This is a genomic window from Pseudomonas sp. LPB4.O (genome assembly GCF_038383825.1).
Classification (GTDB): domain Bacteria; phylum Pseudomonadota; class Gammaproteobacteria; order Pseudomonadales; family Pseudomonadaceae; genus Aquipseudomonas; species Aquipseudomonas putida.
On record NZ_CP151298.1, the window covers coordinates 4,209,638 to 4,324,714 of the forward strand.

Sequence of the window (115,077 nt, forward strand, 5' to 3'; positions counted from 1 at the left end):
GCCGCTAAGCACGTACAGTGCATCCACCCCCCTGACCGCGAGGGCTGCCAGGTAATCGACCCGTGGCGTACGCTCGCCGCTTTCGTACTTGCCCTGGGCATTGGGCTCGACCCCACCGATATCGCCAAACACGCGCTGGGTCATGCCCAGGCGCTCACGCTCTTCCCGCAGCCGCGGACCAATCCCGTTCATTGTGGGCTTCTCCTTATCCCTGATCACGCTCATCCACTGCCGCCCCGTCTGCGGGCGACCGTGAGCGCCTGGGTTCACTATGCCGCTGCGCTTCGGTGGAGACAAGCCATCATTGCGCCACTAGCCGATCGTACGTTGCATGCGCACAAAGCACCCGTCCTCACCCATTTCGACAAAACCGTGGCGCTGGTACAACAGGCGCGCCGGGTTGCTGCGAAACACCATCAGCCTCAGCAACGGCAGGCGCCGCTGGCTGGCCCACAGCGCCAGCTCTTCCAATACCCAGCTGCCGACACCGCGCCCGCGGTGCTCGGGCAACAGGTGCAACTCGCGGATAAACAGCGCCTGGCGGTCCTGGCTGAGGCTGCAGAAACCCAACAGACTGTCGCCTTCCCTGACCAGCCACTGCTCGCGCCAACCCCAAGCCTGGTCGAAGGCGTCCTCGATCCAGAGCAGGTCAAATTCACGGTAATACGGCAGCATGGCGCGCCGCGTGAGGTCGCGGGCGAACGTACGGTGATTGTCGTTGGCGGGAATCAGTTGCAGGGGCATTACCATATCGCTCATTGGGCATAGCACACGGGTGAACTGCCAGGCCCATGCCGGTCCAGTTCGCTTTCCAGCCAATCGGCCAGCACTCGGGCATTGTTGTGCTCGGTGTCCTTGCCTGCATAAAGCAGGGTCAGAGGGCCCTTCCCGGCGAGGTCCAGCAGCGGATACCAATACTCGGGGTGAGCGGCGAGCTCTCGTTGGTAGCGCTGGGTAAAACCGGCAAAGTCGACTGCCCCTTGGTGAAACGCCTTGCGCAATTCATTGGAGGGTGCCACTTCGCGCAACCACTGCCCGTGCAGGTCTTCCTTGCGCAGGTTGCGCGGCCACAGGCGGTCGACCAGCACTCGCTGGCCATCGTCGCCCGTGACCGCATCGTAGACACGCTTGCAGCGGATCATGGGTTTCTCCTGCTTTTACCGTCCGTCTTGAGCCTAGATAATTCATTGATCGAGGTCACGGTCGGGTTACGAATTGTTTCTATGCTCAAGGCCTTCGGCAACTTGCCCAACGCCAACCGGAGCCATCATGGCAACCCCGTCACTGGCCAGCCAGCCGCACCTGGCCCAGCGCGACGCCCGCCCGCAGCTTGCCCACAAGCCTGGGCGCGCCACCCTCGTGTTGTTCTTCGGCCTGCTGCTGGCCGGCATCGCCTACACCGCCTGGAGCCTGAAGCAGGATGTAAACGCCAGCGGCACGGTGATCACCACAGTCACGCCGTTTCTGCTGTTGGGCATGGCACTGCTGATTGCCCTGGGCTTCGAATTCGTCAATGGCTTCCACGACACCGCAAACGCGGTGGCCACCGTGATCTACACCAACGCGCTGCCGGCACCGGTCGCAGTGGTGTGGTCCGGGCTGTGCAACTTCCTCGGCGTGCTGCTCTCCAGTGGCGCGGTGGCATTCGGCATCATCGCCCTGCTGCCGGTGGAACTGATTCTACAGGTGGGCTCCTCGGCCGGCTTTGCAATGGTTTTTGCCCTGCTGCTGGCGGCGATCATCTGGAACCTCGGTACCTGGTGGCTGGGGCTGCCGGCGTCATCCTCGCACACCCTGATCGGCTCGATCATCGGTGTGGGTGTGGCCAATGCCCTGATGCATGGGCGTGACGGCACCAGCGGCGTGGACTGGGCCCAGGCCAGCAAGGTGGGCTACGCCTTGCTGTTCTCCCCCCTGATCGGCTTTGCCTGCGGCGCCTTGTTGTTGCTCGCCCTTCGAGCCCTGGTGAAGCGTCAAGCGCTATACCAGGCGCCGCAAGGCCAGACACCGCCGCCATGGTGGATTCGTGGCGTACTGATCCTGACGTGCACCGGGGTGTCCTTCGCTCATGGTTCCAACGACGGCCAGAAAGGCATGGGCCTGATCATGTTGATTCTGGTCGGCACCCTGCCAATGGCGTATGCGTTGAACAAGACCATGCCCAATGAGCAGGCCCTGCAGTTTTCCGCAGTTGCCGAAGTAACCCGCCAGGCACTGGTGCGCAGCAATCCGCAAGCGCCTCCGGCCGACCCACGCCAGACGCTGACCGCATTCATTGGCGAACCCAAGGCCAGCCCGCAACTGGTACCGGCGCTGGCCGCGCTGACCGGGATGATCGGTGAAGAGGTCAAAGGCTACGGCTCGCTCAAGCGCATACCCGCCGAAGCCATGGCCAACGTACGCAATGACATGTACCTGACCAGCGAAGCCATTCGCCTGATCGAGAAAAACCGTTTGGTGGCATTCGACGCCGACACCCGCAGCCATGTCCAACTATTCAAGACCCAACTGGACGACGCCACCCGCTACATTCCCCTATGGGTCAAGGTGGCCGTGGCCATCGCGCTGGGGCTGGGGACCATGGTTGGCTGGCGGCGCATCGTGGTGACCGTGGGGGAGAAGATCGGCAAGACCCACCTGAGCTATGCCCAAGGCGCCTCGGCGGAGGTCGTTGCCATGTGCACCATTGGCGCAGCTGACATGTTCGGGTTGCCGGTTTCGACCACCCACGTGCTGAGCTCGGGGGTGGCGGGGACCATGGTGGCGAATGGGTCGGGGATTCAGAAGCGCACGCTGTTCAACTTGCTGATGGCCTGGGTGCTGACCCTGCCGGCGGCGATGCTGTTGGCTGGCAGCCTGTACTGGTTGCTGAGCCACATTCTCTAACCTGTACTACGCCCTCTGTAGGAGCGGTGTACGTGACTGGTTCGGCGTTATCAGCTCGGGATTTTCAGGCCGCGCTGCACCGCCGGCCGTTCGAGGAACGTCGCCAGCACCCGCTGCACTTCCTTGAACTGGTCAAAGCCCACCAACTCCCGGGCGTTGTAGCGTTCCACCAGGTTCCGCACCCAAGGGAAGATAGCAATGTCGGCGATGCTGTATTGGTCAGCCATCCACTCCCGACCTTTCAAGTGCCGATCCAGCACACCCAGCAGCCGCTTGGATTCGTTGACATAGCGGTCACGCGGGCGCTTGTCTTCATAGTCCTTGCCAGCAAAGAAATGGAAGAACCCGACCTGGCCGAACATCGGCCCTATGCCGCCCATCTGGAACATCAGCCACTGCAGGGTCTGGTAACGCTGAGCAGGCTCCTGGCTGAGCAGTTGCCCACTTTTCTCCGCCAGGTACTGCAAGATCGCCCCTGACTCAAACAGCGGCAACGGCTGCCCGCCCGGGCCGTCGGGGTCCAGGATGGCCGGTATCTTGTTGTTGGCGCTGAGCGAGATGAATTCAGGGCTCAGCTGGTCATCGTTGTCGAAGCTGACCTTGTGCGCCTCGTAGGCCAGGCCGATTTCTTCGAGCATGATCGACACCTTGACGCCGTTGGGCGTCGGCAGCGAATACAGCTGCAGGCGTTCGGGGTGTTTGGCGGGCCACTTGCGGGTAACAGGGAAAGCACTGAGATCGGTCATGATCAACCTTGCCTGGGGAATGGACCTGTCACTCTAGAGACATCCCCGGCCGCTGACCATCACCGACCACTCATCAGCCCGGGTCACTCAAGCCTGGCCGTGGGCCTTGAGCTTGAGCTTTTCGGTATCGACACGGACGAACACCGAGTCGGCGGTCACGGTCAGCACATCCTCGGCCCAGACTTCGCAAAGCACTCGGCACTTGCGCCCCACTTCCCCTTCCACTCGGGCCTTGAGCAAAAGCTCGACGCCCATCGGCGTGGGTTTCAGGTAGGTCAGGTTGAGTGTGCCGGTAACGCAGTCGATACGCGGCAGGCTACCCGGCTCGCGGCCTTCGTTGCGGTAGTGGTAGGCCATGGCCGTCCAGTTGGAATGGCAATCGACGAGCATCGCCAGCAGGCCACCGTAGACCAGGCCAGGCCAGCCGATAAAGGTGCTGTCGGGTGCATGGCGGCATACCAGGTGGATGCCATCGCTGTCCCAGTGACTTTGCAGGTGCAGGCCACTGGGGTGGGAACAACCGCAGCCGTAGCAGGTGCCTTCCGGCGCCGCGAGGGCCTGAAGGGAAAGTGGGTGGTCAGTCATACGCTTCCTGTGCTTGTTGGAATGGGGGCGCGCAACGCCCCCATTAAAGCAGATACATCAGGCCGTCTGGGCAACCACCTTGGCATGCCGCTGGGTCAGCGAAACCAGCAGGATGAACGCAGTCACCCCAGCGGTCATCAGCGTTTCATAGCGGTAGGCATCGCTGAACAGCATGTAGCCCAGCACCATGACGATGGTGCCGATCACCAACCAGGTCAGCCATGGGAACAGCCACATCTTCAGCTCCAGCGGGCGCCCTTCACGGTCGGCGCGGGCACGCATGCGCAGCTGCGACACGGCAATCACCAGGTACACCAGCAAGGCGATGGCGCCGGTGGTGGACAGCAAGAAGCCGAAGACCTTACCCGGGAACACATAGTTGACCAGGCACCCGGCAAACCCGGCCAGTGTCGAGAAGATGACCGCCACGGTCGGCACGCCCGAACCGGAGATACGCTTGGTCATGCTCAGTGCCTGGCCGCGGGCGCCCAGCGAATAGAGCATGCGTGACGCGGTGTACAAGCCCGAGTTCATGCAGCTGGTCACCGCCACCAGTACCACCAGGTCGACCAGCAGCTTGGCGCCCGGCACGTTCAGCACTTCCAGCACGCGCTGGAACGAACCGACCGCTTTCAGCGCGGGGTCGTTCCAGGCTACCAGCGACACCACCAAGAAGATCGACGCCAGGTAGAAGATGGCAATGCGGTACACCACCAGGTTGGTGGCACGGCGGATCTTGTCTTTCGGGTTGGCGGTTTCGTCAGCGGCAATGGTGACGATTTCGGCGCCGAAGAACGAGAAGATGGTGATCAGCACGCCACCGAGCACAGTGCCGAACCCGTTGGGCATGAAGCCGCCGTTTTCCCACAGCCGGCTGACCCCGGACACCTCGGCCAGCGGCCAGAAGCCGAATACCGCCAGGCTGCAGACCACGATGAAGGCAATGATCGCCACCACCTTGACCAGCGCGAACCAGTACTCGAAGGCGCCGAAGTTCTTCACGCTGATCAGGTTGGTACCCGACAGCACCAGCATGATGAGGAAGGCGAACAACCAGGACGGTACGCCTGGGAAGTAAGCATGCAGGATGTCGGCGCCGGCAATCGCCTCGACCGGAATGATCAGCACCCAGAACCACCAGTACAACCAGCCGATGGTAAAGCCTGCCCAAGGGCCGATGGCCTCGGAGGCATAGGTGGAGAACGAGCCGCTGTTAGGGTTGGCGATGGCCATTTCGCCCAGCATGCGCATCACCAGCAATACCAGCAGGCCGGTCATGGCGTAGGAAATGAGGATGGCCGGGCCGGCCGTGGCGATGGCGTTCGACGAGCCGATGAACAGGCCGGCGCCGATGATGCCGGCAATGGAGATCATGGAAACCTGACGGGAGGTCAGGCCGTGCTGCAGTGAACGCTGTTTCTTGTTGTCTTGCGAAGCCATGAAGAACCCTCGAATGGGTCGGCCGCTTTGAGGCGGCTGAAGGTCGGAGCAGAATTCTTGTAAATTTCTGATAGTCGTTTTTGTTGTTTTGCAGATGCCGGAAGCGGGTACAGACCTCCTCTTCACATGACCGGTTGTAATCGTTGATCCAGGTCAGTATTAATCTATAGGCCGGGGTCAACAAACGACCTTTTCGAACCACATGATTCCGCTTTGGAATGAACTCCTTCCTTTTTTGCTCGGTATTTGCCTGTCATGTCCAAACGCCTGATGCCTTCGACCACCGCCCTTCAGTGCTTCGAAGCGGCCGCCCGCCACCTCAGCTTCACCCGCGCGGCCCAGGAACTGCACCTGACCCAGAGCGCCGTCAGCAAGCAGGTCGCGCAGCTCGAAGACATGCTCTCGCACTCGCTGTTCCAGCGCATTCGCCGGCGCCTGCACCTGACCCCGGCCGGCGCGCTGTACCTCACCGAAGTGAACAAGATCCTCACCCAGATCGATATTTCCAGCCGCTACATCCTCAGCTACGGCGACGAAACAGAGGTGCTGCGCATCGCCACCCAGCCCACCTTTGGTGCGCGCTGGCTAGTGCCCAAACTCAAGGGTTTCGGCGACCGCTACCCACGTATCCACCTGGATGTGCGCAACGAACTGGAGCCATTCGACCTGGTGCAGGCCAAGGCCGACGTGGCCTTTTTCTTCGGCCAGGGCACTTGGCCTGGGGCAACCTGCATCGAGCTGTTCAGCGAAGAAGTGGTGCCGGTGTGCAGCCCGCAGTTGCTGGCCAACCACCCCTTTGAAAGCGCCCAGGCGCTGACCGAGCACCGCCTGTTGCAGTGCGTGTCGCGGCCGGAGGCCTGGCATGAATGGTTCCTGGGGTTGGGGCTGCACAGCCAGAACAGCTACCACGGGCCGCGTTTCGACACGTTCTACCTGTGCATTCGCGCAGCGATTGCCGGCTGCGGTATCGCCCTGATTCCGCGCTACCTGGTGGCCGAGGAGCTGAGCGAGGGCAAGCTGGTGGTGGCCCTGGACCACCCGGTGGCAAGCAATGGCCGGCACTTCATTGCCCATGCCGAGCATGCCGCCGAAGTGCCCAAGATCAGGGCCTTTGTGCAGTGGATTCGCGAGCGGGTGGCTGAGGGCGACTGATTTGACCTGTGCCGGCCAGTTCACGAATTCAGGGAATGACCGCAATCGAATAATTCGTTTGCGGAATAACCCCTCAACACGCTTGGATAATAAGAAACTTGAACAAAGGTCCCGCGTGCCCATGAACCAGGAAAGTATCAGCCAATCCATCGCCATCGTTCACCCGATCACACTTTCTCATGGCCGCAATGCCGAAGTCTGGGACACCGACGGCAAACGTTACATCGACTTTGTCGGCGGTATCGGCGTGCTCAACCTGGGCCACTGCAACCCCGCCGTGGTCGAAGCAATCCAGGCCCAGGCCACCCGCCTGACCCACTATGCCTTCAACGCCGCGCCCCATGGCCCGTACCTGGCGCTGATGGAACAGCTGAGCCAGTTCGTACCGGTCAGCTACCCGTTGGCCGGCATGCTCACCAACAGCGGTGCGGAAGCGGCAGAAAACGCCCTGAAGGTTGCCCGCGGTGCTACAGGCAAGCGCGCCATCATTGCCTTCGACGGCGGTTTCCATGGCCGCACCCTGGCCACCCTGAACCTCAACGGCAAGGTGGCCCCTTACAAGCAACGGGTGGGCGAGTTGCCTGGGCCGGTGTACCACCTGCCCTACCCTGGCGTGGATACCGGGGTTACCTGCGAGCAGGCACTCAAGGCCATGGAACGCCTGTTCAGCGTCGAACTGGCCGTGGAAGACGTGGCAGCATTCATCTTCGAGCCGGTGCAGGGCGAAGGCGGCTTCCTCGCCCTCGACCCCGCCTTCGCCCAAGCCTTGCGCCGCTTCTGCGACCAACACGGCATCCTGATCATCATCGACGAGATCCAGTCCGGCTTCGGCCGCACCGGCCAGCGCTTCGCCTTCCCGCGCTTAGGGCTCGAGCCCGACCTGCTGCTGCTGGCCAAAAGCATCGCCGGCGGCATGCCGCTGGGTGCGGTGGTCGGGCGCAAGGAACTGATGGCAGCACTGCCCAAGGGCGGCCTCGGTGGCACCTATTCGGGTAACCCGATTGCCTGTGCGGCGGCGCTGGCCAGCCTGGCGCAGATGACCGACGAGAACATCGCCACCTGGGGTGAGCGCCAGGAGCAGGCCATCGTCAGCCGCCACCAGCGCTGGAAGGCGTCGGGCCTGAGCCCGTACATCGGCCGCCTGACGGGCGTGGGCGCCATGCGCGGCATCGAATTCGTCAATGCCGACGGCAGCCCGGCGCCGGCGCAACTGGCCAAGGTAATGGAGTCGGCGCGGGCCAAGGGCTTGCTGCTGATGCCCAGCGGCAAGGCGCGGCACATCATCCGCCTGCTGGCCCCGTTGACCATCGAAGCCGAGGTGCTCGAGGAAGGGCTGGATATCCTCGAGCAGTGCCTGGTGGAGCTGAACTGAGGCTTACAGGCCCAGTTCTTCGGGGGTTAGCATGTCGGATTCGAAGGCGATCCAGCCGCCTTCGAGTTCGGCGTGGCCGTTGACGATCGGGCCGTAGTAGGTCAGGCCGTTCTCCAGGGTCACGCAGATGTGCGTGGCCGGCTTTTCAGGTGCCGCGAGCGTACCGACGAAATGCACCTTCTTCAGGGTTTCGGTCACCGCTTCCAGGCCCACGCGCATGCTGGGGTTTTCCGAAGCTTCGGTATCTCCGCCACGGTCTTCGGCGCTGATGGTCACGGTGGCGGTGTACGGGTACTTGGTGCTCAAGCGGGGTTACCTCAGTGGGTGTGTAGGCGTAAGGGCGCGTAGAGTACGGCAGGCGGTCTCCGTTGTCTCTACAGGTGATCTGAATGCCCCGATCTGTTAGGGTGCCCGCCGATGCACGCCACACCACACGAGGATCCCGAGTGAGCGCCGAAGAACCCCTGATCGCCGACCTGTTCGATGTCGACAAACGCCTGTCCCTCAAGCCCGTCGTGGACTTCAACAGCTACCTGCGCAACGCCTTCGGCGAAGGCCCGTGCCGTTGCCATCGCTGCACCGAAGGTGGCGACGAAAGCACCTACAGCCACGCCCACACCTTTACCTTCGACAGCCGCCAATGGCACCGCCGCTTCGCCAGCACCTCCGGCAGCGATGTTGCCCAGGTACTGAAAAAGGCATGGCTGTCGTACACCAAGGCCGACCTCAACCTGGTCGGCACACTGGACCTGGCCACCCTCAAGACCTTCACCGAAGCCGCCCTGCACTCGCGTCTGCTGGCGCTACTGACGGCCAGCGGCCTGGCCCGTGAAGTGGATGGCCAGTGGATGCTGCAAGCCCAGGCCGACTGACGGCCCGGCGGCAGGGCAGGATTCCACCGGTCTGCTAACGTGGTGGAATCCGCCCATTCGCAGGTAGTCCGCCATGGCCCGCACAACGCCCATCGAGCTGTACCGCAATATTGGCATCGTCGCCCACGTGGACGCCGGCAAGACCACCACTACCGAGCGGATCCTGTTCTACACCGGGGTCAACCACAAGATGGGCGAGGTGCACGATGGCGCGGCGACCATGGACTGGATGGCCCAGGAGCAGGAACGCGGCATCACCATCACCTCGGCGGCGACCACGGCGTTCTGGCAAGGCTCGACCAAGCAGTTTGAGCACAAGTACCGCTTCAACATCATCGACACCCCCGGCCACGTCGACTTCACCATCGAGGTGGAGCGCTCGTTGCGCGTGCTCGATGGCGCGGTGGTGGTGTTCAGCGGTGCTGACGGGGTAGAGCCACAGTCCGAGACGGTTTGGCGCCAGGCCAACAAATACCATGTGCCACGCCTGGCCTACATCAACAAGATGGACCGCCAGGGTGCCGACTTCCTGCGTGTGGTCAAGCAGATCGACAAACGCCTGGGGCACCACCCGGTACCGATCCAGCTGGCCATCGGCAGCGAGGAGAACTTCATCGGCCAGATCGACCTGGTGAAGATGAAAGCCATCTACTGGAACGACGCTGACCACGGCACCAGCTACCGTGAAGAAGATATACCCGCCGAACTGCAGACGCTTGCCGACGAATGGCGCGCGCACATGATAGAAGCAGCCGCCGAGGCTAATGACGAACTGCTCAACAAGTTTCTTGAAGGCGAAGAACTGAGCATCGAAGAGATCAAGGCCGGGTTGCGCAAACGCACCATCGCCAACGAAATCGTGCCGACCATCCTCGGGTCCTCTTTCAAGAACAAGGGCGTACCGCTGATGCTCGATGCGGTAATCGACTACCTGCCCGCCCCGTCGGAAATTCCCGCCATCCGCGGCACCGACCCGGACGATGAAGAAAAGCACCTGGAACGGCACGCCGACGACAAGGAGCCGTTCTCGGCCCTGGCTTTCAAGATTGCCACCGACCCGTTCGTCGGCACACTCACCTTTGCTCGCGTTTATTCCGGCGTGCTCAGCTCAGGCAACGCGGTACTCAACTCGGTCAAAGGCAAGAAGGAACGCATCGGCCGCATGGTGCAGATGCATGCCAACCAGCGTGCCGAAATCAAGGACGTGTGCGCCGGCGACATCGCCGCGCTGATCGGCATGAAGGACGTGACCACCGGCGACACCCTGTGCGACATGGACAAACCGATCATCCTCGAACGCATGGACTTCCCTGACCCGGTGATTTCCGTGGCCGTGGAGCCCAAGACCAAGGCCGACCAGGAAAAAATGGGCATCGCCCTGGGCAAGCTGGCCCAGGAAGACCCGTCATTCCGCGTGCGTACCGACGAAGAAACCGGCCAGACCATCATCTCGGGCATGGGCGAGTTGCACCTGGACATCATCGTCGACCGCATGCGCCGCGAGTTCAACGTCGAAGCCAACATCGGCAAGCCGCAGGTGGCCTACCGGGAAAAAATCCGCAACACCTGCGAAATCGAGGGGCGCTTTGTGCGCCAGTCGGGCGGCCGTGGCCAGTATGGCCATTGCTGGATCCGTTTCGCCCCTGGCGACGAAGGCAAGGAGGGCCTGGAGTTCATCAACGAGATTGTCGGCGGGGTGGTACCGCGCGAGTACATCCCGGCGATCCAGAAGGGTATCGAAGAGCAGATGAAGAACGGCGTGCTTGCCGGCTACCCGCTGATCAGCCTCAAGGCCGCCGTATTTGACGGTTCGTACCACGATGTCGACTCCAACGAAATGGCCTACAAGATCGCGGCTTCAATGGCCACCAAGCAGCTGTCGCAGAAAGGCGGCGCGGTGTTGCTGGAACCGGTGATGAAAGTGGAGGTGGTGACGCCGGAGGAATACCAGGGCGACATTCTGGGCGACCTCAGCCGGCGCCGCGGGATGATTCAGGACGGTGACGAAACACCGGCCGGCAAGGTAATCCGTGCCGAGGTGCCGTTGGGCGAGATGTTCGGCTACGCCACCTCGATGCGTTCGATGACCCAGGGCCGGGCCAGCTTCTCGATGGAGTTCACCCGCTATGCCGAGGCACCGGCGAGCATCGCCGATGGCATCGTCAAGAAGAACCGCGGGGAATGATTCATTCGCCTGTGCCGGCCTCTTCGCGGGCACGCCCGCTCCCACAGGGGATCGCACAATGCCCGGGCCTGCGGCGATCCTGGACTGCCCCCCAAAAGTTGGACAGTTTCAGCTAGCAGACTCAGCAGCATGGGCCCTGTATTCCACAGGGCTCATGCCATTGAGCTTTAGCTTGATGCGGTCATGGTTGTAGTAGTGGATGTACTCGTCCAGACCGGCTTTCAGTTCTTCAACGCTCTCGAAACGCTTCAGGTAGAAAAACTCGGACTTAAGCGTACCAAAAAAGCTCTCCATTGCCGCATTGTCCAGGCAGTTTCCTTTGCGTGACATGCTCTGGTTCAGTCCTCGCTCTGCCAGCTTATGGCGGTACTGGGAGTGCTGGTAGTGCCACCCTTGATCCGAGTGAAGCACCAGCTTCGGCTTGTTTCCCAGGCGCTTGAAGGCCTTGTCCAGCATGTTGGTAACCAGCCCGAGGCAAGGCCTGCTGGCCACTTCGTATGCCACGATTTCGGCGTTGTACAAGTCCATCACAGGAGAGAGATAGACCTTTTTCTCAGCTACTTTAAACTCGGTCACATCGGTCACCCACTTCTGATTCGGGCGCTGCGCGAGGAAGTTTCGCTCCAGCAGGTTAGGCGCGATAGTGCCGACGACGCCCTTGTACGACCGATACTTTTTGGGCCGTACGAGTGAGCGAAGATCAAGCGCGACCATCAAGCGTTCTACGACCTTCTTGTTAACCAAGGTGCCGGCGTTGCGGATCACCGCCGTCACACGCCGGTAACCGTAGAGCCCTTTTTCCTCGTGATAGACACGCTGAATCAGCTGTTTCAGGACAGCATGCTTGTCAGGTTTGGCCTGCGCCTGAAGTTGGTAATAGAACGTGCTGCGAGGTAAGTCAGCCAGTTGCAGAACGGCGGCCAAGGGAAACCTGTCCTTGAGCGCCGACACGATCAGGGCTTTTTGGGCTGACTTCGCTCCTGCTTCTTCAGTTCTTCCAGCTTTTTTAGGTAAGCGTTCTCCATACGCAGCCACTCAAGCTCAGCCAGCAACTGGTCGCGGCTTTTATCGGTGTCATCGGACGTCGTAGGTTTTATGGGGTAAGGCTTTTTCGACATGGCAGCGGGTTTTCTTCTCTTGGGAGCAGGTAAATCCAGACTCCCACTGTAGTGCTGCCGCGCCCAAATGCCTATCTGCGAGGACTGACCAAGACCAAAATGGGCGGCGGTCTGGCGCAAGGAAAGCTGATGCTTGTGCATGTACTCAAGGACTGAGCGCTTGTAGGCCGTGCTGTACCGCTGGCCGGTTTTGCGCAGGCTGAACTGACCATGCTTCTGGAAAGCGGAGAACCAGCGCCGCAGCAGGCTGAAGTCCACTGCAAATCGCCGAGCTACTGTTCTAAATCCTTCACCACCCTCCAGGTAGGCCTGGACGGCGGTGAGCTTGAATTGATCTGAGTACTTGCTCATGTGAACACCCCAAGAAATTGGATTGGTGTCCAACTTCCTGGGGGCAGTCCATCCTGTGGGAGCGGGCATGCCCGCGAAGAGGCCGGCACGGGTGACAACCAGGCTCAGTGCTGCTCACCTGCCCGCTTCAATAGCTTCTTGCACCGCTCTGACAAATGCACCACGCGCAAATGCTTGCCCGCCTTGGCATACCGCTCACGCAGGGTCTTGAGCGCCGCAACCGCCGAATAGTCGACAAAGCTCAAATGCTGGCAATCCAGCGTGACCTGGGTCGGGTCCTGGGCCGGGTCGAACTGGTTGAGGAATGACGCGGTCGAGGCAAAGAACAGCGTGCCATGCACCTGATAGCGCTTGCCGCCGTCGGCGTCCTCATGGCTGTCGGCGTACAGCTCCCGCGCATGCTGCCAGGCAAAGTTGAGCGCCGCGATGATGATGCCGAACAGCACCGCCATGGCCAGGTCGGTAAACACTGTCACAACGGTCACTGCAATGATTGCCAGCACATCGTTCACCGGCACCTTGTGCAGCACCCGCAGCGACGCCCAGGCAAAGGTCTGCTGGGCTACCACGAACATCACCCCGACCAGCGCCGCCAGCGGAATACGCTCGATCAGCGGCGACAGGAACAACACGAACAGCAAGATCATCACCCCGGCCACTACCCCGGACAGCCGGCCGCGACCATTGGAGCTGAGGTTGATCACCGTCTGGCCGATCATTGCGCAACCGCCCATGCCACCGCACAGGCCCGAGACCATGTTCGCCGCGCCCAGTGCCACGCACTCGCGGTCCGGGAAGCCACGGCTCTCGGTCACTTCATCGGTCAGGTTGAGGGTGAGCAAGGTTTCCAGCAGGCCAACCATGGCCATCAGCACCGCGTAGGGGGCGATGATCTGCAGGGTTTCCAGGTTCCAGGGCACATCCGGCAGTGCCAGCCCCGGCAGGCCACCGGCGATATGCGCCATGTCGCCCAAAGTGCGGGTGGGCAGGCCGAGCAGGTACACCAGCAGGCCAACGCCCAGGATCGCCACCAGCGCTGGCGGTACCGCACGTGTAAGTTTCGGCAGCACGTAGACCACGGCCATGGTCAGTGCCACCAGGCCGATCATAAGGTACAGCGGCGCGCCGCTGAGCCAGTGCTCACCCGCCTTGAAGTGCTCAAGCTGCGCCATGGCGATGACGATGGCCAAGCCATTGACGAAGCCGAGCATGACCGGGTACGGCACCAGCCGTACCAGCTTGCCCAGCCGTAGCAGGCCGAACAGGATCATCACCACGCCACCCAGCAGCACCGTGGCCAGCAGATACTGCGCGCCGTGCTGCACCACCAGCGCAACGATCACCACCGCCATCGAGCCGGCAGCGCCGGAAATCATCCCCGGTCGACCGCCAAACAGCGCCGTAAGGGTGCAGATGATGAAAGCGCCATACAGACCCATCAGCGGATTGAGGTGAGCCACAAGGGCAAAGGCGATGCACTCGGGCACAAGGGCGAACGAGGTGGTCAGGCCGGCGAGCAGGTCGGCGCGTAATCGGGCGGGCTTCATGGGCTTCCTGTGAGGCAGTCCGGGCGGACGTTACAAAAACGAGGGGCGCGATGTTACGGAATTTGTCTGACAGCGGCCACCGTTCAGCGCACCCGCTCCCGGCTCTGCACTGCCAGGTCCAGCGCGCGCTGCATGTCCAGGCGCGCCGAACGCCCCAGGTCGGGGTGGTTCAGGCGCCCACCACGCTCCGAAGGCAGGATCGGCGCCGTCAGGTCTTCGGCATCCATCGCCTCGAAATCCTGCTCGGTGCCCAGGGTCAGGGCACTGCGCCGCAACAGCATGCGGACCTGTTCCGGGGTGAGGGCCGGGTTGATCGACAGCATCGCTGCCACGGTGGCAGTCACCAGGGGTGTCGCGTACGAGGTGCCGCAATGCGCAGCCGCGGCCGCCGCCGGGCGTATGCAGGCAGCAGCACTGACATCCACGCGCATGTCGATGTTGGAACTGTGGCGCTTGCGCACATGGTCGGGGGCTTCGACCGCCGTCGCCTTGTCGCTGCGCTGGTGCCCGCCCACCACCAGCAGTTGTTCGGTAATGAACGACGACGGCAGGCGGTATTCATCGGTACCTGACCACGACGCACCGTTGCCCGCCGAATTCACCACCACCACGTCCGGGTGCTCTTTGCGCAGCCAGAGGAAGAACTCCTCAAGCAACTCCTCGTAGCCACTCATCGCCAGCCCGGAACGCACCAGCGAATCGACCTCATCACCGTTGACATCGCGTGCGCCGACCCTGTGGATGCCCCAGCTCCAGTTCAGCACCCGCACGCCATCCTCGACCAGGTTCACCGATGCAGCGATGTTGGCGGTGATACCTGCATCCGAGTTGCGCTCTACAATCACCTCGAAGCCAGGGCTGTGCTTGCCCAGCCCCGGTAAAAAACCCTCACCCTGCGCGGCGAGAATGCCTGCGACATGGCTGCCGTGGCTTGTCGGGCGATCACCGTCGCGAGCGAACAGGCACGTCTGACCCTGTTCGCAGCCGCCTCGGTATTGGCTGAACCCCGGGGCGTCAAAGTCCACTTCGCGCTCGATGACCCCGACCCGCACGGGCTGCACCGGCAAGCGCGAAGCGCCAATCCGTCGCTGGTAGAAATACAGCGCGTCCATGAAGCGGTTGGCGGCCCATTCGTCTGCCTGGTCAATGGCGCGGCTGTCGCGCCCGCTGCCCTCTTCCCCACGCTCCGGGGCGGACTCCTCGACAATCACGGCATCCACGCTGACCTCACTGCCCATGCGCAGGATCATCGCGTCACGCTGCACCAGGTCGTCCACCGGCAAACGCAGCTGGTAGACATTCAGCGGTGGTATGGCACCGACAACCTGGGCGCCGTATTTCCCGGCAATGCGCCGGGCCTCGCCAAAGCCGTCGTGTTTTTCTTCGATCAACAGGCTGACCAGGTCGACATAGGTAGTCAGCCCATCCATGTTCTTCGCCACTTCATCAGGCCCTGCGGCAACAACATGACTGCGCTGGCGGGTCAGCCATATCGGGTTGCTGGTGCGGCCACCGTATTCCAGCCACAAGGGCGCGCTGCGCTGGGCTTGTTTCGCCAGGTTCAGGATAAGCCGGTCACCTTTGCGTTCGATATCGGCTGTTGGCAGTCGCACACCGCCCAGCCATACCTTGGGCACATCTGCACCGAGCCCCTCGGCACGCAGGCACCATTGCTGCCCGCCTTCGCCCAGCAGGTCGCCGCAACGCTGCAGTTGCTTGATGCGCAGCACATCAGCTGCTGCCTCTGCACCAAGGCTACAAAGCCACAACAGCAAGAACAGGCCACCCCTCATGCGATCACCCCATGCACTCCCTCTGAGTGCGACTGGCGGGACAACTCAAAGGTTCAGCTGCGGCCAGCAACTGCCTTGTCGCGGGCAAGCCATTCAGCCATGGAAGCATCCTCCAGCGCGTACTCGCCACGATTGGCCTTCCACACCAGCTCCTTGTCGCGCAGGGCATCGAGGGCCTTCTGTACGTTAGGCGTATTGGCGTTGACTTCTGCCTGGGCCTGCTCCAGCTTGCGTCTGATGTCGATCAAGGTCTGCTCTGTGAACGGCGAGAACGGATGTCGGCCTAGCGTGCGCTCGGCCATTACCTCAAGCACCGCCTGCTGCAACGGCGAAAGCTCGTTCCAGGCACTTTCGTAGTCACTCCAGACACCAGCCTGATGGTTGAGTGCCCCAGTGCGCAGCAGATCGCCCAAGTTGGCCGCTTCACCGAGGCCGACGCTGACTTCGGCCAACAGCTTGTTGAGCATTTCCGGGCGACGGCCCACCAGCTCGAAAGCGTACGCCAGGTCCTCTACCTTGAACTGATTGCTATCGGCCAGGCGCCGGTTCCACAAGCCCGTGATGAATTCGACATATTCACGCCCCAGTAATGGGAAGGGCGTGATGGTGGCACCAAAGAACGGCTGCTTGCTCTTAAGTACCAGGTTGGCCAGCTTGTCGCGGCTGGAGCCGGTGAACACCAGGCGCAAGCCATCCGGACGGTCGCCACGGTTGAGGTGGTCACGTGCAGCTTTCAGCGCGAACATCGCATTGAGGCCATCTTCGCTGTTAAGGGCGTGCTGAGCCTCGTCGATGATCAGCACTACCATCTGCCCTGACACTTGATGCAACACGGAAAGTGCCTGCGCCAAGGTAGTACCCGCAGGCAGTTGCGGGCGGGTGAAATCCCAGCTCAGGGTGCGCAGCAGGTTTATTTTTTCAATACCAGCCTTTTTCGCGGTCCTGGCCAGCGCACCTTCGAAACTGGCCAGCGCAGTGCCGATGGCGCCACTGATGAGCTGCGCCGGGGCCGCGTCGCGGTCCGACCACAGGTCCACGTAAACCGGTCGCCAGCCGCGCCGTACGCATTCCGGTATAAGGTCATTGTTGAGGAAGGTGCTCTTGCCCGTGCGCCGGGGCGCGGCCAGGAACATGCCAGCGCTGTAATCGATCAGCGACTCGCCTGCCAGGTCTTGGGCCAAAGCGTTGGCCAGTTGATCACGGCGCAGGAGCGGGCGAACAGGAGCCATGTCATTATCCTCAATTATCTTGCCTACTATAATTTATAGCCTACAAGATAAATCAGGATAATACGACCTTCTGAACAGCGCGGGCGTGATCCAGATCCGGCAGGAGGCCAGCAAATTTGCCATCATGTTGATTCCACCTGCGGAGATCATGGACATGCCGCTACGCCCCCTTTTCACTTTCCTGCTGCTGCTTGCCAGCCTCGCCGCCCAGGCCGCCACCGAAGTGGTGCCGCTGCAGCACCGCACCAGCGCCGAACTACTGCCTGCCGCGCAGGCATTCATCGGCAACGACGGCACGGTCAGCGCTTTCGAGAACAAGCTGATCGTCAACGCCAGCCCCGAGCGCATCGGCGACCTGCGCGCCTTGCTGCAACAACTGGACACCGCTCCCAAGCGCCTGCTGATCAGTGTCGACAACAACGACAGCAACTTCCAGGACAACCGCGGCAACGCACGCGTCATCCACTACGGCACCAGCAACCGCGACGGCGGCATGCAGCAGGTGCAGGCCAGCGAAGGCCAGCCTGCGCTCATTCAGGTGGGCCAGAGCATCCCGATCACCAGCACCAGCACCGACGGCTACGGGCGCATCCAGAGCAACACCGAATACCGCAATGTGACCCAAGGTTTCTATGTCACGCCAAGCTTGAGTGGTGACACGGTTCGTCTGCAAATAAGCACCAATAATGACCGTATCAGCCAGGAACGTGCAGATGTAGTGAAAGTGCAAAGCACCGACACGACAATCACCGGCAAGCTCGGCGAATGGATCACCCTGGCCGGCTACAACCAGCAGAGCCAAGCCGACCGCAGCGCGTCAAGCCGCAGTTACAGCACCCAGCGCGGTGAAAACATGACTTTGCGGGTAAAAGTCGACCTTCTCGAGTGAACCCAGGCAACTCAAGGCCTCGACCAAAGGCCTAGAAACTGACCGCCAAGTCGCATTAGACCAAAGATGTAGTAAGCGAAAAAAACCACTACAAAACATTTGACAGGGTCTTTTTCCCAAGGGCATGATGGCCTCGCTCCCGCTAATCAGGGGCCCTGGCAAGGGCCTTCGAGGCGTGCTCCTCCCACCCCTGGAGGCGCCTCGTGTCTATACGGCCCACAAGGCGGTTCGACGGGATTGCGACTGCAACGAAGAAGTTGTCCCGAGGGACGGAAGCGCATCACCGCAGTACTGGCAATCGCGTAGCACCGCAGCAAGGCAACCACGAGCCGACCTGCCGGAGCACACCTTCGCCTGGCCTGCCCACCCTTCCCCCTTCGAGCCTTCGCGTTCGCCGCCGCACTCCTGCGAACAGGACAGCCGCCAAGCGCCCTGATCTGCACCCGAGCATCAGCACAATTAACCCAAGATCGATGCGACGAGGTTTATTTCCATGGCACTGACACGCGAACAGCAAATTGCAGCCCTCGAGAAAGACTGGGCCGAGAACCCGCGCTGGAAAGGCGTGACCCGTACCTACACCGCCGCTGATGTCGTTCGCCTGCGTGGCTCCCTTCAGCCAGAGCACACCCTGGCCCGCCAAGGTGCAGAAAAACTGTGGAAGCTGGTCACCCAAGGTGCCCACCCGTCCTTCCGCCCAGAAAAAGATTTCGTCAACTGCATGGGCGCCCTGACCGGCGGCCAGGCAGTACAGCAGGTAAAGGCTGGCATCCAGGCCATCTACCTGTCCGGCTGGCAGGTTGCCGCCGACAACAACTCGGCCGAGTCCATGTACCCTGACCAGTCGCTGTACCCGGTTGACTCGGTACCGACCGTGGTCAAGCGCATCAACAACTCGTTCCGCCGCGCCGACCAGATCCAGTGGAAAGCCGGCAAGAACCCGGGCGACGAAGGCTACATCGACTACTTCGCGCCGATCGTGGCAGACGCCGAAGCCGGTTTCGGTGGCGTATTGAACGCCTACGAGCTGATGAAGAACATGATCGAAGCAGGCGCCGCTGGCGTGCACTTCGAAGACCAGCTGGCGTCGGTTAAAAAATGCGGCCACATGGGCGGCAAGGTGCTGGTACCAACCCAGGAAGCCGTACAGAAGCTTGTGGCCGCGCGCCTGGCAGCTGACGTGTCGGGCGTACCGACCATCATCCTGGCCCGTACCGACGCCAACGCCGCCGACCTGCTGACCAGCGACTGCGACCCGTACGATCAGCCGTTCGTGATTGGCGAGCGTACCCGTGAAGGCTTCTACAAGGTCCGCGCCGGCCTCGACCAGGCCATCTCCCGCGGCCTGGCCTACGCGCCATATGCCGACCTGATCTGGTGCGAAACCGCCAAGCCGGACCTGGACGAAGCCCGTCGCTTCGCCGAAGCGATCAAGAAGGAGTATCCGGACCAGATCCTGTCGTACAACTGCTCGCCTTCCTTCAACTGGAAGAAGAACCTGGACGACGCCACCATCGCCAAGTTCCAGCGCGAGCTGTCGGCCATGGGCTACAAGCACCAGTTCATCACCCTGGCGGGCATCCACAACATGTGGCACGGCATGTTCAACCTGGCGCATGATTACGCCCGCAACGACATGACCGCCTACGTGAAGCTGCAAGAGCAGGAATTCGCTGACGCTAGCAAAGGCTACACCTTCGTGGCGCACCAACAGGAAGTGGGTACTGGTTACTTCGACGACATGACCACCGTGATCCAGGGTGGCGCATCGTCGGTAACTGCCCTGACCGGTTCGACCGAGGAAGACCAGTTCCACTGATAGTGGGTTGCGATTGAACAAAAGCCCGGGGCTTGAGAAAGCTCCGGGCTTTTGTTTTGCCAATGCCTGTCGATACAAGCCATAGCGAAATCCATGATCAGGGCCATGCTTTCTCCGCAAAGACCACGGAAAACAGCCAGGGCTAATGGGCTCCTCTCATGCAGAGCCTAGTATTATTGCCAGTTTTTCAGCCCCACACCTTCTGAGAGGCTAGCGACTCCCCCAAACAGGAGTCGCATCATGCCAACCATCCTCAACGCTGGCGAGCTGGACCCAGCGTATGCGTCGCAAGGCCGTTTTTCGCACCCAAAGTACGACCATCTCGGCCCGATCACGATAATCCAATCAACTCAAAAAACACTTATCTCCTCGGCGCCCCGAAACGCGACAGCCCTCAAGCTGCTATGCCTTGAGCCTGACGGTACGCTTGACCCCGAATTCGGTTCGCAAGGTGTCACAACGATCGAATATGAAGGTGCCCTGCGGGTCTTGCTGTCTGAGATTATTACGGATGAAGCTGGGCGAATATTTGTGGTAGGCGACTACAACTACGCCCCGAATTCATATCACCCCATCGTCGTTCGCTTGCACGCCAATGGAAAGCCCGACACCAGTTTTGGCGAGGACGGGAAGCCCTATCGGATTTATCCTTCGGTCAGCTCCACAACCAAGGCCTGGCCGACCGATTTGGCATCGCCCAGCAAGTACAGCAGTTCGTCTTCCCACGACAACGACGGCGCGGGCATACGGAACGGAGTGCTCTACTTCCGCTCGCGCGACCACGTTGTTGCAATCACGCTGAAGGGGGACCTGGCTACCGACTTCAATGGCACAGGCTACTGGCGCGCTGCGCACGGCAACGACCCAGTACTGCTGGGGGCACTGGCACTGAATGAACATGGTATTTATGCGGCGTACGCGCCCTTACCTACTGAAGACTTCAAGAACCACGTCATCGTGACCCGCCTCGATGAGCACGCCAAGATCGACAGGACATTTGCCGACGGTGGTTATCTGCACCTGCATACGCCAGGCCACACGCTGCTTCCTGTGCTGCTCAAGCAGTCAACCTCCAATCATCACTTCGTGCTGGCGTGCCGCACCGACATCAACACTTACGATGAGGGTACCGCGCTCATGTCGTTTAACAGCGACGGCACGCTGAACAACGGTTTCAATGAAGGGAGACCCGTCATTGTCGAAAAGACCCCATCGGTAATGGCCTCCGCGTCAGATCTGTCCTTTGACGCCAGATCCGGCAACGCCGAGAAAATTTACCTGACCGTGCTTTATGAAAATGCAGAATCAGAGGGCCATTTTGTCACTCTGCGCTTCAACAGCGACGGCAAACCTGACCATGATTATGGCGCCAGTGGCTGGGCCTTCGTCGGAGAGCGCGGGATGGCCTCATGGATCCGCTGCCAACGCAATGGTCAACCGCTTGTCGCCTGCAATCTCAAGCTTGCGACAGATACCAAAAACGGCCTCTACGTGGTACGCCTCGGCGCCTGAAACAAAAGCGGGGCCGATCGGCGACAAGGAAGAACAGTTCCACTGCTAGTGGGTTGCTGTTGAACAAAGGCCCGGTGCTTTTGAAAGCACTGGGCCTTTGTTTTTTTTGGGGGGGCTACCCATTGCCCAGGGCGACATGGTGCCTGTCGTAAGGTTTGCGGTGTCGCGCGAGCGGCGCTCTCCCGCAGGCGCCGCATACCTGTCACCAAACCTATGCCCCCTACAATCCAAAGGCATGACCAGCAAAACCCAGGATCAGGTCTATGCTTGAGGCAGCGCAGCAGCAAGGACCTCTGCCAAGCGGCCTGATGATTCTCACCCTGGCTGCCGCCGCTCTCTATATATACGCCCCGGCCATCAACACCACGCTCTGGCGCGCCTTGGCCTGCAGCGGTTTGGCGGTGTTCGGTGCCGGCCGGCTCGTGAGCTCAGACAGCCTGATCGGCATCGACCGCTTCGTCAGCCCGTTCGCCGCCGCGCCGTACCTGATCATCCTCACCTACTGGCTCGGCCAGTGGGCGATTGCTTCATCAGCCCGTCACCGCTCAACCGATAAAGTATTGACCCAGAGCGGTGCGCGCAGTGTCGGAAGCTGCTAGAACAGGAGTCTTTCGCATTTGCAAGTAGGGGGGAATCGCCGGAGGAACTTTACAAGGCGCAGAACAGCCAAATTACATAGCATCAGGTCAAATGATATTAATTATCATTACGAAACTTGGAATTCGTTACCAGTCGCAAGAAACATAATTAACAAAACCGCACGCAATGCCCGAATTTCAAGGCTTTCAGCCATTTACGAGTGCCTTTTGTTCTTAATCCTACGAATAAATTTGCGACAGAAATTTTACTTGCACCGGCTTTACCCATAAAATCAGCGCGATTGATTCAGCTGCGACATTTGGTCACTGCACCTGCGACACCACGTCGCCGCTTTACTTATTTCAGACTGCAGAGCTGGGTCTCTGTATAAGGATCTCTAGCATGTCCGATTCGGCAGGACTCATCGCCCACAACTGGGGCTTTGCCATCTTCCTCCTGGGTGTCGTCGGCCTGTGCGCCTTCATGCTCGGCCTGTCCAGCCTGCTCGGTAGCAAGGCCTGGGGCCGCGCCAAGAACGAACCCTTCGAATCCGGCATGCTGCCCGTCGGCAGCGCCCGCCTGCGCCTGTCCGCCAAATTCTATCTGGTCGCGATGCTGTTCGTGATCTTCGATATCGAAGCCCTCTTTCTCTTTGCATGGTCTGTGTCCGTCCGCGAAAGCGGCTGGACCGGGTTCGTCGAAGCGCTCGTTTTCATAGCAATTCTGTTGGCAGGTCTTGTCTACCTATGGCGCGTCGGTGCTCTTGATTGGGCTCCCGAAGGTCGCCGCAAGCGGCAAGCGAAGCTGAAACAATGAGGCTTTGGCAATGCAATACAATCTCACCAGAATCGATCCGGATGCGCCTAACGAGCAGTACCCGGTAGGTGAACGGGAAACCGTCACCGATCAGCTGCTAGAGGACCAGGTCCACAAGAACATCTACATGGGGAAACTCGAAGATGTGCTGCGTGGCGCGGTCAACTGGGGTCGCAAGAACTCCCTCTGGCCGTACAACTTCGGCCTGTCCTGCTGCTACGTGGAAATGACCACGGCCTTCACGGCACCCCACGACATCGCCCGCTTCGGCGCCGAAGTCATCCGGGCGTCGCCGCGTCAGGCCGACTTCATGGTCATCGCCGGTACCTGCTTCATCAAGATGGCGCCGATCATCCAGCGCCTCTACGAGCAGATGCTCGAGCCGAAATGGGTCATCTCCATGGGTTCGTGCGCCAACTCCGGTGGCATGTACGACATCTACTCGGTCGTTCAGGGGGTCGACAAGTTCCTCCCCGTGGACGTCTATGTGCCTGGCTGCCCGCCACGCCCTGAGGCTTTCCTGCAAGGCTTGATGCTGCTGCAGGAGTCGATCGGCCAAGAACGACGCCCGCTCTCCTGGGTTGTTGGTGATCAAGGTATTTACCGTGCCGAGATGCCAGCCCAGAAAGACCTGCGTCGTGAGCAGCGCATTGCAGTTACCAACCTGCGCAGCCCCGACGAAGTCTGATCCAGCGACCTGCCGCCCGCTCCCCCTGGAGCCGGCGGCCTGGCTTCATTCTTAACGTTGACCCAAAGCGACCGAGACCATGACAGCGGACAACGCTATTTATATTCCGCCCTACAAGGCTGACGACCAGGATGTGGTCGTCGAACTGAACAACCGTTTTGGCGCCGAGGCATTCGTCGCCCAGGAAACCCGCACCGGCATGCCCGTGCTGTGGGTCAAACGCGCCCAGCTCAAAGAGGTGCTCAGCTTCCTGCGCGGTGTCGCCAAGCCTTACAGCATGCTGTACGACCTGCACGGCGTCGACGAACGCCTGCGCACCCAGCGCCGTGGCCTGCCGGCCGCCGACTTCAGCGTGTTCTACCACCTGCTGTCGATCGAGCGTAACAGCGACGTGATGATCAAGGTGTCGCTGAGCGAAGGCGACCTGAACCTGCCGACCGTGACCGGTATCTGGCCAAACGCCAACTGGTACGAGCGCGAAGTGTGGGACATGTTCGGCATCGACTTTGCCGGGCACCCGCACCTCAGCCGCATCATGATGCCGCCCACCTGGGAAGGCCACCCGCTGCGCAAGGACTACCCGGCCCGTGCCACCGAGTTCGACCCCTACAGCCTGACCCTGGCCAAGCAACAGCTTGAAGAAGAGTCGGCGCGCTTCAACCCTGAAGCCTGGGGCATGAAGCGTCAGGGCGCCAACGAGGACTACATGTTCCTCAACCTCGGCCCCAACCACCCTTCGGCGCACGGTGCGTTCCGTATCGTCCTGCAGCTGGACGGTGAAGAGATCGTCGACTGCGTACCGGACATCGGCTACCACCACCGTGGCGCCGAGAAAATGGCCGAGCGCCAGTCCTGGCACAGCTTCATCCCCTACACCGACCGTATCGACTACCTCGGCGGGGTGATGAACAACCTGCCGTACGTACTGGCGGTGGAAAAGCTGGCAGGCATCAAGGTGCCGCAGAAGGTCGACGTGATTCGCGTGATGCTGGCCGAGTTCTTCCGCATCACCAGCCACCTGCTGTTCCTGGGTACCTACATCCAGGACGTGGGCGCCATGACCCCGGTGTTCTTCACCTTCACCGACCGCCAGCGCGCCTACACCGTGATCGAAGCGATCACCGGTTTCCGCCTGCACCCGGCCTGGTACCGCATCGGTGGCGTCGCCCACGACCTGCCGCGCGGCTGGGAGAAACTGGTCAAGGACTTCGTCGACTGGCTGCCAAAGCGCCTGGACGAGTACACCAAGGCTGCCCTGCAGAACAGCATCCTCAAGGGCCGTACCATTGGCGTTGCCGCGTACAACACCAAGGAAGCCCTGGAATGGGGCACCACCGGTGCCGGCCTGCGCTCCACCGGTTGCGATTTCGACCTTCGCAAAGCCCGCCCCTACTCCGGCTACGAGAACTTCGAATTCGAAGTACCGCTGGCCCACAACGGCGATGCCTATGATCGCTGCATGGTCCGTGTCGAGGAGATGCGCCAGAGTATCCGCATCATCGACCAGTGCCTGCGCAACATGCCGGAAGGCCCGTACAAGGCGGATCACCCGCTGACCACGCCGCCACCGAAAGAGCGCACCCTGCAGCACATCGAGACCCTCATCACGCACTTCCTGCAAGTCTCGTGGGGCCCGGTCATGCCGGCCAACGAGTCGTTCCAGATGATCGAGGCGACCAAGGGCATCAACAGTTACTACCTGACGAGCGATGGCGGCACCATGAGCTACCGCACCCGGATCCGTACCCCGAGCTACCCGCACCTGCAGCAGATCCCTTCGGTGATCAAAGGCAGCATGGTTGCCGACCTCATTGCGTACCTGGGCAGTATCGACTTCGTTATGGCTGACGTGGACCGCTAAGCATGAACAGCACGCTTATCCAGACAGACCGTTTCGCCCTGAGCGAAACAGAGCGCTCGGCCATCGAGCACGAGATGCATCACTACGAGGACCCGCGCGCGGCGTCCATCGAAGCCTTGAAGATCGTCCAGAAGGAACGTGGCTGGGTGCCGGACGGCGCCATCCACGCCATCGGCGAGGTGCTGGGCATCCCGGCCAGCGACGTCGAGGGTGTAGCCACCTTCTACAGCCAGATTTTCCGCCAGCCGGTCGGCCGCCACATCATCCGCGTGTGCGACAGCATGGTCTGCTACATCGGCGGCCATGAATCGGTCGTCAGCCAGATCCAGAGCGAGCTGGGTATCGGCCTCGGCCAGACCACCGCCGACGGCCGCTTCACCCTGCTGCCGGTGTGCTGCCTTGGCAACTGCGACAAGGCCCCGGCGCTGATGATCGACGACGACACCTTTGGCGACGTGCAGCCCGCTGGCGTCACCAAACTGCTGGAGGGTTACGTATGACCATTACTTCCTTCGGCCCGGCCAACCGCATTGCGCGTTCGGCCGAAACCCACCCGCTGACCTGGCGCCTGCGTGACGACGGCGAGCCTGTGTGGCTTGCCGAGTATCAGGCCAAGAACGGTTACGCCGCTGCCCGCAAGGCGTTGGGCGAGATGTCGCAGGACGACATCGTGCAGACCGTCAAGGACTCCGGCCTCAAGGGCCGAGGCGGCGCAGGCTTCCCCACTGGCGTGAAGTGGGGCCTGATGCCCAAAGACGAATCCATGAACATCCGCTACCTGCTGTGCAACGCGGACGAAATGGAGCCGAACACCTGGAAGGACCGCATGCTGATGGAGCAACAGCCCCATCTGCTGGTCGAGGGCATGCTGATCAGCGCCCGCGCCCTGAAGGCCTACCGTGGCTACATCTTCCTGCGTGGCGAATACACCACTGCTGCGAAAAACCTCAACCGCGCCATCGATGAAGCCAAGGCCGCCGGCCTGCTGGGCAAGAACATCCTGGGCTCCGGTTTTGATTTCGAGCTGTTCGTGCACACCGGTGCCGGCCGCTACATCTGCGGTGAAGAAACCGCACTGATCAACTCGCTGGAAGGCCGCCGCGCCAACCCGCGCTCCAAGCCGCCCTTCCCTGCCGCCGTGGGCGTATGGGGCAAGCCGACTTGCGTGAACAACGTCGAAACCCTGTGCAACGTGCCGGCCATCGTCGCCAACGGCAACGACTGGTACAAGTCGCTGGCCCGCGAAGGCAGCGAAGACCACGGCACCAAGCTGATGGGCTTCTCTGGCAAGGTGAAGAACCCGGGCCTGTGGGAGCTGCCGTTCGGCGTCACCGCCCGCGAGCTGTTCGAAGACTACGCCGGTGGCATGCGCGACGGCTTCAAGCTCAAGTGCTGGCAGCCAGGCGGCGCCGGTACCGGCTTCCTGCTGCCCGAGCACCTCGACGCGCAAATGTACGCCGGCGGCATCGCCAAGGTCGGCACCCGTATGGGTACTGGCCTGGCCATGGCGGTAGACGACAGCGTCAACATGGTCTCGCTGCTGCGCAACATGGAAGAGTTCTTCGCCCGCGAGTCGTGCGGCTGGTGCACGCCATGCCGTGACGGCCTGCCGTGGAGCGTGAAGATGCTGCGCGCACTGGAAAACGGGCAAGGCCGTGCCGAAGACATCGAGACGCTTCTGGGGCTGGTCAACTTCCTCGGCCCAGGCCGTACCTTCTGTGCTCACGCACCGGGTGCCGTCGAGCCGCTGGGCAGTGCCATCAAATACTTCCGGTCCGAGTTCGAGGCCGGTGTCGCCCCAGCATCCGCTGGTGACACCCTGCGCCCAAACCTGGCCAAGCCAATCCAGGCCGGGCCGATCGTGGTCGGCGCATAACAAGATGATTAGGCGGGTGGTCCGTGCCACTCGCCAGCTTGCCGACAGGCCCGATTCATTCGCGGCGTGTCGCAAGCCCACCGATTTCCATTAGCCACGCCCGCTCACGCGGGCCAACGAAGAACTTTGAACAATGGCCACTATCCACGTAGACGGCAAAGCGCTCGAAGTCAACGGTGCAGACAACCTGTTACAGGCGTGTCTGTCGCTAGGCCTCGACATCCCTTATTTCTGCTGGCACCCGGCGCTTGGTAGCGTTGGCGCCTGCCGGCAGTGCGCGGTCAAGCAGTACACCGACGAGAACGACACCCGTGGTCGTATCGTCATGTCCTGCATGACCCCTGCTTCCGACGGCACCTGGATTTCCATCGAAGATGACGAGTCCAAGGCGTTTCGCGCCAGCGTCGTCGAATGGCTGATGACCAACCACCCGCACGACTGCCCGGTGTGCGAGGAAGGCGGTCACTGCCACCTGCAAGACATGACGGTAATGACCGGCCACAACGAGCGCCGCTACCGTTTCACCAAGCGTACCCACCAGAACCAGGACCTCGGCCCGTTCATCGCCCATGAGATGAACCGCTGCATCGCCTGCTACCGCTGCGTGCGCTACTACAAGGACTACGCCGGCGGTACCGACCTGGGCGTCTACGGCGCTCACGACAACGTGTACTTCGGCCGCGTCGAAGACGGCGTGCTGGAGAGCGAATTCTCCGGCAACCTGACCGAGGTCTGCCCGACCGGCGTATTCACCGACAAGACCCACTCCGAGCGTTACAACCGCAAGTGGGACATGCAGTTCGCCCCAAGCATCTGCCACGGCTGCTCCAGCGGCTGCAACATCAGCCCCGGCGAGCGCTATGGCGAACTGCGCCGGATCGAAAACCGCTTCAACGGCTCGGTCAACCAGTACTTCCTGTGCGACCGTGGCCGCTTCGGTTACGGCTACGTCAACCGCAAGGATCGCCCACGCCAGCCACACCTGGCCGACGGCACCAAGCTGGGCCTGGACGCCGCCCTGGACAAGGCCGCCGACCTGCTGCGCGGCCGCACCATCGTCGGTATCGGCTCGCCACGCGCCAGCCTCGAAAGCAACTACGGCCTGCGTGAGCTGGTCGGCGCCGAGTACTTCTACTCCGGCATGGAAGCAGGCGAACTGGCCCGCGTGCGCCTGGCCCTGAACGTGCTGAACAACAGCCCGCTGCCGGTGCCAACGCTGCGCGACATCGAAGACCACGACGCCGTGTTCGTGCTCGGTGAAGACCTGTCCCAGACCGCTGCCCGCGTCGCCCTGGCTGTACGCCAGGCCACCAAAGGCAAGGCCGAGGCCATGGCCGAAGCGATGAAAGTGCAGCCGTGGCTCGACGCCGCGGTGAAGAACATCGGCCAGCACGCGCTGTACCCGCTGTTCATCGCCTCCCTGGCTGAAACCAAGCTGGACGACGTCGCCGAAGAGTGCGTGCACGCCGCCCCGGCCGACCTGGCCCGCATCGGTTTCGCCGTGGCCCATGCCATCGACCCGAGCGCACCTGCCGTTGCCGGCCTGGACGACGAAGCCAAGGCCCTGGCCCAGCGCATCGCCGACGCCTTGGTCGCTGCCAAGCGCCCACTGGTCGTTGCCGGTACTTCCCTGGCTGACCCGGCGCTGATCGAAGCCGCCGCCAACATCGCCAAGGCCCTCAAGCTGCGCGAGAAGAACGGCTCGCTGAGCCTGGTGGTGCCTGAGGCCAACAGCATCGGCCTGGCCATGCTCGGTGGAGAGTCCATCGATGCCGCGCTGGACGCGGTCATCAGCGGCAAAGCCGACGCCATCGTTGTACTGGAAAACGACCTGTACGCCCGCGTACCGGCCGCCAAGGTCGACGCTGCCCTGGCTGCAGCCAAGGTGGTGATCGTTGCCGACCACTCCAAAACCGCCACTGTCGACCGTGCCCACCTGGTACTGCCAGCGGCCTCGTTCGCCGAAGGCGACGGTACCCTGGTCAGCCAGGAAGGCCGCGCCCAGCGCTTCTTCCAGGTGTTCGACCCGCAATACCTGGACAGCAGCATCCAGATTCACGAGGGCTGGCGCTGGATGCACGCCCTGCGTGCCACCCTGCTGAACAAGCCGGTCGACTGGACCCAGCTGGACCACGTTACCAGCGCCTGTGCCGAAGCCGCCCCGCAACTGGCCGGCATCGTCAACGCCGCGCCAAGCGCCGCGTTCCGCATCAAGGGCATGAAGCTGGCCCGCGAGCCGCTGCGTTATTCCGGCCGTACTGCCATGCGCGCCAACATCAGCGTGCACGAACCGCGCACCCCGCAAGACAAGGACACCGCGTTCGCCTTCTCGATGGAAGGCTACTCGGGCTCCGCCGAACCGCGCCAGCAGGTGCCGTTCGCCTGGTCGCCGGGCTGGAACTCGCCGCAAGCCTGGAACAAGTTCCAGGACGAGGTCGGTGGCCACCTGCGTGCCGGTGACCCGGGCGTGCGCCTGATCGAGCCGCAAGGCGACCGCCTGAGCTGGTTCAGCGCCATTCCGGGTGCCTTCAACCCGGCCCGTGGCACCTGGACTGCCGTGCCGTTCTTCCACCTGTTCGGCAGCGAGGAAAGCTCGTCGCGCGCCGCCCCGGTGCAACAGCGCATCCCGGCTGCCTACGTGGCCCTGGCCAAGTCCGAAGCCGACCGCCTGGGTGTCAACGACGGTGCTCTGCTGAGCCTGAACGTTGCCGGTGTGGCCCTGCGCCTGCCGCTGCGTATCAATGAAGAACTGGGCGCTGGCCTGGTCGCGTTGCCGAAAGGCCTGGCCGGCATCCCGCCTGCCATCTTCGGTGCATCCGTCGAAGGTCTGCAGGAGGCAGCACAATGAGCTGGTTCACCCCCGAAGTGATCGACGTGATCATCCAGGTCGTCAAGGCTATCGTGGTGCTGCTGGCCGTGGTGGTCTGCGGCGCCCTGCTCAGCTTCGTCGAGCGCCGCTTGCTGGGCTGGTGGCAGGACCGCTACGGCCCGAACCGCGTTGGCCCGTTCGGCATGTTCCAGATCGCTGCCGACATGCTGAAGATGTTCTTCAAGGAAGACTGGAACCCGCCCTTCGTCGACAAGATGATCTTCACCCTGGCGCCGGTCGTGGCCATGAGCGCCCTGCTGATCGGCTTCTCGATCATCCCGATCACACCGGGCTGGGGCGTTGCCGACCTGAACATCGGCCTGCTGTTCTTCTTCGCCATGGCCGGCCTGTCGGTCTACGCGGTGCTGTTCGCCGGCTGGTCGTCGAACAACAAGTACGCCCTGCTGGGCAGCTTGCGTGCTTCGGCACAGACCGTGTCGTACGAAGTGTTCCTGGGCCTGGCGCTGATGGGCGTGGTGGTGCAGGTAGGCTCGTTCAACATGCGCGACATCGTCGAGTACCAGGCGCAGAACCTGTGGTTCATCATTCCGCAGTTCTTCGGCTTCTGCACCTTCTTCATCGCTGGCGTCGCCGTGACTCACCGTCACCCGTTCGACCAGCCGGAAGCAGAACAGGAGCTGGCCGACGGCTACCACATCGAGTATGCCGGCATGAAATGGGGCATGTTCTTCGTCGGTGAGTACATCGGCATCATCCTCATCTCGGCGCTGCTGGTAACCCTGTTCTTCGGTGGCTGGCACGGCCCGTTCGGCATCCTGCCGCAAGTGCCGTTCCTGTGGTTCGCCCTGAAGACCGCGTTCTTCATCATGCTGTTCATCCTGCTGCGCGCCTCGATCCCGCGCCCGCGCTATGACCAGGTGATGGACTTCAGCTGGAAGTTCTGCCTGCCGCTGACCCTGATCAATTTGCTGGTGACCGCTGCGATCGTGCTCTACAACACGCCAGCCGTCGCGGCCCAGTGAGGATTTGACCCATGTTCAAGTATATCGGCGACATCGTTAAGGGCACCGGCACTCAGCTGCGCAGCCTGGCAATGGTGTTCTCGCACGGGTTCCGCAAGCGCGACACCCTGCAGTACCCCGAAGAACCCGTGTACCTGCCGCCGCGCTACCGCGGCCGCATCGTCCTCACCCGCGACCCCGATGGCGAGGAGCGCTGCGTAGCGTGCAACCTCTGCGCGGTGGCCTGCCCGGTTGGCTGCATCTCGCTGCAGAAGGCCGAGACCGAGGATGGTCGCTGGTACCCGGAATTCTTCCGCATCAACTTCTCGCGTTGCATTTTCTGCGGCCTGTGTGAAGAAGCGTGCCCGACCACCGCGATCCAGCTGACTCCGGATTTCGAAATGGCCGAGTTCAAGCGTCAGGACCTGGTGTACGAGAAAGAAGATCTGCTGATCTCCGGCCCCGGCAAGAACCCTGACTACAACTTCTACCGTGTTGCGGGTATGGCAATCGCTGGCAAGCCGAAAGGCTCTGCGCAGAACGAAGCCGAACCGATCAACGTGAAGAGCTTGCTCCCATAAGGACAGAAAGATGGAATTCGCTTTCTACTTCGCATCCGGGATTGCCGTGGTCTCCACCCTTCGGGTGGTGACCGGCACCAACCCCGTGCACGCCTTGCTTTATCTGATCATTTCGCTGATTTCCGTGGCCATGATCTTCTTCTCCCTGGGTGCGCCGTTCGCCGGCGCCCTGGAAGTGATCGCCTACGCCGGCGCCATCATGGTGCTGTTCGTGTTCGTGGTGATGATGCTCAACCTGGGCCCGGCTTCGGTCGCCCAGGAGCGCGGCTGGCTCAAGCCCGGCATCTGGGCAGGGCCGGTGATCCTCGGCACCCTGCTGCTGCTGGAACTGCTGTACGTGCTGTTCGTCGCCCCGAGCGGCGCTGGCATCAGCGGCACCACCGTGGGCCCGAAAGAAGTGGGCATCAGCCTGTTCGGGCCGTACCTGCTGGTGGTCGAACTGGCCTCGATGCTGCTGCTGGCTGCAGCCGTCACCGCCTTCCACCTGGGCCGCAACGAGGCGAAGGAGTAAATCATGGGTGCTATCCCTCTCGAGCATGGCCTGGCGGTCGCCGGTATCCTGTTCTGCTTAGGTCTGGTTGGCCTGATGGTCCGCCGCAACATCCTCTTCGTGCTCATGAGCCTGGAAGTCATGATGAACGCCTCTGCCCTGGCGTTCGTCGTCGCCGGGGCCCGTTGGGTCCAGCCCGACGGCCAGGTGATGTTCATTCTGGTGATCAGCCTGGCAGCCGCCGAGGCCAGTATTGGCCTGGCCATCCTGCTGCAGCTGTATCGCCGCTTCCACACTCTCGACATCGATGCTGCCAGTGAGATGCGCGGATGAACCTTCTCTTCCTGACTTTCGTCTTCCCCCTCGTCGGCTTCCTGCTGCTGTCGTTCTCGCGCGGGCGGTTCTCGGAGAACCTGTCCGCCCTGATCGGCGTCGGCTCGGTGGGCCTGTCGGCGGCTACCGCCGCCTATGTCATCTGGCAGTTCAATGTCGCCCCACCTGAAGGCGGCGCGTACAGCCAACTGCTGTGGCAGTGGATGTCGGTGGACGGCTTTGCGCCGAACTTCACCCTGTACCTGGACGGCCTGTCGGTCACCATGCTCGGCGTGGTTACCGGTGTCGGCTTCCTGATCCACCTGTTCGCGTCCTGGTACATGCGTGGCGAAGCCGGCTACTCGCGCTTCTTCTCGTACACCAACCTGTTCATCGCCAGCATGTTGTTCCTGATCCTCGGCGATAACCTGCTGTTCATCTACTTCGGCTGGGAAGGTGTAGGCCTGTGCTCGTACCTGCTGATCGGTTTCTACTACAGCAACCGCAACAACGGTAACGCGGCACTCAAGGCGTTCATCGTCACCCGCATCGGCGACGTGTTCCTGGCCATCGGCCTGTTCATCCTGTTTGCCCAGCTAGGTACCCTGAACGTGCAGGAACTGCTGGTGCTGGCACCGCAGAAATTCCAGGCTGGCGACACCTGGATGGTGCTGGCAACGCTGATGCTGCTGGGCGGTGCGGTCGGTAAATCGGCCCAGCTGCCACTGCAGACCTGGCTGGCCGACGCGATGGCTGGCCCGACCCCGGTTTCGGCACTGATCCACGCGGCAACCATGGTGACCGCGGGCGTGTACCTGATCGCCCGTACCAACGGCCTGTTCCTGCTGGCGCCGGACATCCTGCACCTTGTAGGTGTGGTCGGTGGCGTGACCCTGGTACTGGCCGGCTTCGCCGCGCTGGTACAGACCGACATCAAGCGTATCCTCGCCTACTCGACCATGAGCCAGATCGGCTACATGTTCCTGGCCCTGGGCGTTGGCGCCTGGGATGCGGCGATCTTCCACCTGATGACCCACGCCTTCTTCAAGGCCCTGCTGTTCCTTGCCTCCGGTGCAGTGATCGTTGCCTGCCACCACGAGCAGAACATCTTCAAGATGGGCGGCCTGTGGAAGAAACTGCCACTGGCCTACGCCAGCTTCGTGGTCGGTGGTGCTGCCCTGGCCGCCCTGCCGATCGTGACCGTGGGTTTCTACTCCAAGGACGAAATCCTCTGGGAAGCCTTCGCCAGCGGCAACACCGGCCTGCTGTACGCCGGCCTGGTCGGTGCGTTCATGACCTCGCTGTACACCTTCCGCCTGATCTTCATCGCCTTCCACGGCGAAGCCAAGACCGAAGCTCACGCGGGCCACGGCATCAGCCACTGGCTGCCGCTGGGCGTGCTGATCGTCTTGTCGACCTTCGTGGGTGCCTGGATCACCCCACCGCTGGCAGGCGTGCTGCCTGAAAGTGCCGGCCACGCCGGTGGCGAAGCCAAGCACGCGCTGGAGATCACCTCGGGTGCCATCGCCATCGCCGGTATCCTGCTGTCGGCCCTGCTGTTCCTGGGCAAGCGCAGCTTCGTCAGCGCCGTCGCCAACAGCGGCATCGGTCGCGCCCTGTCGGCCTGGTGGTTCGCCGCGTGGGGCTTCGACTGGATCTACGACAAGCTTTTCGTCAAACCGTACCTGCTGATCTGCCACATCCTGCGCAAGGACCCGGTAGACCGCAGCATCGGCCTGATTCCGCGGATGGCGCGTGGCGGTCATGTCGCCATGAGCAAGACCGAGACTGGCCAACTGCGCTGGTACACCGCCTCTATCGCCGTGGGTGCCGTGCTGGTGCTCGGTGCCGTGCTAGTAGCTGCGGTATGACAATGAATCTTGCGACTTTGCCAAAGGAAACCAACCCGTCATGATTTTGCCTTGGCTGATCCTGATCCCCTTCATCGGCGGCTTCCTGTGCTGGCTGGGTGAGCGCTTCGGCGCCACCTTGCCGCGCTGGATCGCGCTGCTGACCATGTCCCTGCTGCTCGGCATCGGCCTGTGGCTGTGGGCTAACGGCGACTACACCCTCGCCCCCGCTCCAGGCGCCGAGCCTGCCTGGGCCCTGGAATACAAACTCCAGTGGATCCAGCGCTTCGGCATCAGCATCCACCTGGCCCTCGACGGCCTGTCGCTGCTGATGATCCTGCTCACCGGCCTGCTCGGTGTGCTGTCGGTACTGTGCTCCTGGAAAGAGATCCAGCGCCACGTCGGCTTCTTCCACCTCAACCTGATGTGGATCCTCGGCGGCGTGGTCGGTGTGTTCCTGGCCCTGGACCTGTTCCTGTTCTTCTTCTTCTGGGAAATGATGCTGGTGCCGATGTACTTCCTCATCGCGCTCTGGGGTCACAGCTCGGCAGACGGCAAGAAGACCCGGATCTACGCGGCGACCAAGTTCTTCATCTTCACCCAGGCCAGCGGCCTGATCATGCTGGTGGCGATCCTTGGCCTGGTGCTGGTCAACTACAACACCACCGGCGTGCTCACCTTCAACTACAGCGACCTGCTCAAGGCCGAGCTGCCAGCCGGTGTCGAATACGTGCTGATGCTGGGCTTCTTCATTGCCTTTGCGGTGAAGCTGCCGGTGGTACCGTTCCACTCCTGGCTGCCTGATGCGCACGCCCAGGCACCGACCGCAGGCTCCGTCGACCTGGCCGGTATCTTGCTGAAGACCGCGGCCTACGGCCTGCTGCGCTTCGCCTTGCCGCTGTTCCCGAACGCGTCGGCCGAGTTCGCGCCGATCGCCATGACCCTGGGCCTGATCGGTATTTTCTACGGTGCCTTCCTGGCCTTTGCGCAAACCGACATCAAGCGCCTGATCGCCTTCTCCAGCGTCTCGCACATGGGCTTCGTGCTGATCGGTATCTACTCCGGCAGCCAGCAGGCCCTGCAAGGTGCGGTGATACAGATGCTGGCTCACGGCCTGTCGGCTGCGGCACTGTTCATCCTGTCCGGCCAGCTGTACGAGCGCCTGCACACCCGTGACATGCGTCAGATGGGCGGCCTGTGGCACCGCATCGCCTACCTGCCGGCGATCAGCCTGTTCTTCGCCGCAGCATCGCTGGGGCTGCCGGGTACCGGCAACTTCGTCGGCGAGTTCCTGATCCTGATCGGCAGCTTCGCGCACGTACCATGGATCACCGTGATCGCCACCACCGGCCTGGTATTCGGCTCGGTCTACTCGCTGATCATGATCCACCGCGCCTACTTCGGCCCGGCCAAGGCCGATACCGTACTGGCCGGCATGGACGGTCGCGAACTGATCATGGTGCTGGGCCTGGCGGTACTGCTGATCCTGCTGGGCGTGTACCCGCAGCCGTTCCTCGACACCTCTGCCGCCACCATGAGTGGTGTGCAGCAGTGGCTCGGTTCCGCTTTCACTCAACTCGCTTCGGCCCGGTAAGAGCGCTATGGAATTCACCACTCAACACTTCATCGCATTGGCGCCGATGCTGATCACCACCATCACCACGGTGGTGGTGATGCTGGCGATCGCCTGGAAGCGCAATCACTCGCAGACCTTCCTGCTGTCCACCGTGGGCCTGAACCTGGCCCTGCTGTCGATCCTGCCGGCGCTGAAGGTCGCGCCGCTGGCGGTTACCCCGCTGATCACCATCGACAAGTTCGCCTGCCTGTACATGGCGATCATCCTGGTGGCGACGCTGGCGTGCGTCACATTGGCCCACGCCTACCTCGGCGAAGGCTCCAAGGGCTTCCCGGGCAACCGTGAAGAACTGTACCTGCTGCTGCTGATGTCGGCCCTCGGTGGCCTGGTGCTGGTCAGCGCCAACCACCTGGCCGGCCTGTTCATCGGCCTGGAGCTGCTGTCGGTACCGGTCTACGGCCTGGTGGCGTACGCCTTCTTCAACAAGCGATCACTGGAAGCCGGCATCAAGTACATGGTGCTGTCGGCCGCAGGCTCCGCTTTCCTGCTGTTCGGCATGGCCCTGCTGTACGCAGATGCCGGTAGCCTGAGCTTCGACCAGATTGGCAAAGCCCTGGCAACCACCAGCATGCCAAGCCTGGTGGCCCAGCTGGGCCTGGGCATGATGCTGGTCGGCCTGGCCTTCAAGCTGTCGCTGGTACCGTTCCACCTGTGGACCCCGGACGTATACGAAGGCGCCCCGGCGCCGGTCGCCGCGTTCCTGGCAACCGCCAGCAAAGTGGCAGTATTCGCCGTTGTCGTGCGCCTGTTCATGCTCTCCCCTGCTGCCAGCAGCGGCGCGCTGAGCACCGTGCTGGCGGTGATTGCCGTGGCCTCGATCCTGATTGGCAACCTGCTGGCGCTGACCCAGAGCAACCTCAAGCGCCTGCTGGGTTACTCGTCCATCGCCCACTTCGGCTACCTGGTCATTGCCCTGGTTGCCAGCAAAGGCCTGGCCCTGGAAGCCATGGGCGTGTACCTGGTCACCTATGTGATCACCAGCCTGGGCGCCTTCGGTGTCATCACCCTGATGTCCTCGCCTTACGGCGGCCGTGACGCCGATGCACTGTACGAGTACCGCGGCCTGTTCTGGCGCCGCCCGTACCTGACCGCGGTACTGACCGTGATGATGCTGTCGCTGGCGGGTATCCCGCTGACCGCTGGCTTCATCGGCAAGTTCTACATCATCGCCACTGGCGTCGAGTCGCACCTGTGGTGGCTGGTCGGTGCGCTGGTGATCGGTAGCGCCATCGGCGTGTACTACTACCTGCGCGTCATGGTCACCCTGTACCTGGTCGAGCCTAATCTGCGTCGCCACGACGCCCCACTGAAGTGGGAACAGCGCACCGGTGGCGTCATGCTGCTGGCCATCGCCATTCTTGCCTTCGTACTCGGCGTCTACCCGCAACCGCTGCTGGAACTGGTCCAGCAAGCCGGCCTGCAACTGATCGGCTGATCACCCCGGCCACACAAAACACCCCGCCTATGCGGGGTGTTTTTTTATCTGCGCAGTTTTTTCACTGCCCCTAATGACGCCTCACTCAACCGGGCTGGCCTGGCCTGCCCCAGGCAGGGCGGCCTTGCGCAAATCACCATTGGCCGAAGGCAGGTACACTTCCGGATTGGGCATCCCGCCGGGGGACAGTTCGTGAGTCATTTCGAATTCGGCGCGTACTGACCAGCCGCATGCCTCAGTGGTGCCCACCCGTGGCCAGAACGGGTCATGGCTGTCGGCACACCACAACAGCACTTGCCGTTCACGTGGCGTCAGGCGAACCGGGGCGCGCCGGGGGTTGCTGTGGGTGTAGTGCGTTGTCAGTCATGCTGGTACTCCACAGGTGATTGAGCGAGGCATCGCTGCCGGTCTGCAACCACCTTACGAAGCCCATGCCGCCTCGCTCCACCGGTGCGGCTTGTAAAGAACTTTCGTACAAAAGCGTCTGACGAAAGCAGTGCAAGATTTGCTGAGTTTCTTCGTGCTCCAAGCGGCATTTCGCTCGTCTCAACGCCGTTGTCCATTCGTCTTTCGCCTGGAGTCGTACAATGCGTTCCGTTTATTCCCCATCGTCCTGCCTTGGCCTGCTGGCTGCCTTTGTTGCCGCCCAGCCCGCCCTGGCAGCATCCTCGGTCGAATTGGGCCAGGTGCTGATCACCGATGAGGAGCAGAACGACCTGACAGCTGCCAGCGAACGCCTGCGGGAGGTGCCAGGCGCCAGCAACCTGGTGGACATGCAAAGCGTGGGGCAAGGCCGAGTGGCCAGCAACCAGGACGTGCTGGCCTACCAGCCCGGCGTATTCGCCCAATCGGCGGGCAACGATGGCATCAAACTGTCGATCCGCGGCTCGGGCATCAACCGCGCGCCGGGGGCCCATGGCTCCGGGGTGTACACGATGTTCGACGGCCTGCCACTGACTGGCCCGGGCGGTACACCCTACGAGTTGTTCGAGCCGCTGTGGCTGAGCCGTGCCGAAGTGCTGCGGGGCGCCAATGGTTTCGACCAGGGTGCCCTGGCGCTGGGCGGCGCGATCAACTACGTCACCCACACCGGCTACGACGCCGCGCCGCTGCAAGTGCGCTACGAGGTCGGCAGCCGCGGTTACCAGCACCGGCACATCAGCTCGGGGCAAGTGCTGGGCAACCTCGACTACTACGTGGCCCTGACCGACTCGGAATATGACGGGTATCAGGCGCACAGCAGCGGCAGTGCCAAGGGCATTGCTGCCAATGTCGGCTACCGCTTCAACCCGAACCTGGAAACCCGCTTCTACCTGCGCTACCGGGAGACCGAAAACGAACTGGCCGGGCGCCTGACCAAAGACCAGATCAAGCACCACCCGCGCGCGGCCAACCCGGCTTACCTGGCCCGCGACGACAGCCGCCCGCAACCAGGCAGCACCTGGGTGGGCAACAAGACCACCTTCTACCTCGACGACGATGCGCGCCTGGAAGCCGGCCTGGTCTATCACGATTACCCGATGGACCTGCGTGAAGGCCCGATGCGCCTGAAGGTGGCCTATACCGATGTCAGCGGCACGCTGAACTATTTCCGCCGCGACACGCTGCTTGGTCACGAAAGCAAGACCACCATCGGCTGGCGCACCACCAAGCACCTGCCCAACAGTGGCGCTTCACAATTTACCCGCGATGGCGATGTATTCGGCGCGCGCACCCGTGACTTCACCTACCAGGGCTCGGACACCGTGCTGCATGTCGGCAACGACCTGGAACTGGTCCCGGACCTGTGGCTGACCACGGGTCTTGCGATGATCTACACCCGCCGCGAAAGTGCCGTGACCTACCCGGCCGAAGGTGGCAAGGTGAGCATGCATGACTGGGACTACGCACCGCGCCTGGGGCTGCGCTACGACATCCGCCCGGACTTGCAGGTGTACGGCAACCTCAGCCGCTCGGTAGAACCGCCACACCCGTGGTCGCTGATCTGGAGCGCGCCCAGCACAGGCGGCAAACAGATCCAGCCGATCGAGATGCAGAACCAGACTGCCACTACCCTGGAGCTGGGCGCGCGTGGCGACTCGGCGCTCGGCCGCTGGGACCTTGCCTGGTACTACTCGCAGGTGCGCCACGAACTGCTGGCCGTGGAGGTGGTGCCTAACTTCACCTCGGAGTTCAACGCCAGCGCTACCGTGCACCAGGGCGTGGAGGCCGGCCTCGACAGCACCCTGTGGGAAAGCGCCGGCACCGGCAAGCTGAGCTTGCGCCAGGCCTATACCTTCAGCGACTTCCACTACCGTGATGACGACAAGTTTGGCGACAACCGCCTGCCCGGCATCCCCATGCACTACTACCAGGCCGAACTGCGCTATGACTGGCCGAGTGGCTTCTATGCCGGGGTCAACACGCAAATGGCGTCGAAGGTGCAGGTGGACTATGCCAACAGCTACCACGCCGATGAATATGCCTTGCTCGGCGCGCGCCTGGGCTGGAATTCACCCAAACACGACTGGCAGACCTGGCTGGACCTGCGCAACCTGACCAACAAGCGCTATGCGGCCACGGTGACACCCACCTACAACGATGCCGGCAAGGACAACGCCCGCTCTACGCCGGGCGAAGGGTTTGGCGTTTATGCCGGCGTTTCCTACAGCTTCCGCTAGAACATGCAGTGCACTGTTTCTGTAGGAGCAGCCTTGTGCTGCGAAGAGGCCGGTACAGATCACGCATCAGTATGGTCTGTGCCGGCCTCTTCGCAGCACAAGGCTGCTCCTGCAAAGACCGCGTCAAACCGCCCGGTTCAACTTCACCCACGAAGCAAACTTGTCGACAAACGCCTGCAAGAACGGCCGGGTCTTGTCGTTGAGCTTGCCCGAGTCCTCGAACAGGCTTGCGGCACCGCCAATGTAGGCTTCGGGCATCTGCATGCACGGCATGTCCAGAAACACCAGCGACTGGCGCACGGCATGGTTGGCGCCAAAGCCGCCAATGGCCCCGGGCGATACACTCACCACCGCCGTCGGTTTGCCACTCCAGGCACTTTGCCCGTACGGCCGCGAGCCCACATCGATGGCATTTTTCAGGCAGCCCGGCACTGATCGGTTGTATTCTGGCGTGACGAACAACACCGCATCACTGCGACGGATCTCCTCGCGAAACCGCTTCCACGCCTCCGGCGGCGCTTCGGCCTCGACGTCCTCGTTGTACAACGGCAAATCGCCAATTTCGACGATCTTCAGGGCAAGGCTGGACGGCGCCAGCTCCGAAAGTGCGCGGGCGACCTTGCGGTTGTACGACTCCTTGCGCAAGCTACCCACGACAACCGCTACCGAATACACCTGGCTCATGGCAATTTCCAACCTTTGCTGGGTAAAGGGACGTTGTAGTTATAGATGACCGTTCCTCGGCGCTTTGGTTTTTTTTCCGCAGGGTGAAAACTTCCGAGGCTGTTCCACGGTCTATGCCTTCAGACATTTTCTACGTAATTCAGAGGTTTCCACCCAAATGGCAGCAGTAATGGTCGGCCAATTCCACGCCCGTGACGCCGAAGGCCGTATCTACCCCGTGCACGAGTTCCAGGAATCCACCCTGCAGCTTGACGGCAGCACGCTGGGCGCCCCCATCACCACCTACCGCCTGGCCATCGGCGACAAGGTCAACCACCTCGGTGAAAACCGTTTCGAACTGGCGCGCAGCGGCGTCGAGATCATTCGCATTCCGTGATGCAGTCCACGGTGTAACGGCCGCTCTCGTTCTGCAGGCCATGCACATCGGCGACAAAACCGGGGAAGCCCTGGTTGAATGCCCGGGCAAAGGCCAGGTAATCGAGTATCGAGCGGGTCGCCTCGGTGAACCGCTCGCCCGGCATGATCAATGGAATACCAGGCGGATACGGCACCAGCATCACCGCAGCCACACGCCCCAGCAGCGCCTCGATCGGCACCGCCTCCACCTCGCCACGCACCATCTGGTCATAGGCCCGGGCCGGGCTCACAGCCACCTCCGGCAAGCGCGTGAACAGCCGCTTCAGTTGCTTGGCCGTGGCATTGGCGCGGTAGCAGTCATGCAATTGCTCACACAAGTCGCGCAGCCCCATCCTCTGGTAGCGTGAAGCATCGGCTGCCACCACACTCGGCAGGCAATTGCTCAGGGCTGTATTGCCATCATAGTGGCGCTTGAACTCCAGCAACTCCGTAAGCAAAGTGCTCCACTTGCCTTTGGTAATGCCCATGGAGAACAGCACCAGGAAGCTGTACAGGCCGGTTTTCTCCACCACCAGCCCCCGCTCCCAGAGAAACTTGCTGACCACCGCCGCCGGGATGCCATGCTCGCCCAGCACACCCCCCGCGCTCAGGCCCGGCATCACCAAGGTCACCTTGAGCGGGTCGAGCAGCACATAGTCGTCCACCACCTCGCCAAAGCCATGCCACTCCGCCCCCGGTTGCAGCAACCAGTCCTGCGCGGCCAGGCGCTGGGTACCTTCGGTGCTCGGTGGCTGCCAGATACTGAACCACCAGTCATCCGCAGCAATGTGCTCGCGCAGGTTGGCCAGGGCACGACGAAAACTCAGCGCCTCGTCGAACATCTCTTGCAGCAGCGAATGCCCGGCCGGCCCTTCCATCATGGTCGAGGCCACGTCCAGCGAGGCGAGAATGCTGTACTGTGGCGAGGTCGAGATATGCATCATGAACGCTTCGTTGAATCGGTCACGGTCCAGCTGACGCCTGGCCCCGTCCTGCACATGGATCATCGAGGCCTGGCTGAATGCGGCCAGCAGTTTGTGGGTGGAGTGGGTACTGAACACCAGAGGGCTGTCTGCCGTGCAGGCAGTGCCCATGGCATAGCGCCCGGTGAAGAAGTCATGAAACGCCGCATAGGCGAACCAGGCCTCGTCGAAATGCAGCACCTCGACACTGGCACCCAGGCTCTGCTTGATCATCCCGGCGTGGTAGCACAGGCCGTCATAGGTGGAGTTGGTCACTACCGCCAGCTTGATGCGCTGCCCACGATCGCGGGCAAGGGGGTTGGCCAGTATCTTCGCCGCGATTGCCTCGGGGCTGAATTCGCTGAGCGGGATCGGGCCGATGATGCCCAGTTCGTTGCGCTCCGGGCACAGGTACAGCGGAATGGCGCCGGTCATGATGATCGCGTGCACTACCGACTTGTGGCAGTTGCGGTCCACCAGTACCAGGTCGTCGCGGCCGACCATGGCGTGCCAGACGATCTTGTTGGCGGTGGAAGTACCGTTGATGACGAAGAAGGTGTGGTCAGCGCCGAAGTTGCGCGCCGCCCTGGCTTCGGCTTCTGCCAGCGGCCCGGTGTGGTCGAGCAGCGAGCCGAGTTCCGGCACGGAAACAGACAGGTCCGAGCGCAGTGTATTTTCCCCGAAGAACTGGTGAAAAGCCTGGCCCACGGGGCTTTTATGGTAGGCCACGCCGCCGCCATGGCCCGGGGTGTGCCAGGAATAGTTGGATTGCGCAGTGTGCTGCACCAGGGCCTTGAAGAACGGCGGCAGCAGGCCGTCGAGGTAGGTGTGTGCGGCGCGCGCCACCTGGCGGGCGAGAAACGGCACGGTATCCTCGAACAGGTAGAGGATTCCTCGAAGCTGGTTGAGCTCGCTCATGGCCTCGGCCGGGGCGTTTTCCAGGGTTACCTGCTCGCCCAGGGCGAAGATCGGCAGGTTGGGTGCGCGCAGGCGGGCCAGGCGGATCAGCTCGGCCATGTTCTGCAGCAGGTGGGTGTTCTCGCCAACGCCTTCGGCAGCGACCAGCATGCAGGCCAGGCCGTGGTGGGTGGCGGCAACCAGGCGGGCTTCGGCATGGTCGGCGGCGGCGAGAATGGCGAAGCCATCCTGGCGCAGCTCCTCGGCGATGCCCCGCACGCGCTCGCCGGCAACGCTGTCCGCCTTGATGGCGCGGTGGACGATGAGGATCGGGAACTTGAGGTCCTTGTACATCAGGTGGCTACCTCCGAAGGACATGACGTCCATTTCAGGGTAGTTGAACCTGTGTTCTCAGCGCCTGCCTCTTCGCGGGCACGCCCGCGAAGAGGCCGGTACAGGCTATAAATCAGCCAGCAGCTGTCTCGGTAAGGGCCTGCCACATGGAGGGCCCACCCGCCGACTTGGCGATAGCGGCCAGGCGCTCGGCATGCGCCTCCAGTTCCTCGGCATTGGCCATGATCACCCGCCCCGGCGTACGCCCGACAATCCGGCGGATCTCGCTGCCGCCAGCGCCCTGCCCATCACTCTCGGCGTCTGCGCCATGGCCCGCCAGCGACAGGCTGGTCTGGCCACCGGTCATCGCCAGGTAGACGTCAGCCAGCAGTTCCGAGTCGAGCAATGCGCCGTGCAGCTCACGGCCAGAGTTGTCGATGTCGTAGCGTTTGCACAGCGCATCCAGGCTGTTGCGCTGCCCTGGGTGGCGCGAACGTGCCAGCAACAGAGTGTCGAGAATGGTGCAATGCTGCGAAATGTCAGCGCGATGCTGCTGGCCCAGCAAGGCGAATTCGTTGTTGATGAAGCCAACGTCAAACGCCGCGTTATGGATGACCAGCGTGGCGCCCTGGATGAATTCGAAGAATTCCTCGGCTACATCGCCAAACCGTGGCTTGCCGACCAGGAAGGTGTCGGTGATGCCGTGGACGTTGATAGCGCCCTCGTCACTCTCACGGTCCGGCTGCAGGTAGACGTGGAAGTGCCGCCCGGTCAGGCGCCGGCCGAGCACCTCGACACAGCCGATCTCGATGATCCGGTGGCCTTCGCTGACCGGCATACCCGTGGTTTCGGTATCGAGAATGACGAACCGTTTATCTTGCTGCTGCTCCACGCGGGGCGCTCCAACTTGCATCAGTTACAAAGGCCGCGATTGTACCCCAGCTCAACGCTGGGCGCGCACCTCATCGACCCCACGGTTGGCCAGCTGGTCGGCGCGTTCGTTGCCGGGGTGGCCGATATGGCCGCGCACCCACTTCCAGCTCACCTTGTGGCGGTTGACCTGCTCATCGAGCTGCTGCCACAGGTCGGCATTCTTCACCGGCTCTTTGGCAGCGGTCTTCCAGCCGCGCTTCTTCCAGTTGACCATCCATTCGTTGATGCCCTTCATCACGTACTGCGAGTCGGTGGTCAGCACCACTTCGCATTCGCGCTTCAGCGACATCAGGCCCTGGATCGCCGCCATCAGCTCCATGCGGTTGTTGGTGGTTTCACGTTCGCCGCCCCACAGTTCCTTCTCGACGCCCTTGTAGATCATCAGGACCCCCCAGCCACCTGGGCCAGGATTGCCTTTGCAGGCACCATCGGTAAACATTTCGACGCTATCGCTCATGTACCACTCTTGAATTCAGTGCTTGTCAGTTTCAGGGTTGACCGCCGTGCGGTTCACCTTGGCCAGCGGCAGCGGCAGCAACTTGCCCATCGGCTCGCGACGTTCCGGGCGCAACGGCCGCAGGCCCACCACCATCTTGCGCGCCACCAGCAGGTACACCCCGCCACCGGAGCTCTGCCAGCCGCCGGCCATCCGCTCCCAACCCGCCAGGCGCTGCTGCCAGGCCGGTGAAGCAAGCGGCGGACGATAGCACCCGAAGCGGCGTTTCTCCAGCGCGAAGCCCAGCAGGTTGAGCCAGTCGCCTACCCGCGAAGGCGAGATGCAACGCGCCTTGCGCAAGGCGCCATGGCTGAAGAAATGGCGCATGCCCCAACTGCTCCACGGGTTGATCCCGACGATCAGCAGGTGCCCGCCCGGGCGCACGGCGCTGGCGGCCTCGCGCAGCAAGCCATGGGGCGACAGGCTGAAATCCAGGCCATGCTGCAGCACCACCACATCGGCGGCATGCTCGCTCAGCGGCCAGGCCTGCTCTTCACAGGCAATTTCCACCCCCGGCAGCGGCGCCCCAAGGCGCACGTTGCGCTGCACCTGGGGGGCGCTGGGCGGCGGCTCCGCGCAGGGGCCGTAGTGCACAAGGTAGCCCCCGAAGAAGCGGCCCAGCTCTTCTTCCAGCAGTTTTTCCTCTTCCTTGAGCATCAGTTGGCCGATCGGGCCATTGAACCACTCACGGGCCAGGCTGATCAGCTTGACCCAGTCCGGGTCGGCCTGGGCAAAGGCTTGGTCGGTCATTGCGCTCTCCCTCGAAGGTTCTCCCACCGCGCCATCGCGGCTAAGATGCCTTCATGTGCCACGCTAGGCGAATCGGATCCGCACCATGATACAGATCGATGCTCTCCCCGCTTTCTCCGACAACTACATCTGGTTGTTACAGGATACTGCCAAACGCCGCTGCGCGGTGGTCGACCCGGGTGACGCCGGCCCGGTGGAACGCTGGCTGTCGGCCAACCCCGACTGGGTGCTCAGCGACATCCTGATTACCCACCACCACAACGACCATGTCGGCGGCGTGGAACGGCTCAGGCAACTGACCAACGCACGGGTGTGCGGCCCTGCCAACGAACGTATTCCCTGCCGCGACCTGGCGCTGGACGAAGGCGACCAGGTGACGGTGCTGGGCATGACGTTCCAGGTACTGGCAGTGCCTGGCCACACCTTGGGGCATATCGCGTTCTTCAGCGACCAACCGGCAACGCCAGTGCTGTTCAGTGGCGACACCCTGTTCGCCGCCGGCTGCGGGCGCATGTTCGAGGGTACACCCGAACAGATGCAGCCGGCCCTGGCCCGCCTGGCGGCACTGCCGGCCCACACCGAAGTGTACTGCGCCCACGAATACACCCTCAGCAACCTGCGCTTTGCAAAGGCGGTGGAACCTACCAACCAGCACGTTCTAAAGCGGTTCGAGGACGTTACCCGTTTACGCGCCGACAATCGCATCACCTTGCCATCAACGATTGGCCTGGAACGCCTGACCAACCCCTTCCTGCGTACCTCTGAAACATTAGTTAAACAAAAAGCAGACGAATGGAAGGGACATCCAAACGACTCGCAGGTCACTGTTTTTGCTGCCTTGAGGTCTTGGAAGGACACCTTCTGATAACCTCAAGATATATCGCAATCGATGGTCAAAGGTTGACCAGGCCCGGAGCGGTTTCTAGAATCGCCGAAATTTTTCGCCCGGATACCTGTCTCAGCCGATGTCTTCCCGTAGCCGCAGAACCTCTCATTCCGTCGCCCTGACGCGCCTGGCCCAAATCAGTGCGCTGGCTCTGGCCGCCACCCTGGTGGGCTGCCAGAGCACCCGTCAGCTTGACGAATCCGAAAGCGTTCGCGCGCACAACTACCAGGCGCGGATCAAGCACAAACCTGCACCGCTGCTGGTCAAGCCGGCCGAGCAGGCACCGCAGGATGTCTGGGAGCGCATGCGCCAGGGCTTTGCCCTGCAGGACAGCATCGACGTCAATCCGCGCATCGAGCAGCAGCGCCTGTGGTTCGCCAGCAACCCGACCTTCATCGAAAGTGCCGGCGAGCGCGGCAGCCTCTACCTGCACTACATCGTCGAGCGTCTTGAAGAGCGCGACATGCCGCTGGAGCTGGCCCTGCTGCCCGCCATCGAAAGTGCCTACAACCCGATGGCCTATTCACGCGCCAGTGCTGCCGGCATGTGGCAGTTCATGCCAGCGACAGGCCGCCACTTCAACCTGCGCCAGACCAATTTCTACGATGGCCGCCGCGATATCACCGCGTCGACCAACGCCGCACTGGACTACCTGACCCGCCTGCACGACATGTTCAACGGTGACTGGCTGCTGGCCCTGGCCGCCTACAACGCCGGCGAAGGCACGGTTAGCCGCGCCATGGAGCGCAACGAACGGCTCGGCCTGCCAACCGACTACTGGAACCTGCCGCTGCCTCAGGAAACCCGCGACTATGTGCCCAAGCTGCTGGCCCTCTCGCAGGTGGTGCTTACGCCTGAAGCCTATGGCGTGAACCTGAACCCGATTGCCAACGAGCCCTACTTCGAAGCGGTCGCCATCAATGATCGCCTGGACCTGTCGCGGGTGGCGGCCTTTGCCAACATCGACGAAGACGAGCTGATCCAGCTCAACCCGGCCTTCAAGAAGCGCATGACCGTGGACGGCCCGCAGCAACTGCTGGTGCCGACGGCCAAGGCGCAGCTGCTGAGCGACAGCCTGTCCAACCTCAAGCCCGAGCAACTGGTCAGCCTGCAACCGAACAAGGCCGTGTTCGCCCGCGCCGTAGCCGAAGCCAAGGCACCGGTGGCGGCGCGCAGCTACCGGGTCAAACGCGGCGACAACCTGGGCGCGATCGCCAAGGCCAATCGCGTCTCGGTCAGTGACATCAAGCGCTGGAACCGCCTGTCCGGCAACAGCCTGCGGGCCGGCCAGGTGCTGGCCCTGCGCGGTGGCAAGGGACCGAGTGCCGCCGGTAACCGGGTAGCGGCATCCGGCAAGCGCTCCACCCAGTACAAGGTGCGCAAGGGCGACTCGCTGTACCTGGTGGCCAAACGCTTCAACGTGGAAATGCAGCACCTCAAGCGCTGGAACCCACGCAGCGGCCACGCCCTCAAGCCAGGCCAGACCCTGACCGTCTACCTCTCGCATTGATGTAAAACCCGGGGCCGCTGCGCGCCCCATCGCCGGCAAGCCGGCTCCCACAAGTACTGCACATGGCTTGAAGCCGATGCAGTCGGGGTGGGAGCTGGCTTGCCGGCGATGGGGCGCCCAGCGGCCCTTTGCAATCCTCTGGCCGCACTCTTTTTCCAATCCCACCAAGCTGTTACTGTACCCGATCAAAGCCCAACGCCTCTGGATCGGATGCCGACTTGATACGTCCCCTCCTGCTGTCAATCAGCCTGGCCTTGAGCTTCCCCGTAGCCGCGATGGTGAGCGAAAGCCACGGATACGCGCAGTTCGGCACGCTCAAGTACCCAGCCACATTCACCCATTTCGACTGGGTCAACCCGCAAGCGCCCAAGGGCGGTACCTTGCGCGCCATGGCTTTTGGCACCTTCGATACCCTCAACCCCTACACCTTCAAGGGGTCAAGCCCGGTCACCACGCCCAATTTCCAGCAGTACGGCATCAGCGAGCTGAACGAGCCGCTGATGGTCGGCACCGGTCAGTACGACCCGTCGGGTGACGAGCCGACCTCCAGCTACGGCCTGATCGCCCGTTCGGTCGAATACAGCGAGGACCGCAGCTGGGTGGTGTTCAACCTGCGTCCGGAAGCCCGCTGGCACGACGGCCAGCCGATCACCTCGGCAGACGTGGCCTTTTCCTACCGCACGCTGCTCAAGGACGGCCACCCGATCTACCGCACCAACCTGCAGGAAGTGCAACGGGTAGACATCCTCGGCCCGCTGCGCATCCGTTTCGTGTTCAAGCGCGCGGGCAACCCGCTGCTGATCCTGCGCCTGGGCGAAATGCCGGTGCTGCCCAAGCACTACTGGCAAAAACGCGACTTCAAGGCCACCACCTTCGAGCCCCCCTTGGGCAGCGGCCCCTACCGCATCACCCAGGTACAACCCGGGCGCCGCCTGGTGTTCGAGCGGGTCAAGAACTACTGGGGCAAGGACCTGGCGGTCAACCGTGGCAAGTACAACTTCAAGCGCGTGGAATACGAGTTCTACCGCGACGCCACGGTGGCCTTCGAAGCGTTCAAGGCTGGCGAATTCGACATCTATATCGAGCACCAGGCGAAGAACTGGGCCAACGGCTACAACTTCCCGGCCGTGCGCCGTGGCGAAGTGATCAAGGCGCAGATCCCGCACCAGATCCCCACGCAAACCCAGGGCCTGTTCATGAACAGCCGTCGGGCCACCTTCAGCGACCCGCGGGTACGCCAGGCGTTGGGGCTGATGCTCGACTTCGAGTGGACCAACCGCGCCCTGTTCAGCAGCGCCTACCGCCGCTCGACCAGTTACTACCCCAACAGCGAGTTCGCTGCCAGTGGCCTGCCCACCGGCAAGGAGTGGCTGTTGCTGGCGCCGTTCCGTGACCAGTTACCGGCCAAGCTGTACAGCGAACCCTACAAGGTCAGCCACACCGATGGCCGCGGCATCAGCCGCCAGACCCTGCGCCAGGCCTTGGGCCTGCTTGCCGAGGCTGGCTGGAAGCTGAACGGCCAGCGCCTGGTCGACAGCAAGGGCCAGCAACTGCGCATGGAACTGCTGTTGGTAAACCCCAACCTTGAACGCATCCTGCAACCTTATGTCGAAAATCTGTCCAGCATCGGCATCGATGCACGCTTGCGCACCGTGGACCGTGCCCAGTACAAACAACGACTGGACCAGTTCGATTTCGACATGATTCTGATGACCCTGAACCAGACCCTGAGCCCCGGCCTTGAACAGTGGCTGTACTTCCATTCCAGCCAGGCCGCCACCAAGGGCAGCAAGAACTATGCTGGGGTCAAGGACCCGGTGGTCGACCACTTGCTCGACACCCTGCTTGCCGCACGCACCCGCGACGACCAGGTCGCCGCCGCCCGCGCCCTGGACCGCGTGCTCTCATGGCAGTACTACATGATCCCCAACTGGTACCTCGACAACCATCGCCTGGCCTACCGCAACCGGTTCGCCTTCGTCACCACACCGCCCTATACCCTTGGGCTGAACAGCTGGTGGATCAAGACTTCGGAGAAAGCCCAATGACGCCAACGCACCGTCTGCGCCGGCTGGCATGCAGCCTGTTGCTCGCCTGCCTGAGCCTTCCCACCCTGGCCGCACCGCAGCACGCGCTCACTCTGTACGACGAGCCACCCAAGTACCCTGCCGATTTCAAGCACTTCGACTACGTCAACCCCGACGCCCCCAAGGGCGGCACCTTCCGCCAGTCCAGCTTCGGCGGCTTCGACAGCCTCAACCCGTTCATCAACAAGGGCGTCTCGGCCGAGAACATCGGCAGCATCTACGACACCCTGATGCGCCAGAGCCAGGACGAGCCGTTCACCGAATACGGCCTGGTGGCCGGCAAGATCGAGAAAGCCCCGGACAACAGCTGGGTGCGTTTCTACCTGCGCCCCGAAGCCCGCTTCCACGACGGCCACCCGATGCGTGCCGAAGACGTGGTGTTCACCTTCAATGCCCTGATCAAGGACGGTGCGCCGCTGTACCGCCAGTATTACGCCGACGTCGCCGAAGTGGTCGCCGAAGACCCGCTGAAGGTGCTGTTCAGGTTCAAGCACAAGGGCAACCGCGAGCTGCCGCTGATTCTCGGCCAGCTGCCCGTACTGCCCAAGCACTGGTACGCAAACCGCGACTTCAACCGCGGCAACCTGGAAATCCCCTTGGGCAGCGGCCCGTACAAGGTTGCCGAGGTCAAGGCCGGGCGCTCGGTGCGCTACGAGCGGGTCAAGGACTACTGGGCCAAGGACCTGCCGATCAATCGCGGGTTCTATAACTTCGATGCCATGACCTTCGACTCTTACCGTGACACCACCGTTGCCCTGGAGGCGCTCAAGGCCGGGGCGTTCGACTATGCGCTGGAAGTCAGCGCGAAGAACTGGGCCACCGCCTACAACGTGCCCGCCGTGCGGGAAGGCCGCCTGATCAAGGAAGAGCTGCCCAACGGCAACCCTACTGGCATGCAGGGTTTCATCTTCAACATCCGCCGCCCGGTGTTCCAGGACGTGCGTGTGCGCCAGGCGCTGAGCCTGCTGCTGGACTATGAGTGGACCAACAAGCAGCTGTTCAACGGTGCCTACACCCGCACCGGCAGCTACTTCGACAACTCGGAAATGGCCGCTCACGGCCTGCCCAGCCCCAACGAGCTGAAAATCCTCGAGCCGCTGCGTGGCAAAGTCCCTGACCAGGTATTCTCCGAGGCCTTCAAGAACCCTGTCAGCGACGGCAGCGGCATGATCCGCGAGCAGCAGCGCCAGGCCTACAAGCTGCTGCAGGAAGCCGGCTGGAAAATCGTCGACGACAAGATGGTCGACGCCCAAGGCAAGCCGGTAAGCATCGAGTTCCTGCTGGCGCAGACCGAGTTCGAACGCATTCTGCTGCCGTTCAAGCGCAACCTCGCCGACCTGGGCATCGACCTGAGCATCCGCCGGGTCGACGTTTCCCAGTACATCACCCGCCTGCGTTCACGGGACTACGACATGATCGTGGGCGGCTACCCACAGTCCAACTCGCCGGGCAACGAGCAGCGCGAATTCTGGTCCAGTGCCGCCGCCGACAACCCCGGCAGCCGCAACTTCATCGGCCTGCGCGACCCGGCCATCGACCAGTTGGTGGAAGAGCTGATCAACGCCGACTCTCGCCAGAGCCTGATCGACCACTGCCGCGCCCTCGACCGCGTGTTGCTATGGGGCTACTACGTGATCCCCAACTGGCATATCAAGACCTGGCGCGTGGCCTACTGGAACCACATCGGCCACCCGCAAGTGTCGCCCAAGTACGACATCGGCATCGACACCTGGTGGATCAAGCCCGGGGTAACCACGGCGGTGAGCGACGCCCCTGCGGACGAGGCCAACTAACATGCTGGCCTATATCCTGCGGCGCCTGCTGCTAATCATCCCGACCCTGTTCGGTATCCTTGTCATCAACTTCATCATCGTCCAGGCCGCCCCCGGTGGCCCGGTAGAGCAGATGATCGCCAAGCTCGAAGGCTTCGAGGGCGCCACCAGCCGCATTGCCGGTGGCGGCGCCGAGGTTTCCGTGGCCGGTTCCAACTACCGCGGCGCCCAGGGCCTGGACCCGGCACTGATCGCCGAAATCGAGCGCATGTACGGCTTCGACAAGTCGCCGCCAGAACGCCTGTGGATCATGATCAAGAACTACGCCCAGCTGGACTTCGGCGACAGCTTCTTCCGCGATGCCAAGGTGATCGACCTGATTGTCGAAAAGATGCCGGTGTCGATCTCGCTGGGGCTGTGGAGCACACTGATCATGTACCTGGTGTCGATCCCGCTGGGGATCGCCAAGGCGGTGCGCCACGGCAGCCACTTCGACGTGTGGACCAGCTCGGCGATCATCGTCGGCTACGCCATCCCGGCGTTCCTGTTCGCCATCCTGTTGATCGTGCTGTTCGCCGGGGGCAGCTACTTCGACTGGTTCCCGCTGCGTGGCCTCACCTCCAACAACTTCGACGAGCTGAGCACCACCGGCAAGGTGCTGGACTACTTCTGGCACCTGGTACTGCCGATCACCGCGCTGGTCATCGGCAACTTCGCCACCATGACCCTGCTGACCAAGAACAGCTTCCTCGACGAGATCAACAAGCAATATGTGGTCACCGCCAAGGCAAAGGGCCTCAGCCGGCCACGGGTGCTGTACGGCCACGTGTTCCGCAACGCCATGCTGCTGGTGATAGCCGGCTTCCCGTCGGCGTTCATCGGCATCTTCTTCACCGGGTCCTTGCTGATCGAGGTCATCTTCAGCCTCGACGGCCTGGGCCTGATGAGTTTCGAAGCGGCCATCAACCGCGACTACCCGGTGGTCTTCGGCACCCTGTTCATCTTCACCCTGCTGGGGCTGGTGGTGAAACTGATCGGCGACCTGACCTACACCCTGGTCGATCCACGCATCGACTTCGCCAGCCGGGAGCACTGACATGGCCTTGTCCCCCCTCAACCGCCGGCGCTTCGAGCGCTTCAAGGCCAACCGCCGTGGCTGGTGGTCGCTGTGGCTGTTCCTGATCCTGTTCGGCCTGAGCCTGGGCGCGGAGCTGATCGCCAATGACAAGCCGGTGGCCGTGCGTTACGACGGCGAATGGTACTTCCCCGCGTTCAAGCGCTACCCGGAAACCACCTTCGGCGGCGAATTCCCGCTGGAGGCCAACTACAAGAGCCCGTACATCCGCGAACTGCTGGCCAAGAAAGACAGCTTTGTGCTGTGGGCGCCAATCCCGTTCAGCTACCAGAGCATCAACTACGACCTGCGCGTGCCCGCCCCGGCGCCACCCTCCACGGACAACTGGCTGGGCACCGACGACCAGGGCCGCGACGTGCTGGCGCGGGTGATCTACGGCTTCCGCATTTCGGTACTCTTCGCCCTTACCCTGACCGTGGCCAGCTCCATCGTCGGCGTCATCGCCGGCGCCTTGCAAGGCTTCTATGGCGGCTGGGTCGACCTGGCCGGGCAGCGCTTTCTGGAAATCTGGTCGGGCCTGCCGGTGCTGTACCTGCTGATCATCCTGGCCAGCTTCGTGCAGCCCAACTTCTGGTGGCTGCTGGGCATCATGCTGCTGTTCTCGTGGATGAGCCTGGTGGATGTGGTGCGCGCCGAGTTCCTGCGTGGGCGCAATCTGGAGTACGTGCGCGCCGCCCGTGCCTTGGGCATGCGCAACGGCGCGATCATGTACCGGCACATTTTGCCCAACGCCATGATCTCGACCATGACCTTCATGCCGTTCATTCTGACCGGCGCCATCGGCACCCTCACCGCCCTGGACTTTCTCGGTTTCGGCCTGCCCGCCGGTTCGCCATCGCTGGGCGAACTGGTGGCGCAGGGCAAGTCCAACCTGCAAGCGCCGTGGCTGGGCATCAGCGCCTTTGCCGTACTGGCGCTGATGCTGAGCTTGCTGGTGTTCATCGGCGAATCCGCCCGCGATGCCTTCGACCCGAGGAAGTGACATGAGTGAACAGAACCTGATCGAAGTGCGGGACCTGGCCGTGGAGTTCGTGACCGGGGACCAGGTCAACCGGGTGGTGGATGGCATCAGCTTTGACATCCGCAAAGGCGAGACGCTGGCGCTGGTGGGCGAAAGTGGCTCGGGCAAATCGGTCACCGCGCACTCGATCCTGCGCCTGCTGCCCTACCCCCTGGCCCGCCACCCCAGCGGCAGCATCCGCTACGAAGGCAAGGACCTGCTGCAGCAGAACGAGAAGACCCTGCAGCGCATTCGCGGCAACCGCATTGCGATGATCTTCCAGGAGCCGATGACCTCGCTCAACCCGCTGCACTGCATCGAGAAGCAGATCAACGAAATCCTTCTGCTGCACAAGGGCCTCACCGGCAAGGAAGCGACCGCACGTACCCTGGAGCTGCTGGACCTGGTCGGCATTCCCGAGCCGCACAAGCGCTTGAAGGCCCTGCCCCACGAGCTGTCGGGCGGGCAGCGCCAACGGGTAATGATCGCCATGGCACTGGCCAACGAGCCGGAACTGCTGATTGCAGATGAGCCGACCACGGCGCTGGACGTGACCGTGCAGCTGAAGATTCTCGACCTGCTCAAGGAACTGCAGGCGCGCTTGGGCATGGCGCTGCTGCTGATCAGCCATGACCTGAACCTGGTGCGTCGCATCGCCCACCGCGTGTGCGTGATGCAGCGCGGGCAAATTGTAGAGCAAGCCGAATGCGCCACGCTGTTCAGCTCGCCACAGCACCACTACACCCAAATGCTCATAAATGCCGAGCCCAGCGGGCTGCCGGCGCACAACCCGGTGGGCGCGCCGCTACTGGAAGTGGATGACCTCAAGGTGTGGTTCCCGATCAAGAAGGGGCTGCTGCGGCGCACGGTTGACCATGTAAAGGCCGTGGACGGGGTCAACTTCAGCTTGCCGCAAGGGCAGACGCTGGGGATTGTCGGGGAATCCGGGTCGGGCAAGTCGACGCTCGGCCTGGCGATCCTGCGGCTGATTTCCAGCCAGGGCGGCATCCGCTTCCATGGGCAGAACCTGCAAGGGCTGAACCAGAAGGCCGTACGGCCGCTGCGGCGGGAAATGCAGGTGGTGTTCCAGGACCCGTTTGGCAGCCTGAGCCCGCGCATGTGCGTGGCGGACATTGTGGGTGAAGGGCTGCGCATTCACGGCATTGGCACCGCGCAGGAACAGGAAGCGGCGATTATTGCGGCCCTGGAGGAAGTAGGCCTGGACCCGCGCACGCGCCATCGCTACCCCCATGAGTTTTCCGGCGGGCAACGCCAGCGCATCGCCATTGCCCGGGCGCTGGTGCTGAAGCCCGCACTGATTCTGCTGGACGAACCCACGTCCGCGTTGGACCGCACTGTCCAGCGGCAAGTGGTGGAATTGCTGCGTAACCTGCAGCAGAAGTACAACCTGACATACCTGTTCATCAGCCATGACCTGGCGGTGGTCAAGGCGCTGAGTCACCAGTTGATGGTGATCAAGCATGGCCAAGTGGTGGAGCAAGGGGATGCGCAGGCGATCTTCCATGCGCCGCAGCATCCGTATACACGGCAGTTGCTGGAGGCGGCGTTTTTGGAGGTGAATGCCGTTAGTTAGCTTTGGGGGGCTGCTGCTTCGGCCAAAATCCCCGCCTTCGATCCTGATGATGACCTCGATGCATGAGCTGGAGGCGCTGCGGGTTTTGCTTGAGTCGGCATTGATCAAGGTACAGATGCCCGCTGAGCCCGGAACTTCGCCCTAAGGCTGATCAACGTGCTGCAAAGGCCGGCCCCTTCGCGGGCGCGCCCGCTCCCACAGGAAGCACTGAGACTGCTGCGCGGTCTTTGTGGGAGCGGCCTTGTGTCGCGATAGGGCCGCAAAGCGGCCCCCCCATTGATTTTCTATAACTCAGCCTAGTTATCAATTTTTCTGACAACAATCGTCTTCCATCATCAATCGATTCGGGCATAAATTCTTCACCGTCAACCCCAAGTACCAACGGTAGAGCCATGTCCAGCCCACAACACCCGCCCGCTTCCCCTGCCCTGGCCACGCTGATACAGCGCTCCGGCCGGCCCAGCCCAACGCTGAGCGAAACCCATGCCCACGCCGTGCTTCAGGCCCACTACGGCGTTGCCGGCAACCTTTCGGTACTGGGCAGCCAGCAAGACCTGAACTTTCGCGTGACCACGCCCCAGGGTGGCTATGTGCTGAAGGCCTGCCACGGCAGCTATGCCCAACTGGAACTTGAAGCGCAGCACGCCGCCTTGGCCTTCCTGCGCGAGCAGGGTTTGCCGGTACCCGCCGTACGCTTGGCCCACAACGGCGTGGGGTTGCTGGAACTGGACATCGACGAACAACCACTGCGCCTGCGGCTGCTCGATTACATCGAAGGCCAGCCGCTGACCCGTCTCAAGCACATGGAGCCACACCTGATGGCTGAGCTGGGCGGGCTCTGTGCGAAGCTGGACAAGGCCCTGGCCGATTTCGACCACCCAGGCCTTGCGCGCACCCTGCAATGGGACCCGCAGCATGCCCAGGCGTTGATCGATCATCTGCTGCCGGTACTGCAGGACAGCGGGCAGCGCGCCCGCATCGAACACGCCACCCGCCAGGCCCGAGAGCGCCTGATGCCGTTGGTTGATCACTTGCCGAGTCAGGCCGTGCACCTGGACATCACCGACGACAACACCGTGTGGGCCCGTGATGCCCAGCGCCAGTGGCAACTGCAAGGCGTGATCGATTTCGGCGACCTGCTGCGCACCTGGCGCATCGCCGACCTGTCGGTAACCTGCGCTGCGCTGTTGCACCACGCCGAGGGCGACCCACTGCGCATCCTGCCAGCCGTGCGGGCCTACCAGGCGCTCAACCCGTTGACCGAGGCCGAACTGCGCGCGCTGTGGCCATTGGTGCTGAACCGCGCTGCCGTACTGGTGCTGAGCAGTGAAAAGCAGCTCGCCGTCGACCCGGGCAACCAGTACACCCGCGACAACATTGCTCACGAATGGGAAATTTTCGACACTGCCACCGCCGTGCCCATCGCCCTGATGGAGGCGGCCATCCTGCAGGCTGCGGGCCTGCAACCCAAGGCGCCGGACTTCAACGGTTGCGCACCCCTGCTCCCCGAGCTGGCCGGGCAGGCCGTAACACGGGTGGACCTGGGGGTACTCAGCACACACTGCGAGGCCGGCAACTGGGAGCAGCCCGGTTTCGACCAGCGTCTGCTGGCTTCGCAAGCCGCTCCGGCCTGCAGCCTGCACGGGCAATATCGCCTGTCGCAAACCCACATCGACCGCCCCGAAGAGCCCGCCACCTGCGCCCTCGGCGTTGAGCTGCACCTGCCCAACGGTAGCCTGGTGCAAGCGCCAGCACCCGGCACCTGGCAGCGACACGGCGACGGCCGTGGCTGCCTGCGCACCGCGCATTGGGCTTTGTGGCTGCACGGCCTGGAAAACGCACCGGCAGACGGCCAGGCCGTGGAAAAAGGCCAGCCCCTGGGCAACAGCTGTGGTTTCCTCAGCGTGCAGTTGTGCCTGGACAGCGGCATGCAGCCGCCATTCTTCGCCACCACGTCACACGCTGCCGCCTGGCTGGCCCTGTGCCCGTCGCCAGCCGCGCTGCTGGGCTTCGATTGCGAAGCCGAGCCGCTACCCGATCCGCAAGCCCTGCTGGCCCGCCGCGACGCCAGCTTCGCCCGCTCGCAGAAGCACTACTACGCGCAGCCGCCACACATCGAACGCGGCTGGCGCAACTACCTGATCGACATGCAGGGCCGTTCGTACCTGGACATGCTCAACAACGTCGCGGTGCTAGGGCATGGCCACCCGCGCATGGTCGCCGAGTCGGCGCGGCAATGGTCGCTGCTGAACACCAACTCGCGCTTCCACTACGCCGCCATCACCGAGTTCTCCGAGCGCCTGCTGGCGCTGGCACCCGAAGGTTTCGACCGGGTGTTCATGGTCAACAGCGGCACCGAAGCCAACGACCTGGCGATTCGCCTGGCCTGGGCCTACAGCGGCGGGCGTGACCTGCTCAGCGTGCTGGAGGCCTACCACGGCTGGTCGGTGGCTACCGACGCCATCTCCACGTCCATCGCCGACAACCCGCAAGCCCTGGAAACCCGCCCGGACTGGGTACACCCGGTCGAAGCACCGAACACCTTCCGCGGTCGTTTCCGCGGTGCTGACAGCGCCGCCGACTACCTGCAGGACGTCGACGCCAAACTGGCTGACCTGGATGCCCGTGGCCGCCAGCTGGCGGGCATCATCTGCGAGCCGGTGTACGGTAATGCTGGCGGCATCTCGTTGCCAGCCGGCTACCTGAGCGATGCCTATGCCAAGGTCCGCGCCCGTGGCGGGGTATGCATCGCCGACGAAGTGCAGGTGGGTTATGGCCGCCTGGGCGAATACTTCTGGGGTTTCGAGGAGCAGGGTGTGGTGCCCGACATCATCACCATGGCCAAGGGCATGGGCAACGGCCAGCCGCTAGGCGTGGTCATCACCCGCCGCGAGATCGCCGAGGCGCTGGAGGCCGAGGGTTACTTCTTCTCCTCGGCCGGTGGCAGCCCGGTCAGCTGCCGCATCGGCATGGCGGTGCTGGACGTGATGCAGGAAGAAGGCCTGTGGGACAACGCCCGCGACACCGGGCGCTACTTCAAGGCCCGCCTGCAAGCGCTGGTCGACAAGCACCCGCTGGCGGGCGCGGCACATGGTTCAGGCTTCTACCTGGGACTGGAACTGGTGCGCGACCGCACAACCCTGGAGCCGGCCACCGAAGAAACCATGACGCTGTGCAATCGCCTGCGTGACCTAGGCATCTTCATGCAGCCGACCGGCGATTACCTGAACATCCTCAAGATCAAGCCACCGATGTGCACCACCCGGGCGAGCGTGGACTACTTTGTCGACTGCATTGACCGGGTGCTGGGCGAAGGGCTGTAGGGATCTGGGTGAGGCTGGAGCGTTCGCCCTTGGAAGTTCGTCGCCTGTCAGATCGAGCGCCGCCCGCGCGGCGCTCGATCTCACAAACACCGAATACTTCAAGCCCTACCCTTGGCAATTCCATCCATTACTATTCGCTCACAACGCCCCAACATCAGGTTCACCGAACATGACCTTCTCCAGCGACTCCCTGGCAATTTTCCTCGCGGTGCTGGATGCCGGCTCGTTCTCCGCTGCCGCGCGCAAGCTGGGCCGTGTGCCTTCGGCCGTAAGCATGGCAATCGCCCAACTGGAAGCGGAGCTGGACCTGCCGCTGTTCGACCGGGCCACACGCAAAGCCTTGCCCACCAGCGCCGCGCTGGCGCTGGAGCCCCAGGCCAGGCAGGTGATCTGCCAGCTCAACCTGCTGGATGCCCAGGCCCTGCAATTGCACAAAGGCCTGGAAAAGCGCCTGACCATCGCCATGGCGCCCGAGCTGCAGACCGGCCGCTGGAGCCAGCCACTGGAGATCCTCGCCCAGGAGTTTCCCAGCCTGGAAATCGAGGTGCGCTCCGCCACCCAGACCGAAGCCATTCGCCTGCTGCATGACGGCAGTGTGCAACTGGCACTGGTGTTCGAACGGCCCGGCATCGACGAGCGCGAGTCATTCCTCGAAGCCGGCAGCCAATTGCTGGTGGCCGTCGCCTCGCCGCGCCATCCGGCCGGGCAGAACAGCGGCACGCCACTGCCTGAAGAGGCCTTTGCCGAACAACGGCAGATCATCGTGGCCTCAGGCAAGGCCACCGGGTCGGACCCACGCATGGTGCTGTCGCGGCGTATCTGGCTGACCGACAGCTACCTGGCTACGCTGGACCTGGTGCAATCCGGCCTGGGCTGGGCCTACCTGCCGCAGCCGCTGGTTGAACCGCTGATTGCATCCGGTGCACTGGCCGAGGTGCGCTTTGACAACATGGCCAGCCGCCTGCGCCTGTGGGTGGACATCATCTGGATCAAGTCGCGCCCGTTGGGCCTGGGCGCCAGACGTTACCTGGACGTCATGCGCCAATGCTTTGAAACAGAATCCCCAAGGTCCTGAGCCGCCCCATCCGAAAACGAAAAGTCCTACAGCACGTTAGGAAGCCGATAACTCCCTACAGAATTGATTCCTCGTTAGATTTTTGCTCGCCATCAAGAAGACAAAGGAACTTCTCATGTCGAGCCAGTCCGCGCAGGGCTACCTGCAGTGGGTCGATCGCTTCGCGACCCAGCTGCGCCAACCAGAAGAGGCCCTGTATCTTCTACTGGACCCGTTTGCGGGGTGCACGCCCGAGCACCCGTTAAGCATTGCATCGCTCACCGAGACGCTGGGTGACGATGCGGTAGTGCGCGTCGATAGCCGCGGGCTAGTCCAGGACCCTCAATACTGGCCAGCCCTGGTGCAGCTTGCCAAACCCGGTGCAGCGCCCACAGCCCTTGCTGCACTCAGCGCGACCTGCGCCGCACGTGAGGCAACGGCCACCTGGCACTATGTGTGTGGCTGGCTAGTCAGCGAGCAACCCGCCGACCTCATCGCCCGACACATCAGCCAGCAATGCCATGTGCTGCACCAACCGCCGCCGCACGGCATCACCGCCTGGTTCGAGCCTGTACGCCTGGTGTTGCTGCGCGCAACCATGCGCAACGCGGCCCAAGTCCTTGGGCCCATTCGTAGCTGGCTGCACCCCGATGGCTGTGGCAGTTGCGCGGTGTTCGAACGGCAACCGCCGGCTGGCGAGCTGGTCGTCCCTGATGCGGCAAGGGCTACCCAGCACCTCGCGCCGCAGATCATTCAACTGCTCGGCGCCTGGCGTCGCCTGAATGCCGTGCAGCAAACCGGCGCCCCCTGGCAATTCACAGGCCCATCAGCCCTGCCCGAAAACGCGCCCGTTCATGCCATGAATCTGCTCCTCAAGGCCTTCAGGCAGGGCCTTCGCGACCGTGCCGATATCCAGTGCATGTGCCTGCACATGGTCATGGTCCACCCATTGCTCCTTCAACATCCCACCATCCAGCACGACGTGGCACAGGCAGCGGCCGGCATACAACGCCTGGCATCGCGTTTCGCCTGCTACGACGACCGCGCCTGGTCGCACATCGTGGCCGCCCTGCCGCAGGCAAGGAGTTATTCATGAGCACCAGCAAAGCCGTCCACATTGCCATGCAGGAAGAGATACCCAACACATACGGCAGCTGCAATGCCTGCGAACGCTCCGGCCTGCCGATCATGCTGCTGCGCGAGGCCTATGCCCCTCCGCTTCGGCATGGAAAATGTGCTGGAGTTCTCTACGTTTTCTTCTGCCAGGTTTACCAGCGTTCATGGCTTTTACAGCCGACTGGGCCGCGGGGATCAAACCCGCAACCATGTGCGCAAGGTCATCCTGCAGGAACAGCTACCCAACGGCGTGCTGGCGCTGACCCTGCCCGACCCGGTCGGGATGGTGATGGAGCTCAACGCGCAGCGCACGGGCTGGGTGCAGGCCATGCAGGAGTGGCGTGCCCAACCCCAGCGCCACTTCGAGTATTTCACCTCGCAAGCGTTACTGGGCATCCGCGAACTGCATGCCGCCACCGCTGCTGCTCTGGGGGCCGAGGACGCAAAGCGCGAGGCCCGGCGGGTCCAGCAGTGGAACAAAAGCCCGTTAGGGGTCAAAACACACTTCCCTCCGGTGGACCTGCAAGCACAGAGCGAACGCGACATCGCGCGCAGGCAAGAGGGGGCCCGCAAGCGGCTGGAAGAGCGTTACGACGAGCGCGCCCGTGCCGACTTCCAGGCGGATTACGACCGCGAGCTGAAAAACTGGCAGTCGATGGTCGACCAGGTAGGCAAGCTGTACGCGCACCACTACGCCAAACGTGCGTTTCAGCAGATCGGCTACTTCGACTATGACGCGAAAGACCCTGTTTCGGTGGAGCACTTCATACAGATGATGGCGGCCTGTCTGGCCGGCGGGCCCACTGAAGCGCTACCCGCGCAAGGCCAGCCGCTCGGGATGACCCAGCATATCTGGCAGCAGCTTCTGGAAGACGACCGTAGCCTGCTTTACCAAGCGTTGCTGGCCAAGAACCAGAAGCTGATGCAGCAGGTGGCCAGCGGGCTGTCCGGGGATGACTTCGGCAAGGTGTACGACATCATCAAAAGTATCGCCGGCACCGCCGATGGCCAGCTGTTGATGATCAAGCCGATACAGGATGCCGTTGGCCAGTTGCTGGCCGCGACCAACAGCGCTGGGAATGCACTCAGCCAGCACATCAGTGAACGTTCCAGGACGCTGATCGGCCACGTACATCGTTCGGCATTTGCGCTGTTCGCCGGGCAGCAGGTGACGCCGCTGCGCGTGTCGCTGACAGTGGGCGAATACATGAGCCTGCTCAATGAAGCGGTGCAGGCACGGACCGATGCGTTTCTGCAGCAGGTAGACAAGCAATTCCGTGATCCCTTGGGCCGCAAGGTACGCGCCATGGTGCTGAGTGGCGCGATCAACATTGCGGCAGCGGGCAACCGTAACCAGATGATCGAGGTGGTGCTCTGGGCGTTTGAAAGTACCGAGAGTTTGCAGGCGCGGTTGGTGCAGTTAAGGGAGGGTGCGGCCGGTGGCGTCGGGGAGCTGGTGCGCAATATTGCGATTGGTACGGGTACGCTGCGCACGCAGGTTACTGATGGATTGAAAGTCAGCTCGATGGCCGCGCAAAGCGTGGCTAGCGATGTCATGCGCAGCTTGCGGGATGGAGTAGCCAGTGGTGCAAGTGTCCAACTGCTGTTTGCCCTGGGGGGCCTATGGTTCCATCAGGACAGCCTGCGCAACAACTATCGAACGTTGCAGGAAACGCATCAGCACAACCCGGAGGCGCTTGCGGCAATCTGGTCTTCGTCGCTTGGTTTACTGGGTACTAGTGTAGAAACGGCAGGGCTTCTCGTTGCGCAGATACGCCCGGAGATTCCGTGGCCAGGAACAGTGACAACGACCTCCCTGGCTACCGGTATGGTCAGATTTGGGGCCGGCATTGCGGCGATTGCTGGCGTCATGGATGGGGCTCAATACAGGTTTGCAAGCCTGAGATCCAAGAAAACAGGAGATAACGCTGCGACTCAGTTGTACCAGCTCGCAAGTGCCACTTCATTTGGGGCCGCAGCATTTGGAGTCTGGGCCGTTTTTGGATATAGCGCTTTGCTTGGCCCAATAGGCCTAAGCATGACGTTGGGCATGGCAGCCTATCTGCTCGCAACTTCGGCCAAGCGGAAAGAATCATCACCAACGGAGCTTTGGGCCGGAAATGCTAGGTGGGGACTACCTCAATCACGTCGCCAATGGGTATCCGAAACTGATATGGACGCGGCCATTGGAGCCCTCAACGCGGCCATCATCGGTTTGCATGCGGAGGTCTCGATCCAGATCCAATTCGATATAAACCACGCCATTCACCGAGAAGTTGCATCCACGATGTTTACTGACGACGGAAATGTGGTGCCAGCAAGTTTCAGCCTCGACTACTTCATGCGCATGCCACACTTTAATCAGCACCTCTCGCATTATCAGTGGAGTCTAATTCTGCATCACGGAGCCAGAGGCTGCGAAATAGCTAATTTGTCAGCCGACAGTTCATCACCGTTAACACTGCACGCTGAAAATAAAGAGTCCAGGCACCTCTTCTCAAGGACTTCCCCTATGCAGCCAGTTATAAAGCTGGATGAAGTAACTGGAACACTCAGCATCCAGGGAACGCTGCCACTGTCCGACTACCACACTCTCCAGGCCGTTGAGTTAACCCTAAGCTACTGGCCCGATAGACATGACAAATCCGCATGCGCTCGAATCGTTCTCAAGGAAAATAATATCCGCTCCAACAGAGGCGACAGTCAATGAGCGGTCCAATACTGATACCACCCTGCCCTGGGTGGAAAGAAGACTTGCCGTCGCCTCTCGATGCACCGATTCTGGAACCGCACCTGGGCACTCACGCGCCAAACCATCAAGATGATATTTACCTCGAAATCTCTCGTTCAGCAATGGCATGGCGTGGTGTCGTTTCGGCACTGACATTAATCTATCTGATTTCGATCTTGGTTGATCTTCCTTGGATGATCCTCCATACGGACCCAACAGACATTGAGAGCATACTCCTACTCGTTGGTATGTACTCACTATTCTCATGGAGCATCATCATTCTGTTCCGGGCGGATCTGGCAGCTCCCCGAGACCTGCCAATCCGTTTCAACCGGGTCCGCAAAAAAATTTACGCCTACAACTTCAAGCGTCAATGGTGGAACCCTTTCGACAAAGGGAAAATCGTGGTGGTCAGTTACGACTGGTCACAAGTTCGCGCCGAGCGCTGGTCGCAGAATGGCTCGCTGCCAAACGGCGGATTTATTTTCAAATGGGGTGTCACATTGTCCATCGTCGCACCGGGCACGAACAACGTTATTGACCGTTTCCCTCTTGTAACGATGGGCGCCGACCAGCACGCCTGGGCCTATATCTGCACCTATATGCAGGAAGGCCCTTCGGCACTGCCCCCACCCGGTGAACCCAAGGACCACAACGATGTACTCTGGTGTGAGTTCGCCCTGCGCCTGGCACCCCGCGTAGTGTGGCCCACGGAAATGGATCTGGAGTCGAGAACAGCGCCCTGAATCTACTCTGGCCCCTAGGCAAGCCGGCACCCGCAGGTACTGCGCATGACTTGAGGGCGATGCGGTCAATGTGGGTGCATGCCCGCGAACACCGGCGCAGCCGGTGCCATGCATCGCGCTGGATTCTTCACGGGCACGCCCGCTCCCACAGGGATTATGTGGTCGGCGCCACCAACCTGTACCCCACCCCTGCCTCGGTGATGATGAACCGTGGCGCCGTGGGGTCATCGCCCAGCTTCTGCCGCAGATGGCCCACCACGATCCGAAGGTAGTGGGTATTCTCCACATGGGTAGGCCCCCAGACATCCTTGAGCAGTTGCTGCTGGGTAATCACCCGCCCTGGGTGCCCGGCCAATAGCGCCAGCAAGGCGTACTCCTTGCGCGTCAACGCCACCTCCACACCGTCCAGGGTCACCCGGCGAAAGGCAAAATCCACGGTCAGCGGCCCAAAGCTGGCTGCCACTTCCGAGCCCCCCGCCTGTGGCACCTGGCGTAGCAAGGCCCGCACCCGTGCCAGAAATTCCTGGATGCCAAACGGCTTGGTCACGTAATCGTTGGCCCCGCCGTCCAGCGCATCCACCTTCTGCACCTCACTGGCGCGCACCGACAGCACCATCACCGGCACCGCGCTCCATTCGCGCAGCTCACGCAGCACCTGCTGGCCGTCCATGTCCGGCAGCCCCAGGTCGAGCACCACCAGGTCCGGCTTGCCCAGTGCAGCCTGGGCCAGCCCTTCAGTGCCAGTGGCCGCCTCAAGCACCTTGTAGCCTTGCGAGGCCAGGCTGATGCGTAAAAACTTGCGGATCTGCGGTTCATCGTCGATGACCAACAGGGTGGCGGACTGGCTCATGGCGTTTCGCTTTCGGCTTCAGGTTGAGGGGGTAGCGGCAAGCATAGAGTGATGCCGGTGCCCTGGCCATCGATGCCTTCGCCCACCAGAATCTGCCCGCCATGGGCGCCGATCATGCCCTGGCAGATTGCCAGGCCCAGGCCTGTGCCCTGCCCGCCGCGGTCACCACGGGCTGCGGTATAGAACATGTCGAAGATCTTCTCGCGGTCGGCGACCGGAATGCCGGGGCCCTGGTCGTTGACGGTAAGGCGCAACTGGTCATCATGCACGGCCACCTGCAGCTCAAGCCGGCCATTGGCCGGGGAAAAGCGTGCGGCGTTTTCCAGCACGTTGACCAGCGCCTGTTCGATCAGCGCCGCATGCACGAACAGCAACGGCAGCTCGGCCGGCACATCGGTGTGCACCCGCAGCGGCGCCAGCACCACGCGCAGGCGGTTGAGCGCACTGCCGACGATGTCGGCCGGGGCTACCCAGTCGCGGGCCAGCTTGAGGCCGCCGTGGCCCAGGCGGGTCATGTCCAGCAGGTTCTGGATATAGCGGTCCAGGCGTTCGGCCTCGTTGCGGGTGCCCTCCAGCAACTCGCGGCGGTCCTCGGCCGGTATCGCTTCGCCCAGCGCCAGCAGGCTGTCGATGCTGCCGCGCATGGCAGTCAACGGCGTGCGCAGGTCGTGGGACACAGAGGCCAGCAAAGCGCTGCGCAGCTGCTCGGTTTCGCCGTGCAGGCGCGCGGCCTCCAGTTGTTCGGCCAAACGTGCGCGGGCCAGGGCCTGAGCCAGTGGCTGGCCAAGGGCCGTGAGCAGGCGCCGGCGTGGGTCGTTGAGCGGCTGCCCGTTGCGCGGGCGCACACCCAGCAGCGCCAGCGGCTGCTCGTCCACCGCCAGCGGCCACCACCACCAACGGCCGTTGGGCAGGGTGTCGCTGCCGTGGCCGGCAGCCTGGCCGTGCTGCCAGGCCCAATCGGCGGCAGCCCGTTCGGTGTCGCTGAAGGCGTGGGCTTCGCCGCTGGCAACCTGCAGCTGACCTTCGGCGTTGCGCTCCAGCAGGCACACCTGCATGTCTTGCCAGCCGTCCAGATGCTGGCCGGCGGCATTGAACACGGCCTGGCGGTCGGTGGCCACGGTCAGCCGGCGCGACAGGTCGAGCAGCTGGCTGGTCTGCGCCTGAGTTTCGCGCAGCGCCTGCAACTGGCGGCGCTGGCGTGCCGCCAGGTTGCCGGTAAGCGCGGCCATCAGCAGGAAGAACACCAGGGTCAGCACGTCTTCTTCGCGCTGGATGCTGAACGAGAAATTGGGTGGAATAAACAGAAAATCGTAAGTCAGGAACGATAGCGCGGCGCAGCCCAGCGCAGGCCCCAGGCTGCTGCGCACCGCCACCAGCAACACCGCAGCCAGAAACACCAGCGAGATGTTGGGCAGCGCCAGCACACTCGACACCGCCCAGGCCAGCCCCGCCGCCATGACCGTGGCCAGAAGCGCCAGCAGGTAGTGGCGCCACACCCACACCCGCCGCACCGCCGACCGCGGTGCGTGCGGCTGCACGTCGCGGTCCAGCACGTTGATTTCCAGCCCATGGCTTTCGCGCAGCAGCCGCGCAGCCACACCGGCACCGAACAGGCGACGACGCAGGCGGTCACGGGACTGCCCCACCAGCACCAGGCTGGCCCGCCGTTCGGCGGCATGCTGGATCAACGTGCGCGCCACTTCGCCAGCCCTTAGCAGCACCACCTCGCCGCCCAGGCGCTCGGCCAGCTGCTGCGCGGCCTGCAAGCGGTGACGCGCGGTTTCGTCGCGCAGGCGGCCGTTGTCCACATGCACCAGGCTCCAGGGCAGGTGGCGGCGTTGCGCCACGCGGCTGGCATGGCGCACCAAGCGTTCGGCCTGGTCGTCGCCGTCCACGCCTACCAGAAGCCGCCCGCGCAAGGCCGGGGCCTCTTGGCCACGCTGGCGATAGCCGTCGGCGAGGTCGGCATCGACCTGCGCGGCGGCAGTTTGCATGGCCAGTTCGCGCAAGGCGGTGAGGTTGGTTTGCGAGAAGTAAGCATCGATGGCCGCCCGCGCCTGCTCGGGCACGTAAACCTTGCCTTCACGCAGGCGTTCGAGCAGTTCGCGGGGTGGCAGGTCGATCAGCACCAGTTCGAAGGCTTCCTGCAGTACCCAGTCCGGCAGGGTTTCACGCACTTGTACACCCGTGATGTCGCGCACCTTGTCGTTGAGGCTTTCCAGGTGCTGGACGTTGACCGTGGTGTACACGTCGATGCCGGCGGCCAGCAGCTCTTGCACGTCCTGCCAGCGCTTGGCGTGGCGGCTGCCGGGGGCGTTGGTGTGGGCCAGTTCGTCGACCAGAGCCAAGGCCGGCGCAGCCTTGAGCAGGCCGTCGAGGTCCATTTCCTCCAGGGTGACACCACGGTACTGGCTGCGCAGCAACGGCTGCTGCTGAAGGCCGGCGAGTAGCGCTTCGGTTTCAGCACGGCCGTGGGTTTCCACCACCCCGGCCAGTACCTGCACACCCTGACGTTGCTGGCCGTGGGCGGCCTGCAGCATGGCGAAGGTCTTGCCGACGCCGGGGGCGGCGCCAAGGAACACCTTCAGCCGACCCCGGCCGGTGCGCGGTAGGTTAGCCAACAGCGCATCTGCGCGGGCGGAATCACTCATGTTTCATCCTTCAGGATTTGCGACAGTCGACCAACACCGGGCCTGCTTGGCAAGCCCGCGAAGGGCCGCAAAGCGGCCCCAATATCAGTGGCTCAATTGCTCAAGCGCCTTGTTCAACGCCAGTACATTGACCACCGGTGGGCCGATCAATGGGTGGAGGGTGGCCTCTTCCTGCAAGGCTTGCAAGCGCTCCACCGGCAGTTTCCGCGCCGCCGCCACACGTGGGATCTGATAGGCAACGCCCTCCGGTGGCAGGTGTGGGTCGAGGCCGCTGCCCGAGGTGGTCAGCAACGCCTGCGGCACCGGCCCCTGCTGCACCTGATACAGCGCAGCCGCCTCCCCCTTGACCCGCTCGGCCAGCGCCGGGTTGCTTGGCGAAAGGTTGCTGGCACCGCTGGCCACCGTGGCGTAAGCGCCTGCCGACGGCCGTGCATGGAACCAGCCATCACCCTTGAATTCCTGGGCGATCAGTGCCGAGCCGCGCACCTGGCCCTGGTCATCCCGCACCAGGCTGCCATTGGCCTGGTCCGGAAAAACAACCTGGGCGATGCCGGTCACTGCCAGCGGATACAGTGCGCCGGTCACCAGCGTCATCAACAGGGCCAGGCTCAACGCCGGGCGTACATAAGCATTCATGGCGGCCTCCTCAGACCAGGTTCAGGGCATTGAGCAGCAGGTCGATCAGCTTGATCCCGGCAAACGGCACCACAATGCCGCCCAGCCCGTAGATCAGCAGGTTGCGCCGCAACAGGTGCGCCGCACTGGCCGCCTGCACCCGCACACCACGCAGCGCCAGCGGGATCAGCACGATGATGATCAGCGCGTTGAACACGATGGCCGACAGGATCGCGCTCTGTGGGCTGGCCAGGTGCATCAGGTTGAGTACGCCCAGCTGCGGGTAGATGGCCGCAAACAGTGCCGGCAGGATGGCGAAGTACTTGGCCACGTCGTTGGCAATGGAGAACGTGGTCAACGCACCGCGGGTCACCAGCAACTCCTTGCCGACCTGTACTACATCCAGCAGCTTGGTCGGGTCGCTGTCCAGGTCGACCATGTTGGCCGCCTCGCGCGCAGCCTGGGTGCCGTCGTTCATGGCCATGCCCACGTCGGCCTGGGCCAGTGCCGGGGCGTCGTTGGCGCCGTCGCCGCACATGGCCACCAGGCGACCGTCGTTCTGTTCCTGGCGAATGCGCGCCAGCTTCTTCTCGGGCGTGGCCTCGGCCAGTACGTCATCCACCCCCGCTTCGGCGGCGATGGCAGCGGCAGTCAACGGGTTGTCGCCGGTCACCATGACCGTGCGGATGCCCAGCTTGCGCAGTTCGGCGAAGCGCTCGCGGATGCCGGGTTTGACCACGTCTTTGAGGTGGATCACGCCAAGCAGGCGCTTGTCGATACACACCAGCAGCGGTGTGCCGCCACTCTGGGCAATACGTTCCACTTCGCGGGCCAGCGCCGGGGGCATTTCCAGGCGTTGCATGCCGACGAACGCCAGCACGGCATCTACCGCGCCCTTGCGGTAGCGGTGCTGCTGGTAGTCGATGCCCGACAGGCGCGTTTCGGCGCTGAAGGCCACGGCTTCGAACTGACCGGCGGGAGGCTCGACGAAGTCGTGCAACTGGCGCAGGTACTCGACAATCGACTTACCCTCGGCGGTATCGTCAGCCAGCGAGGCCAGCAAGGCGCCCTCCCCCAGTTCCTTGGCAGCGATGCCTGGTGCTGCATGCAGCGCGCTGCAGCGGCGGTTGCCGAAGGTGATCGTACCGGTCTTGTCGAGCATCAGCGTATGCACGTCACCGGCGGCTTCCACTGCACGGCCCGAACGGGCAATGACGTTCAGCCGCACCAGCCGGTCCATGCCAGCGATGCCGATGGCCGACAGCAGCCCGCCGATGGTGGTGGGAATCAGCGTCACCAGCAACGCAGCCAGGAAAATCAGCGGCAGGCTGCCCCCCACGAAGTGGGCGAACGGCTGCAAGGTCACCACCACGATCAGGAAGATCAGGGTCAGGCCGATCAGCAGGATGTCGAGGGCGATCTCGTTGGGGGTCTTCTGTCGCTTGGCACCTTCGACCAGGGCAATCATGCGGTCCAGGGTCGACTCGCCCGGGTTGCTGGTAATGCGGATCAGCAGCCAGTCGGAGACCAGCCGCGTATTGCCGGTGACCGCCGAGCGGTCGCCGCCGGACTCACGGATCACCGGTGCAGACTCGCCGGTAATGGCGGCCTCGTTGACCGCCGCGATACCTTCAAGCACCTCGCCGTCACCGGGGATCATCTCGCCCGCTACCACGCGCACCACGTCGTCCTTGCGCAGCGCGCTGGCAGCAACCGTCTCGTAACTGCCATCACGCTGGCGACGCTGGGCAGTCAGGCCTTGGCTACCGGCCTTGAGGCTGTCGGCGCGGGCCTTGCCACGGCCTTCGGCGAGGGCTTCGGCGAAGTTGGCGAATAGCACGGTAAACCACAGCCACAGGGCGATTTGCACGGCAACACCCGTGCTCACGCCGTTACCGGGGGCGAAGCACAGCACGGTGGTGAGCACTGCGGTCAGGGCCACCACCAGCATCACCGGCGAGCGTTTGAGCTGGCGCGGGTCGAGTTTTACAAACGCCTGCACCAGCGCCGGGCGCCACAGCGCGGCGAAGCGGGTCTGGTCCTTGGCAGTGTGCCGGGTATTCACTTCAGGAATGGGCATGTTCATGATCGGTCCTCAAAAACCCAGGCTCAGGTGTTCGGCAATTGGCCCAAGGGCCAGGGTCGGCAGGAAGGTCAGGCCGCCGACCAGCAGGATGGTCACCAGCAGCAGGCCGGTGAACAGCGGGCCGTGGGTGGGGAAGCTGTTCTGCCCCTGTGGCGCGCTTTTCTTCGCCGCCAGGCTGCCGGCCAAGGCCAGGATCGGCAGGATGTAGCCAAAGCGGCCGATGAGCATGGCCAGGCCGATCATCAGGTTGTGGTACACCGTGTTGGCGCCAAAACCGGCGAACGCCGAACCGTTGTTGGCCGTGCCCGAGGTATAGGCGTACAGCAGCTGGCTGAAACCGTGCGCCCCCGGGTTGCTGATTGCCCCTGCCGGGCCTGGCAGGCTGGCAGCAATGGCGCCAAGCACCAGCACGCCGACCGGCATCACCAGCAGGGTCGCCACCAGCAACTGCACCTCACGGGCCTGCAGTTTCTTGCCCAGGTATTCCGGGGTGCGGCCAATCATCAGCCCGGCCAGGAACACCGCGATCAGGACGAACAGCAGCATGCCGTAGAGGCCCGCGCCGACGCCGCCGAAGATCACCTCGCCGACCATCATGTTGACCATCGCCACCATGCCGGTCAGCGGGTTCAGGCTGTCGTGCATGGCGTTGACCGAGCCGTTCGAGGCGGCGGTGGTAGTGACCGTCCACAGCACCGAACCGGTGGTGCCGAAGCGGCTTTCCTTGCCCTCCAGGGGCGCGGTCTGCTGCACCTGCGGGCTCTGCAGCGCCGGGTTGGGTTGATGCTCGGACCACAACGCCGTGCTGCCACCGATCAGGAACAGGGCAAGCATGCAGGCGAGGATGGCGCGGCTCTGGCGCAGGTCCTTCACGTAGTGGCCGAAGGTGAACACCAAGGCCACCGGAATGAGGATGATCGAAGCCACCTCGAACAGGTTGCTCCAGGCGGTGGGGTTTTCGAACGGGTGCGCCGAGTTGACGCCGAAGAAGCCGCCACCATTGGTACCCAATTGCTTGATAGCGATCTGACTGGCAGCCGGCCCCAGTGGAATGGTCTGGTCAGCACCTTGCAAGGTCAGCGCATGGACGTAGTCGGCAAAGGTCTGTGGCACACCCTGCCATACCAGCAACAGCGCCAGCAGCAAGCACAGCGGCAGCAAGCAGTAGAGGGTGGCACGGGTCATGTCGACCCAGAAGTTGCCCAGTGTCGACGCGCTGCGCCGGGCAATGCCACGGCACAACGCCACCAGCACGGCCAGGCCGGTGGCAGCACTGACAAAGTTCTGCACGGTCAGGCCGAGCATCTGGCTCAGGTAACTGACCGACGCTTCACCGCTGTAGGCCTGCCAGTTGGTGTTGGTCACGAAACTGACGGCGGTATTGAACGCCAGCGACCATTCTTGGCCTGGCAGGTGCTGCGGGTTGAGCGGCAGGTAGCCCTGCAATAACAGCACGGCGAACAGCAGCAGGAACCCGACCAGGTTGAAGGCCAGCAGGGCCAGGGTGTACTGCCGCCAGTTCTGCTCCTGGCTGGCGTTCACCCCCGCCAGCCGGTAGCAAGCTTGCTCGACCGGGCCGAGTAGCGGCGACAGCCAGGTGCGCTGGCCTTCCATGACCTTGAAGTAGAACCGCCCAAGCCAGGGTGCCGGTAGCAGCACGATGGCAAAGAACGCCAGGAGCAAGGCGAAATCGTAACTGTGCATGGTCGCTCCCTAGCTGCGATCGGCGCGCAACAGCGCCACCAGCAGATAAAACGCCAAGGCCACTGCCAGCAGCAGTGACAGCCCGTCGAGCATGTTCATGAGTGGTTCTCCCCGTGTTACGGCTTGGGCCGCTTTGGGGAAATTGTCTTAGGGAGGGGCGTAAAGGGGCGAGATCTGGGGATGGGGTGAGGTATAAAGAATGCGTAAAGATCAGCACTTTGGGCTGCCTGTGCTGGCCTCTTCGCGGGTGAATCCACAGGTACGACACAGGTCTTGAAGACTGTGCAGTACCTGTGGGAGCGGGCGTGCCCGCGAAGAGGCCGTTACAGGCTTACTGCTGGGGCGGCTGCTGTGCGGCGTTACGGCTCCAGTCCAGCAGCAGGCTGTAACCGACCGCCAGCAAGGTCGGCCCGATGAACAGGCCAATGAAGCCAAAGGCAAGCAAGCCACCGAATACACCCAGCAGCACGATCACCAGCGGCAGGTTGCCGCCACGGCTGATCAGGTAGGGCTTGAGCACGTTGTCCACGCCACTGATGACGAAGGTGCCCCAGATACCCAGGAACACCGCCATGCCGTATTCGCCCTTCCACACCAGCCAGGCAGTGGCCGGGATCCAGGCCAGTGGCGGGCCCATGGGGATCAGGCTGAGCATGAAGGTCACCAGGCCCAGCACGATCGCCCCGGGCACCCCGGCGATCAGGAAGCCGATCAGCGCCAGCAGGGCCTGCGCGGCCGCCGTGCCGATCACCCCGTTGACCACCCGCTGCACAGTACCGGCTACCAGCTCCAGGTAATACTCAGCGCGCTCGCCAATCAAACGGTGCAGCAAGCGCAACACAAATGCCGCCAGGCGTGGCCCGTCGCGGTAGAAGAAGAACACGAACACCAGGCTCAGGGTCAGTTCCAGCACGCCGCTGCCGATCTGCGCGCTGCGCGCCAGCAACCAGTTGCCCACCTGCCCGAAGTAGGGCTTGGCCGAGGCCACCAAGGCCGCGCCCTGCTGGTCCAGCGATTGCCACCCGTTGACCAGGCGCTCGCCCACGAATGGAATGCCACCCAGCCAGGCCGGCGCGTCGGGCAGGCCGTCGACCTGCACGTCACGCACAAACGCCGTGGCATCGCGAATATGATCGGCCATGTTGAACCCCAGCCACACCAGCGGCAGTGCCACGATCAGGATCCAGGCCGTGGTCAGCAGGCTCGCCGCCAGGGTTTCACGCCCGCCCAGCACACGTGTCAGCAAGCGCATCAGCGGCCAACTGGCAAAAGCCAGGATAGCCCCCCACAGCAATGCAGAAATGAACGGCGCCATCACCCAAAGGCCGGCACCCAGCAAGGCCAGCAGCAGAATCTGGATCAGCAGGCGGTCATTGTTAACCATGGTGGCGCTCGTTCAACGGATCAATTCAAGGTGCAGGCCATTGGTGGGTGCGCTACCGACTTCAAGGCGGCCATTACGCACCCCGGCCTTGACCAGCGCCTCGCGCCAGGCTTCGGCTTGGGCGCCACTGAGGCTGGCGCGCAAGGTGCTGTCGAGGTTCAGGCTGCGGGCCAGCAGGTTCACCCAGGTGTCTTGCGGCGCAGCAAGGTCAGGGTAGTCGAGCTTGCCGGTGTCGCGCATTTCGCGCATCACCGTGGCGGCAGTAGGCAGCAGCTCGCCCAGCGGGCTGGCGGCGACGAACTCCTCCACATGCAGGTAGGCGCGGCGGTTGCCACGGGTAACGCTGTACAGCGCGACCAGCGTGTCGGCCTCCTCAGCCGAGCGGCGTAGCAGGATGAACGCCTGCTGCTCGTCACCACCGTTGAGGCGGGCGTTGGCGAACACATCGTTGCCCCACAGGCTGGCCTCGCCGCAATCGCGGCCCTGGCACCAGAACAACGGGTAACCACCCTCGCGCTGCAGTGCTTCGCGGGCACTGGTGAAGGCTTCACGGGCCGTACGTTCGACCGGCAGTTCGTAGGTTACCGAGCTGACCTGGCCACGGCTCTCGACCTTGTTTTCGACCCGCAGGCGGCCGCTGATCTTGCGCAGCGGGCCCATGGGGTAGACGCGCTCTTGCTCCACGGCCGGACGCTGGTCAACGACCTTTGCGTCCACCGGCACCGGCAGGCTGCCGGCCCACAACCCAGGGCTGGCCAGCGCCAGGCAGGCGGCGACAGCAGTACGGATGGCAACAGGCGCGCTCATTGGCGAACCAGGCGGCGCGCGGCGCCGAAGTGAAGCTCCAGGATGTCTGGCAGTTGCATGGTTGTCTCCCTGTTCAACCCGCCAAGCCTCGACACTTGTCCGGTGCAAGTCAAGCAAAGCCAAAGAAGCGATTGATACAGTCTGCGACAAGGGCCGCGCCCTGCTCATCATTCAGGTGCAGGTGATGACCACCGGGCAGCGTCACCTGCTCAAAGGGTAGCTTCTCCAGCAACGCGGCGTGGCGCGCCAGCATGCCGTCGGCGGCCACCACCAACAGCGCCGGGCAACTCACCCGGCGCACATGGGCCATGGCCTGGGTTTCACTCAGGCGCACCGGCGATGGCAGGGTGAGGCGGCTGTCACTGCGCCAGCTGTAGCCACCGGGTACCGGCATCAGGCCACGTTGCGCCAGCAATTCTGCAGCCTCGCGGCTGACCGCGACCACGCCTTTCATCCGCGCATGTACGCCTTCTTCCAGCGTTGCGTACACCGACTTGCGTTTGCCATCCAGCCGCAGCTGGGCTTGCAGTGCCATCCCCAAGCGCTCGCCTGCGTCCTGCTCGGCCCCGGTCGGCGGGATGACGCCGTCGATCAACGCCAGGTGGCTGACCCGGTCGGGCAAGGCGCCGGCCAGTTGTACCGAAATGATTGCGCCCAGCGAGTGGCCCAACAGGGCGAAACGCTGCCAACCCAGCTGCTCGGCAACCCGCAGCACGTCGTGGGCGTAGTCGGCCAGGGCATAGCCGGCACCAGGCGGACGGTGTTCCGAGTAACCGTGCCCGGCCAGGTCCAGGGCGACGATGCGCAGGCCCTTCAGTTGCGGCGCCAGGCGAGCGTAACTGTTGGCGTTATCCAGCCAGCCATGCAGGGCAATTACCGGCAGCCCGTCCTCGGGGCCGAACAGGTGTGCCGCCAGTTCGATATGGCCCAGGCTCAGGCGCACTTCCTGCACCTGCGCGCTCATGCCTGGCTCCAGCGGTCGAACAGGCCCTTGATCAGGCTGGCGGTGTCGGTCGGGCGCTCCAGCGGGAACATGTGGCCGCCGGGCACACTGTGATATTCGCCTTTGGGCATGCCGCGCACCGCCAGGGTGTGGTGACGGCGAATGACGTTGCTGCGCTCGCCGCGCACCATGGCCAGCGGCACCTGCAACTGCCGCGCAGGCGCGGGGCTGGTGTGCGGGATGCTGCGGTAGATACTGATTTCGGTAGCCGGATCGAAGCGCAGTTGCAGCCCCTGCTCCATCGCCTGCAGGCCATGTTCTACATAGGCTTCGAGGCAGTCGGGGTCAAAATGGCGAAACAGTGACTTGCCAGCAAAATAGTCCCGGGCACTGTCGCGGTCATTGAAAACTTCGCGGCGCCCCAAGGTGCGGCCGGCCGGGGTAATGCGGTCAATGAAACCGAAACGCTTGGCGGTGCGCAGCAGCCACTGGTCGGCACGGGTGAGCACCGGCGAGTCGAGCATCACCACCCCGCGGTAGTACTCGGGGCGACGCAAGGCAGCATGCAGGTGCAACACCCCCCCCAGCGAATGCCCGACACCCCAGATGGGCTGGTCCTGCTGCGCCAGGTGATGCAGCAGCTCATCGACCAGGCTCTGCCAGTTGTCGTCTACCGGAAAGCGCGGATCGTGGCCATGCTGGGCCAGGTGCTGCACCTGGTAGTCCGGCGCCAGGGCAGCGAACAGCTTGCCATACGTGGCCGAAGGGAAACCGTTGGCATGAGCGAAGAAGATCTGCTGCGACATGGCGCCTGGTCCGGACGGAAGATGATGGCTCATTGTCGGCATCGGGGCGCGATTCAGCAACATTCGGAAAGGTCATCGGCGAGGGCTATCAGGTCACGCCGAGCGGTCGAAGCTGGCCAGAGACCGGCGCAAGCAGGCCTGCATGTAGGCCAACTGGCTTTCCAGCGCCTCACGGGCCAGGCGCTGGTCCTGAAAGTCGAGTTGCAGACGGCGCAAGGCAAGGCAACTTGTTTGTAGCAGGTGGGAGACTCGCAGGCAGGCTTCCTGCAGCGTGCGCAGGTCTCGCTCGCTTTGCTGCCTGGTGGCGGGCTCCAGGTTGCCGTTGCGGCTGACCTTGTGCAGCAGCTGGTAGAGCTTGGCGTCGGCCGAGTCGCGCAGCAGGCTGTACTGGGCAAAATCCAGCGTAACGCCTTGCCCCACCTTGTCTACGGTGGGTTGCAGGTCCAGGGAACTCAAAAGCTCCCGCATCTCACCGCTCATCCGCTGCTCCCTCCCTGATTGCTTTGAGGCAACGCTAGCAAGAGGCCATCAAGTGCGGCAACTGACAAAAATACCAGTTGCCTTATCGATTTGCCGAGGAATCACACCGGTGGGTTGATCGCCAGCAGGGTCATCAACCCAGCCAGCGGCCAATCTCCTTCCAGCTCCGCCAGGCTGGCGGTGCTCATGGCGGCTGGTTGCTGTTGGTGACCATGCTCCAGCGCACCGATCAAATTCCCCACCAGCGGCTGGTGGCTGACCAGCAGTACATGCTCCAGGCCCAGGCGCTCGATTTCGCCAATGACCTGCTGCACATCGCTCTCTGGCGTCAACCAGGGCACGGTACGCACCGGTTCCCTGAGACCCAGCGTGTCATGCACCAGCGCCGCCGTTTGCTGGGCGCGCACGTAGGGGCTGGCGATAATCGCCTGCAGCGGCTGCCCCAGCAGGCGGGCAGCGCTGTGCAGCACCTGCTCGCGACCATGGCCGGTCAGGCGGCGCTCGGCGTCGGTATTGGCCCGCGGCTCCGCCTCACCGTGGCGCAGCACCCACAGCTTCACAGCTTGGGTTCCTCGTCCCGCACCGGGTGCGGGGCCGGTGCCACGGCATGCGGCGCCTCGCCTTCCGGGGCACGCGGTGCTGGCCAGTCGGCAAATGGCCAGGGCTTCTGCTCAGTGTGGAAGCTGCCATAGCGGCCGATCTGCGCCAGGTACTGGCTCAGGCTGTCGCCGAAGTTCATCAGGCTGGCGCTGGGCGCGCCATACACTAGTCGGTAGATGAGTTGCACCAGCACCAGGCCGCCGAGCAGCAATTCGGCCAGTTGCCAGACCACCAGGAACACCAGCATCCACAGCACCCGCAGGATGATCGACTCGCGCTGGGCGCGTTCGGGCGTATCGTTCATGTGTTGCTCCTTGCTCGTGTCAGAGCCGCCAAGGGCTCAGTTGAAACCGCTGATGGAAATGAAATCGACATCGGTCTTGGGCTCGGCGCGCATCAGGTGCTCGATCACCTGGTTCAGTGTGCGGCCTTCGAACAGGATGGCATGCAGGCCCGCCACCAGCGGCATGTACACCTGTACCTCCTGCGCCTTGGCCTTGAGCACCTTGAGGGTGTTGACGCCTTCGGCCACCTCGCCCAGGCGGCTGACAGCCTCTTCCAGGCTCAACCCCTGGCCCAGCGCATGGCCCACCTGGTAGTTGCGGCTCTTGGGCGAGGAGCAGGTGACGATCAGGTCACCGACACCGGCCAGGCCAAGGAAGGTCATGGGGTTGGCACCCTGGCTGACGGCGAAGCGGGTCATCTCGGCCAGGGCCCGGGTAATCAGCATGCTCTTGGTGTTTTCGCCCATGCCCAAGGCTACGGCCATGCCAGCGATAATGGCGTAGACGTTTTTCAGCGCCCCACCCAGTTCGACGCCGAAGCGGTCGGCGCTGGCGTAGACACGAAAGGTACGCCCGTGCAGTACAGCCTGCACTTGCTGGCAGAGTTGTTCGTCCTCGCTGGCGACCACTGTGGCGGTCAGCGCATGTTCGGCGATCTCGCGGGCCAGGTTGGGGCCCGACAGCACCCCGATGCGGGCGTCAGGGGCGATCTCTTCAAGGATCTGGCTCATCAGCTTGAAGCTCTGCGCCTCGATACCCTTGGTCAGGCTGACCAGGCCCTTGCCCCGCAACAGCTCGGCGTGGGGCGCCAGCACACTGCGCAAGGCACTTGATGGCAGGGCGACGAAGATCAACTCGCCGGCCTGCAAGGTGGCCAGCAGATCGTTGACCGGCTCCACGCCATCCTGCAGGCGGATGCCCTTGAGGTAGCGCGGATTCTCGCGATTGACGCGCATGGCCTCGGCCTGCGCCGGGTCGCGCATCCATTGGCGCACCGGCACACCGTTTTCCGCCAGCAGGTTCGCCACGGCGGTGCCGAAGCTGCCGCCGCCCAGAACTGCAACAGGTTGCTGTTCAGTCATATCCAATCCGTTAAAGCCAAAAGTTAAGTGGCGACCCCGCCATTATACGGCTCACCTGCTACAGAACCAGTGTCAGTACTGGCCTCGTCGCGGGCAAGGCCGCTCCCACAGATACAGCACAGCGTTCAGCCGCTGTGAAAACGGGCTCATCCGGGAAAGGGCCAGAACAGCCGACGCAGATCACTGGAAAATACGCCAAGGTCAGTTACCATGCCTGTTTCAATCCTGATACAAGGCTGCCCCGTGTTCCCTGGCTCGCCCCCGTTCCCGCGCCTGCTGATACTGACTGCCCTGCTCGGTGGCCCGGCCATGGCCGACGACCTGTTCATCGACAATAGCGACCTGCCGCAGGTTCTGACCGCCACGCGCCTGAAACAATCCCCGGCGGCAGTCCCGGGCAGCATGACCGTGCTCGACAGCGAGCTGATCCGCGCCAGCGGCGCCCGCGACATCCCCGAACTGCTGCGCCTGGTACCGGGCATGATGATCGGCTACGGCGCCGGCAACCAGCCGACGGTCAACTACCACGGCAGCAACGCCAGCGAAGCGCGGCGCATGCAGGTGCTGATCGATGGCCGCTCGGTGTACCGGGCTGGCCTGGCCACGGTGGACTGGAGCGATATCCCCCTGGCCATGGAAGACATCGAGCGCATCGAGGTGTTCCGCGGCCCCAACACGGTCAGCTACGGTGCCAATGCGCTGATGGCGGTGGTCAACATCCTCACCCGCAACCCCGCCGACAGCCATGGCACACGATTGAAAGTGACCCGCGGCGAGGACGGCATCAACGACTTCTATGCCAGCCACGGCTTCGGCTGGGATGGCGGCGACATGCGCCTGTCGTTGTCGGGCCAGCAGGACGACGGCTTCGACCACGATCAGTTCGGCCAGGACTACCGGGACAGCCGCCGGCTGACCCGCTTCAACCTCAGTGCCAGCCACAACCTGGCGGTCGACCAGACCCTGGAATGGCAACTGGCGGCAAAAGAAGGCAGCAACCAGCGGCCCTATACCTACCAGCCGGTATTCCCCTACGTTACCCAGCGCGGCGACAATGCCGACGTCAATGCCAAGGACTACGCAGGGTCGGTGCGCTGGAACATCGACTTCAATCCCGACCACAGCCTGTATGTGCAAGGTTCGGCACAGCATTTCGACCGCCAACAGGTCTGGCGGGCCTGTGATGCCGCACTGTCGTTCAGCCCCGAACTGACCCGGCTGTGGCAGATGAACCCCAATTACGCCGAGCTGGTCGCACGCGGCGCCAACAACCCGCCACCCAGCAGCAACCCGGCAGAACAAGCGCTGGTCGATACCATCAAGGATCAGTGGAACAACAAGGGCGGCAGCAGCGTGGTCTGCGGCGATGTCGACCAGAGCACCCGCGAAACCCGCTACGACCTGGAAATCCAGGACACCCTGAGCCTGACCGACAGCCTGCGCCTGCTCAGCGGCATGAACTACCGCTATGACCGTGCCGACTCGCAGACCTACTTCAACGGCAGCATCGACGACCAGACCTGGCGCGTGTTCGGCCAGCTGGAATGGCGCGCCGACGAGCACTGGATCTTGCAGGGTGGGGCGATGTTCGAAGACTCGCGCCTGTCGGGCAGCTCGCTGACCCCGCGCGTTGCGGTCAACTACCTGATCACCCCGCGCCACGGCCTGCGTGCAGTGTATTCCGAGGCGGTGCGCTCGCCCGACATGTTCGAGAACAACATCAACTGGAGCTACACGGTCAAGAACCTCAGCCCCAATGCGTTCGGCCAGCAGCACGGTGAGTACTTCGTCAAGACCCGCGGCCCGGGCGACCTGGACCAAGAGCGCATGCGCTCGCGCGAACTGGGCTACAACGGCTACTTCAGCGACATCGACCTGAGCCTGGATGTGAAGCTGTTCTACGACGAGATCACCGGCATGATCAGCGAGCCCCTGAAGAACAACCAGTACGTCGCCAGCAACGCGAACAAGGCCCGGTTCAGCGGCAGCGAGACGCAACTGGACTGGCGCCCCACCCTGCGTGACCGCCTGCGCCTGACCTATGCCTATGTCGATGCCTGGGCCAGCAACCCCGACGACCGCCGCCTCACCGCCCGCAACAGCGGCTCGGTCGGTTGGATGCGCGAATGGGGCGATGGCTGGTCGAGTGCGCTGTTCTACTACGGTGACGATGCGCTCAACCAGTACCGCTACGAGCGTCTGGACCTGCGCCTGGCCAAGCGCCTTCGGGTGCAGGGCAGCAACCTGGAGCTGGCGGCGCTGTGGCAGCAACGCCTGGACGACGAGCCGACCACGACCGTGCAGAACCGCTACGACAGCCGCCACCGCCTCAGCTTCAGCGCGGAGCTGGCGTTCTGATGGCCGTGGTGCTGCGCCTGTTGCTGCTGTGTCTGTGGCCCCTGGGGCCGTTGTCCGCCAGCGAAATTCTGCTGGTAGGCGCGCAAGACCAGCCCGGCATCCGCAGCTTCGTCGCCGCACTCGAAAACCGTCGGCCGCACGATCATGTGCATTTCCAGACCACCGCTGACCTGCCACGCCCTGGCCAGCTCAAGACCGACCAGCGCCTGATTCTGCTCGACAGTGCTGCCCTGGAGTGGCGCCTGGGTGAAAACGCCGGCCCGCCAGCCCTGGCCATGCGAATAAGCCGGGTGCAGGCTGAACAGCGCCTGGGAAAGTCGCGCCCGGCGTTTCTCACCTTGCTGTGGAGCGACCCGCCGTTGGGCCGGCAACTGCGCCTGGCGCGCTACCTGCTGCCACAGGCCCAGCGCATTGGTGTGCTGTACGGCGAGCACAGTGGTTTCCTGCTCGAAGAGCTGCGCCATGCTGCCCGCCCGCTGGGCCTGGAAATCATTGCCCAGGACTGGCCCGACCTGCGTGACAGCCGGCCCCTGCAGCACCTGCTGGGTAACAGCGATGTGCTGCTGGGCCTGGATGACCCGGACCTGTACAACTCCAAGACTGCGAAGAACCTGTTGCTGAGCAGTTATGGCCGGCAGATGGCGCTGATCGGCCCGAACGCCGGCTTTGTTCGCGCCGGCGCCCTGGCCAGTACCTACAGCGACCAGGAGGACTGGCTGGCAGTACTTGACCAGTTGCTCGACCAGCCTCCGGGGCGCTGGCCGCGCAGCCTGTATCCGGCCCGTTTCGGCGTCAGTGGCAACCAGCAGGTGGCGCGCGCCCTGGGCCTGCAACCGATCGATCCGTCCGCCGCCGCCAAGGCCCTGGCCGAAGGAGAGCCCACCCCATGAGCAAAGGCCTGAGCTGGGACATCCACACCCGCACGCAAATCATAAGCCTTGGCCCTGCCCTGCTACTGACCTTGCTGCTGATCAGCTTCTTCACCTTCGTGCGCATCCAGGACCTGCGCCAGGAGCTGAACCATACCGGGCAGCTGATCGCCAACCAATTGGCCCCGGCCTCGGAGTACGGGGTGATCTCGGGCAACAACGAGGTGCTCGAAGGCCTGATGCGCGCCACCCTCAGCATCCCGCACGTGCGCTTCCTCGAGGTGCAGGACAGCCGCAACCACATCCTTGTGTACGTCGAGCAGTCCGACGAAAGCGCCAACCGCGCGCAGCGCGTAGAGGTGTTCCAGGCGCCCATACGCTTGCAGCAAATCCGCCTGGACAGCGACTTCCTGCAGCAGGGCAAGGCCGCCACACCCGCGATCGGCGATGACTACCTGGGCCGGGTGATCGTCGGCATGTCCGATGACGCCTTCAGCCAACGCCAACAGGAAATCGTGATCAAGGCCGGCATCCTGGCGCTGTTCGCCTTGCTGTTCACCTTCTTGCTGGCGCGCCGCCTGGCCCTGAGCCTGGCCAAGCCGATCAGCGACATGGGCCATGCGGTCAAGGCCATACAGCAGGGCCAGTACAACACCCCGCTGCCCGTGGTCGATGATAGCGAGCTGGGCCACCTGGCCCGCCATATCAACAACCTGGCCAACGCCCTGGAGCAGGCCAGCGATGAACAGAAGCAGGCCATTGCCGAGCTGATCCAGGCCCGCGAGGAAGCCGAGCAAGCCAACCGAGCCAAATCGGACTTCCTGGCGATGATGAGTCACGAGCTGCGCACCCCGATGAATGGCGTGCTGGGCATGCTGCAGCTGCTGGAAACCACGCAGCTAAGTACCGAACAGGCCGACTACACCGCAGTGGCCAGCGAATCCACCGGGCATTTGCTGAAAGTCATCAACGATATCCTCGACTTCTCGCGCATCGAACGCGCTGCGCTTCAGCTGGAACACATCAATTTCAACCTGGGTGAGCTGATTACCAGCTGCGTCCTGTCGTTCCAGCACAGTGCCCAGCAGCGTGGCCTTGGCTTGCACCTGCAACTGCCGGCCGACATCGAGCAGTTGCAAGTGAACGGCGACCCCACGCGCATCCGCCAGATCCTGCTGAACCTGGTCGGTAACGCACTGAAGTTCACCGAACGCGGCCAGGTTCAGGTCGAAGCACGCTGGCAGGTGCTCGACCGGCAGTTGATCTGGCTCACCTGCAGTGTGCGCGACACGGGTATCGGCATCGACAGCGACCGCCTGGAAATGATGTTCGTGGCCTTCCAGCAGGCCGACAGCTCGATCTCCCGCCGTTATGGCGGCACCGGGCTGGGCCTGTCGATCGCCCGCACCCTGGCCGAACGCATGGGCGGCAAGCTGCGCGGTGAAAGCCGCGAAGGCCTGGGTTCTACATTTACCCTGGAGATGCCGCTGGCCCTGGCCAGCCCTCCCCCCAGCCGACCGGCGTTGCCAACGCACGCGAAAACGACGGCGCCCGGCAGTGATCAGGTGCTGCTGGTAGAGGACAATCCGGTCAACCAGAGCGTCATCGAAGCCATGCTGCGCAGCCTGGGCCTGGCGGTATGCACAGCCGAAGATGGACTTGAGGCCGTCGACCTGGTCAGCCGCCAGCGCTTTGCCGCCGTGCTGATGGACTGTCGGCTGCCGCACCTGGACGGCTATGAAGCCACCCGGCGTATCCGCCAATTGCCCAACGGCACCGGGTTACCGATCATCGCCCTGACTGCCAATGCGATGCAGGGTGACCGCGAGCGTTGCATGGCCGCTGGCATGGACGACTACCTGAGCAAACCCTTGCGCCGTACCGAGCTGCAGCAGGTGCTGGAACGCTGGTTACCCGGTCAGACAACCGCGACTGGCGATAAATGCTAAAGTGCGGCAGTCTTAAACACTGGACAGGACCATCATCGGACCTGAAAATAGACGTTTCAGTGCACACCTGTACTTCTTTCACCGGGTGCACTGTGACTTTCACCACAACGCAATAGTCTACCTGTAGGCTGCCGTCTTGAACGCGATGCGTATCAGGCCGGCCGGGAAGATTCATCCCCTGCCGCAGGGGGTTATTGAGGAGCTCGCATGACCAAACAACACGCCTTTACTCGGGAAGACCTGCTGCGCTGCAGTCGCGGTGAGCTGTTCGGCCCAGGTAATGCGCAACTGCCCGCGCCGAACATGCTGATGGTCGATCGCATCACCCATATCAGCGAAGAAGGCGGCAAGTACGGCAAAGGTGAATTGGTCGCCGAGCTGGATATCAACCCGGACCTGTGGTTCTTCGCCTGCCACTTCGAAGGCGATCCGGTCATGCCGGGCTGCCTGGGCCTCGATGCCATGTGGCAGCTGGTAGGCTTCTTCCTCGGCTGGCAAGGCCTGCCGGGCCGCGGCCGCGCCCTGGGCTCGGGCGAGGTGAAATTCTTCGGCCAGGTACTGCCAGAGGCCAAGAAAGTCACCTACAACATTCAGATCAAGCGTGTCCTGAAGGGCAAGCTGAACATGGCCATCGCCGATGGCTCGGTCAGCGTCGACGGCCGTGAGATCTACACTGCCGAAGGCCTGCGGGTCGGCGTGTTCACTTCCACTGACAATTTCTAAGGGTTATTCGCATGCGCCGCGTCGTTATCACTGGTCTGGGCATCGTATCGTGCCTGGGCAATGACAAAGCTACCGTCACCGAAAACCTGCGTAAAAGCCGTCCGGGTATCCGTTTCAACCCGGAATACAAGGAAATGGGGCTGCGCAGCCAGGTTTCCGGGTCCATCGACCTCAACCTCGAAGAACTGATCGACCGCAAGGTATACCGCTTCGTCGGCCACGCCGCGGCGTACGCTTACCTGGCGATGCAGGACGCGATCAAGGACGCAGGCCTGACCGAAGAGCAGGTTTCCAACCCGCGTACCGGGCTGGTAGCTGGCTCCGGCGGTGCCTCGACCCTGAACCAGATGGAAGCGCTGGACACCCTGCGCGAGAAAGGCGTCAAGCGCGTCGGCCCATACCGCGTTACCCGCACCATGGGCAGCACCGTTTCGGCGTGCCTGGCCACCCCGTTCAAGATCAAGGGCCTGAACTACTCGATCTCGTCGGCATGCGCCACCTCGGCACACTGCATCGGTACCGCCCTGGAGCAGATCCAGTGGGGCAAGCAAGACATCGTCTTCGCCGGTGGCGGTGAAGAAGAACACTGGAGCCAGTCGTTCCTGTTCGATGCCATGGGCGCCCTGTCGACCAAGCGCAACGAAACCCCGGAACTGGCCTCGCGTGCCTACGATAACGACCGTGATGGCTTCGTCATTGCTGGCGGTGGCGGCATGGTTGTCGTCGAAGAGCTGGAACATGCTTTGGCCCGTGGCGCCAAGATCTACGCCGAAATCGTTGGCTACGGTGCTACTTCCGATGGCTACGACATGGTTGCCCCGAGCGGCGAAGGCGCCATCCGCTGCATGCAGCAGGCACTGTCCACCGTCGACACCCCGATCGACTACCTGAACACCCACGGCACCTCGACCCCGGTCGGTGACGTTGCCGAGATCAAGGGCGTTCGCGCGGTATTCGGCGACAAGGCACCGAAGATCAGCTCGACCAAGAGCCTGTCGGGTCACTCGCTGGGCGCCGCTGGCGTGCACGAGGCGATCTATTGCCTGCTGATGATGGAAAACAACTTCATCGCCGGCTCCGCCAACATCGACGAACTGGACCCGGAGGTCGCCGACCTGCCGATCCTGCGCAAAACCGAAGAAAACGCCAAGATCGATACGGTCATGAGCAACAGCTTCGGCTTCGGCGGCACCAACGCCACCCTGGTGCTCAAGCGCTGGGAAGGCAAGTAAGACGCTGATGCGGTAATCGAAAACGCCCCGACTGGTTCGGGGCGTTTTCATTTGTAGCCTGTGCCGGCGATAGGGCCAGTACAGGCAACCCCCTATTTTTGCCTGGGCAGCACGGCCAGAAAGTTATCGCGGGCCACTTTGTTCGCTACATTCTCAGGCAAAGCATCCAGAAACGGCCTGAACCCGTGCATCTGTTCCCCCAGGCTGCCAAACCGCCCCACCACATCCGACCCCAGCATGAACCGCTCCGGGTATTTCTCGACCAATGCCACCCAGGCCTTGCGCGGCACGCCCTTGTCATCCAGCAGATAGGGCTGCAGCACACTCCACGACAGGTCGACATACAGGTTCGGGTAATCCTCCAGCAACCGCGTCAGCACCGGGAGCAAAAAGTCCATCTGCGTCTGGTGCCGGTGGATCTCCATGCTGCTGCCGGCGTGCGCCCAGATGAACCGCGTGTGCGGGTGATTGCGCAGCGGCTCTTCGATCTCAGCCAGGTACAGCGGGTTACGCTCGCGTTTTGAAGTGATATTGGAATGCAGCAGTACCGGCAGGTCCCGCTCGGCCGCCAGATGGTAAATGCGCGTCATGGCTTCGTTGTTGGCGCGCGGCGTGTCGCCACTGGTCAGCGCTGTCAGGTCATCGTGACGGGTGAAAACCTCGCCGATTCCCTCCCACAGCCCCGGGTACATATCGAGCATGCGTTCGATATGGCTGACAGCGTTCTTGTCCACCGGGTTGAAACCAGTCAGGAACGGATGAAAGCGTTTCCGCTGCTCAATCGGCAACTGCTGCAGGGCGGCCGCCACGTAGGTATCGGTGGCGCTGTACCAATAGGCATCGGCATCGTCACCGGCGTAATAACGCGGGCGCTTGGGCTCGTCTTCATGCCATTTCTTGGCCACCGGTATGCCGGAAATCATCGACTGCTCGATGCCTGCGGCATCCATGGCCTTTAGCAACGCCGGCATGCCTTCGCTCTCCTGGAAGAAGTCGACGTAGTGCAGGTGGGCATCGCTGTAGCGGTAGTCGCGTGCCTGTGCCGCCTGGCACAGCCAGCCAGACAACAACACGCAGGCCAGCGCTCGGGCAATCATGGGCAGCTTCCTTCTACGGGTATGGAAACAGTAGACCGGCCGGCAAACGATACGGTTCAGCCGCACCAGGCAAACCGCTATGCTTGAGGCATTTCCACCGCGCCTGGAGCCCACCGCATGAGCAGCCCCCTGATCATCCGCCCACGTGCCGAATCGGTCGAGGGCCAGCCGATCCTGCGCCCGCTGCCGGCAGCACAGTGCCGTAGCGTCGGCCCGTTCGTGTTCTTCGACCATATGCTCGAAACCGACTATGCCCCGGGGCATGGCATGGACATCCGCCAGCACCCGCACATCGGCCTTTCAACCCTGACCTACCTGTTCGAGGGGGCGATCCTGCACAAGGACAGCCTCGGCTCAGAGCAGCGGGTGCTCCCCGGCGATGTCAGCTGGATGACGGCTGGCAGCGGCGTGGCCCATGTCGAGCGTACGCCGGCAGATGCCCTGGCCCATGGTTCGCGCCTGCACGGCTTGCAAGTGTGGCTGGCTTCGCCGCGCGCGCACGAACAAGGCCCGGCGAGCTACAGCCACCACCCGGCGGCGAGCCTGCCGGTGAGTGACCACCTGGGGGTACGCATCTGCATGATTGCTGGCACCGGGTTCTGCCTGGAGTCACCGGTGCCGGTGCTCTCCCCCACCCTTTATGCGCACGTACAGATGCAACCGGCGACGACGCTGCTGATACCGGCTGAACACGAGCAGCGGGCGCTTTACCTGCTGGATGGCGAGTTGCTGCTGGACGATGAGGATGTGGAGCCTTGCAGCCTGGTGGTACTGCCGGAGGGCGAGGACGTGACGCTGTATGCGGACGCAGAGTGCCAGTTGGTACTGATTGGCGGGGAGCCACTGGATGGGCCGCGGCGAATGAACTGGAATTTCGTGGCAAGCGACCCGGAACTGATCGAGCAAGCCAGGGCACGGTGGGCTGCGGGGGATTGGCCGGTGGTACCGGGGGAAACTTCAAGGATCGAGTTGCCCCGGTAATTTCGGGGCTGCTGTGCAGCCCATCGCCGGCAAGCCAGCTCCCACAAAGAGCGGCGTACGCTGTACCACTGGGAGCTGGCTTGCCGGCGATGGGGCGCAAGGCGCCCCCTGCTATATCAGCGCTGGAACACTTCTGTCAGCAGGTTGTGCATCGCACGGAAAGCCCGTTCCGAGGTGCGGCGGTCATACTGCATCTTGCCCGGTACATTGGCATTCGGGTCGGTAAACGAGTGCACCGCCCCGCCATAGCTCAGCAACTGCCAGTCAACCTTGGCCGCGTTCATCTCGTCCTCGAACGCCGGCAACTGCTCCTTCGGCACCAGTGGGTCCGACGCGCCGTGCAACACCAGCACCGAACCCTTGATGTGCTTGGCATCTTCCGGGTTCGGGGTATCCAGCGTGCCATGGAACGACACCGCAGCCTTCAGGTCGGCGCCAGTACGTGCCAGCTCCAGGGCGCAGCAACCGCCAAAGCAGAAGCCGAAGGTTGCCACCTTGCCAGGCTCCAGCAGTGCCTTGGACTGCGCCAGCAGCTGCTCCAGCGCCCCCTTCATGCGCTTGCGCAGCTCGCTGCGGTCGTTCTTCAACGGCATCATCGCCGCCCCCGCCTCGTCGGCATTGGACGGCCGCACCGATTGCCCATACAGGTCGGCAATCAGCACCACGTATCCCTTCTCGGCCACTTCCTTGGCAATGCGCTCGGCACCTTCGCCAATACCCATCCAGTTCGGCGCCATGACAAGCCCCGGGCGCCCCAGCGCGCCGGGCTCGTATACAAGGCGGCTTTCATAGGTCTTGCCAGACAGGTGATAAACCAGCGATTCGACGATTACCTTGCTCATCAAGCACTCCTTAAGGCTTCACCATGAGAAAAGCCCGCCGAAGCGGGCTTTCCTTTGCATCAACTCAAGCAGACAGCTCGACCAGCAGCTTGTTCAGGCGACGAACGTAAGCCGCCGGGTCCTTCAGGCTATCACCGGCCGCCAGCGCCGCCTGATCGAACAGGATGTGCGACAGCTCGGCGAAGCGGTCTTCGCTTTGCTCGTTGTCGAGCTTCTCGATCAGCGGGTGGGTCGGGTTGAATTCGAAGATCGGCTTGGACTCCGGCACCTTCTGCCCGCTGGCCTCGAGGATCTGGCGCATCTGCAGGCCCAGGTCCTGCTCGCCGATGGCGAGGATCGCCGGCGAGTCGGTCAGGCGGTGGGACACACGCACTTCAGCGACGCTGTCACCCAGCGCCCCTTTCAGACGCTCGACCAGGCCTTCCTTGTCCTTGGCGACTTCTTCCTGGGCCTTCTTGTCTTCTTCGGAGTCCAGCTTGCCCAGGTCGAGGTCGCCGCGGGCGACGTCGACGAAGGCCTTGCCGTCGAACTCGTTGAGGTAGCTCATCAGCCACTCGTCGATGCGGTCGGTCAGCAGCAGCACTTCGATGCCTTTCTTGCGGAAGACTTCCAGGTGCGGGCTGTTCTTGACCTGCGCGTACGACTCGCCGGTGAGGAAGTAGATCTTGTCCTGGCCTTCTTTGGCGCGGGCTAGGTAATCCGCCAAGGCAACGCTCTGCTCGCCGCTGTCGTCGTGGGTGGAGGCGAAGCGCAGCAGGCCGGCAATCTTCTCTTTGTTGGCGAAGTCTTCGGCCGGGCCTTCCTTCAGCACCTGGCCGAAGTTTTTCCAGAAGCCCTTGTATTGTTCAGGCTCGTTCTTCGCCAGTTTATCCAGCATGTCCAGCACGCGCTTGGTCAGCGCGGTCTTCATCGAATCGATGATCGGGTCTTTCTGCAGGATCTCGCGAGAAACGTTCAGCGACAGGTCGTTGGAGTCGACCACACCTTTGATGAAGCGCAGGTACAGCGGCAGGAACGACTCGGCCTGGTCCATGATGAACACGCGCTGCACGTAAAGCTTAAGGCCGCGCGGTGCTTCGCGCTGGTACAGGTCGAACGGTGCGCGAGCCGGCACATACAACAGCGAGTTGTATTCGAGCTTGCCTTCGACCTTGTTGTGGCTCCAAGCCAGCGGGTTTTCGAAGTCATGGCCGATGTGCTTGTAGAACTCCTGGTATTCCTCGTCCTTGATCTCGGTACGCGGACGGGTCCACAGGGCGCTGGCACGGTTGACGGTTTCCCACTCTTCGGCTGGCTGCTCTTCGCCTTCAGCGGCAACCTGCTCCTTCGGCAGCTGGATAGGCAGGGCGATGTGGTCGGAGTACTTCTTGACCACGTTGCGCAGGCGCCAGCCATCGGCGAACTCTTTCTCTTCCTGCTTCAGGTGCAGGACGATGCGGGTACCGCGCTGTGGCTTGTCGATGGTGGCGACTTCAAATTCGCCCTCGCCTTTCGACGACCAGTGCACGCCTTCGGCAGCAGGCTGACCGGCGCGACGGCTGTACACGTCGACCTTGTCGGCCACGATGAACGCGGAGTAGAAGCCCACGCCGAACTGACCGATCAGGTGCGAGTCCTTCTTCTGGTCACCGGTGAGGTTCTTCATGAAGTCGGCGGTGCCGGACTTGGCGATGGTGCCAAGGTGAGCGATGACGTCTTCGCGGCTCATGCCGATGCCGTTGTCCTCAAGGGTAACGGTACCGGCATCCTTGTCGAAGCTCAGGCGAATTTTCAGCTCATCGCCACCTTCAAGCAGCTCTGGCTTGGCCAGGGCTTCGAAACGCAGTTTGTCCACGGCGTCGGAGGCGTTGGAAATCAGCTCCCGCAGGAAGATTTCCTTGTTCGAGTACAGCGAATGAATCATGAGGTGCAGCAGTTGCTTCACCTCGGTCTGGAAGCCCAGCGTTTCCTTTTGTGTTTCCACAGTCATGGTCTTCGAAACTCCGATCTGATTGCAGTGGCGCCTGGCGGCCGGTTGGGCCTGCGTTAATGGCGGATGTCATTCAGATGGGGGCTGCCCGGATGATTTCAAGGGCTTTTCCGGCTCGATCTTGAAATGCGCACGGGCGGTGGCAATTGGCGCCTGCCTGTCGCCCTGCCAGGCAGTAATAGCCACATTGGTCACCCGGCGGCCCTGGCGCCACAGCTGGCATTGGGCGTAGGTATCGCGAAAGTGCCCGGCGCGCAGGTAGTCGATGGAAAAATCGATCACCTTCGGGATACTCGCGCTTTCGCTGTAGATCAGCAGGTACAGCGCGGCGGACAGCTCCATGAAACCCGCAATCACGCCACCATGGATGGCGGGCAGCAACGGGTTGCCGATGTTGTCGGGGTTGGCTGGGAGGCGGAACAGAAGGTCATCGCCCTGGCGCTCGCATTCGATGCCAATCAGCCCTGCGTAGGGAATCAGTGCCAGCAATGGCCGGTAATCACCGACCGCGTGGGCGGCGTTGAGTTGCTGGCGAACCGCGTACGGAATCATGCGCCGCCCTCCTTCAGGTTATTGCCGAACCGGATACCGCCCTTGATCTCCTGGCCCAGGCGCATGAAGGTCCCCACCACCTGGCAGATCGGCTGGTCGGGGTCGTCCTGGTAGGCGGTGCCACGGGTGAAGATCACGTCGCGGGTAACCCGGTAGCACTGGGCGTGGCCGTAGATGTCCTTGCCGGCTTCGGCCGGGTGCATGTAGTCGATGCGCAGATCCAGTGTCGGGCACACCTCGAAGCGCGGCAGCACGCACAGGGTGGCCATGCCGCAGGTGGTATCCATCAGCGTGGTCAGCGCCCCTCCATGTACCGCGCCCGTTTGCGGGTTGCCGACAATGGCCGGCGACCAGGGCAATACCAGGGTCATGCCATTGCCATCGGCCTGGGCCACACGCATGTTCAGCAACTGGCAATGTCTAAGGGCCGAGAGAAAACGCTCGGCCATGGCCATCAAGGTTGAATCGCTCATTCGCTGTTTCCACCCGCACTGCCGCAGCGGCATAAAAATGTTAAAAAGTCTATATAGAACGGTGCGTTATATATCTGTAGTCTTCGCGGAACTTATTCCGCGTAGTTGCACTCGAAGGAACAAGTCACTTATTCCACCAAGGAGAAACACACCCATGCGTAAACCTTTTGCTTTTGCTCTGATGCTGGCCGCTGCCATGGGCCTGGCCGCTTGCGATAAAGCGAGCGAAGACAAAGCCCAGGACGCACAGCAACACGCCGAGCAAGCCCAGGAGAAAGCGGGCGAAGCTCAGGATAAAATGAACGAAGCCGCCAAGGAAAACGCTGAAGCCGCCAAAGATCAGGCTGAAGCCGAGCAGAAGGCTGCCGAAGAAGCCGCTCCGGCTACTCCGGCTCCGGAAGCCGCGCCAGCTACCCCTGCGCCAGAAACTGCTCCGGCAGAACCTGCCAAGCAGTAATTGGCTAAAACAAAAAAACCCGACACTGTCGGGTTTTTTTGTACCTGCAATTTACGGATTAAACGTTTCAGTTACCCGTGGCCGTACTTTCCCGGGCCGGTTCACCCGGCACACTTTCCGTGGGCGTGAACACCATCACATCCAGCACATCCGAATGGAACTCGCGACGGTAGAGAATCAACACTACCCCGACGCTCATGGCCATGAACAACCACGGGCTGATGAACCAGCTCAACATGGCCATGCCAAAGTAATACGAACGCAGGCCCAGGTTGAACTGGTTGGCGGCAAGCGACAATACCCGCGCCGCCCGCGAGGCGAATGCCTTGCGCTCCAGTTCGTTGACCAGCCGCTCCCCGATCATGGGCGCCGAACCCACCAGCACCGCTGCAAAGTTGTATTGGCGCATGCACCAGCTGAACGTGAAAAACGCGTAGACGAAGACCGTGGCCAGGCACAGCAGCTTGATCTCCGACATGCCCTGGGAGGTCTGCTGCACCAGCGGCAAGTCGGCCAACAGCGACAGCGCCCGGTCGGAGGCACCCAGCACGGTAAGGATGCCGGCGAGGATGATCAGCGTGCTGGAGGCAAAGAACGACGCGTTGCGTTCGAGGTTGCCGATCACGCTGGCATCGGCGATACGGTTGTCGCGCAGCAGCATGCGGCGCATCCAGTCCTCACGGTACAGGTGCAACACGCTGGCAAGGCACGCGGTGTCGCGGCCCTTCCAGATGGCATAGCGGGTATAGCCACCCCAGCACAGGGCAAACCAGGCGATAGCCAGCAGGTTGTTGAGGTTGCTTTGGATGAAGTTCATGCAGGGTTCCCGAAAGGGCCAGATGCCTAGAGGATAGGGATCAGGTTTCGACGCTGGCAAGCGGCAAAAGACACAGCTGCACTGTGAAATGTGCATGGCTGGCGCAATCAGCTGTAGGAGCGCAAGGCAAAGGGGTTGCCCAAAAAAAGCCCCGCTTCCTTTCGGATGCGGGGCTTTCGCGTCTAGACCCTTGGCGAGCACCCTTCGGCTTGTGGCCGGTGCCGCCCTCAGGCTTCAACTTTTCAGGTCAGGCCAGCGCCTCGCGCGGCTTGCCAAGCATGCGGTCGCAGGCCACGGCGCCAACCAGAGTCACCACCGAAGGCACCAGCCAGGCAAGGCCTTGGTCGCTCAGCGGCAAGTGCGCCATGAAGTCCGGCAGCACGTGGGCGATGCTGCTGCCCTTGATTGCGTCGACCATGCCGAACAACAGCGACACCAGCATCACCGGCGCCAGGATGCGGGTCGGCGAGTTCCACAGGTCTTTCACGAAGCTCAGGCCCACCACCACGATGCAGGGTGGGTAGATGGCGGTGAGTACCGGGATCGAGAACATGATCAGCTTGGTCAGGCCCAGGTTGGAGATCAGCAGCGAGGAGCCTGCCAGGATCACTACCAGCGCACGGTACGACAGCGGCAAGATCTGGCTGAAGTACTCGGCACAGGCGCAGGTCAGGCCAACCGCAGTCACCAGGCAAGCCAGGGCGATGAGTACGGCGAGGAAGCCGCTGCCCAGCGAGCCGAAGGTGTGCTGCACGTAGGCATGCAGTACCGCCGCACCGTTGGTAGCGTCAGCCGCGATATCGTGGCTGCCGGCACCCAGGCGGAACAGGCTGATGTACACCAGGGCCAGGCCGACACCGGCGATCAGGCCGGCGATGATGGCGTAGCGGGTGATCAGCTTCGGCGACGTGACACCGCGCGAGCGGATGGCGTTGACGATGACGATACCGAACACCAGGGCACCCAGGGTATCCATGGTCAGGTAGCCATCGGAGAAGCCCTTGGAGAACGCGGCGGCGGCATAGGCCGGCTGTGCTTCACCAATGGTGCCGGCCGGCAGCGCGAAGGCAGCGATGCCCAGCACGGCCAAGGCGATGATCTTCAACGGGGCCAGGAAGCGGCCGACGGTGTCGAGCAGCTTGCCCGGGTACATGGACACGGCCAGCACCACGGCGAAGTACACCAGGCTGTAGATGAACAGCGCCAACGGGCTTTCACCGGTCAGCGGTGCAACACCTACTTCGAACGACACGGTCGCCGTACGCGGGGTGGCGAACAGCGGGCCGACCGACAGGTAGCACACAGCCGCCAGCAGGCCGCCGAAGAATTTGCCGATCGGGCTGCTAAGGGCATCCATGCCGCCACCGACCTTGGCCAGGGCGACCACGGTGATGACCGGCAGACCCACGGCGGTCACCAGGAAGCCTAGTGCTGCCATCCAGACGTGCGGGCCGGACTGCAGACCGACGATAGGCGGGAAGATGATATTGCCCGCGCCAACGAAAAGCGCAAACGTCATAAAGCCAAGCGCCAGGATATCCTGGCCTTTGAGAACTTTCATTTAAGGTAGTACCACACTGCTGAAATCGGGATTCGAGAAGGGATTTCCCCAGGGGTGAGGGAAATGCTGCCCGGCTTGATAGGCCAGACCCGTTTAGCGTGTCGTTCCCTTTTGGGGAGCGGGCACAGAGTGGCGCGTAGATTAACCGTTTTACCCGGCAAACGCACTGTTACAGTGCTGCTTGTCCGATGTGCGTACATGTTTGTCGTCTGGATATCTGTGCCAAGCGATAATTTATTGCCAATTAGCGTGAATGTCTGGTGGAAAAACCTGATAAAAACTATCGAATGTTCCATGTCGATAAAATATCCGGCGCAACAACGACAAAGGCCACCCGAAGGTGGCCTCTGTGCGCGTGGGGGGTGTAGCAGTATTACTTCTTGGCTTCCCAGCCAGTCAGCTCGGCCAGGGCCTTGCCGATGTCAGCCAGGGAACGCACGGTCTTCACACCAGCGTCCTGCAGGGCGGCGAACTTCTCGTCCGCAGTGCCTTTGCCGCCGGAAATGATGGCGCCAGCGTGGCCCATGCGCTTGCCCGCAGGTGCAGTAACACCGGCGATGTAGGAAACGACTGGCTTGGTCACGTGGGCCTTGATGTAGGCCGCGGCTTCTTCTTCAGCCGAACCGCCGATCTCACCGATCATGACGATCGCTTCGGTCTTCGGGTCTTCCTGGAACAGCTTCAGGATGTCGATGAAGTTGGAACCCGGGATCGGGTCACCGCCGATGCCGACGCAGGTCGACTGGCCGAAGCCGGCGTCGGTGGTCTGCTTCACAGCTTCGTAAGTCAGGGTGCCGGAACGCGAAACGATACCGACCTTGCCTGGCAGGTGGATGTGGCCTGGCATGATGCCGATCTTGCACTCGCCCGGGGTGATGACACCTGGGCAGTTAGGGCCGATCAGGGTAACGCCCAGCTCGTCGCACTTGACCTTGGCATCCAGCATGTCCAGGGTAGGAATGCCTTCGGTGATGCAGACGATCAGCTTGATGCCGCCGAAGGCAGCTTCCAGGATCGAGTCTTTGCAGAACGGAGCCGGTACGTAGATGACCGAAGCGTCAGCGCCGGTAGCTTCCACGGCTTCCTTGACGGTGTTGAACACCGGCAGGCCCAGGTGGGTGGTGCCACCCTTGCCTGGGGTTACGCCGCCGACCATCTTGGTGCCGTAGGCGATGGCTTGTTCGGAGTGGAAAGTACCCTGCGAGCCGGTGAAGCCCTGGCAGATGACTTTGGTGTCTTTATTGATCAGGACGCTCATTACTTGCCCTCCGCAGCTTTGACAACTTGTTGAGCAGCGTCGGTCAGGCTGGTTGCCGCAATGATGTTCAAACCGCTTTCTGCCAGTACTTTAGCGCCCAGTTCGGCGTTGTTGCCTTCGAGGCGAACCACAACCGGAACTTTGACGCCGACTTCTTTCACTGCACCGATGATGCCTTCGGCAATCATGTCGCAGCGAACGATGCCGCCGAAGATGTTGACCAGGACGGCCGCGACATTGCTGTCGGACAGAATGATCTTGAAGGCTTCGGTAACGCGCTCTTTGGTAGCACCACCGCCAACGTCGAGGAAGTTGGCTGGCTTGCCGCCATGCAGGTTGACGATGTCCATGGTACCCATGGCCAGGCCGGCACCGTTGACCATGCAGCCGATGTTGCCTTCCAGGGCCACGTAGTTCAGCTCGAAGCTGGCAGCGTGGGCTTCACGAGGATCGTCCTGCGACGGGTCGTGGAAGGTTTTCAGCTTAGGCTGACGGTACATGGCGTTTGCGTCGATGTTGATCTTCGCATCCAGGCAGTGCAGGTCGCCGTCGGCCTTGATGACCAGCGGGTTGACTTCCAGCAGGGCCAGGTCGTGTTCTTTGAACAGCTTGGCCAGGCCTACGAAAATCTTGGCGAACTGTGCAACTTGCTTGCCTTCCAGACCCAGCTGGAATGCCAGTTCACGACCCTGGAACGGCTGAGCGCCGACCAGTGGATCGATAGTAGCCTTGATGATCTTCTCAGGAGTTTCGTGAGCGACTTTCTCGATGTCCACGCCACCTTCGGTGGAGGCCATGAACACGATACGGCGGCTCGAGCGATCGACTACAGCGCCCAGGTACAGCTCTTTGGCGATGTCAGTGCAGGATTCGACCAGGATCTTGGTCACTGGCTGACCGTTGGCGTCGGTCTGGTAGGTTACCAGGCGCTTGCCCAACCATTGCGCAGCGAACGCCTTGGCGTCTTCCTTGCTGCGAACCAGCTTGACGCCGCCCGCTTTACCGCGACCACCTGCGTGAACCTGGGCTTTTACAACCCACTCGGAACCGCCGATCTTGTCGCAAGCTTCTGCTGCAGCTTCAGGGGTATCGACTGCGAAACCCTTGGAAACTGGCAGGCCGTATTCAGCGAACAGCTGCTTACCCTGATACTCGTGAAGATTCATGCTTTTTACCGTCTTCGTTAGGTACTGCGCTTCGGCGCTGCGCCATTACTGGCGCCGCACCACCTGTGACCGTTGACCCCGGGTTTTCCCGTGTGATCCGGTCCGGCGGACGTTCCGCGGTGAGTCATGCACGCAAGACTCACGACGGGCTGCCCGCCGTGGTTTCTTATAATTAACGCTTCTTACGGTTGGCCACGTGAATGGCGCCGCCATTCACCGCCAGCGCTGCTTCATGCAACGCTTCGGACAGGGTTGGATGGCTGAAGACCATCATGCCCAGATCCTCGGCACTGGTGCCGAATTCCATTGCGATTGCACCCTGCTGCACCAGTTCGGCAGCCGATGGGCCAATCACGTGTACACCCAGAACGCGGTCGGTCTTGGCATCGGCGATGACCTTGACGAAACCACCGGTGTCGTTGGCTGCCATCGCACGGCCGCTGGCCGCGAACGGGAAGGTGCCTACGTTAACCTCAACACCCTCGGCCTTCAAGGACTGTTCGGTCTTGCCGACCCATGCAATTTCAGGGTGGGTGTAGATAACCGACGGGATCAGGTCGTAGTTCATCTGGGCCTTGTGGCCCTTGATGCGCTCGACAACCATGATGCCCTCTTCCGAGGCCTTGTGGGCCAGCATCATGCCGCGTACCACGTCACCGATGGCGAACACGCCCGGAACGCTGGTGGCGCAGTGATCGTCGACGAAGATGTAGCCACGCTCGTCGATGGTCACGCCGCTGTCCGAAGCCAGCAGGTCGGTGGTTACAGGGCGACGGCCGACCGCAACGATCAGCTTGTCGAAGGTGATCTTCTGCTCGCCTTCGGCGTTGGTGTAGGTCACTTCAACTTCGTTGCCGTTGACTTTCGAGCCAGTGACGCGAGCGCCCAGCTTGATGTCCAGGCCTTGCTTGGTCAGGGTCTTCTGGGCTTCTTTCGACACGGCAGTGTCGGCAGCCATCAGGAAGGTGTCCAGGGCTTCCAGGACGGTAACTTCAGCACCCAGGCGAGCCCATACCGAACCCAGTTCCAGGCCGATCACGCCAGCACCGATAACGCCCAGGCGCTTCGGTACGCTCTGGAATTCCAGGGCGCCGGTGGAGTCGACGATGACGTTCTGGTCGACCGGAGCCGGCGGAATGTCGATCGGGCGCGAGCCGGAAGCCAGGATCACGTTGTCGGCTTCGATGACTTCGGTGGTGCCGTCAGCCTTGGTGACTTCGACTTTCTTGCCAGCCAGCAGCTTGCCGTGGCCCTGGATCGAAGTAACGCCGTTGGCCTTGAACAGGGTGGCAACGCCACCGGTCAGGTTCTTGACGATGCCAGCCTTGCGGCCAACCATCGCAGCAACGTCCATCTTCACTTCGCCAGTGGAGATACCGTGGACGTTGAAGCTCTCTTTGGCTTCCTTGTACTTCCAGGAGCTGTCCAGCAGCGCCTTGGAAGGAATGCAACCTACGTTCAGGCAGGTACCGCCCAGGGCCAGCTTGCCCTCGGCGTCAGTGTATTTCTCGATACAGGCAGTCTTCAGACCAAGTTGGGCAGCCTTGATAGCAGCAACATAGCCGCCAGGACCTGCACCAATCACCACTACGTCGAATTTCTGGGTCATAAAAGATTCCTTATCAGCAACTAGCTACAAGCCGCGAACCGCGCGGCATGGCTTCTCGCGAAGCCAGGGCCGGCACGGTACGCAGCCAGAGGGTTAGATGTCCAGCAGCAGGCGGGACGGATCTTCCAGCAGGTTCTTGATAGTGACCAGGAAGGTTACCGCTTCCTTGCCGTCGATCAGGCGGTGATCGTACGACAGCGCCAGGTACATCATCGGGCGAATCACGACCTGGCCATTGATGGCCATCGGGCGCTGGATGATGTTGTGCATGCCGAGAATGGCGGCCTGCGGCGGGTTGACGATCGGGGTCGACATCATCGAACCGAAGGTACCACCGTTGGTGATGGTGAAGGTGCCACCGGTCATCTCTTCGATGGACAGTTTGCCGTCACGGGCCTTCTTGCCGAAGGTGGCGATGCCGTTCTCGATTTCAGCCAGGCTCATCGATTCGGCGTTACGCAGTACCGGTACCACCAGGCCACGGTCGCTGGACACGGCAACGCCGACGTCGGCGAAGCCGTGGTAGACGATGTCGTTGCCGTCGATCGAGGCGTTGACCGCCGGGAAGCGTTTCAGGGCTTCGGTAGCGGCCTTGACGAAGAACGACATGAAGCCCAGGCGCACGCCATTGTGGGTCTTCTCGAACAGGTCCTTGTACTTCGAACGCAGGGCCATGACTTCGGTCATGTCCACTTCGTTGAAGGTGGTCAGCATCGCCATGTTGGACTGGGCTTCGACCAGACGCTCGGCGATCTTGGCACGCAGGCGGGTCATCGGCACGCGCTTCTCGGTGCGGTCGCCAGCAGCGACGACAACCGGGGCAGCAGCAGCGGCAGGCTTGGCAGCCGGGGCAGCGGCAGGTGCCGACTTCTTGTTGGCAACAGCAGCAACCACGTCTTCCTTGGTGACGCGACCGCCTTTACCGGTACCGGCAACGGCAGCCAGGTCGATGCCGTTTTCTTCAGCCAGCTTGCGGGCGGCCGGGGCAGCAACCGGGTCATCTTCGCCAGCAGCGACAGCAGCGGCAGCCGGAGCAGCAGCAGGAGCGGCTGCGGCGGCAGGAGCCGCGGCAGCACCGCCTTCAACGATCGAGCCCAGCAGTTCGTCGGACAGGACGGTGTCGCCCTCGCCCTTGACGATGTCGCCCAGCACGCCATCGGCGGTAGCCAGTACTTCCAGGACAACCTTGTCGGTCTCGATGTCGACGATCAGCTCGTCACGCTTGACGGCGTCGCCCGGCTTCTTGTGCCAGGTGGCAACGGTGCCATCGGCAACCGATTCCGGGAAGGTTGGGGCTTTGATCTCGATAGCCATTATCTGTGTTTCCTTAAATTCGGTTTCAGGTGCGCGAAGGCGTTAGACAGTGAAGGCGTCTTGCAGCAGTTTTTCCTGCTGTTCGGCGTGCTTCGAAGCGTAACCACAGGCTGGTGCGGCAGACGCGTCGCGACCGGCGTATTCCAGGACCAGTGCCTTGTTGTGGCGGCCCAGGATACGGCGCATGTGGTGCTGGCTGCTGTACCAGGCGCCCTGGTTCATCGGCTCTTCCTGGCACCATACGGCGTGCTTGAGGTTGCTGTATTGCGCCAGGATTTCGACCAGGTCGTCTTCCGGGAACGGGTACAGCTGCTCGAGACGCAGGATGGCGATGTCTTCGCGGCCTTCGGCACGGCGTTTTTCCAGCAGGTCGTAGTAAACCTTGCCGCTGCACAGCACCAGGCGCTCGACCTTGGCCGGATCGATTGCGTCGATTTCCGGGATCACGGTCTGGAACGAGCCTTCTGCCAGTTCTTCCAAGGTCGAGATGGCCAGCTTGTGGCGCAGCAGCGACTTCGGCGTCAGGACTACCAGCGGCTTGCGCAGCGGGCGGATGACCTGGCGACGCAGCAGGTGGTAGATCTGTGCCGGAGTGGTCGGTACGCAGACCTGGATGTTGTGCTCGGCGCACAGCTGCAGGTAACGCTCCAGACGCGCGGAGGAGTGCTCCGGGCCCTGCCCTTCGTAACCGTGTGGCAGCAGCATGGTCAGACCGCACAGGCGGCCCCACTTGTGCTCACCGCTGGTGATGAACTGGTCGATCACCACTTGCGCACCGTTGGCGAAGTCGCCGAACTGGGCTTCCCAGATCACCAGCGCGTTCGGCATGGTGGTGGAGTAGCCGTATTCGAAGGCCAGTACCGCCTCCTCGGACAGGAACGAATCGTACAGATCGAAACGTGGCTGGCCTGGGAACAGGTTCTGCAACGGAATGTAGGTGCTGGCGTCCTTCTGGTTGTGCAGCACCGCGTGACGGTGCGAGAAGGTGCCACGGCCGATGTCCTGGCCGGTCATGCGGATCGGGTGACCTTCGAACTGCAGGGTGGCGTAAGCCATGGTCTCTGCATAACCCCAGTTGATCGGCAAGCCACCGGCCTGCATCTTCTGACGGTCTTCGTAGATCTTCGACACCTGACGCTGGACCACGAAACCTTCCGGCAGCTCAAGCAGCTTGGCCGACAGATCCTGCAGGGTCTTGAGGTCGAAGCGGGTGTCGTGACGCGCGGTCCAGGCATGGCCCAGGTACGGACGCCAGTCGACGAACAGCTCGCGGTTCGGCTCCTTGACCAGGCTCTTCACCACGTGCAGGCCATTGTCCAGCGCGTTGCGGTACTCGTCGATCTTGGCCTGAGCGCGCTCGGCGTCGATGCGACCGGCCTGGATCAGCTGCTCGGCATACAGCTCACGGGTAGTGCGCTGCTTGCTGATTTGCTGGTACATCAGCGGCTGGGTGCCGTTAGGCTCGTCAGCCTCATTGTGGCCACGGCGACGGTAGCAGACCAGGTCGATGACCACGTCACGCTTGAACTGCATGCGGTAGTCGATGGCCAGCTGGGTGACGAACAGCACTGCTTCCGGGTCATCGCCGTTCACGTGCAGGATCGGCGCCTGGATCATCTTGGCAACGTCGGTGGCGTACTCGGTGGAGCGCGCGTCCAGCGGGTTGCTGATGGTGAAACCAACCTGGTTATTGATCACGATGTGCACGGTACCGCCGGTCTTGAAACCGCGGGTCTGCGACATCTGGAAGGTTTCCATGACCACGCCCTGGCCGGCGAATGCTGCGTCGCCGTGGATCGAGATCGGCACCACCTTGTCGCCAACGGTGTCGTTGCGGCGGTCCTGACGGGCGCGCACCGAACCCTCGACCACCGGCGAAACGATTTCCAGGTGGGACGGGTTGAACGCCATGGCCAGGTGCACTTCGCCACCCGGGGTCATCACGTTCGAGGAGAAGCCCTGGTGATACTTCACGTCACCGGAGCCCAGCTCGTTCATCTTCTTGCCTTCGAACTCGTCGAACAGCTCGCGCGGGTTCTTGCCGAAGGTGTTCACCAGCACGTTCAGGCGGCCACGGTGGGCCATGCCGATCACGACCTCCTTGGCGCCGTAAGAGCCGGAACGCTGGATCATTTCATCCAGCATCGGAATCAGGCTCTCGCCGCCTTCAAGGCCGAAACGCTTGGTGCCCGGGTACTTGGTGCCCAGGTACTTTTCCAGGCCCTCACCGGCGGTCACGCGCTCGAGCAGGTGAGCCTGCACGTCAGCGGAAAACTCCGGACGACCGCGCACGCTTTCCAGACGCTGCTGGAACCAGCTGCGCTGCTCGGAATCGACGATGTGGGTGAATTCGGCGCCAATGGTGCGACAATATGTCTTCTGGAGTGCATCGAAGATGTCGCGTAGGCTCGCCTCCTCTTTGCCGATGAACAGGTCGCCGGCACGGAAGGTCGTATCAAGATCGGCATTGGTCAAGCCGTAGTGATTGATCGACAGGTCTACGGGCGCTGGACGCTGCCACAACCCCAACGGGTCAAGCTTGGCAGCCTGATGGCCGCGCATACGATAGGCCTGGATCAGTCGCAGAACTTCAACCTGCTTCTTCTCGTGTTCACTGCTCACGCTCCCGGCGGACACCGGTTGGGCGCGGCGCTGGTTCTTTGCCAGCAGTACGAAATGGTCGCGGATTGTCGAGTGCGATACATCAGTAGCGGTGCTGCCGTCGGCTGGCAACTTCTGGAAGTAAGTGCGCCACTCTTCTGGCACAGCGTTAGGGTCGTGCAGGTAGAGTTCGTAGAGCTCTTCCACATATGCAGCGTTACCACCTGAAAGGTGGGCGCTATCCCACATGCGCTGCATCACGCTTTCTTGCATGCTTGGTCACCCTCGATTAGGGGACTGATCGACAAGAGCCACAGCAAACCTGGAAAAGTCCGAATAAAGCGACTGAACCACGCCACTTGGATCCTGCTGATTTTCCGGGTACCAGCCCGGAAAGCCCCTGCTGGTCTCATATCTTCATAGGTATGAACGCGGGCTTTGTGGGCCCTTGTTCGGGTTTTACCTCAGTGCGGGCTCACACCCGCACCTCGGCATACTGCAGGTACAACACGTTGTATCAGGTGCCGCTTTGCAGCAGCATGTTACGTACGTGACCGATTGCCTTGGTCGGGTTCAGACCTTTCGGGCAAACGTTTACGCAGTTCATGATCCCGCGGCAGCGGAATACGCTGAACGGGTCATCCAGGGACGCCAGGCGCTCCTGAGTCTTGGTGTCACGGCTGTCGGCCAGGAAGCGGTAGGCCTGCAGCAGTGCGGCGGGGCCCAGGAACTTGTCCGGGTTCCACCAGAACGACGGGCAGGAAGTCGAGCAGCAAGCGCACAGGATGCACTCGTACAGACCGTCCAGCTTGTCACGCTCTTCAGGCGACTGCAGACGCTCGATGGCCGGGGCCGGCGTGTCGTTCTGCAGGAATGGTTTCACCTTCTCGTACTGCTTGTAGAAGATGCTCATGTCGACGACCAGGTCACGAATGACCGGCAGACCCGGCAGCGGGCGCAGAACCAGCTTGTTGCCCTTGACCACGCCCGACAGCGGGGTGATGCAGGCCAGGCCGTTCTTGCCGTTCATGTTCATGCCATCGGAACCGCACACGCCTTCACGGCAGGAGCGACGGTACGAGAAACCCTCGTCCTTTTCCTTGATCAGCGCCAATACATCCAGAACCATCAGGTCCTTGCCGCCGGTATCGACGTCGAACGACTCCATCTTGGGCGCCGAGTCGGTGTCGGGGTTGTAACGATAAACTTCGACTTTCAACATAGCAGCCACCCTTAGTAAGTCCGGATTTTTGGCTCGAAGGCCGGAACGGTCTTCGGCGCAAAGTTGACGCCGCGCTTGGCAACGCGCTTCTCACCCGGGTAGTACAGGGTGTGGCACAGCCAGTTTTCGTCGTCACGGTCTTCGAAGTCTTCACGGGCGTGAGCGCCGCGGGACTCTTTACGGGCTTCGGCCGCGATGGCGGTAGCTTCGGCGACTTCCAACAGGTTCTGCAGCTCCAGCGCTTCGATACGCGCGGTGTTGAAGGCCTGGGACTTGTCGTTGATCTTGACGTTGGCGATGCGGTCACGCAGGCCGGCCAGTTGCTCGATACCCTTGAGCATGTACTCGCCGGTACGGAATACACCGAAGTAGTTCTGCATGCAGCTCTGCAGCTCGCGCTTGAGGCTGGCAACGTCTTCGCCAGTGGAGCGCTCGTTGAGCTTGTTCAGGCGGTTCAGGGCAACTTCGATGTCGGTGTCGCTGGCGTCGAGATGCTCGATGCCGTCGCTCAGCGCCTTCTCCAGGTGCAGGCCGGCAGCACGGCCGAACACCACCAGGTCGAGCAGCGAGTTGCCGCCCAGGCGGTTGGCACCGTGAACCGATACGCACGCCACTTCACCTACGGCGAACAGGCCAGGGATGATGTGATCCTTGCCTTCTTCGTCCATGGTGATCGCCTGGCCATGAATGTTGGTGGCAACGCCGCCCATCATGTAGTGGCAGGTCGGAACGACCGGCACCGGCGCGACGACCGGGTCGACGTGGGCGAAGGTCTTGGACAGTTCGCAGATACCTGGCAGGCGGCTGTGCAGCACTTCCTCGCCCAGGTGGTCCAGCTTCAGCAGTACGTGGTCCTTGTTCGGGCCCACGCCGTTGCCGGCGATGATTTCCTTGACCATGGAACGGGCAACCACGTCGCGGCCGGCCAGGTCTTTCGCGTTCGGCGCGTAACGCTCCATGAAGCGCTCGCCGTGGGCGTTGATCAGGTAACCACCTTCACCGCGGCAACCCTCGGTGACCAGCACACCGGCGCCAGCGATGCCGGTCGGGTGGAACTGCCACATCTCGATGTCCTGCACCGGTACACCGGCACGCAGGGCCATGCCGATACCGTCGCCGGTATTGATCAGGGCGTTGGTGGTGGAGGCGTAGATACGGCCCGCACCGCCAGTCGCCAGAACGGTGGCCTTGGACTTGATGTACATGGTTTCGCCGGTTTCGATGCAGATCGCGATCACACCGACAAAGGCGCCTTCCTGGTTCTTCACCAGGTCAACGGCATAGTACTCGTTGAGGAAGGTGGTACCGGCTTTCAGGTTGCCCTGGTACAAGGTGTGCAGCAGCGCGTGACCGGTACGGTCGGAAGCGGCACAGGTACGGGCGGCCTGGCCACCTTTACCGAAGTCCTTGGACTGACCACCGAACGGACGCTGGTAGATGCGGCCGGTTTCGGTCCGCGAGAACGGCAGGCCCATGTGGTCCAGCTCGAAGACCGCAGCCGGGCCTTCCTGACACATGTATTCGATAGCGTCCTGGTCACCGATGTAGTCGGAACCCTTGACGGTATCGTACATGTGCCAGCGCCAGTCGTCGTTCGGGTCGGCCGAAGCGATGGCGCAGGTGATGCCGCCCTGGGCGGATACAGTGTGCGAGCGGGTCGGGAAGACCTTGGTGACTACGGCAGTCTTGTGGCCGCCTTGAGCCAGTTGCAGCGCAGCACGCATGCCGGCGCCGCCGCCACCGATGATGATGGCGTCGAAGGAAATGGTTGGAATGCTAGCCATGGATCAGATACCCCAGAGAATCTGCACACCCCAGACGAAGTAAGCGAACATCGCAACGCCGCATACCGCCTGGAACAGGAAACGAATCGCAGTTGCCGACTTGCCGAACGACATAGGCGTCAGGTAGTCGGTTGCAATGGTCCACATGCCGACCCAGGCGTGAGCGCCCAGGGCAACGAGGGCCAGCAGACTGAAGATCCGCATCGCGTTGTTGGAGAACAGACCATGCCACTGGGTGTAGTCGATGCCTGGGTGGGCGATCACGTAGCCGATCAGGAAGAGGAAGTAAGCCGCGAGAACGACCGCAGAAACGCGCTGCGCCATCCAGTCATAGAGGCCCGAACGCGACAGGTTCGTGACATTGGTTACCATACCCAAACTCCCACCAGAACGATCAGCACCACGGAGATGACGATCACGATTTTCGAGCCCAGCTTGCCGCCTTCCAGCGTCTCACCGATACCCATGTCCATGATCAGGTGACGAACACCTGCCACGAGGTGATAAAGCAGGGCAGACAGCAGACCCCAGGTCACGAATTTGGCCAGCGGGCTGGTCAGACACGCCTTCACCTCACCGAAGCCTTCCTCGGAACCCAGCGATTTGCCCAGTGCATAAAGCATGATGGCAAGGCCGATGAACAGGATGACGCCGGAGATACGGTGCAAGATGGACGTGTACGCAGTGACAGGGAGCTTGATGGTCCTTAGGTCTAGGTTTACAGGTCGTTGGCTTTTCACGGCTTTTTTCACACTGAAGAGCCCCTAGCGAATCAGGGCAAAGTTGTTGGTAAGTGTACTGGTCAGGTACCCACCACCCAGGGAACGGCGACCCCCAGCAGTTCGGGCTTGCAAGCCCCTGGCGGTCGGGTGCCGAGTATAGACAGTTAGGCTGCTTATGACAACGTGACGGGGTAGCCCAAATAGCGCATTGCCTTTAACGAACAAAAGGCGTAAATGGGCGAGAATTTCGGGAAAAATCAGGCTTGAATGCCTGTTTCAACAAGCCTTTAGGCAAATTGACATCTGGATTTATCCCTCTATAGTGGTGCGGGCCCTGCGTGGGGGGTCTGTCTGATGATTTCAAGCATTAATAGGAGGCCACATGGCTGACAAAAAAGCGCAGTTGGTCATCGAGGGCGCTGCCCCCGTCGAGCTGCCCATTTTAACCGGCACCGTTGGTCCTGATGTAATCGACGTCCGCGGGTTGGGGGCCACTGGTCACTTCACCTTCGACCCTGGTTTCATGGCGACTGCCTCGTGCGAGTCGAAGATCACCTACATTGACGGCGACAAAGGTATCCTGCTGCACCGCGGCTACCCGATCGAGCAACTCGCCGAGCAATCCGACTACCTCGAAACCTGCTACCTGCTGCTCAACGGCGAACTGCCGAATGCCGAGCAGAAGGCCCAGTTCGTCAGCACCGTCAAGAACCACACCATGGTTCACGAGCAGCTGAAGTCCTTCTTCAACGGCTTCCGCCGCGACGCTCACCCGATGGCGGTGATGTGTGGCGTGGTCGGCGCCCTGTCGGCGTTCTATCACGACTCCCTGGACATCAATAACCCGCAACACCGCGAAATTTCCGCGGTGCGCCTGGTCGCCAAGATGCCGACCCTGGCCGCGATGGTTTACAAGTACTCCATGGGCCAGCCAATGATGTACCCGCGCAACGACCTGTCGTACGCGGAAAACTTCCTGCACATGATGTTCAACACCCCGTGCGAGATCAAACCGATCAGCCCGGTGCTGGCCAAGGCAATGGACCGGATCTTCATCCTCCACGCCGACCACGAGCAGAACGCCTCCACCTCCACCGTCCGCCTGGCCGGCTCGTCGGGTGCCAACCCGTTCGCCTGTATCGCCGCCGGTATCGCCGCACTGTGGGGCCCGGCCCACGGCGGTGCGAACGAAGCCGTCCTGACCATGCTCGATGAAATCGGCGATGTCTCGAACATCGACACGTTCATCGCCAAGGCCAAGGACAAGAACGACCCGTTCAAGCTGATGGGCTTCGGTCACCGCGTGTACAAGAACCGCGACCCGCGTGCCACCGTGATGAAGCAGACCTGCGACGAAGTCCTGCGCGAGCTGGGCATAAAGAACGACCCGCAGCTGGAACTGGCCATGCGCCTCGAAGAGATCGCCCTGACCGATCCGTACTTCATCGAACGCTCGCTGTACCCGAACGTCGACTTCTACTCGGGGATCATCCTCAAGGCAATCGGCATTCCGACCAGCATGTTCACCGTGATCTTCGCCCTGGCACGTACCGTGGGCTGGATCTCGCACTGGAAAGAAATGCTCTCCAGCCCGTACAAGATCGGCCGTCCGCGCCAGCTGTACACCGGCGAGCAAAAACGCGACATCACTGCACTGAAAGACCGCAAGTAAGCTTTTTAGCCGAACGCAAAAAGGCTGCCCTCGGGCAGCCTTTTTTATTCCAGGTCCTGATGGCCGCAGCTCGACCCTTGCGGGAGCCCCGCGTTAAACCTCAGTTTTTCTCAGCCCGTTCGCGCAGCCCTTTCAGGGTATTGAACGGCGCATCCACCACGAACTTGTTGGCCACCATCGCCGGCACGCTACCACCCGGCTCGGTGTGCACCTGGTAGGTCACTTCCGTGCTGTCGCCCTTGGGCACCAGCTTCCAGAAGCCCTCAACCTTGGCTACCCGCACAAAGCCCTTCTCTTCCGGTAGATAGGTCGGCTCTTCCTTCAGGTTCCGCACCAGGCTGCCGTCCGCTGCCTTGACAGTGGTCACATGCAGAATCGAATCCCGCGGCGTCACCGGCCATGGCGTATTGAACTGGGTGTAGGTCCAGCTCTGGTCACCCTCATGCTTGAGCAGCTTCTGCGACTTGCACTCGTGAATCCATGCGCAGGCGCCGACCACGTCTTCCTGCAACGCCTGCACCTTGGCCAGCGGCGCCTTGATCACGGTGACACCCTGATAAGCCTTGTACTTGGAGCCCGCCACTTCGCTGAGGGATACCTTGATCCCCTCCTCGTCCTTGGCCACCTGCCAGTTCTCGGCCCAGGCCGCAGGCGACAGCAGAACACCCACGCCACACAGCAGTGCAATACGCTTGAACGATCTCATCATGTTTATCCTTGTTGTCGAAGATCCAGCCTGTCACGCCGCCGTCATCTGCTCCCACCAGCCAAGAATCCTGATTGCCTCGTCACGATCACTGCCGCACACCTCGACATCCGCCTTGAAGCCGCCACATACCGCCGGCCGCTCGGGCTTGCCGAACAGGTCGCAGAGGTTGGCAGCCGTCAGGTGCAGGCAGCGCTCGCCAGCCGGCTTGCCATTGGGCATGCGCGGCATCGCAGAAGTGATGGACGGGGCGATGCAGCAGGCACCACAGCCCTCACGGCAATTCATGGTCATTCACCAAAATCAGGACTCCCTGGAACAAAACGGGACGAACGTCCCTGGATAGTAACCGCTCAAACAGGCGTTTGAAATTACTGGCACGATGAAATTTGCCGTGACCCGGCAGTCAGTTCCCGGCTACTGGCGATACTCGAAATCGATGGCTGCCCCTTCCACGTCATGACGGCTGTCATTACGCAACTGCAGCTGCATTTCGTTATTGATCAACCGGCCATTGAGCTGGAACGGGCTGTCGCTGGTTTCCGGCTTTTCGGTAAACATGGGCGGCAGCAAAGGTTTGCGCCGCTGGATGGGCGACGGGGTACCCACATTCGGCTCCAGATTGTCGACCATATCGACAGGCAGGCTGAGGTCCAGCTTTGCCTTGGGCAATGGTTTGGCGACCGCTTTGCTGACCGGCTTGTGCGCCTTGTTCTTGCTGCCAGCCTTTTTCACCACCTGCTTCTGCGCAGGCTTGCCTGGCGCCTTTTTTTGCACATTTTTGCCCTGGGCTGCCTGCGCCTGGCTTGCCGGCTGCGCAGCCAAGGCTGGACTGCCCGGGTAGCAGAGCGGTGCAAGGCACAAGATCAAGGCAAAACGGCGCAAAGCTTTCATGGCAAATGGACAGACTGGCAAGAAAGGTGCGTATGCTCCATGTTCCACGGGCGGCTGGCAAGCCTTACAAAAGTGTGAGCGCAGGCTCCCTGCACAACTGCTGAGCCAGCAAACCCAGCGTAATCACTGCCCGCTCGGCCTCTTTGTTCCACGGGATGCCACAATTAAGGCGGATGCAGTGGTTGAACTGTTCCGTGTTACTGAATATTAACCCCGGCGCGATACTGATGCCTTGCTCCAGCGCCCGCACATGCAGCTCCTGGGTATTGACCCGCCCGGGCAGGCTTATCCAGAGGATGAAACCGCCCGTGGGCCGGGTCATCTGGGTACCCTCGGGGAAGTGCTGCTGCACCGCCAACTGGTAGGCACTGAGGTTCTTGCGATACTCCTGGCGGATGTAGCGCAGGTGCCGGTCGTAACCGCCATTTTCCAGATAGGCCGCCACCCCCATCTGCGTCACGCTACAGGCCGAATGGGTGGTGAAGGTCTGCAGGCGCTGAATTTCGTCCTGATAGCGCCCGGCGATCATCCAGCCAACGCGCACACCGGGGGACAGGGTCTTGGAGAAGCTTGAACAGTAGATCACCCGGTCCAGGCGGTCGAATGCCTTCAGCGCTTTGGTCTTGCCTTGCTCGAACATCAACTCGCCATAGATGTCGTCCTCGATAATCTGAATATCGAAGTCTGACGCCAGGCGCAGCAATTGCTTTTGCCGCTCCTCAGGGACCGTGCCACCCAGCGGATTGCTCAGGCGCGCCGTCAGTACCAAGGCCTTGATCGACCACTGGTTAGCCGCCAGCTGCAAGGCTTCAAGGCTGATACCCGTGGATGGATCGCTGGGGATTTCGATCACTTTCAGGCCCAGCAAATCGGCCAGTTGCAGCAACCCGTAATAGGTCGGCGACTCGGCAGCGATCAGATCGCCCGGGCGGGTCAACACGCGCAGGGACATTTGCAGGGCATCGACGCAGCCATGGGTCACGATCACTTCACGCGGGTCGACCAGCACGCCGGCATCGCGCATGCGAATGGCGATCTGCCGGCGCAGTGGCTCGAAACCGGGGCTGAACATGTAGCTGAAGGCACGCGGGCTGTGAAAGCGGGTGACCTTGGCAATTTGCTGATGCAGGGCACGCACTGGCAGGTAGTCGACATGCGGCACCGCGGCGCCGAACGGGAACACGCCATCACGGCGCGCCTCGGTCAGCACTTGCTGGATGATGCTGGCACGGGTGACCAGGCCTGGGCGCTCCACCCGGGCAATGTCCGGGGTTTGCGCGGTCAGGGCCGGCGTCTGGTGCACGTAGTAGCCTGATTGTGGCCGCGCGCGGATCAACCCTTGGTCTTCGAGGTTGGCATAGGCCTGCAGCACCGTGGCATGGCTGACATTGAGCTGGGCACTCATCTTGCGCACGGAGGGTACCCGCTCGCCTGGCTGGTAGACACCGCGACGGATGTCATCGGCCAGTTGCTGGGCGATACGCTGGTACAGCAGCAGGTTGGTCATGGCGGCGGCTCGTTGTTCTTGTACGGCTCAGTGACGGTAGAGGATACCGTAACAGTTGCAAAGTGTACTGGGACAGAATGCAACATAGTCGACAATACAATAGCGTGATAGCTATCGAAACGACTAAGCCGACAAAAAGCGGGGCCGCATGGCGGCCCTTTCGCGGCACAAGGCCGCTCCTACAGGTTCTGCACATGTCTTGGGCTTGACACTACCCTGTGGGAGCGGCTTTAGCCGCGAACACCGGCAAAGCCGGTGCCGTCCTCCGCACGCCAGCGATCAGCGCGCAGGCGCGAGCCTGCCCTTGTCGTCGGAGAACACGATCTCCACGCGGCGGTTCTGCGCCCTGCCCCGCTCAGAGGCGTTGGCCTCGATCGGGTACTGGTCGCCATAGCCCTCGACCTGCAGGCGCTTTTCGTCGATACCAAGGTCCACCAGCATGTCGGCCACGGCCTGCGCCCGGTCGCGGGACAGTTTCAGGTTGTCTTCGGCCGCGCCAGTGCTGTCGGTATAACCTTCGATACGCACTACCCGCCGCGGGTTGAGCTGAAGGAACTGCACCAGCTTGAGCACGGTACGGCTGGCCGAATTCTTCAGCTCGGCACGGCCAGTATCAAACAGCACGTCACCCAGGGTCATCACCAGGCCACGATCAGTCTGCTCCGAAGCCAGCGCAGCGATCTGCGACTCGACCCACTTGCCTTGCTGCTGCACGCTGGCCAGCTTGGCCTCGCGCAACGCCAACTGCAGGCGCTGACGCTCGAGGTCAAGCTTGGCCTGGCGCTCCTGGTTCAGCGCCAGCTTGGCATGCTCACTGGCAATTTCACTGTAGCGCTGACTAAGGTAAGCGTAATGACGCACATCGGAACCGGTGCCGATATAGCTGGACAGGCGCTCGGCACGGGCCAGCGACTCACCTGCACGGATCACGTCACGTGGCGCACTGCGCAGCACATCGGAATCATCCTTGACCTTGGCGAAGGTGGCACTGGCTTCATCCAGCGCAGCAGAGCTGCGCTGGCTGGCACAACCTTGCAAGCCTGCTGCCAGCGCCAGCAACACCAGCGCGGCCAATGGTGTACGGCGCATCATGGCTGCACCTCCAGTTGCTTGCGCAAGCGCTTGACCCGCGACTGCAGCAGTTGCAGTTGCTCTTCGCTTTTCTGGTTCAGCACCTGGGCCTCGGCCAGGCGGGCATCAAGTTCGGCCTGCTCGGCGCGCATGCGCGCATCACGGTAGTCCTGGGTCAGCATGTTGGCCTTGGCCCGGGCCAGCTTGTCTTCAGCCATCTGCAGCGTTTCGACCTGCTCGGTGGCACCTACGGCCCTGGCCTGCTCCAGTGCCTGCTCGGAAATGCGCATCTGCTCGTCAGGGGCCGGATCATTGGCGCAGCCAGCCAGGCCGAGCACGGCCAAGGCAAGGATTAGTGGTTGGGTTCTCACGCAATCTTCCTAGTGTTTGGGGGCGTCCGCCGGCACCTGCAACTGCGCTTTCCAGCGCTCGACATTACGTTGCAGGACCGCCTCGGACGCACCGGAGATCGGCAATTCTGTCAGTTTTTTTGCCAATTGCCCACGCAACCAGCTGTCATTGCATGCCGAGTTGTGCGACAGGGCCAAGTACAGGCCTGGCCGGTCCACCGGCAGGCCGCGGGCGACCAGGTCATTGTTCATGCCCAGGCTCTGGGCCATGGCCATGCCCGAATAGCGACCAGCGAGTACATAGTCCACCTGGCCAAGCACCAGTTTCTGGAACGCCTGGGTCAGGTTCTGCGCCGGCACCAGCTTCAGCTGGGCCTTGGCAAACGCGGTAAAGGCCGGGGTCAGGCGCGCGCGTTCGGACAAGCTACCCTGGTACTGTGCCAGGTCCGCCGGGCCATCGAAGGTCAGCGTGGCATCGTGGCGTGTCCACACCAGGTATTCGTTGAGTTGAAGGGGTGGGTGGATGTAGTCCAGCGCGGTCAGTTGCTCCACCTGCAGCGGCGTATCGAGCAGCAGGTCCATACGCCCGCTGCGCACTTCCTCCAGGGCCTGGTCGCGACGGCCTGCACTCAGCACCTCCACCTTCACCCCCAGCTCGCCAGCCACCTGGCGCAAAAGGTCGACGTTGGCGCCTATCAGGTGTTTCGGGTCTTTCGGGTCCTGCCACGAATAAGGCGGCGCATCAGGGCTGCCGGTTGCCACCAGGCGCTCGCACTTGCCTGCCGCCATGGCCAGCGGCGAAGCCAACGCCACCATGCATGCCAGCACCCTGCCCGTTCCGCGCAACGTCATCCCTCACTCCTCAACCCATAAAAAAACCCGACCCTCAATGCGAGGGCCGGGTTCTTTATAAGTGAAGCAGGCGGATCAGACCAGCTTTTCCAGCTCCGGAACCGCTTCGAACAGGTCAGCGACCAGGCCGTAGTCGGCCACCTGGAAGATCGGCGCTTCTTCGTCCTTGTTGATCGCAACGATCACTTTGGAGTCTTTCATGCCGGCCAGGTGCTGGATCGCGCCGGAGATACCGACGGCGATGTACAGCTGTGGCGCAACGATCTTGCCGGTCTGGCCGACCTGCATGTCGTTCGGCACGAAGCCGGCGTCGACCGCAGCGCGTGAGGCACCGACAGCAGCACCGAGCTTGTCGGCCAGGCTGTACAGATGCTTGAAGTTGTCACCGTTGCCCATGCCGCGGCCGCCGGAAACGACGATCTTGGCAGCGGTCAGCTCTGGGCGGTCGGACTTGGCCAGCTCTTCACCGACAAAGGCCGAGATACCGGCGTTGTGCGCGGCACTCACCGCTTCAACAGCAGCCGAGCCACCTTCGGCAGCGACTGGGTCGAAGCCGGTGGTACGCACGGTGATGACCTTGATCGAAGCGCTCGATTGCACGGTGGCAATGGCGTTACCGGCATAGATCGGGCGCTTGAAGGTGTCGGCGGACTCGACCGAGATGATCTCGGAGATCTGGTCCACGTCCAGCAGCGCGGCAACGCGCGGCAGGATGTTCTTGCCGTTGGTGGTGGCCGGGGCCAGCACGTGGCTGTAACCCTTGGCCAGCTCGACGATCAGCGGCGCGACGTTTTCCGGCAAGGCGTGGGCGTAGGCGGCGTTATCGGCAACCAGGACCTTGGCCACACCAGCGATCTTGGCAGCGGATTCAGCAACGCCACCGACGTTCTGGCCTGCGACCAGCACGTGCACATCACCACCGATCTTGGCGGCTGCGGCGACAGTGTTCAGGGTGGCCGGGGCAACGGCGCCGGCTTCGTATTCAGCGACAACCAGGATAGTCATTTAGATTACCTTCGCTTCGTTCTTCAGCTTCTCGACCAGTTCGGCCACCGACTTGACCTTGATGCCAGCGCTGCGGGCAGCCGGCGCTTCAACTTTCAGGGTTTTGTTGGTGGAGGCGAGGGAAACGCCCAGCGCGTCTGGAGTAACGGTCTCCAGCGGCTTCTTCTTGGCCTTCATGATGTTCGGCAGCGACGCATAGCGTGGCTCGTTCAGGCGCAGGTCGGTGGTGACGATGGCTGGCAGGTTCAGCGATACGGTCTGCAGGCCGCCATCGATTTCACGGGTGACGTTCAGCTTGTCGCCGGCGACTTCCACCTTGGAGGCGAAGGTGCCCTGGGCGTAGCCGGTCAGCGCAGCCAGCATCTGGCCGGTCTGGTTGTTGTCGCTGTCGATGGCCTGCTTGCCAAGGATGACCAGCTGCGGCTGCTCTTTGTCGACAACGGCTTTCAGCGCCTTGGCCACCGCCAGGGAGTTCAGCTCGTCAGCGGCTTCTACCAGGATGGCACGGTCGGCACCCAGGGCCAGGGCGGTACGCAGTTGCTCCTGGGCAGTGGTCGGGCCGACGGAAACGACGACGATCTCGGTCGCAACGCCTTTTTCCTTCAAGCGTACGGCCTCTTCCACGGCGATTTCGCAGAAGGGGTTCATGGACATCT

99 protein-coding genes and 1 pseudogene (2 of these 100 only partly in view) are annotated in these 115,077 nt (G+C 62.5%); 44 read left to right on the top strand and 56 right to left on the bottom strand.

Annotation, left to right across the window (positions count from 1 at the left end):
* From MRBLPB4O_RS19145 to MRBLPB4O_RS19155, 3 genes are all read right to left on the bottom strand, one after another.
* A protein-coding gene (locus tag MRBLPB4O_RS19145; RefSeq protein ID WP_049276675.1) for a helix-turn-helix transcriptional regulator crosses the window boundary here: on the bottom strand, window positions 1-192 show its 5' end (the start). The gene continues 198 nt to the left of window position 1, outside the view; 192 of the gene's 390 nt are visible here — the first part of the coding sequence; it begins with the start codon at window positions 190-192; the stop codon falls past the left edge of the window.
* A gap of 120 nt (window positions 193-312) precedes the next feature.
* The gene (locus MRBLPB4O_RS19150) at window positions 313-744 is read right to left on the bottom strand and encodes a GNAT family N-acetyltransferase (RefSeq protein WP_341796288.1); all 432 of its coding nucleotides are present in this window, start codon (window positions 742-744) and stop codon (window positions 313-315) included.
* A gap of 11 nt (window positions 745-755) precedes the next feature.
* Complete coding sequence (locus MRBLPB4O_RS19155) at window positions 756-1,142, bottom strand: DUF488 family protein (RefSeq protein WP_341796289.1); 387 nt, start codon at window positions 1,140-1,142, stop codon at window positions 756-758.
* 127 nt (window positions 1,143-1,269) lie between these two features.
* On the opposite strand from MRBLPB4O_RS19155, the gene MRBLPB4O_RS19160 reads away from it, so the two are divergent.
* A complete protein-coding gene (locus MRBLPB4O_RS19160) occupies window positions 1,270-2,886 on the top strand; it encodes an inorganic phosphate transporter (protein ID WP_341796290.1) in 1,617 nt (538 codons plus the stop codon).
* 50 nt (window positions 2,887-2,936) lie between these two features.
* Here the strand turns inward: MRBLPB4O_RS19160 and MRBLPB4O_RS19165 are convergent, their stop codons facing one another.
* From MRBLPB4O_RS19165 to MRBLPB4O_RS19175, 3 genes are all read right to left on the bottom strand, one after another.
* Complete coding sequence (locus MRBLPB4O_RS19165; protein WP_341796291.1) at window positions 2,937-3,632, bottom strand: glutathione S-transferase N-terminal domain-containing protein; 696 nt, start codon at window positions 3,630-3,632, stop codon at window positions 2,937-2,939.
* Between the two features lie 87 nt (window positions 3,633-3,719).
* Window positions 3,720-4,217 carry a PaaI family thioesterase gene (locus MRBLPB4O_RS19170; RefSeq protein ID WP_341796292.1) on the bottom strand — a complete coding sequence of 166 codons (498 nt, stop codon included), beginning with the start codon at window positions 4,215-4,217 and terminating at the stop codon, window positions 3,720-3,722.
* Between the two features lie 57 nt (window positions 4,218-4,274).
* A complete protein-coding gene (locus MRBLPB4O_RS19175; protein WP_016498761.1) occupies window positions 4,275-5,657 on the bottom strand; it encodes an amino acid permease in 1,383 nt (460 codons plus the stop codon).
* 255 nt (window positions 5,658-5,912) lie between these two features.
* Here MRBLPB4O_RS19175 and gcvA point away from each other — a divergent pair, with 255 nt between their 5' ends.
* Window positions 5,913-6,809 carry a transcriptional regulator GcvA gene (gcvA, locus tag MRBLPB4O_RS19180; protein WP_341796293.1) on the top strand — a complete coding sequence of 299 codons (897 nt, stop codon included), beginning with the start codon at window positions 5,913-5,915 and terminating at the stop codon, window positions 6,807-6,809.
* Between the two features lie 121 nt (window positions 6,810-6,930).
* The gene (locus MRBLPB4O_RS19185; RefSeq protein ID WP_341796294.1) at window positions 6,931-8,181 is read left to right on the top strand and encodes an aspartate aminotransferase family protein; all 1,251 of its coding nucleotides are present in this window, start codon (window positions 6,931-6,933) and stop codon (window positions 8,179-8,181) included.
* Window positions 8,182-8,184: 3 nt separating this feature from the next.
* On the opposite strand, the gene MRBLPB4O_RS19190 is transcribed toward MRBLPB4O_RS19185, so the two are convergent.
* Window positions 8,185-8,487 carry a hypothetical protein gene (locus MRBLPB4O_RS19190; RefSeq protein ID WP_266032199.1) on the bottom strand — a complete coding sequence of 101 codons (303 nt, stop codon included), beginning with the start codon at window positions 8,485-8,487 and terminating at the stop codon, window positions 8,185-8,187.
* 140 nt (window positions 8,488-8,627) lie between these two features.
* Here MRBLPB4O_RS19190 and MRBLPB4O_RS19195 point away from each other — a divergent pair, with 140 nt between their 5' ends.
* Together MRBLPB4O_RS19195 and fusA are read left to right on the top strand one after the other, a co-directional pair.
* Entirely contained in the window at window positions 8,628-9,053 is a 426-nt protein-coding gene (locus MRBLPB4O_RS19195; RefSeq protein WP_341796295.1) for a hypothetical protein, read from the top strand.
* A gap of 73 nt (window positions 9,054-9,126) precedes the next feature.
* Entirely contained in the window at window positions 9,127-11,238 is a 2,112-nt protein-coding gene (fusA, locus tag MRBLPB4O_RS19200) for an elongation factor G (protein ID WP_341796296.1), read from the top strand.
* Window positions 11,239-11,346: 108 nt separating this feature from the next.
* Here fusA and MRBLPB4O_RS19205 read toward each other — a convergent pair.
* The 4 genes from MRBLPB4O_RS19205 to MRBLPB4O_RS19220 all read right to left on the bottom strand — a co-directional run bounded on the left by MRBLPB4O_RS19205 (window position 11,347) and on the right by MRBLPB4O_RS19220 (window position 17,276).
* A protein-coding gene (locus MRBLPB4O_RS19205; RefSeq protein WP_341796297.1) for an IS3 family transposase occupies window positions 11,347-12,707 on the bottom strand; the annotation gives its coding sequence in 2 pieces (ribosomal slippage) (window positions 11,347-12,239 and window positions 12,239-12,707; 1,362 coding nt in all).
* A gap of 104 nt (window positions 12,708-12,811) precedes the next feature.
* On the bottom strand, window positions 12,812-14,254 hold the full coding sequence (locus MRBLPB4O_RS19210) for a SulP family inorganic anion transporter (protein ID WP_341796298.1): 1,443 nt from the start codon (window positions 14,252-14,254) through the stop codon (window positions 12,812-12,814).
* A gap of 83 nt (window positions 14,255-14,337) precedes the next feature.
* The gene (locus MRBLPB4O_RS19215) at window positions 14,338-16,047 is read right to left on the bottom strand and encodes a S8/S53 family peptidase (RefSeq protein WP_341796299.1); all 1,710 of its coding nucleotides are present in this window, start codon (window positions 16,045-16,047) and stop codon (window positions 14,338-14,340) included.
* A gap of 53 nt (window positions 16,048-16,100) precedes the next feature.
* A complete protein-coding gene (locus MRBLPB4O_RS19220) occupies window positions 16,101-17,276 on the bottom strand; it encodes a hypothetical protein (RefSeq protein WP_341796300.1) in 1,176 nt (391 codons plus the stop codon).
* A gap of 124 nt (window positions 17,277-17,400) precedes the next feature.
* On the opposite strand from MRBLPB4O_RS19220, the gene MRBLPB4O_RS19225 reads away from it, so the two are divergent.
* The 17 genes and pseudogenes from MRBLPB4O_RS19225 (at window position 17,401) to nuoN (ending at window position 37,451) form a co-directional block, all read left to right on the top strand.
* Window positions 17,401-18,165, top strand: coding sequence for a secretin N-terminal domain-containing protein (locus MRBLPB4O_RS19225; protein ID WP_341796301.1), 765 nt, complete (start codon window positions 17,401-17,403; stop codon window positions 18,163-18,165).
* Window positions 18,166-18,658: 493 nt separating this feature from the next.
* Window positions 18,659-19,984, top strand: coding sequence for an isocitrate lyase (gene aceA / locus MRBLPB4O_RS19230; RefSeq protein WP_341796302.1), 1,326 nt, complete (start codon window positions 18,659-18,661; stop codon window positions 19,982-19,984).
* Between the two features lie 240 nt (window positions 19,985-20,224).
* Window positions 20,225-21,496, top strand: a complete 1,272-nt coding sequence (locus tag MRBLPB4O_RS19235; RefSeq protein ID WP_341796303.1) for a delta-60 repeat domain-containing protein — start codon at window positions 20,225-20,227, stop codon at window positions 21,494-21,496.
* A gap of 341 nt (window positions 21,497-21,837) precedes the next feature.
* Window positions 21,838-22,095, top strand: a pseudogene (locus MRBLPB4O_RS19240) (lysoplasmalogenase family protein); the annotation flags it as partial.
* Window positions 22,096-22,477: 382 nt separating this feature from the next.
* Complete coding sequence (locus tag MRBLPB4O_RS19245; protein WP_003251427.1) at window positions 22,478-22,891, top strand: NADH-quinone oxidoreductase subunit A; 414 nt, start codon at window positions 22,478-22,480, stop codon at window positions 22,889-22,891.
* Between the two features lie 10 nt (window positions 22,892-22,901).
* Window positions 22,902-23,579 carry an NADH-quinone oxidoreductase subunit B gene (locus MRBLPB4O_RS19250; RefSeq protein WP_012313769.1) on the top strand — a complete coding sequence of 226 codons (678 nt, stop codon included), beginning with the start codon at window positions 22,902-22,904 and terminating at the stop codon, window positions 23,577-23,579.
* 79 nt (window positions 23,580-23,658) lie between these two features.
* Window positions 23,659-25,440: an NADH-quinone oxidoreductase subunit C/D gene (nuoC, locus tag MRBLPB4O_RS19255; protein ID WP_019470487.1), complete on the top strand. Its 1,782-nt coding sequence runs from the start codon at window positions 23,659-23,661 to the stop codon at window positions 25,438-25,440.
* Window positions 25,441-25,442: 2 nt separating this feature from the next.
* On the top strand, window positions 25,443-25,940 hold the full coding sequence (gene nuoE / locus MRBLPB4O_RS19260; RefSeq protein ID WP_012273294.1) for an NADH-quinone oxidoreductase subunit NuoE: 498 nt from the start codon (window positions 25,443-25,445) through the stop codon (window positions 25,938-25,940).
* On the top strand, window positions 25,937-27,316 hold the full coding sequence (nuoF, locus tag MRBLPB4O_RS19265) for an NADH-quinone oxidoreductase subunit NuoF (protein ID WP_341796304.1): 1,380 nt from the start codon (window positions 25,937-25,939) through the stop codon (window positions 27,314-27,316). Before nuoE ends, nuoF begins: the two co-directional genes overlap by 4 nt.
* Window positions 27,317-27,449: 133 nt before the next feature.
* Window positions 27,450-30,164, top strand: coding sequence for an NADH-quinone oxidoreductase subunit NuoG (gene nuoG / locus MRBLPB4O_RS19270; protein ID WP_341796305.1), 2,715 nt, complete (start codon window positions 27,450-27,452; stop codon window positions 30,162-30,164).
* Window positions 30,161-31,168, top strand: coding sequence for an NADH-quinone oxidoreductase subunit NuoH (nuoH, locus tag MRBLPB4O_RS19275; protein WP_012273297.1), 1,008 nt, complete (start codon window positions 30,161-30,163; stop codon window positions 31,166-31,168). Before nuoG ends, nuoH begins: the two co-directional genes overlap by 4 nt.
* Before the next feature lie 11 nt (window positions 31,169-31,179).
* Window positions 31,180-31,728 (top strand): NADH-quinone oxidoreductase subunit NuoI, encoded by a 549-nt coding sequence (gene nuoI, locus MRBLPB4O_RS19280; RefSeq protein ID WP_003251442.1) that lies wholly within the window; start codon window positions 31,180-31,182, stop codon window positions 31,726-31,728.
* Between the two features lie 10 nt (window positions 31,729-31,738).
* Entirely contained in the window at window positions 31,739-32,239 is a 501-nt protein-coding gene (nuoJ, locus tag MRBLPB4O_RS19285) for an NADH-quinone oxidoreductase subunit J (protein ID WP_016488224.1), read from the top strand.
* A gap of 3 nt (window positions 32,240-32,242) precedes the next feature.
* Window positions 32,243-32,551, top strand: coding sequence for an NADH-quinone oxidoreductase subunit NuoK (nuoK, locus tag MRBLPB4O_RS19290; RefSeq protein WP_003251446.1), 309 nt, complete (start codon window positions 32,243-32,245; stop codon window positions 32,549-32,551).
* Entirely contained in the window at window positions 32,548-34,401 is a 1,854-nt protein-coding gene (gene nuoL / locus MRBLPB4O_RS19295) for an NADH-quinone oxidoreductase subunit L (protein ID WP_016498749.1), read from the top strand. The genes nuoK and nuoL overlap by 4 nt, the downstream gene beginning before the upstream one ends.
* Window positions 34,402-34,441: 40 nt before the next feature.
* Window positions 34,442-35,974 (top strand): NADH-quinone oxidoreductase subunit M, encoded by a 1,533-nt coding sequence (gene nuoM, locus MRBLPB4O_RS19300; RefSeq protein WP_258653377.1) that lies wholly within the window; start codon window positions 34,442-34,444, stop codon window positions 35,972-35,974.
* A 7-nt stretch (window positions 35,975-35,981) separates the two neighbouring features.
* Complete coding sequence (nuoN, locus tag MRBLPB4O_RS19305) at window positions 35,982-37,451, top strand: NADH-quinone oxidoreductase subunit NuoN (protein ID WP_019470482.1); 1,470 nt, start codon at window positions 35,982-35,984, stop codon at window positions 37,449-37,451.
* Window positions 37,452-37,532: 81 nt separating this feature from the next.
* Here the strand turns inward: nuoN and MRBLPB4O_RS19310 are convergent, their stop codons facing one another.
* Complete coding sequence (locus MRBLPB4O_RS19310; RefSeq protein ID WP_341796306.1) at window positions 37,533-37,745, bottom strand: transcriptional regulator; 213 nt, start codon at window positions 37,743-37,745, stop codon at window positions 37,533-37,535.
* Between the two features lie 293 nt (window positions 37,746-38,038).
* Between MRBLPB4O_RS19310 and MRBLPB4O_RS19315 the strand changes: the two genes are divergently transcribed.
* Window positions 38,039-40,111, top strand: a complete 2,073-nt coding sequence (locus MRBLPB4O_RS19315; protein ID WP_341796307.1) for a TonB-dependent receptor — start codon at window positions 38,039-38,041, stop codon at window positions 40,109-40,111.
* Between the two features lie 123 nt (window positions 40,112-40,234).
* On the opposite strand, the gene chrR is transcribed toward MRBLPB4O_RS19315, so the two are convergent.
* Window positions 40,235-40,795 carry a class I chromate reductase ChrR gene (gene chrR / locus MRBLPB4O_RS19320; protein ID WP_174370026.1) on the bottom strand — a complete coding sequence of 187 codons (561 nt, stop codon included), beginning with the start codon at window positions 40,793-40,795 and terminating at the stop codon, window positions 40,235-40,237.
* Window positions 40,796-40,952: 157 nt separating this feature from the next.
* Between chrR and MRBLPB4O_RS19325 the strand changes: the two genes are divergently transcribed.
* On the top strand, window positions 40,953-41,171 hold the full coding sequence (locus tag MRBLPB4O_RS19325; RefSeq protein ID WP_016488235.1) for a hypothetical protein: 219 nt from the start codon (window positions 40,953-40,955) through the stop codon (window positions 41,169-41,171).
* Here MRBLPB4O_RS19325 and MRBLPB4O_RS19330 read toward each other — a convergent pair.
* The 4 genes from MRBLPB4O_RS19330 to MRBLPB4O_RS19345 form a co-directional block, all read right to left on the bottom strand.
* A complete protein-coding gene (locus MRBLPB4O_RS19330) occupies window positions 41,155-43,404 on the bottom strand; it encodes an Orn/Lys/Arg decarboxylase N-terminal domain-containing protein (RefSeq protein WP_341798912.1) in 2,250 nt (749 codons plus the stop codon). The two genes, MRBLPB4O_RS19325 and MRBLPB4O_RS19330, sit on opposite strands and share 17 nt — an antisense overlap.
* A gap of 112 nt (window positions 43,405-43,516) precedes the next feature.
* A complete protein-coding gene (gene dnaQ, locus MRBLPB4O_RS19335) occupies window positions 43,517-44,275 on the bottom strand; it encodes a DNA polymerase III subunit epsilon (protein ID WP_341796308.1) in 759 nt (252 codons plus the stop codon).
* Window positions 44,276-44,326: 51 nt separating this feature from the next.
* Complete coding sequence (gene rnhA / locus MRBLPB4O_RS19340; RefSeq protein WP_016498736.1) at window positions 44,327-44,773, bottom strand: ribonuclease HI; 447 nt, start codon at window positions 44,771-44,773, stop codon at window positions 44,327-44,329.
* A 15-nt stretch (window positions 44,774-44,788) separates the two neighbouring features.
* Window positions 44,789-45,562 (bottom strand): methyltransferase domain-containing protein, encoded by a 774-nt coding sequence (locus tag MRBLPB4O_RS19345; RefSeq protein WP_016498735.1) that lies wholly within the window; start codon window positions 45,560-45,562, stop codon window positions 44,789-44,791.
* Window positions 45,563-45,647: 85 nt separating this feature from the next.
* Between MRBLPB4O_RS19345 and gloB the strand changes: the two genes are divergently transcribed.
* From gloB to MRBLPB4O_RS19405, 12 genes are all read left to right on the top strand, one after another.
* A complete protein-coding gene (gloB, locus tag MRBLPB4O_RS19350; protein WP_341796309.1) occupies window positions 45,648-46,427 on the top strand; it encodes a hydroxyacylglutathione hydrolase in 780 nt (259 codons plus the stop codon).
* 100 nt (window positions 46,428-46,527) lie between these two features.
* A complete protein-coding gene (locus MRBLPB4O_RS19355; RefSeq protein ID WP_063424467.1) occupies window positions 46,528-47,958 on the top strand; it encodes a lytic transglycosylase domain-containing protein in 1,431 nt (476 codons plus the stop codon).
* Window positions 47,959-48,176: 218 nt separating this feature from the next.
* Window positions 48,177-50,006 (top strand): extracellular solute-binding protein, encoded by a 1,830-nt coding sequence (locus MRBLPB4O_RS19360; RefSeq protein ID WP_341796310.1) that lies wholly within the window; start codon window positions 48,177-48,179, stop codon window positions 50,004-50,006.
* Complete coding sequence (locus MRBLPB4O_RS19365; RefSeq protein WP_341796311.1) at window positions 50,003-51,838, top strand: extracellular solute-binding protein; 1,836 nt, start codon at window positions 50,003-50,005, stop codon at window positions 51,836-51,838. The genes MRBLPB4O_RS19360 and MRBLPB4O_RS19365 overlap by 4 nt, the downstream gene beginning before the upstream one ends.
* A 1-nt stretch (window position 51,839) precedes the next feature.
* Window positions 51,840-52,913, top strand: coding sequence for a microcin C ABC transporter permease YejB (locus tag MRBLPB4O_RS19370; protein WP_016498730.1), 1,074 nt, complete (start codon window positions 51,840-51,842; stop codon window positions 52,911-52,913).
* Between the two features lies 1 nt (window position 52,914).
* Window positions 52,915-53,934: an ABC transporter permease gene (locus MRBLPB4O_RS19375; protein WP_016488246.1), complete on the top strand. Its 1,020-nt coding sequence runs from the start codon at window positions 52,915-52,917 to the stop codon at window positions 53,932-53,934.
* 1 nt (window position 53,935) lies between these two features.
* Window positions 53,936-55,546, top strand: coding sequence for an ABC transporter ATP-binding protein (locus MRBLPB4O_RS19380; protein WP_341796312.1), 1,611 nt, complete (start codon window positions 53,936-53,938; stop codon window positions 55,544-55,546).
* Window positions 55,547-55,938: 392 nt separating this feature from the next.
* Entirely contained in the window at window positions 55,939-58,869 is a 2,931-nt protein-coding gene (locus tag MRBLPB4O_RS19385; protein ID WP_341796313.1) for an aminotransferase, read from the top strand.
* Window positions 58,870-59,038: 169 nt separating this feature from the next.
* Window positions 59,039-59,944 (top strand): LysR family transcriptional regulator, encoded by a 906-nt coding sequence (locus MRBLPB4O_RS19390; protein ID WP_341796314.1) that lies wholly within the window; start codon window positions 59,039-59,041, stop codon window positions 59,942-59,944.
* Between the two features lie 115 nt (window positions 59,945-60,059).
* Window positions 60,060-61,019: a hypothetical protein gene (locus MRBLPB4O_RS19395; protein WP_341796315.1), complete on the top strand. Its 960-nt coding sequence runs from the start codon at window positions 60,060-60,062 to the stop codon at window positions 61,017-61,019.
* Between the two features lie 111 nt (window positions 61,020-61,130).
* Window positions 61,131-63,749, top strand: a complete 2,619-nt coding sequence (locus MRBLPB4O_RS19400; protein ID WP_341796316.1) for a T6SS effector BTH_I2691 family protein — start codon at window positions 61,131-61,133, stop codon at window positions 63,747-63,749.
* 44 nt (window positions 63,750-63,793) lie between these two features.
* Entirely contained in the window at window positions 63,794-64,516 is a 723-nt protein-coding gene (locus tag MRBLPB4O_RS19405; protein WP_341796317.1) for a DUF6708 domain-containing protein, read from the top strand.
* 154 nt (window positions 64,517-64,670) lie between these two features.
* On the opposite strand, the gene MRBLPB4O_RS19410 is transcribed toward MRBLPB4O_RS19405, so the two are convergent.
* From MRBLPB4O_RS19410 to MRBLPB4O_RS19475, 14 genes are all read right to left on the bottom strand, one after another.
* Complete coding sequence (locus tag MRBLPB4O_RS19410; RefSeq protein WP_132841987.1) at window positions 64,671-65,366, bottom strand: response regulator; 696 nt, start codon at window positions 65,364-65,366, stop codon at window positions 64,671-64,673.
* A complete protein-coding gene (locus tag MRBLPB4O_RS19415) occupies window positions 65,363-68,017 on the bottom strand; it encodes a sensor histidine kinase KdpD (RefSeq protein WP_341796318.1) in 2,655 nt (884 codons plus the stop codon). The genes MRBLPB4O_RS19410 and MRBLPB4O_RS19415 overlap by 4 nt, the downstream gene beginning before the upstream one ends.
* An 84-nt stretch (window positions 68,018-68,101) precedes the next feature.
* Window positions 68,102-68,653 carry a potassium-transporting ATPase subunit KdpC gene (kdpC, locus tag MRBLPB4O_RS19420; protein WP_341796319.1) on the bottom strand — a complete coding sequence of 184 codons (552 nt, stop codon included), beginning with the start codon at window positions 68,651-68,653 and terminating at the stop codon, window positions 68,102-68,104.
* 10 nt (window positions 68,654-68,663) lie between these two features.
* The gene (kdpB, locus tag MRBLPB4O_RS19425; RefSeq protein ID WP_138737537.1) at window positions 68,664-70,718 is read right to left on the bottom strand and encodes a potassium-transporting ATPase subunit KdpB; all 2,055 of its coding nucleotides are present in this window, start codon (window positions 70,716-70,718) and stop codon (window positions 68,664-68,666) included.
* 9 nt (window positions 70,719-70,727) lie between these two features.
* Window positions 70,728-72,422, bottom strand: coding sequence for a potassium-transporting ATPase subunit KdpA (gene kdpA, locus MRBLPB4O_RS19430; RefSeq protein WP_341796320.1), 1,695 nt, complete (start codon window positions 72,420-72,422; stop codon window positions 70,728-70,730).
* A gap of 9 nt (window positions 72,423-72,431) precedes the next feature.
* Window positions 72,432-72,521 (bottom strand): K(+)-transporting ATPase subunit F, encoded by a 90-nt coding sequence (gene kdpF, locus MRBLPB4O_RS19435; protein ID WP_003251485.1) that lies wholly within the window; start codon window positions 72,519-72,521, stop codon window positions 72,432-72,434.
* A gap of 232 nt (window positions 72,522-72,753) precedes the next feature.
* A complete protein-coding gene (locus tag MRBLPB4O_RS19440; protein WP_341796321.1) occupies window positions 72,754-73,806 on the bottom strand; it encodes an AI-2E family transporter in 1,053 nt (350 codons plus the stop codon).
* 12 nt (window positions 73,807-73,818) lie between these two features.
* On the bottom strand, window positions 73,819-74,613 hold the full coding sequence (locus tag MRBLPB4O_RS19445; protein ID WP_341796322.1) for a DUF4892 domain-containing protein: 795 nt from the start codon (window positions 74,611-74,613) through the stop codon (window positions 73,819-73,821).
* 109 nt (window positions 74,614-74,722) lie between these two features.
* Window positions 74,723-75,577 (bottom strand): alpha/beta hydrolase, encoded by an 855-nt coding sequence (locus MRBLPB4O_RS19450; RefSeq protein WP_341796323.1) that lies wholly within the window; start codon window positions 75,575-75,577, stop codon window positions 74,723-74,725.
* Window positions 75,574-76,362, bottom strand: a complete 789-nt coding sequence (locus MRBLPB4O_RS19455; protein WP_043200066.1) for an alpha/beta hydrolase — start codon at window positions 76,360-76,362, stop codon at window positions 75,574-75,576. Before MRBLPB4O_RS19455 ends, MRBLPB4O_RS19450 begins: the two co-directional genes overlap by 4 nt.
* A 93-nt stretch (window positions 76,363-76,455) precedes the next feature.
* Window positions 76,456-76,842 carry a hypothetical protein gene (locus MRBLPB4O_RS19460; RefSeq protein ID WP_341796324.1) on the bottom strand — a complete coding sequence of 129 codons (387 nt, stop codon included), beginning with the start codon at window positions 76,840-76,842 and terminating at the stop codon, window positions 76,456-76,458.
* Between the two features lie 101 nt (window positions 76,843-76,943).
* A complete protein-coding gene (gene sixA / locus MRBLPB4O_RS19465; RefSeq protein ID WP_341796325.1) occupies window positions 76,944-77,402 on the bottom strand; it encodes a phosphohistidine phosphatase SixA in 459 nt (152 codons plus the stop codon).
* Entirely contained in the window at window positions 77,399-77,746 is a 348-nt protein-coding gene (locus tag MRBLPB4O_RS19470; RefSeq protein ID WP_016498711.1) for a DUF4389 domain-containing protein, read from the bottom strand. Before MRBLPB4O_RS19470 ends, sixA begins: the two co-directional genes overlap by 4 nt.
* A 36-nt stretch (window positions 77,747-77,782) precedes the next feature.
* Window positions 77,783-78,808 carry an NAD(P)H-dependent glycerol-3-phosphate dehydrogenase gene (locus MRBLPB4O_RS19475; RefSeq protein WP_341796326.1) on the bottom strand — a complete coding sequence of 342 codons (1,026 nt, stop codon included), beginning with the start codon at window positions 78,806-78,808 and terminating at the stop codon, window positions 77,783-77,785.
* Between the two features lie 210 nt (window positions 78,809-79,018).
* Here MRBLPB4O_RS19475 and MRBLPB4O_RS19480 point away from each other — a divergent pair, with 210 nt between their 5' ends.
* The 5 genes from MRBLPB4O_RS19480 to fabB all read left to right on the top strand — a co-directional run bounded on the left by MRBLPB4O_RS19480 (window position 79,019) and on the right by fabB (window position 85,939).
* Window positions 79,019-81,166, top strand: a complete 2,148-nt coding sequence (locus MRBLPB4O_RS19480; protein WP_341796327.1) for a TonB-dependent receptor — start codon at window positions 79,019-79,021, stop codon at window positions 81,164-81,166.
* Window positions 81,166-82,056 carry an ABC transporter substrate-binding protein gene (locus tag MRBLPB4O_RS19485; protein ID WP_341796328.1) on the top strand — a complete coding sequence of 297 codons (891 nt, stop codon included), beginning with the start codon at window positions 81,166-81,168 and terminating at the stop codon, window positions 82,054-82,056. The genes MRBLPB4O_RS19480 and MRBLPB4O_RS19485 overlap by 1 nt, the downstream gene beginning before the upstream one ends.
* A complete protein-coding gene (locus tag MRBLPB4O_RS19490; RefSeq protein ID WP_341796329.1) occupies window positions 82,053-83,984 on the top strand; it encodes an ATP-binding protein in 1,932 nt (643 codons plus the stop codon). Before MRBLPB4O_RS19485 ends, MRBLPB4O_RS19490 begins: the two co-directional genes overlap by 4 nt.
* Before the next feature lie 207 nt (window positions 83,985-84,191).
* Window positions 84,192-84,707 carry a 3-hydroxyacyl-[acyl-carrier-protein] dehydratase FabA gene (gene fabA, locus MRBLPB4O_RS19495; protein ID WP_016498706.1) on the top strand — a complete coding sequence of 172 codons (516 nt, stop codon included), beginning with the start codon at window positions 84,192-84,194 and terminating at the stop codon, window positions 84,705-84,707.
* 11 nt (window positions 84,708-84,718) lie between these two features.
* A complete protein-coding gene (fabB, locus tag MRBLPB4O_RS19500; RefSeq protein ID WP_341796330.1) occupies window positions 84,719-85,939 on the top strand; it encodes a beta-ketoacyl-ACP synthase I in 1,221 nt (406 codons plus the stop codon).
* Between the two features lie 92 nt (window positions 85,940-86,031).
* Here the strand turns inward: fabB and MRBLPB4O_RS19505 are convergent, their stop codons facing one another.
* Window positions 86,032-87,036 carry an amidohydrolase family protein gene (locus MRBLPB4O_RS19505; protein WP_341796331.1) on the bottom strand — a complete coding sequence of 335 codons (1,005 nt, stop codon included), beginning with the start codon at window positions 87,034-87,036 and terminating at the stop codon, window positions 86,032-86,034.
* A gap of 117 nt (window positions 87,037-87,153) precedes the next feature.
* Between MRBLPB4O_RS19505 and MRBLPB4O_RS19510 the strand changes: the two genes are divergently transcribed.
* A complete protein-coding gene (locus MRBLPB4O_RS19510; protein ID WP_341796332.1) occupies window positions 87,154-88,017 on the top strand; it encodes a pirin family protein in 864 nt (287 codons plus the stop codon).
* Between the two features lie 116 nt (window positions 88,018-88,133).
* Here the strand turns inward: MRBLPB4O_RS19510 and MRBLPB4O_RS19515 are convergent, their stop codons facing one another.
* The 4 genes from MRBLPB4O_RS19515 to MRBLPB4O_RS19530 all read right to left on the bottom strand — a co-directional run bounded on the left by MRBLPB4O_RS19515 (window position 88,134) and on the right by MRBLPB4O_RS19530 (window position 91,853).
* Window positions 88,134-88,859 carry a dienelactone hydrolase family protein gene (locus tag MRBLPB4O_RS19515; RefSeq protein WP_341796333.1) on the bottom strand — a complete coding sequence of 242 codons (726 nt, stop codon included), beginning with the start codon at window positions 88,857-88,859 and terminating at the stop codon, window positions 88,134-88,136.
* Window positions 88,860-88,923: 64 nt separating this feature from the next.
* Complete coding sequence (gene htpG, locus MRBLPB4O_RS19520) at window positions 88,924-90,828, bottom strand: molecular chaperone HtpG (protein WP_341796334.1); 1,905 nt, start codon at window positions 90,826-90,828, stop codon at window positions 88,924-88,926.
* Window positions 90,829-90,897: 69 nt separating this feature from the next.
* Window positions 90,898-91,380 carry a PaaI family thioesterase gene (locus MRBLPB4O_RS19525; protein ID WP_016498700.1) on the bottom strand — a complete coding sequence of 161 codons (483 nt, stop codon included), beginning with the start codon at window positions 91,378-91,380 and terminating at the stop codon, window positions 90,898-90,900.
* A complete protein-coding gene (locus MRBLPB4O_RS19530) occupies window positions 91,377-91,853 on the bottom strand; it encodes a PaaI family thioesterase (RefSeq protein WP_341796335.1) in 477 nt (158 codons plus the stop codon). Before MRBLPB4O_RS19530 ends, MRBLPB4O_RS19525 begins: the two co-directional genes overlap by 4 nt.
* A gap of 154 nt (window positions 91,854-92,007) precedes the next feature.
* Between MRBLPB4O_RS19530 and MRBLPB4O_RS19535 the strand changes: the two genes are divergently transcribed.
* Window positions 92,008-92,310 (top strand): hypothetical protein, encoded by a 303-nt coding sequence (locus MRBLPB4O_RS19535; RefSeq protein WP_016498698.1) that lies wholly within the window; start codon window positions 92,008-92,010, stop codon window positions 92,308-92,310.
* Window positions 92,311-92,377: 67 nt separating this feature from the next.
* On the opposite strand, the gene MRBLPB4O_RS19540 is transcribed toward MRBLPB4O_RS19535, so the two are convergent.
* The 11 genes from MRBLPB4O_RS19540 to sdhC form a co-directional block, all read right to left on the bottom strand.
* A complete protein-coding gene (locus MRBLPB4O_RS19540; protein WP_063424499.1) occupies window positions 92,378-93,127 on the bottom strand; it encodes a DUF599 family protein in 750 nt (249 codons plus the stop codon).
* Between the two features lie 247 nt (window positions 93,128-93,374).
* A complete protein-coding gene (gene brnQ, locus MRBLPB4O_RS19545; protein WP_016498696.1) occupies window positions 93,375-94,688 on the bottom strand; it encodes a branched-chain amino acid transport system II carrier protein in 1,314 nt (437 codons plus the stop codon).
* Window positions 94,689-95,061: 373 nt separating this feature from the next.
* A complete protein-coding gene (gene sucD / locus MRBLPB4O_RS19550) occupies window positions 95,062-95,946 on the bottom strand; it encodes a succinate--CoA ligase subunit alpha (protein WP_003254203.1) in 885 nt (294 codons plus the stop codon).
* Window positions 95,946-97,112 carry an ADP-forming succinate--CoA ligase subunit beta gene (gene sucC, locus MRBLPB4O_RS19555; RefSeq protein WP_008091914.1) on the bottom strand — a complete coding sequence of 389 codons (1,167 nt, stop codon included), beginning with the start codon at window positions 97,110-97,112 and terminating at the stop codon, window positions 95,946-95,948. Before sucC ends, sucD begins: the two co-directional genes overlap by 1 nt.
* A 172-nt stretch (window positions 97,113-97,284) precedes the next feature.
* Window positions 97,285-98,721 carry a dihydrolipoyl dehydrogenase gene (lpdA, locus tag MRBLPB4O_RS19560; protein WP_341796336.1) on the bottom strand — a complete coding sequence of 479 codons (1,437 nt, stop codon included), beginning with the start codon at window positions 98,719-98,721 and terminating at the stop codon, window positions 97,285-97,287.
* Window positions 98,722-98,814: 93 nt separating this feature from the next.
* The gene (gene odhB, locus MRBLPB4O_RS19565; protein ID WP_341796337.1) at window positions 98,815-100,035 is read right to left on the bottom strand and encodes a 2-oxoglutarate dehydrogenase complex dihydrolipoyllysine-residue succinyltransferase; all 1,221 of its coding nucleotides are present in this window, start codon (window positions 100,033-100,035) and stop codon (window positions 98,815-98,817) included.
* Between the two features lie 42 nt (window positions 100,036-100,077).
* Complete coding sequence (locus MRBLPB4O_RS19570; protein ID WP_341796338.1) at window positions 100,078-102,909, bottom strand: 2-oxoglutarate dehydrogenase E1 component; 2,832 nt, start codon at window positions 102,907-102,909, stop codon at window positions 100,078-100,080.
* Window positions 102,910-103,153: 244 nt separating this feature from the next.
* Window positions 103,154-103,858 carry a succinate dehydrogenase iron-sulfur subunit gene (locus MRBLPB4O_RS19575; protein WP_008091906.1) on the bottom strand — a complete coding sequence of 235 codons (705 nt, stop codon included), beginning with the start codon at window positions 103,856-103,858 and terminating at the stop codon, window positions 103,154-103,156.
* 11 nt (window positions 103,859-103,869) lie between these two features.
* Entirely contained in the window at window positions 103,870-105,642 is a 1,773-nt protein-coding gene (gene sdhA, locus MRBLPB4O_RS19580) for a succinate dehydrogenase flavoprotein subunit (RefSeq protein WP_016488281.1), read from the bottom strand.
* A 3-nt stretch (window positions 105,643-105,645) separates the two neighbouring features.
* A complete protein-coding gene (sdhD, locus tag MRBLPB4O_RS19585) occupies window positions 105,646-106,014 on the bottom strand; it encodes a succinate dehydrogenase, hydrophobic membrane anchor protein (protein WP_016498691.1) in 369 nt (122 codons plus the stop codon).
* The gene (gene sdhC, locus MRBLPB4O_RS19590) at window positions 106,008-106,394 is read right to left on the bottom strand and encodes a succinate dehydrogenase, cytochrome b556 subunit (RefSeq protein ID WP_008091902.1); all 387 of its coding nucleotides are present in this window, start codon (window positions 106,392-106,394) and stop codon (window positions 106,008-106,010) included. Before sdhC ends, sdhD begins: the two co-directional genes overlap by 7 nt.
* 352 nt (window positions 106,395-106,746) lie before the next feature.
* On the opposite strand from sdhC, the gene gltA reads away from it, so the two are divergent.
* A complete protein-coding gene (gene gltA / locus MRBLPB4O_RS19595) occupies window positions 106,747-108,036 on the top strand; it encodes a citrate synthase (protein ID WP_016488282.1) in 1,290 nt (429 codons plus the stop codon).
* Window positions 108,037-108,136: 100 nt separating this feature from the next.
* Here the strand turns inward: gltA and MRBLPB4O_RS19600 are convergent, their stop codons facing one another.
* From MRBLPB4O_RS19600 to MRBLPB4O_RS19640, 9 genes are all read right to left on the bottom strand, one after another.
* The gene (locus tag MRBLPB4O_RS19600; RefSeq protein WP_341798913.1) at window positions 108,137-108,742 is read right to left on the bottom strand and encodes an START domain-containing protein; all 606 of its coding nucleotides are present in this window, start codon (window positions 108,740-108,742) and stop codon (window positions 108,137-108,139) included.
* Window positions 108,743-108,775: 33 nt separating this feature from the next.
* Window positions 108,776-109,030, bottom strand: coding sequence for a YkgJ family cysteine cluster protein (locus tag MRBLPB4O_RS19605; RefSeq protein WP_009684718.1), 255 nt, complete (start codon window positions 109,028-109,030; stop codon window positions 108,776-108,778).
* A 129-nt stretch (window positions 109,031-109,159) separates the two neighbouring features.
* Window positions 109,160-109,636, bottom strand: coding sequence for a hypothetical protein (locus MRBLPB4O_RS19610; RefSeq protein ID WP_341796339.1), 477 nt, complete (start codon window positions 109,634-109,636; stop codon window positions 109,160-109,162).
* 64 nt (window positions 109,637-109,700) lie between these two features.
* A complete protein-coding gene (locus tag MRBLPB4O_RS19615; protein WP_016498688.1) occupies window positions 109,701-111,143 on the bottom strand; it encodes a PLP-dependent aminotransferase family protein in 1,443 nt (480 codons plus the stop codon).
* A 279-nt stretch (window positions 111,144-111,422) separates the two neighbouring features.
* A complete protein-coding gene (locus MRBLPB4O_RS19620; RefSeq protein ID WP_341796340.1) occupies window positions 111,423-112,235 on the bottom strand; it encodes an OmpA family protein in 813 nt (270 codons plus the stop codon).
* A complete protein-coding gene (locus tag MRBLPB4O_RS19625; protein ID WP_049275988.1) occupies window positions 112,232-112,585 on the bottom strand; it encodes a DUF4398 domain-containing protein in 354 nt (117 codons plus the stop codon). Before MRBLPB4O_RS19625 ends, MRBLPB4O_RS19620 begins: the two co-directional genes overlap by 4 nt.
* Before the next feature lie 9 nt (window positions 112,586-112,594).
* Window positions 112,595-113,416 carry a transporter substrate-binding domain-containing protein gene (locus MRBLPB4O_RS19630; RefSeq protein ID WP_341796341.1) on the bottom strand — a complete coding sequence of 274 codons (822 nt, stop codon included), beginning with the start codon at window positions 113,414-113,416 and terminating at the stop codon, window positions 112,595-112,597.
* A gap of 75 nt (window positions 113,417-113,491) precedes the next feature.
* Window positions 113,492-114,421 carry an FAD-binding protein gene (locus MRBLPB4O_RS19635; RefSeq protein ID WP_028613362.1) on the bottom strand — a complete coding sequence of 310 codons (930 nt, stop codon included), beginning with the start codon at window positions 114,419-114,421 and terminating at the stop codon, window positions 113,492-113,494.
* Window positions 114,422-115,077: the 3' portion of an electron transfer flavoprotein subunit beta/FixA family protein gene (locus tag MRBLPB4O_RS19640; protein ID WP_016498683.1), read on the bottom strand. Its footprint extends 94 nt past the window's final position; only the last 656 of its 750 coding nucleotides appear in the window; its start codon lies off the right edge, out of view — the gene reads right to left on this strand; it ends in the stop codon at window positions 114,422-114,424.

What these genes read in the sequence shown, in the direction of transcription:
- MRBLPB4O_RS19575 (WP_008091906.1), bottom strand. Translation starts at nt 103,858, where the DNA reads ATGTTGAAAGTCGAAGTTTATCGTTACAACCCCGACACCGACTCGGCG.
- MRBLPB4O_RS19365 (WP_341796311.1), top strand. Translation starts at nt 50,003, where the DNA reads ATGACGCCAACGCACCGTCTGCGCCGGCTGGCATGCAGCCTGTTGCTC.
- MRBLPB4O_RS19540 (WP_063424499.1), bottom strand. Translation starts at nt 93,127, where the DNA reads ATGAACTTCATCCAAAGCAACCTCAACAACCTGCTGGCTATCGCCTGG.
- brnQ (WP_016498696.1), bottom strand. Translation starts at nt 94,688, where the DNA reads ATGAAAGTTCTCAAAGGCCAGGATATCCTGGCGCTTGGCTTTATGACG.
- MRBLPB4O_RS19515 (WP_341796333.1), bottom strand. Translation starts at nt 88,859, where the DNA reads ATGAGCAAGGTAATCGTCGAATCGCTGGTTTATCACCTGTCTGGCAAG.
- MRBLPB4O_RS19605 (WP_009684718.1), bottom strand. Translation starts at nt 109,030, where the DNA reads ATGAATTGCCGTGAGGGCTGTGGTGCCTGCTGCATCGCCCCGTCCATC.
- MRBLPB4O_RS19460 (WP_341796324.1), bottom strand. Translation starts at nt 76,842, where the DNA reads ATGAGCGGTGAGATGCGGGAGCTTTTGAGTTCCCTGGACCTGCAACCC.
- MRBLPB4O_RS19635 (WP_028613362.1), bottom strand. Translation starts at nt 114,421, where the DNA reads ATGACTATCCTGGTTGTCGCTGAATACGAAGCCGGCGCCGTTGCCCCG.
- fabB (WP_341796330.1), top strand. Translation starts at nt 84,719, where the DNA reads ATGCGCCGCGTCGTTATCACTGGTCTGGGCATCGTATCGTGCCTGGGC.
- kdpB (WP_138737537.1), bottom strand. Translation starts at nt 70,718, where the DNA reads ATGAACATGCCCATTCCTGAAGTGAATACCCGGCACACTGCCAAGGAC.
- aceA (WP_341796302.1), top strand. Translation starts at nt 18,659, where the DNA reads ATGGCACTGACACGCGAACAGCAAATTGCAGCCCTCGAGAAAGACTGG.
- MRBLPB4O_RS19220 (WP_341796300.1), bottom strand. Translation starts at nt 17,276, where the DNA reads ATGGCTCCTGTTCGCCCGCTCCTGCGCCGTGATCAACTGGCCAACGCT.
- nuoC (WP_019470487.1), top strand. Translation starts at nt 23,659, where the DNA reads ATGACAGCGGACAACGCTATTTATATTCCGCCCTACAAGGCTGACGAC.
- MRBLPB4O_RS19415 (WP_341796318.1), bottom strand. Translation starts at nt 68,017, where the DNA reads ATGAGTGATTCCGCCCGCGCAGATGCGCTGTTGGCTAACCTACCGCGC.
- lpdA (WP_341796336.1), bottom strand. Translation starts at nt 98,721, where the DNA reads ATGACCCAGAAATTCGACGTAGTGGTGATTGGTGCAGGTCCTGGCGGC.
- MRBLPB4O_RS19155 (WP_341796289.1), bottom strand. Translation starts at nt 1,142, where the DNA reads ATGATCCGCTGCAAGCGTGTCTACGATGCGGTCACGGGCGACGATGGC.
- nuoF (WP_341796304.1), top strand. Translation starts at nt 25,937, where the DNA reads ATGACCATTACTTCCTTCGGCCCGGCCAACCGCATTGCGCGTTCGGCC.
- sdhD (WP_016498691.1), bottom strand. Translation starts at nt 106,014, where the DNA reads ATGGTAACCAATGTCACGAACCTGTCGCGTTCGGGCCTCTATGACTGG.
- MRBLPB4O_RS19505 (WP_341796331.1), bottom strand. Translation starts at nt 87,036, where the DNA reads ATGATTGCCCGAGCGCTGGCCTGCGTGTTGTTGTCTGGCTGGCTGTGC.
- MRBLPB4O_RS19615 (WP_016498688.1), bottom strand. Translation starts at nt 111,143, where the DNA reads ATGACCAACCTGCTGCTGTACCAGCGTATCGCCCAGCAACTGGCCGAT.
- nuoH (WP_012273297.1), top strand. Translation starts at nt 30,161, where the DNA reads ATGAGCTGGTTCACCCCCGAAGTGATCGACGTGATCATCCAGGTCGTC.
- nuoE (WP_012273294.1), top strand. Translation starts at nt 25,443, where the DNA reads ATGAACAGCACGCTTATCCAGACAGACCGTTTCGCCCTGAGCGAAACA.
- rnhA (WP_016498736.1), bottom strand. Translation starts at nt 44,773, where the DNA reads ATGAGCGATAGCGTCGAAATGTTTACCGATGGTGCCTGCAAAGGCAAT.
- MRBLPB4O_RS19185 (WP_341796294.1), top strand. Translation starts at nt 6,931, where the DNA reads ATGAACCAGGAAAGTATCAGCCAATCCATCGCCATCGTTCACCCGATC.
- MRBLPB4O_RS19570 (WP_341796338.1), bottom strand. Translation starts at nt 102,909, where the DNA reads ATGCAAGAAAGCGTGATGCAGCGCATGTGGGATAGCGCCCACCTTTCA.
- MRBLPB4O_RS19410 (WP_132841987.1), bottom strand. Translation starts at nt 65,366, where the DNA reads ATGAGCCAGTCCGCCACCCTGTTGGTCATCGACGATGAACCGCAGATC.
- MRBLPB4O_RS19490 (WP_341796329.1), top strand. Translation starts at nt 82,053, where the DNA reads ATGAGCAAAGGCCTGAGCTGGGACATCCACACCCGCACGCAAATCATA.
- MRBLPB4O_RS19375 (WP_016488246.1), top strand. Translation starts at nt 52,915, where the DNA reads ATGGCCTTGTCCCCCCTCAACCGCCGGCGCTTCGAGCGCTTCAAGGCC.
- MRBLPB4O_RS19170 (WP_341796292.1), bottom strand. Translation starts at nt 4,217, where the DNA reads ATGACTGACCACCCACTTTCCCTTCAGGCCCTCGCGGCGCCGGAAGGC.
- htpG (WP_341796334.1), bottom strand. Translation starts at nt 90,828, where the DNA reads ATGACTGTGGAAACACAAAAGGAAACGCTGGGCTTCCAGACCGAGGTG.
- nuoN (WP_019470482.1), top strand. Translation starts at nt 35,982, where the DNA reads ATGGAATTCACCACTCAACACTTCATCGCATTGGCGCCGATGCTGATC.
- MRBLPB4O_RS19175 (WP_016498761.1), bottom strand. Translation starts at nt 5,657, where the DNA reads ATGGCTTCGCAAGACAACAAGAAACAGCGTTCACTGCAGCACGGCCTG.
- MRBLPB4O_RS19315 (WP_341796307.1), top strand. Translation starts at nt 38,039, where the DNA reads ATGCGTTCCGTTTATTCCCCATCGTCCTGCCTTGGCCTGCTGGCTGCC.
- nuoI (WP_003251442.1), top strand. Translation starts at nt 31,180, where the DNA reads ATGTTCAAGTATATCGGCGACATCGTTAAGGGCACCGGCACTCAGCTG.
- fabA (WP_016498706.1), top strand. Translation starts at nt 84,192, where the DNA reads ATGACCAAACAACACGCCTTTACTCGGGAAGACCTGCTGCGCTGCAGT.
- MRBLPB4O_RS19210 (WP_341796298.1), bottom strand. Translation starts at nt 14,254, where the DNA reads ATGAAGCCCGCCCGATTACGCGCCGACCTGCTCGCCGGCCTGACCACC.
- sucC (WP_008091914.1), bottom strand. Translation starts at nt 97,112, where the DNA reads ATGAATCTTCACGAGTATCAGGGTAAGCAGCTGTTCGCTGAATACGGC.
- sdhA (WP_016488281.1), bottom strand. Translation starts at nt 105,642, where the DNA reads ATGGCTAGCATTCCAACCATTTCCTTCGACGCCATCATCATCGGTGGC.
- fusA (WP_341796296.1), top strand. Translation starts at nt 9,127, where the DNA reads ATGGCCCGCACAACGCCCATCGAGCTGTACCGCAATATTGGCATCGTC.
- gltA (WP_016488282.1), top strand. Translation starts at nt 106,747, where the DNA reads ATGGCTGACAAAAAAGCGCAGTTGGTCATCGAGGGCGCTGCCCCCGTC.
- nuoG (WP_341796305.1), top strand. Translation starts at nt 27,450, where the DNA reads ATGGCCACTATCCACGTAGACGGCAAAGCGCTCGAAGTCAACGGTGCA.
- MRBLPB4O_RS19235 (WP_341796303.1), top strand. Translation starts at nt 20,225, where the DNA reads ATGCCAACCATCCTCAACGCTGGCGAGCTGGACCCAGCGTATGCGTCG.
- MRBLPB4O_RS19475 (WP_341796326.1), bottom strand. Translation starts at nt 78,808, where the DNA reads ATGACTGAACAGCAACCTGTTGCAGTTCTGGGCGGCGGCAGCTTCGGC.
- nuoL (WP_016498749.1), top strand. Translation starts at nt 32,548, where the DNA reads ATGAACCTTCTCTTCCTGACTTTCGTCTTCCCCCTCGTCGGCTTCCTG.
- odhB (WP_341796337.1), bottom strand. Translation starts at nt 100,035, where the DNA reads ATGGCTATCGAGATCAAAGCCCCAACCTTCCCGGAATCGGTTGCCGAT.
- MRBLPB4O_RS19470 (WP_016498711.1), bottom strand. Translation starts at nt 77,746, where the DNA reads ATGAACGATACGCCCGAACGCGCCCAGCGCGAGTCGATCATCCTGCGG.
- MRBLPB4O_RS19150 (WP_341796288.1), bottom strand. Translation starts at nt 744, where the DNA reads ATGCCCCTGCAACTGATTCCCGCCAACGACAATCACCGTACGTTCGCC.
- MRBLPB4O_RS19510 (WP_341796332.1), top strand. Translation starts at nt 87,154, where the DNA reads ATGAGCAGCCCCCTGATCATCCGCCCACGTGCCGAATCGGTCGAGGGC.
- MRBLPB4O_RS19450 (WP_341796323.1), bottom strand. Translation starts at nt 75,577, where the DNA reads ATGAGCGCGCAGGTGCAGGAAGTGCGCCTGAGCCTGGGCCATATCGAA.
- MRBLPB4O_RS19345 (WP_016498735.1), bottom strand. Translation starts at nt 45,562, where the DNA reads ATGACCGACCAAGCCTTTGCCCAGGCCGACCCGGACTGGGTCAAGCTG.
- chrR (WP_174370026.1), bottom strand. Translation starts at nt 40,795, where the DNA reads ATGAGCCAGGTGTATTCGGTAGCGGTTGTCGTGGGTAGCTTGCGCAAG.
- MRBLPB4O_RS19245 (WP_003251427.1), top strand. Translation starts at nt 22,478, where the DNA reads ATGTCCGATTCGGCAGGACTCATCGCCCACAACTGGGGCTTTGCCATC.
- nuoM (WP_258653377.1), top strand. Translation starts at nt 34,442, where the DNA reads ATGATTTTGCCTTGGCTGATCCTGATCCCCTTCATCGGCGGCTTCCTG.
- MRBLPB4O_RS19160 (WP_341796290.1), top strand. Translation starts at nt 1,270, where the DNA reads ATGGCAACCCCGTCACTGGCCAGCCAGCCGCACCTGGCCCAGCGCGAC.
- MRBLPB4O_RS19380 (WP_341796312.1), top strand. Translation starts at nt 53,936, where the DNA reads ATGAGTGAACAGAACCTGATCGAAGTGCGGGACCTGGCCGTGGAGTTC.
- kdpA (WP_341796320.1), bottom strand. Translation starts at nt 72,422, where the DNA reads ATGCACAGTTACGATTTCGCCTTGCTCCTGGCGTTCTTTGCCATCGTG.
- gloB (WP_341796309.1), top strand. Translation starts at nt 45,648, where the DNA reads ATGATACAGATCGATGCTCTCCCCGCTTTCTCCGACAACTACATCTGG.
- MRBLPB4O_RS19610 (WP_341796339.1), bottom strand. Translation starts at nt 109,636, where the DNA reads ATGAAAGCTTTGCGCCGTTTTGCCTTGATCTTGTGCCTTGCACCGCTC.
- MRBLPB4O_RS19455 (WP_043200066.1), bottom strand. Translation starts at nt 76,362, where the DNA reads ATGTCGCAGCAGATCTTCTTCGCTCATGCCAACGGTTTCCCTTCGGCC.
- MRBLPB4O_RS19530 (WP_341796335.1), bottom strand. Translation starts at nt 91,853, where the DNA reads ATGAGCGATTCAACCTTGATGGCCATGGCCGAGCGTTTTCTCTCGGCC.
- MRBLPB4O_RS19250 (WP_012313769.1), top strand. Translation starts at nt 22,902, where the DNA reads ATGCAATACAATCTCACCAGAATCGATCCGGATGCGCCTAACGAGCAG.
- MRBLPB4O_RS19370 (WP_016498730.1), top strand. Translation starts at nt 51,840, where the DNA reads ATGCTGGCCTATATCCTGCGGCGCCTGCTGCTAATCATCCCGACCCTG.
- MRBLPB4O_RS19390 (WP_341796314.1), top strand. Translation starts at nt 59,039, where the DNA reads ATGACCTTCTCCAGCGACTCCCTGGCAATTTTCCTCGCGGTGCTGGAT.
- MRBLPB4O_RS19395 (WP_341796315.1), top strand. Translation starts at nt 60,060, where the DNA reads ATGTCGAGCCAGTCCGCGCAGGGCTACCTGCAGTGGGTCGATCGCTTC.
- MRBLPB4O_RS19325 (WP_016488235.1), top strand. Translation starts at nt 40,953, where the DNA reads ATGGCAGCAGTAATGGTCGGCCAATTCCACGCCCGTGACGCCGAAGGC.
- MRBLPB4O_RS19630 (WP_341796341.1), bottom strand. Translation starts at nt 113,416, where the DNA reads ATGACGTTGCGCGGAACGGGCAGGGTGCTGGCATGCATGGTGGCGTTG.
- MRBLPB4O_RS19225 (WP_341796301.1), top strand. Translation starts at nt 17,401, where the DNA reads ATGTTGATTCCACCTGCGGAGATCATGGACATGCCGCTACGCCCCCTT.
- MRBLPB4O_RS19400 (WP_341796316.1), top strand. Translation starts at nt 61,131, where the DNA reads ATGCCCCTCCGCTTCGGCATGGAAAATGTGCTGGAGTTCTCTACGTTT.
- nuoK (WP_003251446.1), top strand. Translation starts at nt 32,243, where the DNA reads ATGGGTGCTATCCCTCTCGAGCATGGCCTGGCGGTCGCCGGTATCCTG.
- MRBLPB4O_RS19620 (WP_341796340.1), bottom strand. Translation starts at nt 112,235, where the DNA reads ATGATGCGCCGTACACCATTGGCCGCGCTGGTGTTGCTGGCGCTGGCA.
- MRBLPB4O_RS19445 (WP_341796322.1), bottom strand. Translation starts at nt 74,613, where the DNA reads ATGAGCGCGCCTGTTGCCATCCGTACTGCTGTCGCCGCCTGCCTGGCG.
- kdpF (WP_003251485.1), bottom strand. Translation starts at nt 72,521, where the DNA reads ATGAACATGCTCGACGGGCTGTCACTGCTGCTGGCAGTGGCCTTGGCG.
- MRBLPB4O_RS19355 (WP_063424467.1), top strand. Translation starts at nt 46,528, where the DNA reads ATGTCTTCCCGTAGCCGCAGAACCTCTCATTCCGTCGCCCTGACGCGC.
- nuoJ (WP_016488224.1), top strand. Translation starts at nt 31,739, where the DNA reads ATGGAATTCGCTTTCTACTTCGCATCCGGGATTGCCGTGGTCTCCACC.
- MRBLPB4O_RS19440 (WP_341796321.1), bottom strand. Translation starts at nt 73,806, where the DNA reads ATGGTTAACAATGACCGCCTGCTGATCCAGATTCTGCTGCTGGCCTTG.
- MRBLPB4O_RS19215 (WP_341796299.1), bottom strand. Translation starts at nt 16,047, where the DNA reads ATGAGGGGTGGCCTGTTCTTGCTGTTGTGGCTTTGTAGCCTTGGTGCA.
- kdpC (WP_341796319.1), bottom strand. Translation starts at nt 68,653, where the DNA reads ATGAATGCTTATGTACGCCCGGCGTTGAGCCTGGCCCTGTTGATGACG.
- MRBLPB4O_RS19485 (WP_341796328.1), top strand. Translation starts at nt 81,166, where the DNA reads ATGGCCGTGGTGCTGCGCCTGTTGCTGCTGTGTCTGTGGCCCCTGGGG.
- gcvA (WP_341796293.1), top strand. Translation starts at nt 5,913, where the DNA reads ATGTCCAAACGCCTGATGCCTTCGACCACCGCCCTTCAGTGCTTCGAA.
- MRBLPB4O_RS19525 (WP_016498700.1), bottom strand. Translation starts at nt 91,380, where the DNA reads ATGATTCCGTACGCGGTTCGCCAGCAACTCAACGCCGCCCACGCGGTC.
- MRBLPB4O_RS19330 (WP_341798912.1), bottom strand. Translation starts at nt 43,404, where the DNA reads ATGTACAAGGACCTCAAGTTCCCGATCCTCATCGTCCACCGCGCCATC.
- MRBLPB4O_RS19165 (WP_341796291.1), bottom strand. Translation starts at nt 3,632, where the DNA reads ATGACCGATCTCAGTGCTTTCCCTGTTACCCGCAAGTGGCCCGCCAAA.
- MRBLPB4O_RS19600 (WP_341798913.1), bottom strand. Translation starts at nt 108,742, where the DNA reads ATGAGATCGTTCAAGCGTATTGCACTGCTGTGTGGCGTGGGTGTTCTG.
- MRBLPB4O_RS19480 (WP_341796327.1), top strand. Translation starts at nt 79,019, where the DNA reads ATGCCTGTTTCAATCCTGATACAAGGCTGCCCCGTGTTCCCTGGCTCG.
- MRBLPB4O_RS19535 (WP_016498698.1), top strand. Translation starts at nt 92,008, where the DNA reads ATGCGTAAACCTTTTGCTTTTGCTCTGATGCTGGCCGCTGCCATGGGC.
- sucD (WP_003254203.1), bottom strand. Translation starts at nt 95,946, where the DNA reads ATGAGCGTCCTGATCAATAAAGACACCAAAGTCATCTGCCAGGGCTTC.
- MRBLPB4O_RS19385 (WP_341796313.1), top strand. Translation starts at nt 55,939, where the DNA reads ATGTCCAGCCCACAACACCCGCCCGCTTCCCCTGCCCTGGCCACGCTG.